A 115343-nucleotide genomic window follows, 5' to 3' on the forward strand; every position below is an offset into this window, starting at 1 on the left:
TGAAGGGTTCTATAATCGAAAAAGGATCCACGGATCCATCGATTATTTAACTCCTCATGAAGTTCATTATTCAAAGAGAGAAATTCTTACTTAAGGTGTCCACTTTCTTGACATAGATACAAATAGCAATATAACTGTAGTTGAGAAATCCAAAGATATTAGAGATACAGTTTTTAAGCAAGATAACATTTTAGTTGGATTTTCCAACGATGTGGACAAATACATTGAGGATGCTGTAAGATTTACTTCTGAGACCAATAAATCTACATTTGAAATTGTTATGAATCCTAATACAAACAAGCACGGAGCTAATGCTCTTGATTTTGAAAAAATTCTTTCTGGTATAAGATCTTTGTTCTCAGGAATAGGAAATTCTGCTAATCTCTTTATGGTGCCATCATTGGGTTCTTTAGTATTGAGATTTTATACTGATGAAGAAACAACGTTATTTAATCAATATCAAACTGATACTAATATAAAGAAAATAGTTACAATGGTCTCAAGTGATAAAGATGAAGTTATACGAGAAATCATTAAAGCAAATCCTAAAATTATTCCGGGGTTACGAAAGTTTACTGAAAGTATCAGTAGGTTAGAAAGTCCTATCAGGGTAATAGCATCATCTCCAGATAATTCATATTTTGTAAACAAAGTTGTTACAAGAAATCAAGTGCAAAGAATTGATCAAGTTATGGAAAATCTTGATATTGAAGTACAAGAACCTTTTGCTTATATTGGAGAAACACATGCAATTGATATCGATAATAAAACAATTAAATTTATTAATGAAGACGATAAACTAATTAAAGGAAAGTACGAAATACTTGAGGAAAGAAATTATAAAGTTATCTCAAAGTATAAATTTTCAGGTTTTAAAACATATAAGTTAGACAAAACCGGAAAGGAAATCAGCCCTAAATTTGTGATTACATCAATAGTAGATTTGTAAAATTAATCATGGTTATAGTGAAAAAAGCTCTTGTGATAAAACAAAAAGAAGATAATTTATATATCAGTTTAAAGCCGATTTGCATCTTGAAAGCATTTTAATTAATGGTTTTTCAAAATTAGCAAAGAACAATGCTCCATTTTATTTTTTACATTGTATTTACCTTTAATTTTTATTAGTACCAGTATGCAGTAGTAGATTTACTGCTGCCTTTTCATTACTTCTGGTGTGAGTTCTTTTACTACTTAGTAAATCTTAATTAATTTCTTGTCTAAGCAGTTATGGAGATTATTACATTTCACTTGCAATTGGTCCATATATGACCTATAATATATACGTAATCAATTTTTTACTATCTTTAGTTTAATATTTTGATTACAAAAAGTCGGTATTTCTCTACCGTAAGTGAGAATTTAATTAGTTGGTGATACTCTACCATTAAGTGAGTAATAAAAAAGTCGGTGACCCTCAGCCGTAAATGGGGAATAAAAAATAATAAATAAGGTGGCTAAGCGCCGCCTTATTATTATATTAAGGGAAGGTTAGGAAATTATGTCATTTAGGGTGGTACGCGTAAAAGATAAATATATCAAACATCTAAGGAAAATTGATAATAAAGTTCCTAAAAACTATAATCAAAAAAGGCCATATGTAGGTGTATTGATTACAATTAATGGTTATAATTATTTTGCTCCTTTATCATCACCAAAAAATAAACATAAAAAGATGTCAAATTCAATGTTAGATGTATTTAAAATTAAACAAGGTGAATATGGTATCGTTAATCTAAATAACATGATACCTGTCCATGAATCACAAATAATAGAGTTTGATTTCAACAATGAAGATTATCAATACAGATTAATTTTAATTAATCAATATATCCATCTGAAAAAAGGAAAAAACCAATTAGAAAGAAAAGCTAGAGTATTATATGAAAAAGTTAAGAACGGTCATCAGATCAGTGAGAGATGTTGTGATTTTGAAATTTTAGAAGACGCTTGTTCAAATTTCAAAAAGTAATTTCCCACATAACTCAACTATAATATTTTCTATGATAAAACTTGAACTATTACAATAATTATGCCATATATGTAGTAACCCAAAAGAAGAGGAGACTACATATGTTTAAAGAATTTAATGCCCATCCAAAGGGAATCAAAACAAACGATTGTGTTGTTAGAGCTATTGCTACTGCAACGAATTCAGATTATTTTGAAACAAGAAGACGTTTGAATAATAAGAAAAGAGAACTTGGATTCGCTAGTTATAGGGAATCCAAGTTTTTATATGCTTATTTGAAAGACTACCCTCGATTAATATTTAAACCTATAAAAGGGGAACCTAGAATAAAGGGGAAAGATTTCGTTTTACTTTATCCCAAAGGCAATTATATTTTAAAAATGGCGGGACATGTTGTTGCTTGTGTAGATGGAACATTAATAGATACATGGGATTGTAGTGATCAATCTGTTTATACTGCCTGGGAAATTAACAAAGACGAATACTCCATTTGATTGTTGTATCAATTCTACCTTTTGTTTTGTAGGCACCAGTATGCAGTAGCGGTTTCGCTTCTGTATTTTTCATTGTATGATGGTTTAGTTTTTTTCCTGTTACATTGATAAATAAAATGATCGTATCATAATCAGCTATTAGTAAACCATCAAAAATAGAATTTATGATATCAGGGTTTAAGCTTTGTGTTGGATACGTTAATGCTTTGATACGTTTTTTAATGTCGAGTACATGTTGCTGGTGTTCTTCTAGATTGTTGTATTCATCTTCTAATGCAGTATAATTGATACTTTCTTGAATGATGAGTGTTTCTAGTTCGTAGAGTAACATCCGGTCTTTTTTACTTTTTGGTGTTTTGCGTCCAAGTGCATAATATTGTCTCATATAATCTTCAACAATATGTTCCTGGTCTGTTAACTCTGTTAATATATCATCCTTGGATAACAAGTTATTCGTATGGTGATCAAATATGAGTTCCATACGGCCAAATTTTCGCGATAAGGCGTTTAATGATCGGTAGAGTACTTTGGATAGGTGCTTGTGGTAAAAACGCGGGAGTTGGGAACTAATGAGATAATCTTGCTTATTGGTTTCTTCATCATTGACATCAAGATTGGTTTGTAATCGGTATATCTTTTTCTTATGCGGAATGGAATACCCAAATTGTTCGTAGTGTTCAAGGTCTAATCGTTTCCTTTTTTTCTGTTTTCTTTTCTGCTTGTCATAAATAGCTTGAACTGCATCAAACGTTTCGATATCAATAATCGGTTCATGATGATTATTGATAATGTATTTTGGTTGTTCACCGTTGTTAATACAGCTCTTTTTTTCTAAACCATCGACTTTAATATAGGTTTTACCATAAATTATCTTCCCGGCGTATTTTTCATTTTTTAGAATCGTTTGTATTTGACTAGGTTTAGTAAAGGGATAACCACGAGTGGTTCGGTGGTTTTTACTTTGTACATAGCGGAGGATTGTACCTGGTTTTTCTCCTGCTAGTTTCATTTGAAAAATGGCTCTAACAGTCTCTGCCTCATCTTCATTGATGATATATTTTCGGTCTTTGGTGATGTCATAACCAAAACATGGATGTATATGTAACTTACCATTTTTTGCTCGACTGCGATGTCCCCATCGGATGTTTGATGATATTTGTTGAGATTCTGCTTCAGCGAGTCCTGCCATCATTGTAAGAATCATATCAATCGTATAATCAAGAGAAGAGAGATTTTCTTTTTCAAAGAAGAATTCTACACCTAATTTTCTTGTTTCTTGAATGACTTTTAACGCATCAATGGTATTTCTTGCAAAGCGAGATAGTGATTTCACTAAGACTAAATCAATATGGCCAGCATAGACTTTTTTAAGTAATGCTTGTAAGCCATCACGTTTTTTCATAGATGTACCACTCTTGCCGTGATCATAATAAATACCAGCAAAGATATAGTCGGGGTGAAAGATGATCTCTTTTGCGTAGTAACGGACCTGTATATCTAAAGAAGATTCTTGCATTTCTTGTTTAGTGGAAACGCGGGCATATGCTGCGACCCGTTTGATTTGATGTTTATATGCTTTTGCTTGTTTTGATTGTATTATTTTAATATCCTTCATAGGTTATTACCTCGTATGTCAATTTTGTTTTTGTTGTGTCATCATAATACTGTCCTACTAAAAAGGGTTTCATTGTTATTAATACCTCAATATTGTCATGTAAATCATCAATGATTGAAAAGATATTATCAATAACATAGCGAAGATGATTCTTGCCCATGACAAGAATCATTCCAAAGAAGCTTTTGATGATTCGTTTGTCTTCGTAATTGGAATCAATAAAGCTCTTTAAGGCGTATAGACGACGTCTTGTAAGAAGTTCTCGGTTGATTTCATTTCTTAGGTTGATGATGTCTATTTCGCATTGTTCTAGTTCCCCTTCAATTTTGGAGTAAATACTATCATATTCTTCATCGGACATGCCGGAACGTATTTTGTTTCGGACATGTTTTTTAAGTTCGTTCGCTAAATCAACACTTTTTTCTTTTAACTGTTTTAGGGGTTCATGGGAATTGATTTGTTCTAAGGATTTTTCCATAAAGGCTAAGAGAGCTTGTTGCATGTCTTCTGTCTTGGTGAGTTTTTTAATGAGATGGAGTGTTGCTTGTTCGACTAGTGGTTCATGAATCGATGGATTGTCACAATTGTGAGGATTGTTTCTGTCTGTATGGCACTTCAACATGCGTTTTTTGAAGGTTGTGCCTGAGTTGTGCATTTTTGAATTGTACATGCGTTTGCATCTACTGCAGTATACCAATCCTTTAATTGGTTTATGAGCCAGATGTTTATAACGTTCTTTGTTATCGTTACTTAATATAATATCCCTTGCATGAATCATTGTTTGGACAATATCAAAGGTTTCTCGATCAATAATGGCTTCGTGATTATCTTTGATATAGTATTTTGTGGCGTGGCCATCATTGGATACTGTTTTATGGGAAAGATAATCAATCGTGACTGTTTTTTGTAGCATAAGGTCACCTACGTATTTTTCATTCCGTAAGATTTCTTTTACGGTATCAGGGTACCAAGTGACAACACCTCGTTCATTTTTATAGCCTTGTGTTTTTAAATGTCTAGCAAGGCTTGTGATGCCCATACCGTTTAAATATTGATTGAAGATGTACTGTACGGTTTTAGCTTGCTTTTTGTTAATGATGAGTTCGCCTTCATCGTTTTTATCGTAGCCAAGGAAGTACGTTGTTGTCATCATTAATTGTCCATCAGCAAAGCGTTTGCGAAATCCCCATTTGGTATTTTCACTAATGTTTCTTGATTCTTCTTGGGCGATCGATGACATAATTGTTAAGATGAAATCAATCTTTGGGTCAGCACTACTAATGTTTTCTTTTTCAAAATAAATTTCGACATTGATTTCCCGCATTTCTTTGATTACGGTAAGCATGTCAACTGTGTTTCTCGCAAAGCGGGAAATTGATTTGGTGATGATCATATCAATTTTCCCGTTTCTAGCAGCCTCTAACATGTTCTGCATCCCAATCCGTTTTTTCATACTGGTTCCAGTGATGCCTTCATCACTATACATACCAGCAAATTCCCATTCCGGATTATCTTTAATTCGTTTTGTAAATTCTTTGATTTGCACTTGATAAGAATTTAATTGATCAGTCTCGTCGGTTGATACACGGGCATAGGCTGCGACCTTTTTTTGAATTGTGATTTCATTGGTTTTTTCATCTTTAAACCGTATTGTTGGTTCAATGATTTCTACATATGTGTTCATGGGTGAAAACCTCCTTTTTGTTAGTATGTATATTACCTCTAAAAAGTTTATTATCAAGGTTTATGGTCTTATTGGTAGGGTCTTAATATAAGACATAAAAAAACGAGATATGTTTCCCCTATAAGGGGAGAACATGTCCCGTTTTCGATTTTCACCAAGTATAGTATATCAAAGGTTATGTCATTTGAACATCATCAACAGATGGTAAATCGTGAAAATCGTACATTATTTTTTCGACGATGCCATCAATTGTACTTAAAAATTCTCGGTAGCCCATGTGTTTGATCGTTCGATGATCATAATACATCACGTAGGTTCCTTGTTTAATATCAGTAATGAGCTTCGCCCTTGTAATGAATTGTTTAGATCCTCGGCGTGCGTTCATAACAGCGGGGTCTAATCTTTTTTTGCTTGAGTTATCATTTCCATATTCTGGATGCGTTGCTTTTGGTACGGTAATTAAATACATTCGTTCTGTAGATGTGACATCGATTTTATCTGTTGTTTTTAAACGGAGTAACAATCTTGTATCAGTTGGTAACTCTAGGGTCTGGTCATGTGCGGTAAGTTGATAGTATTGATACCGGTTAGTTGCAATATCAATTGATTGATTAAAATCATAACTAATTAATGGCTCTGGTTTGATTTTTTTTACTTTGTGATTTTCATAAGCATAATACAAGGTATCAATTGTGTGATGAATCTGATGGGTAGGTTCACAATCAAATAAATCCTGGATGGTACATTGGTATAATTTTGATAACGCAACCAAATATGAAGCAGGGGCATTACGTTTTCCTTGTTCATAATTGCGAATGGAAGAAATACCATAGGTTCTATTTAATGCTTTATATAGGTCTGTTTGAGAATAGCCATGGCCATGTCTCATTGTTTTGCCTATTTTGGGATACGGTGAATGCATCGAAAGGGCCTCCTGTTGTTAGTAAATACTTAAATATTATACTTCAAATTAAACTTTTTTACAGAAATAATTGATTATTTTAATGATTTTGCATTCCGGATGTGTTGTTTTTTAAAAGCAGGTGCGTTCACAATTATTATGGTAACTCTTAATTATATCGTAATATATTTATCAATTTGATGTTGTTTATATGAAATGAGCATTATCGAAATATACTTTTGCTAAGCGACTAGTGCTTTAAGCGCTACATCATATGTGTTGTGAAAATAGTTTCTTTCTTGGTTCATTTTATTTGTGGTTTTGTTTGATAAAATATGGATAAGCAAGAAGTGTCTTGTTCTTGTAGATTGGAATCTTCCAATCGAACTAGACTTGAAACTATATCGATATTTCACCACCATGATTTTCACCAAAAAACATGTCCTGTGTGTGAAGTGTCTCATACCGTGTTCAACGTTGTGTTTGGTGATGTTTATATATCACCAACAATAAGTTTGATATGGCGTAAACAGATCCCAATATATAAGAATGAGTTGATGAAAATCAACTTTTTGTGTTGGATAAACACGTTAAATTCGGCCGATTTCACGTTGTTTTTATGACAAAGTAAAGGAGCGTAAAGCAAAAGATAAATGGATAAATTAAAGATAAAAGGGCAAAGCCCTATTTCTTTCATACGATATTACTTATATGATTATCGAAAAACAAATGATTATACGATGGAAGACATGGCAGAGATGATGGGAATTAGTCTTAATTATTATGGTGATTTAGAAAAAGGGAATAAGGGTGAAAAGATGTCAATCCATACAGCATATAAGATTGCTCAAGCATTACAAGTATCATTAGATAACTTATACCTATTAGAAGAAGAGTATCAAGAGAGGATTTTATTATGATTAAGATACATCCATTAGAACCATTAATAACATTATATTGTGACAATCTTGATATTAAGAAAAACAGCATCAGGAGTTATAAGGCCTTGCTAGATCGATATGTCTATTACCTAAAACGACATAATATTCAGTTTGCTAAACGTTCAGACATCATCGATTATAGAGAACACATGTGGGAAGAAGGTTTACGGGCGAATACGATTCAAAAACAAATTGTCGTGATTCGTAATTTCTATCAATGGTTAAAGTTAAATCAACGACAATTTGCCTTAGATGATATCTATCAATTTAATATCGCAGAGAAAATCAAAGGCGCAAAGATTGATCACAACTATAAAAAAGAACCATTAAACAAAGAACAGGCCATCAAACTCATTGAAGTGGCGAAGCAACAACGAACCGATATTACGGGGTACCGTAATTTCGCAATCATCTTGTTAATGATTATCACAGGCGTACGATCAATTGAAGTTGTTCGGGCAAAAAAGGCAGATGTCTCAAGATTGTTTAAGTATTCGATTCTTTATGTCCACGGAAAAGGAAAAGATGGGGCAGATACTTTTGTAAAATTATCGAACGAAGTGACGGATGCGATCAATGATTATTTACACAAAAGAACAGATAATGCTAGGTATTTATTTGTTACGCATGGCGATACATCAAGTTGCCAACAGTTGTCATCAAATACTTTAAGAAGAGCAATTACGAGGTTAATGAAACATGCTGGGATTTATGACAAGAAGCATACCCCACATTCATTGCGACACACGACGGCATATCTTAACTTACAGTCGGGTGGATCGTTAGAATCCACCCAACAGTTACTAAGGCATAAAAATATTGAGACAACGTTAATTTATGCGCATAACATTAACCGGATGAATGATGATTCAGAATTTCGAATCAATGATTATTTATTTCGTGACGAGGAGGAAACGACATGATTAAAGAAGATATTACCCATTATACAGTTAAAGAAGTAGCCAGTTATTTGCGGGTCACACCACGAACCATTTACAACTATATTTACATTGGGAAATTACGGGGAATTAAAGTCGCTGGTAAATGGCGATTCTCAAAAAAGCATATTGATGATTTTTTAAAGAAGCTAGCAGAAGTGGAGTATCCGCGTTATGTCAAAAAGTAGTGCAGGATTAGATTTCTTTAATCTCGATGTCAATCTCTTTAGCGATGCCAAAATTATCAAATTGATGCATCGCTATGGACCGATTGGGTTTATGTGTTATTTACTAACGCTAACCAATGTATATATGAATGGATATTATTTAGAAGCATCTATTAATGATTTAGCGTATGTGTTATTAAACGGCATTGGCGGGAAATACATCAATGGTAAAAATAAGTTACAAGAAATTATTTTGTATTTAGGCTATATTGATTTAATTGATCAAGACTTATTATCACAGGGAATTATAACATCAAGAGGGATTCAAAAACGGTTTTTAATTGCGACAAAAAGTCGCAAGAATCAAGCCTATGATAAATATTGGTTATTAGAACATCCAACCCAACCAGGTGAAATTCTAAAAGAGGTAAAGAAAGAGCAACAGTCTAAGCCAAAGAAAACGAAGAAACAAAAAATCTTTGAACGAAAGAAAAAAGATATTCTAGAACACGCACCGAAGAAACATTATCTTACGAGTTGTCTTATTGAATACCGCTATATCAACGAATATTCACTTGATATCTACAAATATAATGAACTATTTGAAGACTTATTAACGAGTTATGATGGTGATTTACTCTATCAAGCAGTGCGTTATTTATGTAATTATGCATCAAGACCTGCAACAAAAATTGATGATCGATATAAGTTCTTTGAATCTTCGATTACCAAAAACTTATCACGCTTAACCAATGAGGATTCTAATACATCGATTGAATCATGGTTTAAGTCCTTGATAGGATAGATAAATCACTGGCACTAATAGATGTGAACAGTATCGTAAGTAGCATATTTTCAACATAGTGTAAGGCGAAGTGTACCATGCCTTTACACTCTGTTGAACAACCATATTAACGAGAAAATTAGATTTTCCAGAAATTGAGTGCATTTAGAATTGGTAGCTAATAAATGATAGTAAATAGGAGTGGCTCATTTTTAACTGGTAAGTGATTACAGTTTGCATGGAAATAAACTCACCCTGTCCATCATAAAATGTAAAAAGATTGTATTTATGCTTGATTCACACTACTTTTATTTCAATGTTGTCATTAGAAATGAAATAAAAAGTTATCTTGATACAACTTGTTTCAAAAAAATATCTAAAAATGAAACAAGTAATTCTAGAATGCAAAAGGAGGAAATGATGATGTACTTTTATTGTGCGAGGCTCGCTTATGATGAATTACAAAATACTGTCTTACCATCTAAAAGAGAAGAAGGATATAACCTTTTTACATGGCATGTGTTGTTATTGCCAATTAAAGAGTTTGGGCTGCTTTGTTTTAGTAATGACGCTAGTGGACTGACAATAATCTTTAAGTATGAAGTTGAAGATGATATTCAGGTTGATTACGATCTGTTTAAACATGAATTATATAAGATGATGATTCAAATGGATTATCCAGAAGGGTTGGTTCAAACCTATTTAAGAATGTTTTCAGAAATAAATGTGTCTTATCATTTCGATGAGGATCACATTTTTGAAATAAAAGATTTTATGATGAAAAGTAGAATCGATTTCTTTCATAACTTTGATAAGAATGTATGTGTTCAGGATAAAGCATCCACAATCCTAAACAATGCAAAACTTGGGAAGTGGTTTGGTCGTGATATAGATAAAACGCCACAAGCTGAAATGTTGTATCTCATTCAACAACTGTTTAAGTAAAAATACATATAACTCTATCAATCTAACAATGAAGATGCATCATCTTCATTGTTTTTATATCCCCCCCGGTCTTTTAATTAAAGGGCTTTAAGGGTACCGTGTAGGGGAATGTCTTATTTACTGAAGCCACATTTTTTGAAAATATGAGAAATCGTTTTGAAACTTTTGTTCGTTTTTTTAACAAAAACTTGAATTACCCTTGTAAAATAACCGATTATCATATAAAATAGAATTATTCAATTATCGAACAAAGTAAGAGATTGGAGTAGATTATGAGCGAATATAATATTTTAATATTAAGTGCAGGAAGAAGAGTAGAACTTGTAACACTTTTTAAAAATGCAGCTAAGGATTTAAATATAAACTCAAAAGTTGTTGCTGCCGATTGCTCAAATACAGCACCCGCTTTATATTTTGCTGATAAAATGGTTATTCTACCAAGAATCGATAATCCTACTTATGTAGATGAGATAATTGAAAATAGTAAAAAAGAGCAAATAAAACTTATTGTTCCAACAATTGATACAAATCTAATGCTACTTTCAAAAAATCAAGATTATATTTTTGAAAAATCAGGAGCAAAAGTTTTAATATCGAGCGAACAAGTTATAATGATTTGTAGAGACAAAATTAAAACTCACTATTATCTTGAAGAAAAAGGATTTAACATTCCAAAGTTATATGAATTAGACAATCAAAATATAGTTTTTCCAGTTTTTATTAAACCTGTGGATGGAAGTTCAAGCATAAATGCGTTTAAAGTAAATAGTAAAGACGAATTGAATAATCATTTAAAACTAATAAAAAAACCCATGATTCAAGAGTATATTTTAGGGGATGAGTTTACGGTAGATGTATTTTTAGACTTCCAATCCAATATAATTAGTATTGTCCCAAGACTAAGAATGCAAGTTCGAGGTGGCGAAATCTCTAAAGGCAAAATTATTAAGAACAGAATAGTAATTGATGAAGTTGCTAAACTTATGAATACGTTAAAGCCAATAGGACATATAACCGTGCAATTGATGCTGGTTGATAATGATGTTAAATTCATAGAAATCAATCCAAGGTTTGGTGGAGGAGCTCCAATGAGTATTCAAAGTGGAGCAAACTCTTGTAAAAATCTATATAAGCTATTATTGAATGAGAAACTTACTTACAATGAAGATTATGAGGAAAATTTAGTTTTTCTACGATATGATAAATCAATATGTTTAAAAGATGGAGTCATACAAGATGATAAAAGCGATAATATTTGATTTAGATGATACTTTAATATCTGAAAAAGATTATGTTGTGAGTGGCTTTAATGCAGTATCAAAATATGTTTCCAATAAAGTGGAAAAAAATACTTCTGAACAAATTTTTGAAATTCTTCAAAACTTGCATAATACTAATCCAAATAAAGTTTTTAACAGAATGATTGATGATTTAAATTTCGGTAGTGAGATAGATGTAAAAGAGTTAATAGATGTTTATAGGTCTCACAAACCAGTTATTTCATTTTTTGAAGGTGTGCTTCCAGTCATTAATAAATTAAAAGATCAAAACTATAAACTGGGCATTATAACAGACGGGTACTTTATAACACAAAAGAAGAAACTTGAATCTTTAAACATAAACAATCTATTTGATGAAATTATCATGACTGATGAACTTGGTAAAGAGTACTGGAAACCTAGCGTGATTCCATTTGAATTAATGTCAAAAAAATTAAATATTCATTACTCTGAGATGATTTACATCGGTGATAATCCAAGAAAAGATTTTTATGTTAGTGCTGTCCACCCAATTACAACAGTAAGAATTTATAGAGAAGGTTACTACAAAGATAGTAATTATTTCCAAAATGTGAAAGAGAAATTTTTAATAAATAAACTAGAAGAACTCTTTAACATAATAAATAAAGTCAATTTATAGATGGTGAATAATATGAATGAAAATCTGTTTTTTAAACCGACAACACAATACAGAAAATTTCTTATTTTAGATTCTATTGATAAAAACAAAGATATAACTCAAAGAAAACTGAGTAAAGAAGTTGGCGTTGCTGTTTCAATGATTAACTCGTATTTAAATGATTATGAAAAAGAAGGGTTGATCAAGAAAAGTTATCAATCAACAAAGACTGTATATTATTTTTTGACTAAAAAAGGAATTGAAAAGAAAAAAGTACTTAACATCGGATATTTAAATTCATCCTTAGGTGTTTATAATAAAGCAAAAAAGAACATCATTGATTTTTTAGATCAAATTGTAATAAAGGGCTATAGAGATATAATTTTGTATGGTGCAGGCGAAGTTGCTGAAATTCTTCTTCAAACAATTGCTTTGAATCATGATTTTCCTTTAAATATTATTTGTGTTATAGATGACGATGAAGATAAACAAGGGAAAAAGATTGTTTCAAATGAAATTGTATCATTAGATATGATTAATAATATTGTACATGATGGCATATTGATTTCTAGTTATACGAATAACAAAAAAATTATTGATAAATTAAAAGCTATGAACTATGATTCTAAAAAAATCATTCAGTTCTTTGATTAGGTGGTCAAATGAAAGAAAAAATCTATCTAGCCTCACCACATATGAGTGATGAAGGTTATGAACAAGAATATGTTAAAGAAGCTTTTGATACTAACTGGATTGCCCCACTTGGTCCAAATGTAACTCACTTTGAAAAAGAGGTTTGTGAAAAAGTGGGTATTGATTATGCGGCAGCTTTAGTATCTGGAACTGCAGCTATCCATATGGCTTTAAGAGCGTGTGGAGTTAAAGAGGGTGACGTTGTTTTATGTCAATCATTAACTTTTTCAGCTACTGCTAATCCTATCATATATGAAAAAGCTATACCTGTATTTATTGATAGTGATTTAGAGACTTGGAATATGAGTCCTAAATACTTAGAAGAAGCTTTAATTAAATATCCTAATGCAAAAGCGGTAATAGTAGTTCATTTGTATGGGCTATCGGCTGATATGGATAAAATATTAGAAATGTGTAAAAAATACAATGTGACATTAATTGAAGATGCAGCTGAAAGTTTAGGAACTACATATAAAGGCAGATATACTGGAACCTTTGGTGATTATGGAATCTTTAGTTTTAACGGTAATAAGATCATCACAACTTCGGGTGGAGGTATGTTAGTATCTAATAATCAAGAAAGAGTTGAAAAAGTAAGATTTTGGTCTACACAAGCTAGAGATATAGCGAGACATTATCAGCATTCTGAATTAGGATTTAATTACAGAATGAGCAATATTGTCGCAGGAATTGGTAGAGGACAATTAAAAGTCTTAGATCAGAGGGTTACTAAGAAACAATACATATATAATTACTATAGAAAACGTCTTAAGGGTATTGCTGATATTGAGTTTATGCCTGTTAATGATTGGAACAATCCCAACTGCTGGTTAACAAGTATCATCTTAAAAGGGAAAGTGAGACCACTAGATATCATAGAGGCACTAGAAAAAGAAAATATCGAGTCAAGACCTATATGGAAACCAATGCATCTTCAACCATTTTTTGAAAAATATGATTATGTTGGTAGTAATGTAGGAGAATACATATTTAATAATGGGGTATGTCTACCAAGTGATACAAAAATAAAAGATGTGCAATTAGATGAAATTATCGAAATCATAAAAGGATTATGGGATAATGCATAAAAAAGGAATATATGAGAAATACTTTAAAAGAGCATTTGATTTCATAATTTCATTAACTGCTCTAATTGTATTGTCACCATTATTGTTGATTGTTGCTGTTTTTATAAGAGTAAGACTTGGAAGTCCTATAATATTCAAGCAAAAAAGACCTGGTTTAAATGAGAGAATTTTTACAATTTATAAGTTTAGAACCATGACGGATAAAAGAGATGATCAAGGATCACTTTTACCTGATGGTGATAGATTAACTAAGTTCGGAAAATTTCTTCGTTCAACAAGTATTGATGAATTACCTGGATTAATAAATATTATTAAAGGGGATATGAGTATTGTAGGTCCAAGACCATTATTAGTTGAGTATCTTGAATTATATAATTCTGAACAGAGTAAAAGACATGAAGTAAGACCCGGATTATCAGGATACGCACAAATAAACGGACGTAATGCATTAAGCTGGGAAGACAAATTCAGATTAGATGTAGTATATATAAATAATGTCACACTTCGACACGATATAGGAATTATATTAAAAACAATAATAAAAGTACTTAGGAGAGAAGGAATCAGTTCATCTAGTTCTGCTACAATGGAAAAGTTTAATGGGAATAATTAAATTATTTAAAAGAATATAAATAATGGAGGATATTATGAAAATAGCAGTAGTTGGTACAGGTTATGTAGGCTTATCTAATGCAGTTTTATTAAGTCAAAAACACGAAGTGATAGCATTGGATATAATAAATGAAAAAGTGGATATGATTAACAACAAGAAATCTCCCATCATAGATTCTGAGTTGGAAGATTATTTATTAAATAAAAAACTAAACTTAAAAGCGACACTAGATAAGGAAGAAACATACAAGCATGCTGATTTTGTTATTATATCAACTCCAACAAATTATGATTCTAAACTAAACTATTTTGATACATCTTCAGTTGATAATGTGATTTATGATGTTGCAAGACTGAATCCCCAAACAACTGTTATCATAAAGTCCACAGTTCCTGTAGGTTATACTTTGGAGCAACGAAAAAAATATCCCAAATTAAAAATTATTTTTTCTCCAGAGTTTTTAAGAGAAGGAAAAGCTTTATATGATAACTTATACCCCTCTAGGATAGTTGTCGGTGAACATTCTAATGAAGCAAAAATCTTTGCTGATTTGTTAAAAGAAGGTGCAATAAAAAAGGATATACCAGTTTTGATTACTGACTCTACAGAAGCCGAAGCAATTAAATTATTCTCGAATACATATTTAGCAATGAGAGTGGCATTTTTTAATGAATTAGACACTTATGCTGAAGTCAGGGGTTTAGAATCAAAAGATATAATAGAAGGATTAGGTTTAGACCCAAGAATCGGTTCACATTATAATAATCCTTCATTTGGATATGGCGGATATTGTTTACCTAAAGACACTAAACAGTTATTAGCAAACTATAAAGATATTCCACAAAATATTATGCAAGCAATAGTTGATGCTAATAGAACGAGAAAAGACCATATCTCCGAGATGATAGTGGCCAAAAAACCTAATGTTGTTGGGATCTACAGGTTAGTTATGAAAAGTAATTCGGATAATTTTAGACAATCTGCTATACAAGGAATTATGAAACGAATAAAGGCAAAAGGTATTGAAGTCGTTGTTTTTGAACCTGTTTTAAATGAAGCAACATTTTTTGGATCCAAAGTTATGAAAGACTTGAGAGAATTCAAAAGTTATTGTGATATTATTGTCTCTAATAGATTCTATCAAGAACTATCGGATGTTAAAGAAAAAATATATACTAGAGACTTGTTTAATAGAGATTAGAATTTATTAACGATGAAAAAAATATAGATATGGATAAAGACCATATAGATAATAAGTATAGAGGTGAATGAATGAACTATGACGCAGAAAGATTAAAGTCTATTCAATTATCAATACTAATTGAATTTTATAATATGTGTAAAAAAAATGATATAAACATTTATTTAGCATATGGAACAGCATTAGGAGCTTTCAGACATAAGGGCTTCATCCCTTGGGATGATGATATTGATGTATTTATTTTACAAAAAGATCGTGATAAAATAATTGAATTATTTAGGAAAAACAAATCTTCTAATCTATTTTATCAATCATATGAAACTGATAAAGCATATAGATATGCAGTTGATAGAATAAGGTTATCAAACACTACTCTAATTGAAAACGATACAGTAAACGATGACATAAACCATGGAGTATTTATCGATGTTTATCCACTTTTTAAATGCTCTAATAACAAAATTAAATATTATGTTCAAATAGCATCTCGATTTATTTATAGGCTATTTGTATATAGAAAAGTGCCTAAAAATAAAAACTTCATTGTCAAAACTATTTGTAAAGTGCTTTTACTATATCCGAAGAAGTTAAAGCGTAAATTTATTAATAATAATTATACTTATACAAATAATTTGGGTGATGATAATTTTTTTTCAACTTTTTATGGTGATGAGGTAAAACACAAATATCCTAGCGAATGGTTTAAAACCATAACACTACTTGATTTCGAAGATGATTTATTTCCTGTGCCTAGCGATATAGAAAAATATCTTAAACTTGATTATGGCTCGAACTATAAAGATTTGCCTCCTATAGAAAAAAGATTAACTAATCATAATTATTTTTTCGTAGATCTTGATAAAAAGTATAGCGAATACAAATACCATAAGTATATGGAGAAGTTAAAATGAAAATTTTATACCTGTCACAAAGATTTGATTTTGAAACAGCTGGAGTGTATGCAGATTTGGTGACTGAACTAATAAAAAACAATCATGAAGTTACCATACTTACTTGTGATTATAAAAAAAAAACGGTATATAGTTCGATTGTAACCGCGAATTCAATAAAAATAATTTATACTAAAGTACCAAATCAGTTTGTAAAAAGTAAATTGATAAAAGGATTGACTCAATTGATTTTACCATTTTTAATGATTAGAACTTACAACAAAGTTCTCAAAGGAAAGGAGTTTGATTTGATTCTCCACCCAACTCCTCCTATTTCTTTTTATTATTTGGTTAAGTACATAAAGAAAAATGTTAAAGGAATCAAATCATATTTGATGCTTAAAGACATTTTTCCTCAAAACGGAGTCGATTTGGACTACTTTAAAAAGAATTCTTTAGTGTATAAATACTACAGGAGTATCGAAAAAAAGTTATATGGAATTTCAGATAGAATTGGATGTATGTCTGTAGGTAATAAGAATTACGTTATTGATAACAATAAACAACTTAATAGAAGTAAGATTGAAGTTTTTCCTAATACAATGAAAAAATACGAGTACAGTTTTAGTCATTCAAAGGATGAGAAGATAAAGTTTCTAATAGGTGGAAATTTGGGTTTGCCACAAGATATTCCGTATTTGATGGATTGTTTATTGGAAGTTAAGTATTTGACAAATATAGAGTTTTTAATTGCTGGAACAGGTACTTATAGTAAATATATTCATGATTTTATTGAAGAAAACAAACTAGTAAATGTGGTATATTTAGGAGAATTAGACAGGAATGAATACGAAGAATTAGTGAAAAAGTGTCATATAGGAGTTATATCATTGAATTACAAGTTTACGATACCAAATATACCTGCTAGATTTTTATCTTATATATCAAAAGGACTACCTGTTCTCTTAATATCTGATGTAATCACAGATTTAAAAAGCATTATTTTATATGATGCAAAGTGTGGGTTTTGGTCTCCATCTAATGATGTTAGTAAATTTCAGAGAGAAATTCTCAAAATATGCAGCACAGATTTAGTGGCCTTGTCAAAAAATGCATACAGCTTTTTTAATGATAATTATCAAGTCAAATATTCTGTTGAGATTTTAGAAAGATTTTATAGGGAGGAGATAAAATGATTGAAAATGATGTAGTAGTTGTTCACCCTATTCAGCAACACTCTCATTTACTAGCTAATGTTTTGTATAAGCATGATCGACTCAGTTGCCTATATACAACAATGTATTTTGATGAAAACACATTTCTTTATAAGTTATTAAATGCTGTTCTCCCTAAAAAATATAAATATAAACTTAGCAGTAAAATGAATCTTCCTTTTGATAAAAAGGTTAAATCCTATTATACAATTTTAGGTTTAATTTTTATAGGTTTAGGGAAAACACATATCCCAAAGAGATTTTTAAATGTATATAGGGAGTGGCTTACGAAAATATTTTCAAAGAAAGTCGCGAGGGACATAAGGAAAAACACAAATATAAAATATATTATTTCATTTGATACTTATTCGTACTTTTTATATAAGTACTTAATCAACTCAAATTTAATTAAAATTCTTGATATGTCCAGCATACCAATAAATGTCATTAACAAAATTATTAGTTTTGAAATTCAAAAAAATTATAATTTTACAAAGGATTTGAAAAGAACTAAAAAATCATTTACAAAAAAAATGTCTGATAGATCTTTACACGAAATCAAAATGTCTGATAGATTTTTAGTTGCTTCTACTTTTACTCAAAAATCCTTAACTGAAACATTTGAAAACGCAATTAGTAAGAAGATTTCGATAGCTCCATATTTTATAGATAGTCGTTTTTTCAATATGAGGGAATCACACAATATAGCAGATAAAGTAAATTTCTTATTTGTAGGTAGACTTACTGCAGTAAAAGGATTTCATTATCTACTTGAAGCTATAAAAAAATTACATTCTAGCGCAGAATTTAAATTTGTAGGGCATATTCAATTATCAAAAGAATATATAGATAGTTTACCAGCAAATATAAAATACTTAGGAGTAATTGATAAATCTCAAATGTGTAATATTTACTCAACCTCAAACGTATTAATATTTCCCTCACTATTTGATGGGTTTGGACAAGCTATTATAGAGGCTATGGCTTCTTCGATGCCTGTAATTGTTACAAAGAATTCCGGTGCTTCAGACTATGTTACAGATGAAGAAAATGGATTCATAATCGAACCTGGTAATATTGAAAGTCTAGTAGAAAAAATTCAGTGGATGATTGATAATAAAGATAAGATTGATTCAATGGGGAAGAATTCCTATAAGATTGCTATTGAATTTACAGAAAAGAATTATTATAAAAAAGTTGCTGAAATTATAGGTTTTGAGGGTGAACAAGATGAGAATTAAATATGTTATTAAAAAAATTATTCCATATATTTATATATATCGCTTACAGACAATATGGAAAAAAATCGCTTTATGTATTTGGAATGATGAACAGTATATCAAAAGAAGATATAAAAAAATAGTAGGTAGAAATATAAACTTTCAAAATCCAACAACTTTTTCTGAAAAATTACAAGTCATGAAATTACACAATCGTAATCCCCTATTAACAAAATGCACTGATAAACTTCAAGTACGAGAATATGTCATATCTAGAGGTTTAAGTGAAATATTGGTCCCAATAATTTCTGTACTTGATAACTCTTCTGAGATAGATTTAAGCATTCTTCCAAATGAGTTTTTCCTTAAATGTAATCACGCTAGTGGAACAAATTTATATGTTAAAGACAAGACTACTATGAAAGAGAAGCAAATTAAAAAAACATTTAAAATATATATGAGTAGGAATCACTATGTTATGGAGCGTGAATGGAATTACAAAAATATAGTTCCCAAGATTATTGTCGAAAAACCGATTAAAGATTCAAAAGGGAATCTACCTTTCGACTATAAATTTATGTGTTTCAATGGTATTCCTAAAATTGTCATGGTTTGTACAGGAATTATAAATGAGAGTGGAAGTAAAGGAAATCCAGAATGTAATTTTTATGATATTGATTTTAATCTTCTAGATTTAAGAATAAATAATAATAACATAAAAAACAGAACAATTACAAAACCAAAAAATTTCGACAAGATGGTTGAAATTTCTAGAAAACTATCAAGTGAATTTACCTTTTGCAGAGTTGATTTATTTAGTGTTGACAATCAAGTGTTTTTTGGAGAACTAACCTTTATTCATGGATCAGGACTTTTGCATTTTGAGCCTAGAGAATATGATTATCTATTTGGTCAGTGGTTAGGGACAAGACAAGGAGATGTTCAATGAAAGTAATTATTTTTTTAGGTGGCTTTTTCCCATCAATGAATCATGGTGGTCCAGTGGTTAGTATTGATAATCTTTGTAGATTGTTAAGCGATAAAATTGATTTCTACATAGTTACAAAAGATCACGACTTAGGAACAAAAGAAAGATTTAAGGACATTAAGGACACATGGATGATCAAAGAGAATTATAATATATTATATTGGCCCGATTCTTTTTTTACTAAATCAAGAATTAATAATTTGTTAAAAGAGATTAACCCGGATTTAATCTATATTAATTCACTATTTAGTTATAAAATTGTAATACCAATTTTAAAAGGCAAAGGTAATATTCCTGCACTGATTGCTCCTCGAGGCCAATTATGTAAGAATGCGTTTAGAAAAAAAATAAAAAAATATATGTATCTTTTTATATTTAAGAGTTTATTCAAAAGTAAAACTGTATTTTATCAATTTACTTCAATGGAAGAGAGATTATCAATATTAAAGCATATCAAGGTTCGTGAAAATAAAATATTCTTCTTGGATAATATTTCCATTGGTCCCACTCAAAATGTTGGAATACCAATTGAGAAATCAACAAATAATTTAAAAATTGTATTTATTTCTAGGATTCACCCAAAAAAGAATCTCGATTTTGCACTAAGTGTAATCAATAATCTTAGTGGAGATATTATTTTTAATATTTATGGACCAATAGAAGACACTATTTATTGGGAAAGCTGCAAAAATATTATTGCAAATTATCCAAAAAATATTATAGTCAATTATAATGGTGTGATTTCACATGAAGATGTATATAAAGTATTTACTGAGAATCATGTATTTTTGTTTCCAACAAAATCAGAGAATTATGGGCACGTGATTCCAGAAGCGCTAATTATGGGGTGTTCTGTGATTACAAGTGATCAAACTCCTTGGCAAGCAAATTCAGATCAGATGTTTTTGCACAGCATCCCTCTTAACAAAAAGGATGAATATTTATCTGTAATTAAAAAGTTTGTTGCCATGAATCACGATGAATACAAACGACTTAGTTCAGAAGCAATTTTATATGCTCATGATAAAATTGATCGGCAAAAAATCAAAAACGAGTATATTAATGTTTTTACAAAAATTATTGATTATAGAGGAGAATGAAAATAATGAAACTTTTTACGGTTGGTCCAGTTCAAATGCAAAAAGATATCCTTGATATTGGAATACAACAAATACCATATTTTAGAACTGAAGAATTCTCAGATATTTTATTTGAAGTTGATAGAATGCTAAAGACATTATTGCAGTCAGATAATAGCAATTTGTTGATTTCTTCATCCGGTACTGGCGCAATGGAAGCTGCGATAACAAATCTTTTTAATTCGCAAGATAAACTATTAATTGTCAACGGAGGGTCATTCGGACAAAGATTCGTTGAAATATGTCAAAAATATAATTTTAATTATCATGAAATAAAGTTATCATTTGGAGAAAAATTGACTGATCAACATCTTATAAAATATTTACATCAAAATTTTTCTGGATTTTTAATAAATCATCATGAAACTTCAACAGGAGTTTTATATGATTTAAAACTTGTATCTGATTTTTGTAAAAATAATAATATTACTTTGGTCGTTGATGCAATTAGTTCGTTTTTATCTGATCTGGGGAAACTAGATAATTTATCAACAGATATACTAATCTTTAGTTCACATAAAGCATTGTCATTAATGCCTGGGTTAAGCATTATAAACTTTAGTGAAAAGGCAAAAATGTTAATATCTCAAAATGAATCGAAAACATATTATTTTGATTTACAAAAAGCAATTCAAAATTCATTGAGAGGACAAACACCTTTTACACCATCTATTTCAATAATATACCAACTTCATAGAAGGCTCGAATTATTAATCCAAAGAGGTGGCCTTGAGGTAGAGTTAAATAAAGTTACTAAAATTGCGGAATATTTTAGAAAATCTATTGCAGATTTACCTGTCTATATTCCACATTATAACTTGTCGAATTGTTTAACTCCAATTGTGTTTAAATCGAACAGTGTGGATGCATACAACATATTTGAAATATTGAGAAATGAATATGAATTAGTGGTAAATCCTTGTGGGGGAGAACTCAAAAACAAAATGTTAAGGATAGGACACATTGGTAATCTTACTATAAGCGATATAGATTTATTATTAGATGCATTGAGAGATTTAGAAAGGAAAAGAATAATATGAAAGCAATAATTTTAGCTGCAGGAAGAGGTACAAGAATTAGTAGACATTTATCAGGGAATCCTAAGTGCACTGTAGATATTGGTGGGACAACACTTATTCGCTATACTATCAAGTTGCTACAAGAAAACGGAATAACCGATATTGCGATAATATTAGGATACAGAAGTGAGGTTATTATTAAGGAACTAGAAGATTTTAACATCACATATTTCTATAATCCTTTTTTTGATGCAACAAATAGTATTGCATCAATGTGGTTTGCAAAAGAATTTTTGTCAGATGATGATTTCTTAATTATGAATGGTGATGTTTATATAGAAAAACCTATATTACAAATAATAGAAAGTGAAAAAAAAGAATTTTTACTTTTATCTGATGAAACAAGGATAACTGAGGCAGATTACAAACTAAAGTACAATGATGGTATTTTGGAAAAATATGGCAAAGAGCTTTCAGAAGATGATACAACAGGGGAATACGTTGGTATCGCTATTATCAGAAAGGAAGCCATACCTAAATTTAGCAAAGAATTAGACTCTTTGATAAATAAACAAAAACATAATTTATGGTGGGAAAACATTTTATACGAATTATCAAATGAAATCAAAATATATGTCCGAGATGTCGAAAAGAATTTTTGGGCAGAAGTAGATTACATAGAAGATTTTGACAGGATTATTTCACATAGATCTAATATGAATGATAGTGAAAATGCAAAATAAAATGAATACTGTAATTCACATTGTCAGAGATACGGGTGGAGTAATAAAGTTGGTTTCAGAGCTGGCTAACATTCAAACCAAATGTGGAAATAAAGTTTATGTTTTATATTCAAATTTAAGTAATTCACACTTGAAGTTATTTAGCTCTCTGGTAACATTAATTGAAATTAAACATTGGTTAAAACTACCACCTTTATTATTTGGTTTAAGAACGAAAAGAACGTTAAATAAGATTATATCTGATGATTTTCCATATATTATTCATTTTCATAATGTTGCCACTGTAGGTATATTTTGTTCAAGATATGTTAAAAATTCAATTTGTACTATACATGGGTTAAGTTGGTATAATAACACCGTTAGGACAAAGATATCAAAATGGATAACAAAAAGAATTATTTCTAGTATTTTTAAAAAAAATGGACAAGTAATTGGAGTTAGTAAAAGTACTTCATCTTTTTATAACAACTTATGCAACTTTAATAGAGTTGATACCATATATAATGGGATAGCAGCCTTGAAAATTAAAAAGATTCTAAATTCAAAGTTAATTGTAGCTCACATTGGAGATGTTAGTGATAGTAAAGGATGGAAATATACATACAATGCCATATCTTCACTTAAAGCAGATCTTAAAAATAAAATTGAATTCATTATGGCAGGACGTTTAATTGGAAATGTGAACGATGAAGTCCAAAGGGCTTTGGAAGCCTCAAAAGGTGAGTTCGAATTTAAGTACTTAGGTATTATTGAAAATGCTTATGAGAATTTAGTGCCTAGTATTGATTTACTAGTTTTACCATCTATTAGTGAAGGTCTACCAATGTCTATACTTGAATGTCAAAGCATAGGAATACCAGTTATTGCGACAGATGTAGGAGGAATATCTGAAATCATTACAGACAATTATAATGGCTTTTTAGTTACTAGAAATAGTGAAAAAATTCAAGACAAGTTAGAATACATTTTAATGAATCTTGACCAGTATAGTATATTTTCTGCTAACTCATTGATTAGATTTAACGAAAAATTTTCTATTCAAGTAACAAACGATAAATATGACAATCTATATAATTTGGTGCAGAACAGGAGAAAAATATGAGTATCATATCAAGTGCTTTTATAGCAATATCAATTATTCTCTTTACACTAGTATCATTCCAAAATAAAAAAATATCTTTAAAGACAATAGTATTAATTATGCTTCCTTTTTTGGTTGGAGTAGTTATATACGGTTACAATTTTCAACCAATTGAAGCAGATGACTTGTTTCGATATTATTTCGAGATGAATAGATATATGACTCAGAATTTCAACGAATTTTATAGTAATTCGACATGGAGTTCAACAATAATATCTAGTGCTATTATGTTTTTAATTTCAAAAACTGGTGATATTAATTTGCTTGGCGGGCTGACTATAGTTCTCTATTTTTTAACTTTTGTGATTGTTATTTTGATTTTGGGTAAAGGCAAAAAAAGTTCAAGAGGAATCTTTTTTATATTTTTATTTTTTATATCTAACTTATACATTTATGAGTTTATTTCTATAACAAGATTCTCAATGGGAATATTCTTTATAACACTAGTAATATACTTAGATTTTTTTAAGTTAGAAAATAAGTATATTGTTTTGCTCCTCTATTTTGTTAGTTTTTTTATTCACACATCTTTAATTGCTTTTTTAGGTATAAGGCTGATTTTTATGATAAAAAACAATGTTGTGAAATATAGTTTTTTAATTATTACACCGTTTATAATTAAAGGATTATCTTCTCTCCTGACATTAACTCAAATACCGTTTTTAGTAGATTTAGCGATCAAAATTGCTGCAACCTCTACAACATCTGCTTTATTTACAAGTTGGATTAGGATAGTTATATACTTAATGATAATACTATTGATTTTAATTGTTATTATTGGTTATACAAGAGTTACTACGACACAAAAAATAAAAAATAATAATATTTCTTATAAATATATTAATTATTGTCGATTTTTATTAGCATTAATTGTATTTTTGTTAACTACTCCATTTTGGATGCAACTTGCATTTCATAGATTTATTCAAGTGATAATTGTTTTGTCATTGCCAATTCTTTATAACTATTTTTTTCACACGAGAAGATCGGCACTTAAATATGTACTGTTTTCTATAACTATTGCTATATCGATTTCCAATATTATTTATCAACTTTTGTTGTATGTATAAATATAGAGACAAGGTGTGTTCATGAGCGAACTAATAAAAAGCAAGAAGACGATTTTAAATACAGTTGCCAATTTGACAAGCAGATTATGGAGTATGCTATCAACATTCATTTTTTTACCTTTATTTTTGAGGTATTTAGATTCTGAAGCATACGGATTGGTGACATTATTTGCGACGTTTTTGGCGGTTATGAATTTACTGGGAATGGGATTGTCTGGTGCTTTAAGAAGAGAGTTTGCAGCAGGGAATGAATCTCTCTCAAGTAGACAATATAAGTTCAAACTTCTAAAATCTGTCGAATTTATATATCTATTTATTTTGATTGTTATACTGATTATCGGCTTTTTCATTTCACCTTACATTGCAAAAAATTGGTTAGTGTTTGAGTCACTAAATGTCTCAATTGTAACGACATCAATTACTTTAATGTTTATATCTATATCTATTATTATATTAAGTAATTTGTGGCATGGATGTATTTTAGGTTTGAATAATCAGGTAAGGGCAAATGTTTATTATGTTTTATGGTCAATAGGCAAAAATATACTGGCAATATTAGTAATACAAAGATTTCCAAATCCTATTTCATTTTATTTAGCGTATATAATTATTGATCTTTTATATGCATTTTTCCTAAGATTATTCCTTGTAAGAAGAATAAAGAAATCTGATAGTATGAAATGGAACATTAAAGACCTTAAATTATTATCAAGCGTTTGGAAATACACTGTTGGATTATTGTTTATTACAGGGTTGTCCATATTACTTACACAAATAGATAGGATTATTCTAAGTCGATATATTAGTTTGACTGAGATTGGAATATACAATTCAATTAAAACTATGGGGTCACTAGTAAGGATTATAGCAGCATCAGTTGGAATAACAGTCCTTACTGAATTTACAAATCTATTTTCACAAGAAAAGCATGAGAAGCTTGAAAAATATTACCTTGACATATGGAAATATGTGTCAGTTGCAACTATAACTCTTAGTGTTTTTGTCACAAGTTATTCGTACTCTATAATGTATGTGTGGACAGGAGATATAACTTTTGCAGAAGCATCGATTTCAGTCGCTCCATACTTGTTAATTGGAATATGCGGTTTAGCTCTACAAGAAATACCATATAGCTATTTGCTGTCGAAGGGCATCACAAAAATTAATATAAAGTTAGGATTACTTATTTTACCTATTTATGTGGTTTTATTATATTTTTTAATTAGAAGTTATGGGATTTATGGAGCTTCATTGGCATATGGAATAACTTTTTCTGCACATACAATTTTATATTTTTGGTTATCAAACAAAAGCATTAAATTGAAAGAAAAACTGTATAAAATTTATTTGGTAATGTTGCTATCTGCAATAATAAGTTTAAGTTTTTCTTCGATATCTAAGCAAATGGTTGCTAATATTTCAAATCAAACATATGTAGTTTTAATTGGGATTACATTTGGGATAATTGCTTTAGCAGTTAATTTGTTTGTGTTTGGAGCTTATAAGTTTGTAAAAAAGTACAGGGAGGTACATAATGAATAATAGTTACTTAAAAAATAAAATACTGCTCATTACTGGCGGTACAGGATCTTTTGGTAATGCTGTTGCAAGGCGTTTTTTAGATTCAGAAATAAGCGAGATACGTATATTATCTAGAGACGAAAAAAAACAAGAGGATATGAGAAAAACATTTAACAATGATAAGCTTAAATTCTACTTAGGAGATGTTAGGGATTACTCTTCTATAGAAGGGGCTTTTATAGGAGTTGACTATGTGTTTCACGCTGCAGCTTTGAAACAGGTTCCTTCATGCGAATTTTATCCTATTGAAGCGGTTAAAACAAATATACTAGGTAGTGATAATGTAATTACAGCTTCTGTTAAAAACAATGTAAAAAAGGCGATATTTTTGTCTACAGACAAGGCAGCTTATCCAATTAATGCCATGGGAATGACTAAAGCTGTAATGGAAAAAAATGTTATAGCAAGATCACGACAATTAACAATAAATGATACAATATTATGTTTAACAAGGTATGGTAACGTAATGGCTTCTAGGGGTTCTGTTATTCCACTATTCCTAAATCAAATAAAGGAAAACAAACCTATTACAATCACAAATCCAAATATGACTCGATTCATGATGACTTTGGATGATGCAGTTGACTTGGTGATATATGCTTTTGAAAATGGAGAACAAGGTGATCTTTTTGTTCAAAAGGCACCTTCTGCTACAATTGATACTTTATCTAAAGCAATCCTTGAACTAGAAAAATGTGATATACCACCTAATTGTATTGGAACAAGACATGGCGAAAAACTATTTGAAGTGTTAGTTACACAAGAAGAAATGGCAAAAGCGGTAGATTTAGGCGAATTCTTCAAAATACCCGTAGATAATAGGAGTCTAAATTATGATCAATATATAGATAAAGGTGACCAAAAAATTCAACATTTTGAATCATATCACTCTCACAATACGGAGAAACTAGATGTAGAGGGAATGAAGAAACTGTTACTTAAATTGAATTTATTTAGGATGGTGGATTAATTGAAAGTATTAATTACAGGAGCAAAAGGTTTTATTGGCAAGAATCTTTTTCAAACTTTAGCTAATCAAAAGAATATTGAAATACTGCAGTACGATATAGAATCCTCTCAAAATGAACTTATTAAGTACACTGAGTCATGTGACTTTATTTTTCACTTAGCTGGTATAAATAGGCCTGAAAAGGATGAAGATTTTATGAAAGGAAATTTTGGGTTTACTAATGAATTATTAGATTTACTTCAAAAGCATAATAATAAATGTCCTATAATGATTTCATCATCAATTCAGGCAAAACTTGATAATCCATACGGTAAAAGCAAAAAAGCTGGAGAAGATTTAATATTAGAATACGGCAAAAATACTGGAGCAAAAGTTTTAGTGTATCGCCTACCTAATGTTTTTGGAAAATGGTGTAGACCAAATTACAATAGTGCTGTAGCTACTTTTTCCCATAATATTGCAAATAATCTCCCCATTGAAGTCAACGATCCAAATGCCTTGATGAATCTAGTTTACATAGATGATGTAATTAGAGAGCTTGTCTTAGCTTTGAATGGAAAAGAAAATAGAAAAGGTGATTATTGTTATATCGAACCAGTTTACTCAATCAAACTTGGTGAAATTGCAAAGTTATTGTATTCATTCAGAGATTCTCGTCAGAATCTTGAAATCCCAAACACGAAAGATTCTTTTGTTAAGAAACTATATTCTAATTACTTAAGTTATTTACCAAAGAACGATTTTTTGTATGATTTAAAAATGAATTCAGACCATCGAGGATCATTCACAGAATTTATTAGAACAGCAGATAGTGGCCAAGTCTCTGTAAATATTTCAAAACCTGGTGTCACAAAAGGAAATCATTGGCATAATACTAAAAATGAAAAATTTCTTGTAGTAAAAGGTACAGGTTTGATTAGTTTTAGGAAAATAGATGAATATGAAATTGTAAAGTACTATGTAAGTGGTGAAAAATTACAAGTAGTAGATATCCCTCCAGGGTACACACATAATATTAAAAATATAGGTGACACAGAAATGGTTACCATAATGTGGGCAAACGAGAAATTTGATCCAGATAATCCAGATACATTATATTTAGAGGTGTGATATGAAAAAAATCAAAGTAATTACAGTAGTTGGAACAAGACCGGAAATTATTAGATTATCAGCTGTGATAAATAAGTTAAATAGTTTAGATGCAATTGAACATGTACTCATCCATACTGGCCAAAACTATGATTATGAATTGAATGAAATCTTTTTTAAAGATTTAGGATTGAATAAACCTGACTATTTTTTAAATGCAGCAACAGGAAATGCAATTGAGACGATTGGAAATATCCTGATTAAAATTGACCCAATCCTAGAAAAAATTCAGCCAGATGCTTTTCTAATACTTGGAGATACCAACAGTTGCTTAGCCTCCATAGCGGCAAAAAGAAGACGTATACCGATTTTTCATATGGAAGCAGGAAACAGATGTTATGACCAGAGAGTTCCAGAAGAAACGAACAGAAAAATTGTTGACCATATAGCTGATATAAATCTACCTTATAGTAGCATAGCTAGGGAATATTTACTTAAAGAAGGTTTAACAGCTGATAGAGTGATCAAAACTGGAAGTCCAATATTTGAAGTTTTACATAATAACATAGAAGCAATTAAGCAATCGAAAATTTTAGACAAACTTAAGTTAGAAGAAAATAATTATTTTGTTATATCCGCACATAGAGAAGAAAACATTAGTTCCGAAAATTTTTCTTGCTTAGTTGAAACATTAAATACTCTAGCTGAAGATTACAAGTTACCTATAATACTTTCTACGCATCCAAGAACAAGGAATATGATAGGAGAGAAACAAGTAGTTTTTCACCCTCTCATTAGAACTCTAAAACCTCTTGGCTTTATTGATTACAACAGACTTCAATTATCTGCTAAAGTTGTTTTAAGTGATTCAGGAACAATTAGTGAAGAATCATCAATACTTAAATTTAAAGCATTGAATATTCGCGAGACTCATGAGCGTCCTGAAGCTATGGAAGAAGGCGCAGTGATGATGGTTGGGGTTATGAAAGAAAGAGTGTTACAAGGTATAAGCATATTAGATTCAAATATGAAACCAGTTCATGATGTAGATGATTATACTTTAGATAACGTTTCTGATAAAGTAGTCAAAATAATTATTAGCTATACAGATTATGTTAAAAAAAACGTTTGGAAAGATAAAATAATTTAATTATTTTTATTGGAGGTGATACTTTGAATATTTTAGTTACAGGAGGATTAGGATATATTGGTTCTCATACTATTCTTGAATTAGATAGTACGAAAAATCAAGTAATTATTGTTGATAACTTAGCTAATTCAAAAATAGATGTTTTAAAAATAATTCAACAAATATCTTCTCAGAAATATGATTTTTACAAATATGATGTAACAGATTATTATCTGATTGAGAGTTTATTTATGAAGTATAAATTTGATACAATAATGCATTTTGCTGGCTTTAAGGCTGTAGGTGAATCTGTCCAAAAACCACTAACTTATTATAAAAACAATCTATTGGGGACAATAATCTTGTCTGAACTTGCTATTAAATATGGTGTAGAACACTTTATATTTAGTTCTAGCGCTACTGTATATGGTGATCAACAATCACCTCTATTTGAAACACTTGATCCGAAAAAAACAACTAATCCTTATGGTGAGACAAAAGCAATGTCTGAAAGAATTCTAATTGATACTGCTATTGCAAATCCAGGACTAAATGTTACTTTGTTGAGATACTTTAATCCTGTTGGGGCTCACAATTCAGGTTTAATTGGTGAAAATTCAAATGGTACTCCTAATAATTTGGTGCCCTATATAACTAAAGTTGCGAAAGGTGAATTGAAAGAATTAAGCATTTTTGGAAATGATTATGATACAGAAGATGGTACTGGTGTGAGAGATTATATTCACGTTGTTGATTTGGCAAAAGCTCATGTTGCTGCTATGGAACATATGAAATCAGGAGTAAATATATATAATCTTGGTACTGGAAAAGGTATCAGTGTTTTAGAGATGGTACATGCTTTTGAAAAAATAAATGCTTTAAAAGTGCCATTCAAAGTGGTTGGAAGAAGACCTGGTGATCTTGCTGTAGTTTATGCCGATGTATCTAAGGCGAAAAAAGAACTTCAATGGGAAGCGAAATTAACTCTAGAAGATATGGTTAGAGATGCTTGGAATTTTGAAAAAAACAGTTTATAGCTATTTTTAAAGTGGTGACTTTCCATAACAACTGACAGTTCAAAGTAAAGACTCTGGGCAAATTTTATCGCTTTTAGCGCCTTGACAAATCGCGAAAAGTATGATTTTGTCTTAGTTAAGATGCAATCAACTGATTGCAAAACACAAAAATTGGGTTAAAAAAATGACCTATTTTTCTTTAATAAATTGACAGTCCAATGTGAAGGGTTAAGAGACCCCTGACCCTTTAGATAGAACGATTAAGTTTTTGGGAATCATGTTCCACATCTTAGTTGAGACATTTCATAGCCACGTACATTGGGTTCATAATGACCGACAGTTCAAAGTGAAGGGTCGGGGCATGGAGTCGAGATGATTTAGAATTTTGATGGAATCAACTTAATATTTCCCACGGATAAGATGTTAAATAGTGTTTTATTTAACAGAAAAAACTCATAAATAGGCAGTCCAAAGTGTAGGATGTTATTCGTTGATCTATAAAGCAAGTCAATTTAAATGCTATTATGAGTTTCATAAGAGTTATTTTTAAACAGGAGGCTGATTTATGGATACAGTTTTTAATAAATTTATTCAAGGTACACAATATGTAACGATTGAAAGCGCCTTGAAAAATGAACTTTTCCATAAGGTTAAGTATTCAGAAGAAATAAACGATAATCTAATGATAAAAAAATTCATCCCAGCAAGTGGCGCAGCCACGCGCATGTTTCAATCACTTTATACTTATTTAGACGATGAGATTGAGACTGACTTTATTAAAACCTATAGTAAGAATCTAGATAAGTTTAGTTTTTATAATACATTAGCCTTAGAGGGATTACCTATTAAGGATGCGATTAAGAAAGTACTAGATACTTATTGTCATACACCCAAAGCATTAATTGATATTCATAAGTATAATCATCTTACCGTTACGCCTATTGAAGAACATATCAATGAAACATTAGAACTTAACTTAGACAATACGCCTGAACTCCATTTCACTATTTCTAAAGAACATGAAAAGTTATTTAAACAAAAGCTTAAAGAAATAGATACGAAAGATATGGATATTACTTACTCATTTCAAGAGCCAGAGACTGATACACTTGCTGTTGATATGAACAATACACCATTTTTAAAAGACGATGGTACACCACTGTACCGTCCTGGGGGACATGGTGCATTAATTCATAACTTAAATCAGCTAGACGCTGATATCATCATGATTAAGAATATTGATAATGTGTGTCACCATACGTTCTTACAAGACACCATAGATGCTAAAAAGACATTATTAAACACAGGTCTTTATGTTCAAAAGAAGATTCATCAGTATATCACTGACTTATTAAATGGTAATTATGATTTAGAAAACATCAATCAGTTCTTACAAGGCACATTAAATATTACCTATAAAAAAGATCTAACAAAAGCACAAGCACTTAAATTCTTAGATAGACCGTTACGTGTCTGTGGAGTTGTTAAAAATCAAGGGGAACCTGGGGGTGGTCCATTCATCGTAGATGATGGAGATTACCTATCACCACAAATCGTTGAAATGAAAGAAATCAATTTATCTAATCACCAACACATTGTTGCTAAAGCAAAGTATTTTAATCCCGTTGACTTAGTCTGTTTTGTTAAAGACTATCAAGGGAATAAATATAACTTATTAGACTATCTGAATGACAACCGTTATTTTACAAGTGAAAAGACCTATAAAGGAAGACCTTTAAAAGCCTTAGAACATCCCGGTCTTTGGAATGGTGCGATGCACCATTGGAATACCGTCTTTGTTGAAGTCCCTTTAACAACCTTTAACCCCATTAAAACAGTGAATGATTTATTAAGAGAAGGACACTTAGGGTATAAATTAGAAGAAGAGCAGAAGTAATTTTCAGGTTTAATTAAATTTCTGTGTATTTGATAGCATCACAAACTTTTAGCTAAAGCGGAAACTAAAACTTTGTGATACAATCATAGAATTTTCTTGTAAGATATCGTCAATATGCGTATAATATAAGTGATTGGTGTAGGGGATAACTTGAAGATACAACATAACATAAATAAGCACCTGATAGGTGCTTATTTTTTTATAAAAGATTATTATAGGAGGCAATGTATGCGCACATTATTTAAGGGATTCATTATCGTTTTATTGGCATTGATATTAGTGGGGTGTAGTGAAGACACGGCATCCAATGACAATATTAATACCCAGATTTATAGCATTTATGAAATAGCTCTAGAAGCAGACACTTCAGATATGACTTATGAAGAATGGCTTAAGACAGTTAAAGGACCTCAAGGGGAAGATGGGCGAGAGGTATCTTTACGTGTAGATGATGGAGCGATTCAGTGGCGATATGTCGGCGATGATCGCTGGATAAATTTAGTCAAACTGACGACACTGACTGGAAGTGACGGAAAATCCGTAGTATTTCAAGTCGCAAATGACCATATTCAATGGCAGTACGTTGGTGATGACACTTGGACAAATCTTATCGCCTTAGATACATTAACTGGTAATGATGGTAAGAATGTAGAATTACATGTAACAGAGGGGTTTATTCAGTGGAAACATACAGGCGATGACGTTTGGATGAATTTAGTCGACCTCACGACATTGACCGGCGAAGATGGTCGTGAAGTATCATTTCGGGTTGACGGGGGAATGATTCAATGGCAATACATTGGTAATAAAACCTGGAGAAATCTTATTGCTTTAGAAACATTAACTGGTAATGATGGTAAGAATGTAGAATTACAAGTAACAGAAGGATTTATTCAGTGGAAACATACTGGCGATGACGTTTGGATGAATTTAGTCGACCTCACGACATTGACAGGTAAAGATGGTCGCGAAGTGTCTTTTCGTGTTGATGAGGGAGCGATTCAATGGCAATATGTTGGTGATGACACCTGGACAAATCTCATAACCTTAGAAACATTAACTGGTAATGATGGTAAGAATGTAGAATTACAAGTAACAGAAGGATTTATTCAGTGGAAACATACAGGTGATGATACCTGGATGAATTTAGTCGACCTCAAAACACTGACAGGTAAAGATGGTCGCGAAGTGTCTTTTCGTGTTGACGAGGGAGCGATTCAATGGCAATATGTTGGTGATGACACCTGGACAAATCTTATTGCCTTAGATACATTGACAGGTGAAGATGCTAAAGACGTTACCTTTCAAGTAACTGATAATACCATTCAGTGGCAATACATTGGTGATAACACATGGACTGATTTAATTGACTTAAATAATGTTATTGATGTATCTGGGATTGAGTCAAGTATCACAGCCTTAGAAGATCGGGTTACGCAGTTAGAATCAGACTTAGAAAGTAGTGATTTGCAAGAACAATTATCTACCACTATAGATACAGTAACAAGTTCGGTTGTGGGTGTAAAAACCTATCAAAGTGATGAATATGTTGCGCTAGGTAGTGGTGTAATTTATAAGCAAATAGAAGATACATATTATGTCATAACCAACTATCATGTTGTTGAATCAGGTGATAATTTTAAAGTATACCTTCATGATAATTCAGAAAAATCAGCAACATTAGTAGGCTATGATTATTACAGCGATTTAGCAGTACTAACCTTTACGACAACAAATACCTATACAACATCATCCTTAGGAGATAGCAACTTACTTATGCCTGGTGATTTTGTGTTTGCGATGGGATCACCGTTAGGATTGGCAAATTACAATTCAGTGACATTTGGAATTATTTCAGGAACCAATCGGTTACTTCCATCTTATTTAGACGATACCTATTATGGAGAATTATTCATTCAACACGATGCGGCGATTAATCCAGGAAATAGTGGTGGACCACTATTTGACTTAGAGGGTAATGTGATAGGCATTAACAGCCGAAAATATGTTGGTGACTATGTGGATACGATGGGATATTCAATACCATCTAATGCCGTAAGTAATGTCATTAGCGTAATTGAAACGGGTGAATTTTATAAACATGCAGGGAATTGGTATGAAACCATGATTAGTGTCAACTATGTCAGAAATAATCCATCACTTTACCCTGAAATCACGATTCCCGACACGGTTATTAATGGTGTTTATGTCGATACACCAGATCCTGATGGTATCTTTGGCCTTGCCGGTATGCAAGATGGTGATATTATTTTAGCGATTAATGATACATTAGTAAACTTCTGGTATGAAGTTAAACACCAGATTTATTACCAAAATTTACCTACCGATAATATTACTTTTACCGTACATCGAAATGGTAGTGTTGTTGAATTAACATATAACCCAACGACTTACACCTATGGTTATTATTGGTATGAAGTTATTACATTTAGTAATAGGGATATGTATTATGGTGAGATGTATGATTACTACATGCATGGAGATGGTGCCTATTACTTTAGTGATGAAGACTATTATATTGGAGAGTTTTCGTTCGACGAACCAAATGGATTTGGTACGTATTATTGGCCGAATGGGGATTACTTTGAGGCAGATTGGATAGATTGGGATAATACAACAAATGGTATATATTATTATGCCGATGGTACCACTGAAAATAAGAATCTTCAGAACGGGTATTGGGTGTATTATTAATTAGAAGTTTATAAAATATATTTCGTTTTACTCTATAATTGAGGCATTTCAAGTGATAAAAAAAGGAAACGTTTAAGGCGATTCATGTCAAATGAATCGCCTTATGGTTAAGTTGTATATATAAGTGGAACTATATTATGGTGCTTCATGTGCTCTGATGATAATAAATTCTATTTTCTCAATATCATTGCTTGTTTCTAACTTGTGAAGTTGCTATTCATAATCTCTAATGTATTTCTTTACCGTGTGTCCAATTATACGAATTTGTCTTGCAATCTCACTTTTGTTGTTTCCTTCTAAATACATTCTTATTATATTGTGCTTTTCAATCAAAGTAATCACCTTCTCTTTCTTCCATATCTCTTTTTATTTGATATGGATATTGTATTATGTAGGTGATGACTTTTCAATTGCTATAGTGCCTAATTTTAAATTACCATAAACATTCACCTTGAAAATGCTATTAATGAACTTCTAAGAACAGAATTAAGTGGCTTTTTATAGGATGGTAAGTATGATCGCACTGGATTTAACACAGGCAATAGTCGTAATCGAACCTATGAACATACCATTAAGAGTGAGCTTGGGGAGTTGACACTTAACATTCCTTGTGATCGTAACAGTGAGTTCAAGAACCAAACGTTAGAGCCATATCAACGCCATGACGACACCTTAGAATCTACAGTCATTCATTTATACCGTAAAGGCATGACCACAAGTGATATCGGCGATTTAATTAAAATGTACGGTCATCACTATTCAAGAAAAACTGTATCAAACTTAATACAAGTAATGGAATTCCATGTGAAAGCCTATCATGAAAGACCGCTAAATAAGCGTTACACAGTCGTTTACCTAGATGCGACCGATTTACCCATTCGTAGGGATACCGTAGAGCGTGATCCGATCTATCTCGTAGTAGGTATTACAATAGAAGGCTATAAAGAACTCTTAGCCTACAATATTCACCTGACTGAATCTGCGTATAACTGGAAAAACATTACTTGAAGATCTTAAGTCACGTGGCGTCACAGATGGGCTTAAAAAAATTAAGACAACAATTGAAATAGTTTATCCAAAAGCTGCGTATCAATCGTGTTGGGTACATATCGCACGTAATATGAGCCATAAAGTACGTACAAAAGATCGAATGGTTGTCTTAGATGACTTAAAACGCGTGTATCGTTCAAAGATTAAGGCAGACGTGAAACAAGCACTTGAGGAGTTTTCCAGTAATAGGAAGAAAACTTATCCTACAATGGGTAGACATATACGATCAAAGGAGAGTCTTTTCTCGTTTAATCACTTTCCAGAAGTAATCAGACCAAGTCTTTATACAGCAAATCTCATTGAAGCATTTAATAAACAACTTAAGCGATTTACTAAGCGTAAAGAGCAATTCCCAAATGTCAACTCACTTGAACGCTTCTTAGTGACCTATGCGATGGATTACAATGAACGATTTAAGAACCGAATCCATAAAGGATTCAATAAAGCTCAATACGAAATTGAACAACTCTTTAATGAGATGCATCATAGCTAATAATAAGTAGATCTCTTGACTTACATATTGAGTTGATTCTATTTACACAAAATTCTTGACACTACCTTTTCAGTTGCTATAGTGCCTAATTTTAAATTACCATAAACACATATGGTGAATCATCGATGGAGATAATGTTAAATCTTTTTAACTTGCTTTATTCATACAGTTTTTTACCAAGCTAACGTGACTCATTTTAATTCATTCATCGGTTGACGCTGACAAATGGGTCGTATATGGCCTTTTATTAACTTGATAAATATGTCATAATTGGGAATGATGATGAGAGGGTGTTATAAATGGAAAGTTCAATTGATATTATTGTAGCCTTTATTGCAGGTGTTTTTACTGTAGTTGTAGCAACAAGTAATAATAATAGCAAATATATTACTGGAGAAAGAACTGGGTGGAGAAAATATGTGCGAGAATGGATTTCTGATATAGCAAGATTAAGTGAAACAATACCTGATATATCGAATTTTGATTATTGCTGTTCATTAAGCAAAAATATAAGAGTATTGTTGGAGGAGAAAAAATACGGATTAACATCAAAGTTAAATCCGATAAGAGATAAAGAGTTAATAAATAGTATAAAGGCAATTACATATAGTGATTTATATACATTTCGTTCTATAGGTCAAGGGAAGATTAGTGATATAATTGATAACCTTGAGAAATTACTAAAACATGATTGGGAGAGAGTCAAAAAAAATAAAAGTTTTCTGGGAAAGTATTATCTAACTAATATAGTAATTTTAACTACCGTATTTTGTTTTCTGATGAAAACGTATAAATATTTTTCTCCAACTAAGATAATTTTTGATTCAAATATGATTATCAGTTTGGCATTAATTATTCTAGGGAAATTCATTGTTATAGAAATAGAAAAAATTGTTATAATAAGAATTAAAGCAACTTTTAATCTTTTTAGTAGTTTTAACCTCGCCTTAGACTTCCATCATTAATCGAAGTTACTACATTAGTTATTGTTATAACCTTAAACTTATTAACGTTCAAATTTGAGATATATCTAATCTGGTTAATAATAACATTCTCTTTACTTTGTGTTGGATTGTTCTTGAAATTTAAGGAAGAACTAAAATGATAGTGGTTTTAGGGAACGGCTTTGATTTACAATGTGGGTTGAAAACTACATATAAAGATTTTTTTGAAAATAGATATAAAGATATGGCATTTAAAAAATTAAATAAAATACTGGAAAATAATGAATTATTTAATTTGAGAAAATACTTTGATGAGTATGATAAGAGTATATTTAGTGTAATAACATTCTGGGATCTAGTTTTTATGTACGAAAATATTTTGAAAAGAAATGATGGATGGAGTTATATTGAAGAGATTATCTCTAAATATCTAAGTGAGAATTTAGTGACTATTAATAGTATTAGAAATTATAAAGAATCGAACAAACTTAATTATTTAATAAGTTTATTAGGATATTTGTTTGAAAGTAAGGAAATGTCGTTTACACCTCTAGCATTTAATCAATGGCTTTTAAAGCAACTAAACTTACTAGAAGCTGATTTCGCTACTTACGTTAGAAAAGAAGTTGAATCTAATGAGATGTATCCTATAAAAGCGGATGGTCTTTTCACAAGACTAATTAGCAATTATCAAGATTCCAGAACAGCAAATACAATAATTAATTTTAACTATACAAAACCCACTTTTTTGATAAATTTAAGAAATCTTGGTAAATCTAAACTGTCTAACATTACAAATGTGCATGGGACCATAGACGATAAAGTTATCTTTGGAATAGATGAAAAAGATATTTCAAAAACAGGCCAATACATTAAACCAAGTGAGTCCAAATACCTCTTTACTAAAACTGCTAGAAAGTTTAATAATTTTGAAAGAGAAAGCAAGTTCAGATTACCCTCAAAAATTAAGACCATTGTTGTTTATGGGCACTCCTTAAACGAGCAAGATTATTCATATTTCCAGAGTATTTTTGACACATATGATATTTATACGAGTAAGATCAAGTTGGTTTTTGCTTATTCTAATTATGATAAAAAGAAAAAAATAAAAACAAAGTTAATAGAGAGAACAATAAAACTTTTAAAAGAATATGGTAAGACTATGGCCAATCCTGATCATGGTAATAATTTATTGCATAAGCTATTGTTGGAGAATAGGTTAATTGTTAAAGAGGTTTAAATTTCTTGATTATGATACACTCTTTACTAGTTTTTTTTACCAAATAATTGTATAATGTTACTAACATATTCTCTGAGGAGGAATACTATGAATGTTGCATTATTAGGTTTAGGTGTTGTTGGTAAAGGTGTCTATGATATCTTAACGGAGTTACATCCAGATATTAACATATCCTATGTGTTAGATAGAAATGAAGACTTGATAAAAGATCTTGATACAAAACGAGCTAAAAACATCGATGAAATTGTAAATGATAGAGATGTTGATGTCGTGATAGAGTTAATTGGGGGTAAAACGTCAGCCTATGACTTTATTAAACAATCTTTACAAAAAGGCAAACATGTCGTCACAGCTAACAAAGCTGTCATCAGTGATTACTTTGATGAGTTACATCAAATTGCTAAACGCCAACAAGTATCCTTGCGATATGAAGCCAGTGTTGGTGGTGGGATTATTATTTTAAACCCATTAAGTCAATTACGTAATGTCAATCCTGTCACAGAAATCTCTGGTATTATTAATGGATCAACAAACTTTATTCTTTCAAAAATCTTTTTAGAAGATTATACTTATGAAGATGCCTACGCAGAAGCGTTATCACTAGGCTATATTGAAACAGGCTCTACAGATGACATGGATGGGCTTGATTTAATGCGTAAAATCAATATCTTATCAATGATGTCATATGGTCAGTTAATCGATGAAAAAGATATTAACTTAGTGCCTTTATCAATGATCTCTAAAAAGATGATTGATTATGTCAAAGAACAAGGAAAAACCATAAAGTATACTGCCTTTTCATCATTGAAAGATGGGGATATCACAATATCACTTGAACCAGTCATTATGGAACTAACTGATCCATTAGGGATGATTAACTATGAAGAGAATGCCATTACCATTAAAGGCAAACATCATAAGTTCCAAACTTTTATAGGCCTTGGCGCAGGACGGTACCCAACAGGGAGTGCTGTTGTCTATGATTTACTGCAGCTACAGAATCATATACCATTTAATGTGAGCGCAACGGATTTAGGATATACAATTAATCAAAAACCGGTTCAAACACAATATCTCATTGAGACTAAAGATGGTTTTCATATAAAAGAAAAGACCACCTTAAAAGCATTATTAGAAGATGATACAATTATATCCTTTGCGGGTCTTGAATGGTAATACACAGTTTGTTTTTCCCTCTTTTGGAGGGTAAAATTATTAAGAAACCTCTCATAAAAACCTTTCTGTGAAAAACATGATTTTCATGATATAATACATCATAAGAAGTTATGGAGATAAGCTTAATACATAGAATATATATAAGCGATTCCTGTAGCGGAATCGCTTCTTTTTATTGTGGTGAGTGCACCACGTATATATTAAATTTTGGGAGGATATATATGAAAAAAATATTTGTGCTCATGATAACGATGTTAATGGGATTAATCCTTGTGGGTGTGCTAGGTTGTTCCCTATATCGTCTGAGGACATCTTAGATGAACTACAGTCAATGAATACTGTCTTGGTGGAAATATCCATCAATGATAAAACCGAGGACTATCTTATTCAATGTGATGATTTTTGTATATGGGGGACATTAGAAGAAGACCATATAACAAAAATCAATACACCGTTTGATACCTATGTGTATGATGACCCCTCTTCTACTTGGGAAAAATCTGATAGTAGACATACCTATTACGGTTACTTACACTATCCATTTGACGCATTTACCTATGATGAAGAGACTAAAACCTATCATGCAGAAGATGTCAATATGGGCAGTCAGTTTACTGAAGTCACGTTATCACTCAATGAGGATCATGAGATTATTGATCAAAGAGTTAAAGACACCGGGTTAGCATTAACCCTTACGTATAAGGACTTAGATGCTGAGTTTGATGTTGATTTAAGTGGCGTGTGCCCAGATACATATCAAGATGGCATGTGTTATACAGATTATGAGACCTTTTTTGATTTTACCCCTGACTATACAAAAACGTTAACTGATTTAGATGAAGTTATAAATGATCTAAACGTAATTATGAGCTATTACGACACAACCCAATTTAGAACACTTAGTGAAGAATTTGTTGAGACTTATCAAAATCGGTTATATCCTGAAGATGTCTATCAAGAAGCAACATTTGATAAAACCTATAGTATTGAAAGCAGCTTATATAATGATATTTTTTCAGTTCTTTCATTAATTAATACAGATAACATCGTACTCGGCCATAGTGGTCGTGTCATACAGGAATATGAACAAATTACGTGTTGTGAACAATACGGTGAGACAAAAGAAATGACACCATTTAATGGTGACATCACTGTCTTTATCAATGAAAATACCTTATATGTTGATTATCAGCTATATGATGAAGATGAACTGTCTAAACGTGAAGTGTATCTGATGACCTATGATGATAACACACTCACTTCTTTTCAATCATATCAGTTTGATAATGCACTTGATGATGTCATTTTAAGTAACCGTCTGAGTGTTATTGATTATCACCGGGGTGAAGAAGGAAGTATATTTACAACGTATAATTATTTGCGAGATACAGCCAGTATTAATTATACATCAATTGAAGAAAATGGCTCTTATACAACGTATCATTATAGTCAACGTACCGATAATAATAAACGGTATATCCGTGTTGATCAAAGTGATGAATATTTTTATTTAGATTTTACTGATAATCGGTTTGATAATGATATTTTATTAACCTATAAAGATGGTGTGTTTGTTGTCTCAAGACGTCGTATTTATGATAGAGTAACGAATGAATATTTAGCCGGCAATAACAATAACATTGCCTATAATTTATTATACCTTGATGGGTGGGACTATGTCTCTTATGGAGATCTTTATAAAAATGATGCGAATCTCACATTCTCAAACCCAATCGGGATATCTGTTGCCATCAGATCACCTTATTATAGTCAATATTTTACCAAAGATATGAATGGAGAAATCAGTCGTGCTACTTATGAAACGCCTTTATCAGGCGTGACCTTTGATGAGGTCAGTTATAGTGATTTTCAAAGTGTGTGGCAGAGCGTCGAAACTCTGTCAGAGAATTTTACGGTGAATGGCGACATCGTTGTTATGGGAGACATGACTTATGATTTCAGTGAATACGGTAGTGTCATCTTAGAAGCCACTTATGATGGAGAAATCAGTCGCTTCTTCGATCAAGTATTTAGTCAATGTGATGACTGTATTGTTGACTAATGAGAAGCAAAAATAAAATAGAATAGAAACGTATAAAAATGACAGATTAGATTGTCGAATCTAATCTGTCATTGTCTTATTCATTCCGTTTAAAGAGTATCTTTAGAATCTGATCTAAAGTATCATTGGTTAAGTCTTTGTAGACCAATTCTCTAACGTAACGCGGTCTGTCTGTAATAATCCCATCGACACCTAAGGTGTTCATCTTTTCAAGTTTTGTTTCATCATTAACGGTATATACAAAAATGCCCTTACCATGTTGCTTGAGTGTTTTTATGACAGAAACATTACCTTCTATCAAACGATAGCTAAGCCCGTAGTAATCAATCATCTCATTATTCGCAAGGACATCGATATTGCCTAAAAAAGTACTGATTAATTGGACCGTATCGATATCATTATTTACGGTCTTAATCTCTTCTAAGAGTAAGCCATTAAAGGATAAGATTTTAACTTGATGCTCTGTCCGTGTGTCACGAATAATATCTGTCAAAATCTCAGGGGTGTTCTCAACGCTCGCCTTTAATTCAATATACACATTAATCCGGCCTCTGGTTAAGGTTAAGACTTGGGCGAGTGTTGGAATTGGTTCACCAGCGAATTCATCAGAAAACCAACTGCCCGCATCTAAATGATCAATCTCATCATACCGTAAGTATTCTACAAAACGGTTAGAGGGATCATCGGTGGTTCGTCCTAAAGTGGCATCATGCATTAAGATAGGCACATTGTCTTTGGTGAACCTCACATCAATCTCAATGGCGTCTGCGCCGTCGTCAATCGCTTGTTCAATAGCGGCAATAGTATTTTCCGGTGCATCTAAAGAACTGCCTCTATGGGCAATTATCCGCGGACGATTAAATAATTGGACGGGGACATTGTAGTTTATGACCGAATCTCTCACTAAATATATATTAAAGGCGAGTAAAAGCGCCAACGCGCCAATGAAAAGGCGTTTTACATTACGACTTAAATGCCAAGGACTCGCGAATTCATAGGGTAATAAAGATTTTGCTAAACTGATGTCTTTCGTTTCTTTTAATTCAAAATATACCGCATGAATGAACGCATAATTTATTGGCATCAATAGAAGTGTTGCGATGAACCCAATCACTACATAAATGGTATAAAGTCCACTAAGCATGATCCCAAAGATGGCCAATTCTGAATAGATGAAAGAAACAATCAAAGCGACAATCCCGACCACAATCATATAGAGTATATATAAAAAGCCATTCATGAGCGCATTGATCATGATAAAATCTCTGATGGTTGTTAAAGGGGTTTTATAAAACAGTTTGATACTCCCCAAAAATGGGGAGTGTGTGTGCGTGTTGTCTGTTACAACAAGCAATTCATAAAATAACGTATGGAAAAACATGACAACAACACATATTACAAAAATCACAAAGAGTAGATCAAAATAGGGCATATCTCCGAGGCGTTCTTGAATTAAGTTTGGTAATGTCACCGTTGAAGCAATCCCTGATATATGAACAAGTTCTATCGTAAAAACAAATAAAGACACCGATAAAAGAATCTTAATGTGATACTGTTTTAAGACTTGACGCAACTTTTTCAGTCCTGCTAATAAATAGGAATAGAGTTTATGGTGTTTGCCATATTCACTTTCATGGAAGATAAAACTTAAGACAATCACTTCATAAAGTAAGTATAACCCAATCATGATGCCAAGAAGTAAACTCAAGAGTAATGTCCCTGGACTGAGTAAATAATCCATTAAGTCTGCGTTCGTAATATAGGCGTTGCCATATAGGGTAATAGAAAAATAAAATAACTGTCTAGCCATCGGAAAAATGATCGCGAGACCAATCAGGCGATAGAGGGTTTCAAACAATATGAGTGTGTTCACTTGTTCATGTAAGAGTCTAAAGGTATGTTTTAGCCGTATCATGATGATCCCCCTTTATACAAAACGATTAACCCTGGTCTTTTAAATTCTCCCGTAATAGATTTTTAATGTCAACTAAGGTATTTTCAACTTTACCTTTATTGTCAGATAAGTTGTCTTCTAAACGATTATATAATGTCCGTGTATGATTAATAAACGTCACCACTAAAAAGACGACAAACGCGATAATGAAAAAGTCAAGAATGTTTTGAATAAACGTCCCATAATAAATCGCATTTTCCGCAATCCCTAAATCAGGGTTCGCTTCAGTAATAACATACTTGTAGTTGTGAAAACCTTCTTGGCCAGTCGCCAAACTAATGACAGGCATGATGACATCTTTCACTAAACTATTGACAATCCCTGTAAACGCAGTCCCAATCACGACCGCAACCGCTAAATCTAACACATTGCCTTTGGTTATAAACGCTTTAAATTCTGTTAAAAATGATTTCATAATTATCCTCTCCTAATACTTATTTTACCAAACATTTCTATGAATAGACAATAAAAAAACATATCAATGTGAAATACTGTAAATGATGATAAAAAAGACACTCTATAAGAAATGACCCAACGTTATCTTTTGTATTTACAAAAGGACATTAACGTCAAATTATCCGGATGGGATGCTTTAATGAAGCATAATAAAAAGGGCAACATAGTTGCCCTTTTTGAATGACATTAATCAATGTCATCCCATCGTCTTGGATCGCCTTGAATCGTATCTAAGAAATCCATGTCTTCAGACGTGATCTCAAAGTCTAGTTGGCTGTTTTCTACCATTCGATGTTTATGGGTACTTTTTGGTAAGGGTGCGACGCCTTTTTGTAGTAAGTACCGAATACAAATTTGTGCGACGGTTTTGTCATATTTCTTTGCGATTTTTTTGATGTCATCATTATCGAGTAAGTACCCAATACCAAGTGGTGAGTATGCTTCAATAAAGATTTCGTGTTGATCACAGAAATCAATCGTTTTTGATTGGTCTAATCCAATGAAATACCCAATTTGATTCACATGGGGGACAATATCATTATTGTCGATAATATTTTGTAGGTGTTCTGGTTCAAAGTTTGAGACACCTATCGCTTTGGCTTTCTTTGCTTTATAGGCCTCTTCAAGCGCCTTATACGCTTGTACATTGCCTGCGCTACAATCTTTACCCATCTCACTCCATGGCCAAGGGGCATGGATAATGAATAAATCAATATAATCAAGGCCTAAGTTATCCAGTGTTTTTTCAAACGCTTTTTTAGCGCCCTCATAATCTTTAATATGGGACTCTAATTTAGATGTGACAAAAATCTCATCACGTGGGATACCAGAATCTTTGATGGCGCGTCCCACACTTTTTTCATTACCATAGCCTTCGGCGGTATCAATGTGACGGTATCCTACATCTAAAGCATCTAAAACAGCGTTATAGGCATCGTCACCTTCTTTGATTTGCCATGTACCAAATCCAACTTTGGGAATCTGTACCCCATTATGTAACGTGTATGTTTCATTTAATATACTCATCATGTCCTCCTTTTTTATCTTTCCAATTCTATTATATAATAAATAAGACATACGTTTTAGCTAAATACGATACTTTTTGTGTTTGTTTATGCTTGTATTATACAAAATCATGTGTTTACTGTATAATAGAATGGAGGTGGTGTTATGAGACATAATCGATGGGCAATGGTTGTTTTGTGGATGTTTGTCATCTTTTTATTCTCCCACCAAGATGCATCTATGTCTTTAGAGAGTTCCGATTTTTTATCTGATATCGTAAAGACGTTAGTGATTAATATCCGGGAAGATCAATTTATTGAACAATGGATCATTGAACACATCAGAGAACTCGCTCATATTGGTGTTTTTATGATCCTAGGCGGATTATTACTACACGCCTTAAATCACCATCATGATAGTGAACAATATACCTACACGAGTGTGATTGGGATATCTTACGCTATTATTGATGAAATCCATCAATCGTTTATTCCAGGACGCGCTTTTCAATTAACCGATATAGCACTTGATACATTAGGGGTTGGCTTAGCTATATTCGGGCTTATTGTTATGAAACACTTTATGAAAAAGGAGACGAAGAATGACACAACTACGACTTAATATTGTATTAACAAGTATCTTTGTAGTAATTATTGCTATGGTCATTGCACTAAGGTTATCACAACTCACATTGATGAGAGAAATCATGATTATTGTTAACCTAGGCATCATGGCTTATTTAATTTATGATTTATTACTTATTAAAGCCTTAACCATGCATACGGTGATGCTGAGAAATCCATATACACAATTCCCCACAAAGTATGAACTATTTCGCGATATGACAAAAGTGTCGTTAGAACACAAAACCGTTTATGCAATACAAGTTCAAAATTATGACGAGATTATCGAAGCATGCGGTATGTCGTTTGTGAACGTTATTGATCATAACATTAAACAGCGGTTGTTAGCACTTGCTAAGAGTGATCATATTTATGAAATAAGAGATCATACCTATTTAATTGTCAATAACAGTGATGTTTCAGAACAGGCGATATTAGATGTATTTGAGTCACCGATGCAAGGCCATGATGAGAATCAAACCTATCCGTTACATCCGAAAGTAGTGATTGTAAAAGACATGGCTAAAAGTGTATCTAATATTCGTAACTTACTAGGCTTTATTGATGTTGCGCTCGCAGACAATATGAATTATCATCATCCAGTGGTAATGTTAGATGAAGCGTTTATCACCAAAATCAATACGGAAAACTATTATAAAGCCCATTTACATACAGCCATTCAAAAAAAACAAATCAAAACCTATTTTCAACCCAAACTCAGTTTAAAAGAAAAGACGATTGTTGGCGCAGAAGCCTTGAGTCGTTGGGTTGAAAATGATCGAACAGTGAGTCCTGCTCATTATATTTATCTCGCAGAAGCGACTGGTTTGATTGTAGATATTGATTTGATTTCATTTAAAGATACCTGTGACTTATTAGAGCGTCTTAAACAACAAGAGACACTGACTGACCAATTTAAAATATCGACAAACTTTTCACCGATTACGCTAAAGAATATTAACGCGTCACAACTGGAGACCATTCTTGACCAACATAATATCGACCCCCGTCATATCAGTATTGAAATCACAGAACGTGTGGCGATGCGTTATACAGAACTGAAAGATATTTTAAGAGATATTAAAGCCTTAGGCATTCAAATAGAAATGGATGATTTTAGTGCGGGGCATGCGTCCTTATCATTATTGCCTGTGCTTGGGGTAGACACGGTTAAAATAGATCACAGTGTCTTACCACGTCAACCATTTGATCATGATGATATTGCCATTTATAAAGGCTTAGTCGCTTTATTAGATAGTTTAGATATTGTGATTGTGGCTGAAGGGGTTGAGACCACAGAAGAATACTTAATGATTCATGATTTACCGATCGATCTGATTCAAGGGTATTATATCTCACACCCTGGACCACTCGATGAATTTGTCAAAATGATGGCATCACTTGAAGAATTTGCAAGTGAGGATGACAAAGATTTAAATCCTGAAACATAATATATAGATGTCTTTGCCAACTGGCAAAAGACATCTTTTTCTTTCACAAAATATTCAAACCATTCAAATTATGGTATAGTATACTTAGAGTAATGCGTTACAGGGGGAGACACATGGCACTAAAACAAGACAAATTATTATATGAACTCGATCAATTAAGAGACACGTTACATTACCGGTATCACTTAAACACACCATCTGATATTTGTAAAGATGAAGCCTTAAGAGAGATCGCTGAAAAAAAGCCTTTAAAAGCATCGGATTTTCTTGCGATACCGGGGATTAATCAAACATTTGTGGAAACCTACGCCACAGATTTTTTACGTGTATTAAAAACCTTTCATCACGCCTCTGTGAAAGAGCGTGCTTTAACAAAAAATGCTTATCAGGTGCTCGATCATTATAAAGATCGCTTAACCAATCTGAATCGGCGCAATAAAAATCTCTATATGGGAAGAACGACCAAACGTCATAGTTTAGATATGACGACGCTCGTTGACCCAGATGAACTTACAGACTTTTTAGTAAATAATCGAAAAAAGATGATTGAATTACCAGTAAATGATGCATCGCTTTATCGCCACGTGACAACCCTTTACCGTGAAGTCAACAAACAAGAAAAAGAGTTGGGTTCTTATGAACTCTATCTTGCCTATCCTTATATAGAAGGCATTTTTAAACAAGACAACTTTGCGATTCGCGCCCCGCTTGCTTATTTACCAGTTAAAATTACCCGACATAAAAAGACTTTTAAATTACGGAAAGATGAGACCAAAGACATTGTGTTAAATCGGGATTTAATCTTAGCCACACAAAAATTCTTACAATCGGATGTAATCGACACCCCGCATATTAAAAAACTGGATAAAAAACATATCATAGACACCATCATACCTTTTTTTGAAGCCTCTGGCCTCACCATTAAACGGCCTAAAATAGACCATACATTTGAGCCGTTTGACTCGGTTAGAAAAGATGATTTTAGACATCAACGTAAAGGGGTATTTCATCTAAAAGAAATGCTTGTCTTAGGACGGTTTAAACGCCACTCATCGATGATTCAAAAAGATATGGATTACATTTTAGATCAAAAAACATACAATGACTTATTAGAGGGGTTAATTGAAGAAGAACACTTATATGATATAGAAAAACGTATCCCTTATGATCATCAAAATATCACAGTAGATGAATCAGAGTTAGCGTTTTTAAGTGAGGTAAACTATTCACAAGAACAAGTCATTCAAGCGTTAAACCATACAAACAAACTTGTCATCTGGGGACCACCAGGTACCGGGAAAAGTCAAACAATCACAAACCTTGTTGCGGCGCGATTGTTAAAAGGGGAAAATGTTTTAGTCGTGAGTGAAAAGAAAGTGGCACTAGATGTTATTTACTCACGCTTAAAATCACTGAGTGATTATACAATGTTTTTAGAAGACGCTGAAGATAAACAAACCTTTTATCATCAACTCAGTCAGTTTATCGATCCTTCTCCCCCTATTCGAACGATTAGTAACGATATCGATACCTTAGAAGACGATATCAAAGAGACATTATCAAAACTAGATCAGGCCTTACAATTAGTGTATAATACCAAACTTGATAATGTCCCCGTTCATAAGCTATATCACCGTTACATTATTGATCGCAAAATGAACATTGATTTAACCCCAAAAACCGTGTATAACATCTTGCAAAAAGCATTTAAACATCCGACCGTGGCATTGTTTAAAAAACTCGAACGGTCCTTTAAACGCAATAAACGGTTAAGAGAACATATCGCATATGATACAATCATTCAAACCTACGGAAATTTAAAAGGCTTTAACTTAAAACTTACCCGATCTGAACAAGTAGACTTCAAACAATTTCATCAAGCGTTTGACAAAGCAAGAAGAAAATATCAAGACGCTTGGGTATTTAAAGGCCGTGTTAAACGGCGGTTTATTCGTGAACATCGTGATAAACTAAACGTCTTTATTCCAAGTTGGTGGAAACGCAGACGCTATCTTAAACAGTTATTCAAAGATGATACGTTACAAGAATTTTTTATCACACACATTGGTAAATGGCATTTATTACAGAAGCATTATGAGGCGTTAGATCAAGAAATGAAACGCTTTGTCAGACTCTTGCATACACATGAGACATTTACACAATTTGAGGATATTGCCAGTCACCGTAAATACATCTTTGATGCTTTTTATACAGGTTTCTTAGAAGCCTTTGAAGCACAACATAGTGGCGTGATTGACATGATTGAACATGTCCATGACGCCCAACAAGAGTTAAAACGATCTCATCAAGATAAACAACAAATGGATTATGAAAGTGTCGCAGTTAAACTTTATGAAGACGCTCTACACTTAAGTCATTCAAAACGGATTATGGACATTAAACGCCTGCTTGAAAGCAAACAAAAAATGAGTGTGCCAGCTTTTATCTCGCACTTTCAATTAGAAATCTTAAACCATATCAAAATCTGGCTAATGACCCCAGAAACCGTGAGTGCGATTTTACCACTCGTCTATGGCATGTTTGATACCGTTATTTTTGATGAAGCATCACAACTCTATGTTGAAAAAGGTATCCCAAGTATTTACCGGGCTAAAAAAGTCGTTATTGCTGGGGACACCAAACAGTTACGCCCATCGTCATTAGGGATGGGTCGTTTAGACGATTTAGATGAGTTTTATGAAGAAGATAGTTTGACAGATCTTTCCCTTGATGCGAAAAGCTTACTTGATTTAGCCCGTTATAAATATCAAGAGATTATCTTAAATTATCATTATCGATCTCGCTATGAAGAACTGATTGCCTTTTCAAATCATGCCTTTTATCAAGCCAATCTATTTGTGTCACCGAACAACGAAATCAGTGAGAAACCCCCAATTGAATATGTATATGTTAAAGACGCAATTTATGAAGACCGCCAAAATGACAAAGAAGCCAAAAAAGTGATCGCCTTAATCCGAAAAATCTTTCGGGAAAGAAAACACAATGAAAGCATTGGCGTCATTACCTTTAACAGTACCCAACGTGATTTAATCGAAAACTATATTGATGAAGAACTCTTTAAACGGGGGAAATACCGTAAACTCTTCGAAGAAGAACTCTACCGTGAAGAAGATGGGGAAGATCAAAGTTTATTCATTAAAAACATTGAAAATGTTCAGGGGGATGAACGCGATATCATCATCTTTAGTATGGGGTATGGGAAAGACACAGAGGGCAAAATCTATCGCCGCTTTGGTTGGTTAAACCAATCAGGTGGAGAAAACAGATTAAACGTTGCGATTACCCGAGCCAAACAAAAAATCTATTTTGTTTCCAGCTTAACCCCAGAAGAACTTAAAGTTGACGATTTAAACAGTACCGGACCAAAACTGTTAAAAGATTATATGCGTTACTGTAATATGATTAGCCGTAACAACCATGACCAAGCGGAACAGTTACTGAATCAGCTCTATCAAAAAGATAGCGCTAAAGACCTCGCAGAAAGTGTATTAGTAGATGATATAGAAAAACGGTTATCGCGTACAGAAACGGTTCACACATCCATAGGGATTGGCCACTTTAAGATTGATTTAGCGGTATATGATAACGACAATCAAACCTATAAACTCGCAATCTTATGTGATGTCACTAGTACGAATGCAAGAAAAGATCTCTATCATCAAACCAATTACTTAGAAGCCAGAGGATGGCAAGTTTATCGTGTCTTTTCAAGTCAATATTTTAAAGACCCGAATAAAGTAATTAGAGAGATTCGTAAACAATTGTAATGAGTTGTTCATGTAACAGGTAGCTTGTCTACCTGTTTTTTTGCAAGGTTTTGTGCTTGTTGTTTTATCTAGATGTGGTATACTATCTCTGGATTGAGGTGACTTGATGAAAAAATTATTTGCATTTGATGTTGATGGGACACTCTATGATCACGTCACAGGTGAAGTGCCTAAAAGCGCACTCGATGCGATTAAAATATTAAAAGAACAAGGACATATTGTTGGTATTGCGACAGGTCGCAATAAACGCCAACTCAGTAAAGCGTTACGTGATACCTCACTATTTGACTTTGTCATATTAGTCAATGGTGGCTATTGTGAAATTGATGGTAAACGCTTTTATGACCAACAATTTTCATTTGATCAAAAGAAACGGTTATGTGATTTATTCGATGACTTAGGGTATAGTTATGGGATTACCACAAACCATCACTTATACGCCAAAGACCCGCAGTCTGAAGGCGTACAAAATGTTATTAACGCCTATCATGTGTTCACCCCAGAACAACATGATCGTTTATACGAATTGCCAGTCTATCAGTTTTCTGTCTATGAACCTTCAGAGGTGATTGAAAACTTCCGCTTTTTAGAAACGGAATATCAAATCCACTCTTTAGGAGACTATGGCTATGATATGGTGATTCCTGGGGTGAATAAAGCATCGACATTAGAGGCTGTCGCAAACCATTTTCATATTGATCAAGCGCATACTATTGTCTTTGGCGATTCAGATAATGATCAAGATATGGTCTATCATGCCGGACTGGGTATTGCGATGGAAAGTGGCACAGAAGCAACCATCAAAAAAGCTAAAAAAGTCGCAAAAGCACCACATAAACATGGTATATATCACATGATTAAAGAGTTAGGATATATTGACTAAGATGCTTATTAAGCATCTTTTTTTGTTGACGAAAACTATCAAAAAAGGGTAAAAAATGCTATACTATTAAGTGAAGAGAAAGGTGGATAATAATGGAAAACAGAACATGGGTCCCCTTTGATGATGTGGCGAACTTTATGGTTGAAGCATTCGTTAAAATGGGGGTACCAAAATCAGACGCAGTCATCTGCGCAGATGTCTTAATTGAAAGTGATAAACGCGGGATCGAGTCACACGGTGTGAATCGTTTTAAGCCAATTTATATTGATCGCTTAGAAGCAAAAATTCAACGCCCAAAAACAGACATCGATACGATAAAAGAAGGCCCTACAACGGCTGTATTAGATGCTAACCATGGTATGGGAATGGTCGCAAGTCATAAAGCGATGACAATGGCTATTAACAAAGCAAAAACCTATGGTATGGGGATGGTAGTTGTGAGAAACTCAACCCACTACGGGATTGCTGGGTACTACGCAACAATGGCAACTCAGGCGGGAATGATTGGTTTTACAGGGACGAACGCTCGCCCTAGTATTGCCCCTACATTTGGGATTGAACCGATGTTAGGAACAAATCCCTTCACAGTTGGCTTACCAACAGATGAAGCCTTCCCGTTTGTTTTAGATTGTGCAACAAGTATCACACAACGGGGTAAGATTGAATACTTTGATAAGATTCATAAAGATACCCCAAAAGGGATGGTTGTAGGTAGTGATGGCAAACCTAAAACAGACTCCCATCAGATTTTAAGTGATTTATTAAATGGTGAGGCTGCCCTCGCACCTCTTGGTGGTATTGGCGAGGAATTAGCTGGGTATAAAGGCTATGGGTATGCAACGCTTGTTGAAGTCTTAAGTTCAGCTTTAAGCGCAGGAAACTTTTTAAAAGCCTTATCTGGGTATGATGAAGATAAAAACAAAAAGCCTTACGGATTAGGACATTATTTTATCGCGATTGATCCAGAAGCATTTATGGGTCTTGACGTATTTAAAAAGACGACCGGTGACATTTTAAGAGCCTTACGTAATAGTAAAAAAGCCCCTGGTGAACAAAGAATCTATACGGCTGGTGAAAAAGAATATATCGCCCATATGCATCGTCAAGATAGAGGTGTCCCTTTTACAGAAGGTGTAAAAGAAGATTTTAAAACGGTGAAAGACATGTTAGATTTAGACACAGTTTTACCATTTGAATAAAGATAGTGAAAAAGTTTATATAGTTTGATATAATATAAATAACAAAGCGGTTATGACCTGATGAATAGTCATGACCGCTTTAATTATTTTTTGGGAGGGAAATAATGATATGTAAACACTGCGAGGCACCCATTTTAGATGATACAGAAAAATGTCCTGTTTGTGGATATGTCTATGTTAACGAGGTAGAAGAAGCCGATTAGGTTGATCCTCAAATGATTGAAGCCCAAATTGAACAAGAACAAGATCATCCGTTTTCATGGGTCTTAGGCGTGCGTAAGATAAGTAAAGCATTGACACCGTTTTTCATTGTGATAACTATTTTCATAGTGGGACTTCAGTTAATCGGTATTATTATCGATGAACAGACGGTGACTAACGTCGAGTCAACCATCCCTATCATCACATTTAGTGGAGAAACTATTGTACTATCAAATAACCTGAGTACCGCAGGGCTAACCGTAAATCAATCAGGGGGTAATAGTATTATAACTAACGCTTCTACTGGGGTAAAGACGATATCGTTACCTGATGTTGTCATTGATTTAGCACGTAAGAAAAAAATCACGCTTTTTCCAATAAAAAAATCATATCAGATTGATATGATTTTTTAATTGATTACTTTAAACACATTCCGTCTAATCAGTATGAACGATAATAAGAATCCACTGATAATGCCACCGACATGACCTAATATACTAATGCCAGGATACAACAAGGTGAAGATCACATTGATTGCGATTAAGCCTCTAATTGAGGAAATATCACTTTGGTTAACCAAATCTTTACGGTAAATGGTAATATATAATAACGCACCAAGGATACCGTAAATAGCACCACTTGCGCCAAGACTAACGGCATTTTGTGGGCCAAATAAAATGAATAATCCCGCTAAAATACCACTTCCAAAGTATATGGCACTAAATTTCAAACTCCCTATTAGCCGTTCTAAGGCAGTCGATAACACTAAAATTCCTATGAGTAAGTTACCAATTAAATGAAATGTTGAGCCATGTAAAAACATCGCGGTTAATAATCGATAATACTCGCCACCTTCAGTTACTAAAGGCGGTAAAATCGCCCCTAATTTAATAAAATTAGTTGTGGTAAAACCACCGGTTACTATGGTAATAATAAACATGATGATATTTATCCCAATAAGGACTGCCGATACAGGGGAATCTTCCCACACATAGTTCAATCCTTCCCGTCGTCTGAATACACTCATCAGTCTCACTCCTTTTTTACTATCATTATTATATCACAATAATCATTTTAACATATCAATAAACTATGATAAACTAATAAGTAGAAAGAAGGTGTGTCATGAAATTTTTTGAATTGATTGATCGTAACATTTATCGACGGGTGATTAATATTGAATATCACAATGACCAAGACGTGTTAATTCATGGGATGAAAGAAAAAAAGAAAATGAAAATAAATACGAAAGATTCGTATCTTATTGATAATATAAACGAGCATTTATTCAGTCTCTTTTTCAAGCGCCATGTATATTCAGAAGGGATTGATTCACTCGATGTTGAAATGACGATTCGAATTAAATGTGCTATGCGGCGAGATAAACGTCAGTCATATTCCTTTTTAAATATGGATGTGAATGATATCATCAAGAATAACACAAACATCGTATTTGCCGGAGTACCACATACCTGTAGTGCCTTACTTAGTAATATAATGATGAGTTTTGGTGAAAACCCACTCATTTTACCACCCAAATTGAATTTAACCAATGAATCGTAGATGATTCTCATCTACGTTTTTTCTTAGCGGGGTGATTCCATGCCAAAACCATCGTTAACCTATGCGTTAACTAAAGCCTTTCAACGGTTTATTCCACTCGTTATAGTATATGCGATAATGGTTATGCTTGAAGAGTTGAATACACCGTATAAGCCTATATTCGATGATATAAATACAGTCATTGAATGGTTACTTACACCTGTATTAGCAGTTTTAATTGGGTATTATTTAGATCGTACAAAAAGTCTCATTCCAAATCTACTCGTAGGGGCACTTGCTGGTGTGTATGGTACCACATTTTTAGGGGGATTACTGGTTGCGTTATCTTATCATATATTATATACGCGTTTAAAACACGTATTTAAGATTGAAGGATTACCATTACAACTTATCGTAACTGTATTACAACTTGTCTTGTTTTATGTTGTTATGATTCCTGCGATTCTATCATTACTACAGGGCTTAAACAGTTTTTTAAGTTCAATGGCAAACTATGGGGTTGTCATATTAGTTATGATTCTTGCAGGATTTACGGCACTTGATTTAGGTGGACCGTTTAATAAAGCTGCCTTTAGTTTTACTATGACAGCCTTTTTAGAAGGAGAGTATCATATTGCAGGACCTGTTTTATTAACCACAGGCATACCAGTCTTAGCCATGGGCGTGATCCATCTATTTCATCCCGCCTTTAAGGAGGCCTATTTATTAGGACATCCTTTAAAAACACTTGTTTTAGGGATTGTTGGTTTAAGTGAAGGTGCGTTACCCTACGCCGCGAAAAAGCCCTTACCCGTTATACTATCCGGTGTTATTGGGTGCATGATAGCAGCGATGACAGCCGCTTTATTAGGGGTGACTAATACACTATTCATCAGTTCAGTGATTGGTGTCGTTGGATCGAATAAGCCCATCTTATGGCTTATGAGTATTGATATTGGTATTATCACAACAATCATCAGTTATTATCTTTTACATATAATCCAAAGAAAAAAGGAATCGTAATCTAATTTGATGATTCCTTTTGTTTATAATAAAACTCTTTTAATGCGATATCTTTCCGTTCTGTTTCACATGCTTCTTCAGATGCATGATTATCATATTTCACAGAACATGACCCAGCAGCATGACAACTTGCACATTCAAATAATGGTTTATCATCATTTGGTGGCTTTGTATCATTATTCCACTTGTAACTTAATATATAGAGTGTAATCACCACGCCAAGGAGTAATGCAACGATTAAGAAATTACCCATAATTATCACCTCGTAATTTGATTATAGCACTAAAACTAGCAATCATTAACTGAGATGCTAAAAAATATGCTTTATAATTTATATATTTTCTAAATTATAGTATAATACTAATGTATTCAAATAAAGAGATATTTTTTTATTTTTCTCTTAATTATAAAAAATCTAATAAGGAGGCAGTTATGCTTACAAAGAAATTTGATCCATTGAAAAAGAAAATTTTTCAAGTATTAGATCATGAAGGGAATATTACTGATGAAAAACTCGTTCCCAAGATTGATGATGAAACATTGCTTAAAATGTACAAAACAATGTTACTAGGACGTATTGCTGATACAAAAGCATTGCAATACCAACGCCAAGGTCGGATGTTAACATATGCACCGATTAAAGGACAAGAAGCGGCGCATACAGCGCCTATTGCAGCATTAGATAAGAAAGACTGGATGGTCCCAGCGTTCCGTGAAATGGCGGGAATGCTATATAAAGGAGCCGACTTAGAAAAACTATATCTTTATTGGTATGGGAATGAAGAAGGAAATCATTTTGATGAAGAGTTAAGAATCTTGCCAATTAGTGTGCCAATCGCATCACAAATTAACCATGGTGCGGGGGTTGCGTATGCGGCAAAATATAAAGGTGACAAAGAAGTTGCGGTTGCTTTTGTTGGTGATGGTGGAAGTAGTCATGGTGAATTCCATGAAGGATTAAACTTTGCGGCAACAACACAAAGTCCACTGATTGTCATTATACAAAATAATCAATGGGCAATCTCTACGCCACGTGAAGCACAGTCAAAAGCACAAAACCTAGCATCTAAAGGGATTGGATATGGTGTCCCAAGCATCTTAGTCGATGGGAACGATCCATTGGCGATGTTTGCGGCTGTTAAAGAAGCACGTGAACGTGCTATTAATGGCAACGGACCTACTTTAATCGAAGCGTTAACTTACCGGTTAGGACCACATACAACCAGTGATGACCCAACGATTTATCGTGATGATGATGACTTAAAATATTGGGAAAAACGCGATCCTATTATCCGTTTTAAAAAGTATTTAATTGATAAAGAATTATTAACTGAAGAAGAAGACGAAAAACTTCAAAAAGAATACAAAGACTTTTCAAATAAAACATTCAAGAAAGTTGAAAAATCAGGTCTTGTACCACTTGAAGATGTCTTCAATTATACGTATGCAGAATTACCAAAAGACTTAAAAGAACAGCTTGCTTTGCATAAAAAACTTGCTGAAAGTGAGGCGAAATAACATGGCTGTACAAACAGTATTAAGCGCAATTAATCAAACGCTATTTGAACAAATGAAAAAAGATGACAGTGTTGTTGTCTTTGGTGAAGATGTTGGATTTGAAGGTGGCGTATTCCGTGCAACAAAAGGACTCCAACAGGAATTCGGTAAAGACCGTAGTTTTGATTCACCCCTTGCAGAAAGTGCGATTATCGGTAGTGCTATTGGGATGGCAGTTAATGGTTTAAAGCCAGTTGTCGAAATCCAATTTAGTGGATTTATGTTCCCAGGGTATAACCAAATCGTTGCTCATGCAGCACGGTATCGTAACCGGACACGGGGATTATATAACGTCCCAATGGTTATTCGTATGCCATATGGTGGAGGCATCCGTGCACTCGAGCATCATAGTGAAAGTTTAGAAACGTTATTTGCTCATATTCCAGGGTTAAAAGTGGTTATTCCATCAACCCCATATGATGCGAAAGGCTTATTAACAAGTGCGATTCAAGATCCAGATCCGGTTATCTTTATGGAACCTAAACGGATTTATCGAGCATTCAAACAAGAATTACCAGATAAAGAATTTAAAGTCCCAATTGGTAAAGCAAAAACACTTAAAAAAGGTGAAGACATTACTGTCGTTGCTTGGGGCGCATTAGTACGTGAAACTGAAAAAGCAATCAAAGGCTTAGAAGATGAAGGTATTGATGTTGAATTAATCGATTTAAGAACAATTCAACCCTATGATAAAGAAGCAATTGCCAACAGTGTCAAGAAAACAGGACGTTTACTTGTTGTGCATGAAGCGGTTAAATCATTTGGGCCTGGTGCTGAAATCATTTCGATGATTAATGAAAAAGCATTCCTTTATTTAGAAGCACCACCAACACGTTTAACGGGACCAGACATTACTGTCCCGCTACCTAAAGGAGAACATCACTTTATCATCTCACCAGAACGGATTCGTGCTAAAATCAAAGAAGTCATGGCATTTTAAGGAGTGATGACAAATGAATTTTAAATTTGCAGATATTGGAGAAGGGATACACGAAGGTGTGATCCTTGAATGGAAATACAAAGTTGGTGACACGATTGAAGAAGGTGAAACCTTAGTCATCGTTGAAACAGACAAAGTTAACGCAGAAATTCCAAGTCCTGTGACCGGTGACATTAAAACACTCGGACCTGATGCAGGCGAAGAGATACATGTCGGAGAAACCTTAGCTATCATTGATGATGGCGAAGGTGATGACGAGGATGAAGCAGCAACTGTTAAAGATTCAGATCAGAAAGATGATACATCAAATGATGAATCATCTAGCGAAAGCGCTGAAGAAGAAAAAGGAGCAGGCGTTGTTGGATCGATTGAAGTCTCAAACGATGTGATCGCATCATCGACTGAAGGTGAAGAAGAAGACGAAGAAATCGTTAATAAACGTGTCCTTGCTACACCTGTCGCAAGAAAACTCGCCAAAGATTTAGGAGTTGACATAAAAACGATTAAAGGCTCAGGTAAAAATGGTCGTGTCATGAAAGATGACATCTACCAAGCAGCTGAGAAAAATGGACCGCAATCTGATAAAGAAACCTCATCAAAAGGGTCTAAGCGTATCCAAGTCGATGCGTCTTTACCAAACTTTGATGAAAACCGTACACGTCGTGAAAAAATCTCTAAATTACGTCAGACTATCGCCGACAATATGACCACATCTAAAACAGTCATACCACATACAACGGTTATGGATGAAGTCATTGTAGAAGCGTTAGTACAGTTTAGAGAAGAGAATAAATCCTTAGCAAAAGAACGCGATGTCCATATGACTTACATGCCATTTATTATTAAGGCATTAACGAAAACATTAGAAGAGTATCCACGTTTTAATAGTAGTTTTGATTATGACAAAAGTGAAATTATTTATAAAAACTATATGAATATTGGTGTCGCAGTTGATACCCCTGATGGGTTAATTGTACCTAATATTAAAGATGCCGATAAACGTGGTGTCTTTGGTCTTGCCAAAGAATTAAGTACGCTTAAAGAAAAAGCAAATAATAAGAAAATTCAATTAGAAGACTTACGTGATGGCACCATCAGTATTACCAATTATGGTGTTTTCGATTCAACATTCGGTGCCCCTGTCATTAAGTATCCAGAAGTGGCAATTCTCGGAATCGGACGTATTTCTGAAAAACCTGTTGCGGTTGACGGAGAAGTCGTTATAAAACATGTCTTACCACTTTCATTATCCATTGATCATCGTGTCATTGATGGTGGCGACGCAGGACGCTTCTTAAGAACCTTTAAATCGTACTTGAAAAACCCAATGTTACTCTTGTTGAGTTAGGTGATTGTATGAAATCTTATGACATCATAATACTTGGTGGTGGGCCAGGAGGATATGTGGCCGCCATCAAAGCAGCGCAAGAAGATATGAAAGTCGCCTTAATTGAAAAAGATGTTGTTGGCGGTGTGTGTCTGAACTGGGGATGTATCCCAACGAAGGCAATGCTTAAAACAGCGAAAGTGTATTCACAATTTATGCACGCAAGCGACTATGGTTTAAAAATTAGTGATACAAGTGTTGTTGAAGTAGACTTAAAAGCCATTAAAAAACGTAAAGATAAAATCGTTAAACGGTTAACAAATGGTGTAAAAGGATTACTCAAGAAAAATGGTGTAGATGTATATAACGGATTTGGCGAAGTCAAAGATCCGCATACCGTGACTGTGAATGATGAGACATTAGAAACAAAGAAACTCATCTTAGCAACCGGGTCACATCCATTTATACCACCGATTGAAGGATTAAAAGATGCTGTAGAAAGTGCTCGTGCAGTCACGGCTAAAGGTGTCTTAGAGCTTGAAGAACTCCCGAAAACAATGACTGTTATTGGTGGCGGAGTTATCGGTGTAGAATTCGCAACACTCTATAGTAATCTAGGGACAAAAGTCACTGTGGTTGAAATGGAAGACAGGATTTTAACATTAATTGATGACGATATTCGTGATCAATATATGAAACTCTTCCTAAACGACAATATTGATTTGAAACTAAACGCGAAAGTGACAAAAGTCAACGATGACCAAGTGACTTATGAATTTGATGGTCAGGAACATACCGTACAAAGTGATAAAATTCTTGTATCCATTGGTACCCGTCCTAACATGAAAGGTCTTGAAGCATTAGACCTTGAAATGACCGAAAACGGTGTCAAAACGAACGATAAATTAGAAACCAATATTGAGGACGTTTACGCTATAGGTGACATGAATGGTAAAGCTATGCTTGCCCATGTTGCCAGTAAAGAAGGCATCGTTGCGGTTGAAAATATCGCTGGTAAAAAAACCCACATTGATTACTTTAAAGTACCGAGTGGCATTTACGGTTTCCCTGAAATCGCTTATGTTGGGGTAACCGAACAACAAGCAAAAGCACAGGGGATCGACTATATCGTTTCACAGTTCCCACTTAGTGCGAATGGTAAAGCATTAGCAGAAGGGGAAAGTGATGGACTCATTAAGTTGATCGCAGCCAAGAAATATAATGAATTAATTGGGATGCATATCTTAAGTCCAAATGCGACAGATATGATCAGTGAAGGTGTGATTGCGATGGAATTAGAATCTACTGCAGACGAAATTGCAGCAAGTATACATCCGCATCCAACACTCTCTGAATCAATCATGGAGGCAGCTCACGGTGTGGTAGATAAACCAATTCACTTATAAATATATCCATCCTATTCCCGTCGGGACGACCCGATACGAATAGTCTTAAAACCAGCTTGTAAAGAGCTGGTTTTTTTATGTAGACGTTCTAGTGTGAACGCTTGATGTATGATTAAGTTAGGAAATCTTTCTTCTTATGATATGCAAAATGTGGTATGATAAACTTAGTTTATAAGGATAATTTTCACAACTTTATCACATGGACAAAGAGCAAACTGATATAATTAAGATATATGAGGTGACCACAATGCATAAAACGATTTTGATTATTGAAGACGAGGTGTCATTATTAGAAATTTTGACATCATATTTTTCAAAAGAAGGGTTTCACGTATTAACCGCAGAAAATGGGTTTGAAGGCATTCTGTTATTTAAAGAAAACACTGTTGATATTGTCTGTTCTGATATCATGATGCCAAAAGTAGATGGGTTTGAAGTAGCGAAAAAGATTCGTGAGACTAGTGATGTACCAATCATCCTTTTAACAGCTTTAGATACAGAAGAAGACCAGTTAAAAGGATATGAATTGCACATTGATGAATATGTCACAAAACCGTTCTCACCGAGTATTTTGGTCGCAAAAGTTAAAGCAATTTTACAACGGATTTCACCTAAAAATACGGCGTCTGATGACATCATAAAATATGCTGGGTTAACCATTAATATACCAGCACACAGTGTATTGGTAGATCAAACACGCTTGCATCTATCAAAAACAGAATTTGATATGCTTACTTATATGGCGAAACGACCGAATCAAGCTATTTCTAGAACAGACTTTTTAGATGAAATATGGGGTATGGACGTGTATGTCGAAGAGCGAGTTGTTGATACCAACATAAAAATGTTACGAAAAAAAATAAAACCGTATGATTATTTCATTCAAACGGTATTTAAAGTAGGGTATAAATTTGACATTTCTCAAGATTAAACATAGCTTTATCAAAAAATTATTCATCTCGCTCGCTTTACTCTATCTCATCGTATTTCTTGTTATTGTATTATTTCAATCAACCATATTTGAATCCTTTTACACGCAACGCACCATCGATTCGACACTCACCGAGATTGAACATACGTTACCTATCACAAACGAAGATGACCTGTCTCGCCGTATTTTAGATTTCTCACAAAGTACTCAAACAACCACATCATTGGTACCGGCAAGTAGTTTGCAAGAACAGTTTAATGTCTTGCAATTACAAATTATTACAGTTCTAACTGATCGTGACACGTATGATATTTATGTTCCTAACCTAAAAAATCAAACCTATAACGTTGATGCATCAGTAACAGGCACCTTGGTTTACCATGATGCGAGTGCACGTTATATTCCACTCGAATTACAGATTGATGATCACAATATTATGCGTTCTGGTCGAAGACGCATGAATCCGATGTATCAAGAATTTTATCCGGATTTAGATACCAGTAATACCATCACCATCTCTGGCAATATTACAGCCGTTACTCAGGCCTTAGAAACCCCTGAAATGGATCAGGCGATTAATCCGATTATCTCAAACGAGATATTAAACATTGTGACCGAAAATTATGAGGATGTATCATCATTTCAAGAGAATGGATTTCTTTACTATAGCACCAATCCAAACTCTGAAGAGAAAAACATCGTTTATGTTGTCAGTACAAGTATCGATGATACACCTTATTTATTTATTTCAGTTTTTCCCTATGCACATATTGAAGCCGTAGTTGCTTCTGTCAGGCAAATTAATACCTACACATTTATCCTTATTTTCATTGTATTGTTGATTGCGGCATTTGTGTATTCAAAGGCATTTTCTAAACCATTACTGACATTAAATACCGCAACTAAACAACTATCAAACCTTGATTTTAGTGGGGATCAGATACAATTGGACACTGGTGATGAGTTTAGTGAACTTGCGGATAATATCAACGCCTTAAGTGCCAACTTACAAACAACATTATCCCAATTAAATGAACAGAATAAGCAGTTATCAAAATCACTCGATCTTGAAAATAAAAATGAACAACGTCGTCTTGATTTTATTCGCGGAATGTCGCATGAGCTAAAAACACCATTAAGTGTTATCCAAGCCTCTTCAGAAGGTCTAGAAAAAGGTGTCTTTGATAACGAAGAAGACAAAAGAAAACACTTAAAACTCATCCAACAAGAAGTTGATAAAACAAATAAAATGATTAAAGATATGATGATGGTCTATCGCTTAGATACACCAGAGTATCAATCACAGTATACTCAATTTGATATTAAAACACTGATCGAAGATGTGTATCAACGGTTAAAGATACTTGCTTTAAACAAGAATTTAGAGGTCGTTATTAATAGCGAATCAATCGTGCTTTATGCTGATCGGGATAAACTCGAAATTGTGATCTCAAATTTATTGAATAATGCCATTAAATATACACCAAAGGAACAACACATCATCATTGATGTGAATCAAACGTTACAAAATATTGAGGTATCAATTACGAATTATGGAGTGCACATTCCAAACGATGCTTTGGATCATCTGTTTGATCCGTTTTATCGTGTAAACAAAGACCGTAGACGCAAAGAAGGATCAACCGGTTTAGGGTTATATATCGTAAGTCAAACACTTAAACAATTAAATACACAGTGTCATGTTGAAAATATAACAGATGGTGTTCGCTTTTTCTTTACTCTTTCACAAAAATAACACAGCGTTATCACAACTTTATGTTTGATGCATTATACAATTAAATCATCAAATAAAAAAAAGGAGCGATGCAAATGAAACTATTATTATTAGGAAGTATGTTATTTACTGGAGGTAGCGCAGTAGCGATGCAAAATGAAGATGTTAACGCGGCTGTAAATGAAGGTGTTGATCATGTTGTACAAGCAGTACAACACCGTTTAGGTCGACGCCTAGCAGATACGGTAAGTGAAACTGGATTCCCATATCCAAACGAAACTGTACTGGCACAAATGACTGAAGAACAAGCTTTTGCGATCACATCAGAAATTGATCAAATAAATGCTGAGTATGATTGGGTCAATATGTCAGAAGAAGAGATTGCTGTTGCACTTGAGGAGATTCATGAGAGATTAGACTTACTCTATACTGAACTTGGTCTTGAATTACCACAGATGCAACGTCAGTATCGTGGTGCTAACAGAAAAGGTCAAGGTGGATACAGAAATGATGGAAATCAACCGTTTAATGGTGAGTGTCCATATGATGATGATACCGCTGATGATAATGCCGATTCTGCTTAATGTATTCATTTTTTCTCTTAGTAAATAGACGATTTATTCGCCAAACAAAAACCCTAAAACTTAAGTTTTAGGGTTTTTTATGGATAAAAACATAGTTTTTCAATTAATGTTTCACCGTTTATATGATGTTTATTTAAAGGAGGAATCATTTGTTTTAATTTAGAATACCGAAGGGGTTTATCGATTAAAATATCACTTAACAAAGTATTTAACGCATCATTATTTGATGTGATTGTTTGAATATATCCTTTACGAATATGAAACGTTACCATGGAGTGGTTTACTTTTTTACGGGTCTTAAAGTTTGCCCCACTACCATAATTCCAATCCCATTGTTGATATTTGTCCTTTACCATTTGTTGGATAATAAATTTATCTTTATCTGTTAGATGAAAAGTATTTAATGCCGTGTCATTATATAAAACTTCATCAACCAAAAAGTTCATAAATGATTCGGTGGTGGCTTCTATAAATAGTAACGCTTTGATATTTTTAGTTTTAGCTGGTTGTGATTGTATCGCATGGCCTTTTTTGGTCGGTGTTTTTAGTAAATGGTTGAGTGCTTTTAAATTGGTATCAAACAACAAGGTCCCATGATGTATCACGCGGCCTTTATGAAAACTTTGTGCGTTACCACTAATTTTATGATTACCGACATAAATATGAGTTTTCGGCTTAAATGTAGCGTTGATGCCTAGTTTAGAGAGTGTTCTTATCACTTTATTGATGAAATATTCATAGTTACTTAAGTGTTCTTTAGGATGATGACTAATAAAAGTATAATTAATATTCCCTAAATCATGGTACACGGTTCCGCCACCACTAATACGTCTAATAACAGGAATCTTTTGGTTACGTATCCGTTTTAAATGCACTTCTTCAAAGGCATTTTGATTTCTTCCAATGATGATACTTGGGGTGTTACGCCATACATAAAAGAGATCATCATCTAATGATTTATGTTTAAGTAAATATTCTTCTAACGCTAAATTATATTTAGGATCTGTCTTATCATGTCTTAATGTTTTCATCGCACCACCCTTTTCATTTATTGTATCTTAGGTGTGCTAAAAAAGCAATCAAACACTTTTAGCACTCATTACTTGACAGTGCTAACATGATGCGATATAATACGATAGGAAAGTCATTTAATTTTGTTTAAGGAGGAATTAAAGATGGCAAAAACGAAACAATTTAAAACAGAATCAAAACAACTTTTAGAACTGATGACTCATTCGATTTACACCCATAAAGAAATCTTTTTACGTGAGTTAATTTCAAACGCAAGTGATGCGATTGATAAGCGTCATTTTATGGCATTAACCGATACGGATAAAGCCGCAGATTATGAAATAATCATTGAGCGTGATGAAGATAATCGCACATTAACGATTCGCGATAATGGAATTGGGTTAACCGAAGAGGAGTTAATTAACAACTTAGGTACGATTGCGAATAGTGGTACAAAAGAATTTAGAGAAAAATTAAAAGAAGCCAAAGATATAGAAATCATTGGACAATTTGGTGTCGGGTTCTATAGTTCATTTATGGTCGCAGAAAAAGTCGTTGTCAAAACACGAAGCATTGATAGTGATCAAGGATATAAATGGGTAAGTAAAGGAACCAGCCGCTATACCATTAGTGAGATTGATCGCGATAAAGTCGGGACTGAAATTACCCTTCATCTCCGTGAAAATGATGATGAAAATGAAGAAAATTATGATGAGTTCTTAAAAGAATTTAAAATTAAGAATCTTGTCAAAAAATATAGTGATTATGTCCGCTACCCAATTAAAATGGAAGTGACAAAATATGATACACCAGAAGACGAAGACAAAGACCCGGTTGAATATAAAGAATTAGAAACACTGAATTCGATGGTACCATTATGGCGTAAAAACAAAAGTGAAATTACAGATGACGAATACGCCGAATTTTATAAACATCAATTCAACGACTATGAAGACCCAATGAAAGTGATTCATACAAAAGTTGAAGGGTTAACACAATATACTTCACTATTATTCATTCCGAAAAAAGCCCCATTTGATTTATACAGTGATAAATATGAAAAAGGATTACAACTCTATTCTAAAGGCGTATTTATCATGGATAAAAATAAAGATTTACTGCCAGACTATTTCCGTTTTGTGAAAGGATTAGTTGACTCTGCGGATCTCAATTTAAACATTTCGCGTGAAACTTTACAACAAGATCGACTGGTAAAAACCATTGCGAAAAGTGTTGAAACAAAAATTAAAACAGAACTTGAACGCATGATGAAAAATGAGCGTGAGACATACAATGATTTATATGATATTTACGGAGTGAACTTTAAATATGGTGTCTATGATGGATTCGGTATGAATAAAGAAAAACTTCAAGATTTAATCATGTTTAAAACAACTAAGCGTGATGACTATGTTTCATTAAAAGAATACGTCAACAACATGAAAGATGACCAAAAATACATCTACTACGCATCAGGTAAAAATAAAGAAAGCATTTTATCATTACCACAAATGGACTTAATCAAAGAAAAAGATTATGAAGTCTTATTGTTCACAGATGATATTGATCAGTTTATGGTCAATGTGATGCAAAGTTATGATGATAAAGAGTTTAAATCAATTAATCAAGGTGACCTTGATTTAATGGATAAAAAAGAGGAGAAGAAGCTTAAAAAGTTAAACAAAGAGAAAGAGGAATTCTTAAAAGCAATCTCTGAATCCCTCGGTGGAAACGTTAAAGAAGTTGTCTTATCAAAACGTTTAAAAGACAGTCCCGTCTGTTTAGTAAGTGGTGAAGGTATCTCTATGGAAATGGAAAAAGTCCTTAAGAACTTACCAAACAATAACGATGCTAAAGCAACACAAATCTTAGAAATCAATCCGAACCATGAACTCTTTAGCACATTAGAAAAAGTGTATGAATCAAATCCAGATAGTATGAACAAATATGCGAAGATCTTATATAATCAAGCCTTATTAATTGAAGGTATGCCACTCGATAATCCTGTTGAGTTTTCTAACTTAATGGTTGACTTGATGGTTGAAGCTAACAAGAAAGCATAATTAAAAAACCAGAATTCAAACCGATGATGATTTGAATTCTGGTTTTATATTTGCGCATCTTCTATGATAATTTTAATGTTTCCATCTTGTATACATTTAATAGCGATATCAACTAACTTTGGATTGAACTGCGTATCCTTGTACAGTTGCAGTTCGGCAATAATTTCCTCGTGCGTTTTACGTCTTGAATAAGGTCGTTTTGTTGACATTGCACTAATCGCATCAGCAATACAAAGAATTTGTGATCCAACAGGAATCTCGCCTTGTTTTAAGCCATCGGGATAACCATTTCCGTTATACCATTCATGATGATGTTTGACTAAGTTAGCGATAGGGGTTAAATCTTTTGATTTCACCAAGATATTATATCCAAATACAGGATGTTGCTTGATCGCTTCATATTCTTCTTTTGTTAAAGGGTCTTTTTTATTTACAATCTGGAAGCCAACACCAATTTTGCCAATATCATGAACAATACCTGCCCAGTAAATATTTGTTTGTTCTTCTTGTGATAAGTTTAAGTATTTTGCGATATGTAAGGCAATATCAGCAACCTGTTCACTATGACTACCAGTATACTGATCAAAGAGTTCAAGGGTTCTAATCAAACTTAGAACAATGTCATCCTTTAAACTATTTGTCCGGTGATTAAGCGCTGAAACATTGTACACTAAGTTGACCATCTGTTGGAACAATTGAATATTTTTAATCTCTTGATTGTTAACATAATAATCACTGGTTTTATAGGTTAAAAAGATTAATGCCCCAAAACGGTCTTCACCAGTACGAATAGGAATCCGTATATCTAGTGAAACGTTATCTAAAAACTTTTCTAAATATTTGTAGTTACCTTTATAAATAAAGCGGTAGTTTTCTTGAGGTTTCTGATACACGATAGGCTCATCGGTCTGCCAGTTAAATAAGTTGCTCAGGACAGGAAATTCTTTAAACATGGCGATATTGATTCCTTTTGCGTCTATAAAGCGTGTCACATTCCCTGATTTATGGGCAAGTAATACCGCATCAAACCGATCAAATAGCCTTGTCGCAATCGAAAATACTTGATCAAGATATTCAACTTTATTCTTTGAATTATCTTGATCAATCCATTCTGTTAACTGCATTAAGCCTATGGTTGATGTGAACATGTCTTTGAGTTTTGTATTGGCTTGATTAATCCGTTCTTTTTGTGAATGAATCGTATGCACGTATTTTTTTGTAATGATAAATAAAATACAACTAATAAATAAAATTAAATCAATACCAATTAAATCAAAATGAATCTCAGTATCAATAACAATATCATAAAATGCCATTCGTGAGACTAATATGAAACTTGCATTCATAGCGATTAGAACCTTGAAGTTGAATAAATAAGCGCTTATGGAAAATAAAACGATGATGATGACAGTAAAGAAATTATCTGTAAGATAATGGTTAACTGTACTAAATAATAACAATAAGGTTGCCAAATAAAACATACTAAATATAACAGCGACTAAATGTCTTTTTAACGTTAATCGAATCGGATATACATGCATTAATAATATTGGTAATGTAATCGATACAATCGATACAGTCATAGCGGGTAAGAGTTTAATCACATATCCTTGAAAGGATAAATTACCATACAAATTTAAGTAAAGCGTTCCTAAAAGAACACTCCCAACAAACGCAGATATGAAGGCAACAACTGTAAAAACAATATAACTGTATAAATTTTCTGTTCGATCAAAGTATTTCTTGTTAAAATTTTGTTTTATTAATATACCAAGACTAAGGTAAATAATAACTGTTAAAGAGGCGTAAATGACCGCAGGGAGTAATGTAACCCCAGTCAATCCATAATAGATTAATGTCCCAGATAATAAGCCCCCGATAATCCCATAGATTCCGCGATATTTAGTAATATAAATACTCGCCATAATCATTGGTAATGTAAAAAAGAATGATAAATGATTTTCTGGGGAGGTTAGAACAGTCAGTTCGATGAGTCTTACCACAAGTAAAATACTTGCGATAACTACATTAAATAACCATTTAGGAATTGATTTCATCTTTCAGACCTCCTTATATTATTCTTATTATACAGCCTTTTGTTGTTTTGTACAAGATTTCATTATTAAGAGGAAATAATAATAAATTCAATAATAAAAATTAATTTCTTATAGACGTTATATCTTGTCGGTCTCTATGGTATAATAGACTGACTACTTAAAGAAGGTGAAACCATGTTAAAACTGAAAAATGTTAGCAAGTATTACCATAGTAACGATACGGTTGCGATGGGATTAAGAAAAGTGACTGTGGATTTTGAATTGGGAGAATTCGTCGCAGTAACAGGGGAAAGTGGCAGTGGGAAATCAACACTACTGAATGTCATTAGTGGTCTTGATACCTATGAAGATGGGGAATTATATGTTAATGAGGAAGAAACGAGTTACTATAATGTCGCTGATTGGGAAAATTACAGGCGACAATATATTGGCTTTGTTTTTCAAGAATATAATATTATTGATTCCTATAGTGTGTATGAAAATGTTATGATTGCTTTAACCATTCAAGGATATGATAAAGATCAACGCTCTGATCGCGCAAAAGAATTAATCGATCGCGTTGGACTTACTTCCCATATCCATCATAAAGCGTCTAAATTATCTGGTGGACAAAAACAAAGAGCGGTTATTGCTAGAGCACTTGCTAAGGATTGTCCAATCATCGTCGCAGATGAACCAACCGGCAATCTTGATTCAACATCAAGTGACACCATTATCAAGTTGTTAAAAGAAATATCCAAAGACAAGTTGGTCATTGTTGTGACGCATAATTATGACGAAGTTGCTGATTATGCGACACGTAAAATTAGACTGTTTGACGGTGAAATTGTTGAGGATAAACAAATTAAATCCTATGATCCTGTCGATGACCCACAAGATATAGTGGATTATAAGATGACTCGGTTGAATAGTTTATGGATTGCGACCAAGAACCTTTTAAGAACACCAAAACGTACCACATTTACCTTAGTTGTGGGGTTATTTATTGCCCTCATCTTTATGTTTAGTTTTGGGTCTTTTGTTCAGAACACCACGCAAACGACAAACTATTATGGTGGGGGTTATTTTAACAATATCAGTGAAAATAGAATCATTGTCACCAAATTTGATGCGTCTATGTTTAGTGCGAATGAAATAAATGAGATTCATGCGTTGAAACGGGTTCGAGATGTTGTCAATCATGATGTACTATTAGATATGCAAGTATTCTCATTCAACCAACATGCCAATCAAGATTGGGTTGAAACGCGAGAATTTTATGTAAACCCTGCGACAGCTCTTTCTATTAGTGACCTAGCAGACGGTAGACTACCGAATAACTATAATGAAATAGTCATCAGTGAATCAACAGAGTATATGGTTGGAGATACGATTGATATTGCGTATCGATATATGTATGAAACCTATAATGAAGACACTGGTGAAGTAGAAAGACAAATGCCAGAAACGGACACGTTTACAATTGTTGGTATGACAAATCAACGGTCACGAAGATGGCAAGAAAATCTTTACTTCCATAATAGCTTTTTACAAGATGATGATATTATCAAACACGCGTATGTCAGTAATACTTTTGGCAAGCAATATATAGAACTCAGTATCCAAGCAACTAACACCACAGCTGATCAGGAAAGTAATACCCAACTATGGGGTAATTACCAAGTGGATGATAGTTTACCAGACAATACATTGTTAGTGCATCAAGAGTTTATAAACATGTTTGCTGATCAATTTGGGTATGATGTTGAAGCAACACCAAGTTGGTTAGATAACATCGCGTTTCAGTTAGTAACAGAATCAAGTTTTGAAGACAATACAATTGACATTACCCTTCAAGCTGGTGCGGACGTCAATAAAGAATCTAATATTATATATTTAAGTGACAACTTATTTGATCAAATTGTTCCAGATGATTACTATCAAATTAGTGTCATTGTAGACAATGGGTATGATGCGAGTATTGTTATGACGGCATTAGAAGATGATGGATTCAATACGATTTATCCAGCCGATGTCACAGACATGTATGGCCAAGTGATCCAGTTAATCCAGACAATTTATTTTGGCTTTTTAATGGCACTGTTGATGTTAGTCATCTACTTTATTAGCTATATTGTCTTAAGAAATGTTCAAAATGCAAAGAAAAAAGACTATTTAGTCTTCAGAAGTATCGGTGCGAGTAAAAAAGCATTAAACCGGGTGACCATTTATGAATTGATGATTACAATGGTTGTTGCCTTTATTATTACGTTAGGGTTCTTTATTATCAATCAATATATCAACACATTTATACCAAATTACTTAGGCTATTTTACATGGACAACCTACGTTGCGATTGGCTTTATATTGTTACTACTCGCTTGGCTACTAGGGAATCGATTTAATAAGAAAATCTTTAGTCGATCTGTTATTACATCATTGAAACAGGAATAGAGGGATCATCATGATAAAATTAAATCATTTACACAAATATTACAATAAAAATAAACAGAACGAAATCCATGTTATAAACGATGTTGATATAACATTACCAAACAAAGGGCTTGTCATGTTAGTCGGTCCAAGTGGGAGCGGTAAAACAACACTCTTAAATGTTTTAGGTGGATTAGATAAAGTTCAAACTGGCAGTATTCAATTTGGCGATACCACCATCGAAAAATATAAGACAACGACATGGGATATTATCCGCAATCGCGAAGTTGGCTATATTTTTCAAAACTACAATTTGTTAAAAAATTTAACAGTATACGATAATATTGCGTTAACACTAAATATGATTGGGATTTACGATACTGATGAAATCGATAAACGGATTGATTATATTCTCAACTCGATGGGGATGATTAACTACCGAAAACGTAAAGCATCACAACTGTCAGGCGGCCAGCAACAACGGGTGGCAATCGCGCGTGCCCTCGCTAAAAATCCAAGCGTAATTATTGCCGATGAACCAACAGGAAACTTAGATAGTAAAAACACCCAAGACATCATGAATATTATTAAAAGTATTTCATTTAATAAATTGGTGGTGTTAGTTACCCATGAAGAAGCACTTGCAAGTCAGTATGCGGATCGTATTATTCGCTTAAAAGATGGACAAATAGTGAGTGACGATACTCATCGCGCAACCGGTGCTCACGCGATCAAGCATGACACCGATATCTATTTAAAAGACTTACATCAAACCCATCATCTCAGTAATGATAACTTAACGGTGACAACCTATACCGACGAAACACTAGAAGATACGCTTAAAGTCCGGTTAATCGCAAAGAACGAAACCCTTTATATTGATGTCTCAAGTCAAATCTATGACAAACTAAACCTAATTGATAAAGACAGTGAAGTGCGTATCTTTAACGAACATTTCATGGCAGATGAAACGAATATGTTTGATGAAGATGCCTTTGATTTAGAAAGTATTATAACACCAAAAGAAGATACCGTTAAACATAGTGTTATTTCATTTAAAGACAGTATAAAAATGGCTTTTAAACGGTTAAAAGATACCAGCCGTATTGGTAAGTTGTTCTATGTAGGGTTTGCCTTAGGCGCAGTCTTGATTGCACTTGCGGTGGGAATGTTAAGTGGCATCTTTAGAGTAGAGCCAACCGATTTCGTATCACATCCTGTCGAAACAGTCACATTCCCAATTGGCGATAATACCTATGAAGATATCCAAGAGATTGCCAATGGGGATGATGTGAACTATATTATGGGACCACTCAACATCCAAATGGAAATTCTCTTACCACAACTGTATCAAGGAAGAGATCTCACACAAGGCGTTAACGCTCAAGTTGTATACAGTGACTATTTAGATCAAGACAAAATCATCAAAGGGCGCACGGTTGAAACGTATGATGAGTTTGTGATGAACGCCTCAGTAGCGAATAATTTAATTAACGGCTCGCAACTGAATTACTTAGGAATTACAGAACTGAACGACTTAATGAATTTACAGTTTCGGCTTAATCAAGGGAATAGCAGTTATCTTATGACCCTTGTTGGGATCATCGATGATGATAACCCAGTCATTTATATGAAAGAAGATACCGTGCTCCTATCAAACAAAAATGTCGGAACCTATGAGATGTTTAAAGATGAAATCACAGTTACAGGGAATGAGTTAACGAAAAATAGTGTTTACTTGACAGAAAAACTGAATCCAACGATTGGCGATACGTTCAGTATAGGCAGTGAAGACTATACAATCGCAGGCGAATTCTCAGGTGATGTGTCTGTGATTGCGATAGCATCAAAAGCGAGTCTCACAGAAACCATCTTCATTGATGGACACAACAATGCTTATTCAACTGTCTACCTCCATTCAAATAATGTTGATGAGACAATCGACCGATTACAAGACCTAGGAATTGAGGCAACCTCTACTTATGAAATAGAATTAGAGCGATACCGTGCCAGACGCTGGGATGACTCACTCGCCACGATTATTTTTACGATCGTTGTGTTATCAGCAAGTGCGATTAGTTACTACTTTATTATCCGTTCAAGCTTAATGTCACGAATTTATGAAATGAGTGTTTACCGTGCATTAGGGGTTTCTAAAGGAGATATTCGCAAGATATTTGTCACAGAAATAGCCGTGATTACGACCATCACATCACTGATAGGGTATCTCGGGATGACCTTTATTCTTTACCGGATTCAAATCTTGAGTGAAGACTATATGAGCTTAATTTATATTTCACCACTAAGCATTTTAGCCGGGATTCTTTTAATCTACTTAGTCAACACCTTAAGTGGCTTAATTCCTGTCAGTAACTTATTACGAAGAACACCTGCTGAAATCTTAAGTAAATACGATTTTTAATCACAAGATGCACACCCTTAGGTGTGCATTTTTTTATATCAAAAGATTGGCAAATGTGCTATAATAGGCTTAGGTGATACGCATGGTTGAACACATTTATATTAAAAACTATAAAGCATTTAAAAAAGAGAATATACCGCTTGAAAAACATACATTACTTGTTGGAACCAACAACTCTGGAAAGACAACGGTCTTAGAAGCACTCGATCTCTTTTTTAATCATAGGATGCGCCATGATTTCATTATTGATCGCACTTCACCTGTGATTATTGAATTACAAGTCGCAGGTAAACGGTACCGGAAAGCGTATAGTCCACCGTATTTTGATTTAGACTATAAACAGTGTATTGGTGACTTATATGATATCAATGATTATGCCTTTTTATATATCCCTAAACATATTCATATTGCTAGATTACTAAATGATATCTTAACGGTCAATATGACTAGCCAACTGAATAAAGATATCCAACGTAAAATCTTTAAAGTCGCGGATTATATTGATGGCGTGCCAGGGAATACGGATTATCCGTTTTTTACATATCATACCATCTATCAAATGGACATTAAACGTCCACCCGAGTTTGATGCGGTTCAGATTGCCAAATGTATTGCGAATGTGACCCATGATAAAACCATTATCGGGATTGATAATTACGAAGATACCTTTTCAGTTAATCAGCTAGATACCCTTAAAAACTATATGTTCCAAACCATCTTTGCGACAGACAGTGAAACGGTCATCCAAGCCAGTGATGCCTATATCGCACAACTTCTCACAGGGGATAAAGAAAAAGACTTTAAGGCGATGCAAAAACGGGTAAGCCATTCTGAAAAAGCCTATATCTTAGTCGAAGGTAAATATGATGTAAGTTGGTTTGAAAAAGCCTTAGAATTACTTGACTTAGACGATGCGTATACGGTCTTGCCATGTGGTGGATTTGGTAATATACAATATGTAAAAGAACAACTTGATAAAGAAGGATTTCAATCGATTGTTGTGACCGATGGGGACACTTTAACCGCAAGCTCACTCAAACGTGATGTGATTGAAATGTATGTCGATCTTGATTTCTTGAAGACACATTTCGATGTCTATTTTGAAGCGCTACCAGACACTAAACAACAATTTTTCAAACATATTGATGAAAAAGAGGATGTGATTAAACATGTCTTAAGTAAATGGGCGAAACATCAATTATCTAAGGATAATCCATTTGTTAAAGAACTTAAACATTTGCTTTCTGAAAGGAGCGACTTATGAAATTTTATATTAAACAAAAAGTCTTTTCACTCAAAGACAATTTCAATGTCTTTGATGAAAATGAAAACACAGTGTATACCGTTGAAGGACAATTTTTCTCTCTAAAAAACAAGTTAACATTAAAGGATGCTAGTGGGAATAATTTACTGTATAGTGAGAAAAAGATTTTTAGCTTGCGCCCAACGTATTTTTTATTTGATGTCGCAGGTTCGAAAATTGGTAAGGTCAGACAACGCTTTAGTTTACGACCTAAATTTAATGTCTCATTATATGATCAAGAACTCGATATGCAAGGCAGTTTCTTTGCCCATAGTTTTACGATTGAAGGCCCACAAGGGATGCTCGCAAGTGTGAGCAAAAAAGTCTTTAGCTTTGGCGATAGCTATGAAATAGATATCCAAGCAACAGAGAACCAAGAAGCCTATTTATTTTTAGTCATTATTTTAGATCAAGTCTTACACGAAAACAAAAATAATCACCAACATTAATTGACAAAGAGGTGACGTATGAAATCACTCAAAGTCAGCGTTAAAGATCTCGTCACCTTTATTCACCGGGGTGGCGATTTAACCAATGAGTTTAAAAGTAATGCTCGGGCTAAGCAAGGCACTGAATTACATACCTTCTTACAAGAACAGTATCTTGAAGAAGATCAAAAAGAAGTGTTTGTCAAAGAGACTGTTACCCAAGATGATTATGAAATCACACTATCAGGTCGTATTGATGGTGTGCTTTTACGTGATCATCAGATTATCATAGAAGAAATCAAAAGTACCCAGGTTGCCTTAGAACTCTTAGATGAAACAAGTAGACCAGAGCACTTGGCGCAAGCAAAAATATATGCCTATCTATATTTACAAACGTTATCGCAAAAATCGATTACAGTTTATTTAACCTATATCCATACACAATCTAAAGCAACTAAAATCATTAAAAAACGGTATAATCAAACGCAGCTCAAACGCTTCTTTGACAATACCATTTTAGAATATACAACGTGGTTAGATATTTATGAAGCACATCATGAACAGCGTCAAGCCTCAATTGAGGGACTGACCTTTCCTTTCCCAGATTACAGAGAAGGACAGTATACCTTTATGGGCGCAATTTACCAAACTTTAATGCAAAAGGATATTCTTTACTCTATTGCCCCAACAGGGATTGGCAAAACAGTCGCAGCGCTTTTTTCGAGTTTAAAAACAATGGATAAAGAGACCGATAAAATCTTTTATCTCACAGCGAAAAATCAAGGCAAACACATTGTGATTGATACCGTTAATTTACTCAAACAACATGGCTTAATCACCAAAAGTGTTGTCTTGCATTCTAAAGAAGCAATGTGCTTAATGGATAAAGTCGATTGTGACCCCGATATTTGTCCTTATGCAAAAGGCTATTTTGAACGTGAAAAAGATGCCCTAGAAGATATATTTGTCCATGATGATGTCTATGACCAACGTTTAATCAAACAATATGGAGAGTATCATAACATTTGTCCTCATGAATTTAGTTTATCTATTTCTAATTATTCAGATATTGTTATTTGTGATTATAACTATGCCTTTGATCCACGCGTACACTTAATTCGGTATTTTGAAGAAAGTTATTATACTCCAAAACTCTTAATCGATGAAGCCCATAATATGATTGATCGCAGCCGTAATATGTATTCAGCGGTATTACAAGAATCCTCCTTAAAGACGCTAAAAGCATCGATCACCCGCTTTAAGGGGCCGATACACGCCGCGTTAAATGCAGTATTAGGGCGTTTGAACGCATTGAAAGAGACACATGAGTTAGCTAAGAATCCGTTTTATTATCAAGAAGAAAATATTCTAGATTTAATCGAAAAAATAGATTTTTTAATTGTTCAACTCGATAAAATATTAGTAGAACATAAGCGATTTGAAGCGCGTAAAGATGTCTTAGATGTCTATTTTGAGTTAGTGCAATATAGGCGTATTGCTGAATTTTATAATGAACATTATCGCTTATTTATGCACTATTTTAATGAAGAGATTACTATCACAGAACGCTGTTTTAATGCGGCTGATTTCATCACCGAAATTATCGAATACCAAACCGATGGGGCCATCTTTTTTAGCGCTACGTTAGAACCGATTGATTATTACGTTACATTAATTACAAATGGAGAAGGCAAAACGATTCAAATTCCATCACCATTTGACCCGAAACGACTTGGGCTCTTTATTGAAGGATCTACCTCTACCCGTTATCGCGATAGAGATTTAAGTATCAGTAAGATTATTGATACGATTTATGCCATGTTAGAAGCAAAACAAGGAAACTATATTGCCTTTTTTCCGTCTTATGCCTATATGAATAAGGTCTTAACACAATTTGATACGTCTGGCTATCATGTCGTGGTTCAAGAGAGAAATATGCGCTATAGCGAAAGAAAGTCCCTTTTAGAAACCTTTCAATCAGATCAAGACACTTCAACAATAGGCTTCTTTGTTCTTGGTGGCAGTTTCTCTGAAGGAATCGATTATGTTGGCGATTTATTACATGGTGTTTTAATTGTAGGGGTCGCCTTACCAATGTTTAATAAAGAAAATGAGTTGTTAAGAAGTTATTTTGATCATCATCATAATAATGGGTTCCATTATGCCTATACGTACCCAGGCATGAATAAAGTGATTCAAGCTGTTGGTCGCGTGATTCGACAAGACGATGATCAAGGGATAGCAATTTTATTTGATGATCGGTATTTACACCATACTTACACATCGTTATTCCCGAAACATTGGGCGCATATTAAAACGATACCACATAATGATATCATCATTGATTACTTAAATCATTTTTGGGACAATAAACAATAAAAAAACCAATCAATAAATGATTGATTTTTTGTATAATACTGTATCTATCATCAACACTTCTTGATGATAGAAGAGAGACTATAACACATGCGTTGAGATGATTTTATCAAGTTCGCGTACATTTACGCCTTTTTTCAGATTCAGTTTCAACATCCCAAGACGTGTCCAAATTTGCATTTCACCTAAGTCAAATACACCACGAGCATTCTCGCTAGAATACATTACAATTGATTTGAATGGAATCGTATATAATTCCATTTTCTTTCCTGTAATCCCTTGTTTATCACCAAGGATAAAGCGGTAATTTGTCACAATCGCAAAGTCACGCAATGTTTTGTAACAGGCTTCAATTGTTTCATTTTCGATGAGTAATTCATGTAGTTCTTTTGGGGGTTTTGTTTCCCTGACAAATGTAAATTCAATGCCATTTCTAATGTCTTCCATAATGACCTCCTTATGTATAGTTTACCAAATTATTCACGCTTTTGCTACTGGAAAATTGCTTGTAAAAGTATGAATCTATTGTATAATAAGATTAAGTGATTTTTTAGGCTAATAGGAGGTGCACAGTGAACGTTTATACAAAACATAAAAAGATGGAAGAGGCATTAAAGCAATATGACTTACCGAGGATCACATTTGTAGACGACTTAAAGGATGCACACTTTATCATTGATGGCCACTTTGATCAACATGATTATCACCCTGATTTAAAAGGTGTTATCATTCCTTATACAGGCCATAACGGCATTGATCTAGATGCGATGAGAAAACACGATCTCATGTTATTTATTACGCCCACTAGATCACGGTATGTGGCTGAGAAAGCGATTGCCTTAATGTTTGCCTTGTTAGGAAGAGTTGTGCATTATCATACATTACTTCAGACCGGTAACTGGGCTGAACGTAATACACAAAAAAGACAACCTTGGACCAGTATTCAGGGTAAAACAGTCGGTCTATTTGGGTATGGCAGAATCGGTAAACGGATTCATCATATGTTACAAGGTTTTGACTGTGATTTTGCCACCATTGATCGGGGTCATGACTATGAAGACAATCTATTACTTGTTAAAAACTTAACGAACTTAATTCAGGTAAGCGATGTTATTTTTATCTCAACACCATTAAATAAAACGACTGAGGGGATCTTTGATCAAAATAAATTCGCACGGATGAACAACAAATTTTTAATTAATGTTGCGCGCGGCGCTATTTGTGAAGAAGAGTCTTTATATCAAGCCTTAAAAACAGGCACCTTACATGGCTATGCTTCTGATGTGTGGTATCAATACCCTAAAGGAAAAGAAGCACAATTGCCAAGCACCTATCCTATTTATGACCTAGATAACGTCGTGTTATCAAATCATTCAGGTGGGTTTACTGAAACAACGAACAAAGAAGTCAATGAAGACTTAATAAAAACGTTAAAACAATTAGAACAAGAAGACTATAGCAAAAAACTAAATCTAGATACATTATTATAAGGAGTTCACATGAAAAAACTATTACTAACAGTTTTACTAACACTAAGTGTTTTTACACTTACCGCATGCAACAACGAAGAGGAGGAACCATTTGTGCACAATGTCCCCGAGGCAGGTAACGTCTATTTAGATAATTTAGGGTATTATGAATATATTAATTTTACCAATCCAGTCGTGACCATTACCGTCAAAGATATTGGCCAGATTGAATTACAACTATTTGAAGAAGTTGCTCCGAATACAGTTTATAATTTCGTTCAATATATTCAAAATAATGCCTATGAAAATAATCAATTTCATCGGGTAGTGACAGGCTTTGTCATTCAGGGTGGCCGGATTGAAAACGCTGAGTGTAAAATACGAGGTGAGTTTGATACCAATGATTTTGATAACCCATTGAATCATACTCGGGGGGTACTCAGTATGGCAAGAACCAATGATCCTAACAGTGCCTCTAGTCAATTTTTTATTGCGCATCAAACCAATCAAAGTACAGCGAGTTTGGACGGAAAATACGCAGCCTTTGGCGGGGTTGTCTCAGGTTTTAATGTCTTAGACTATATTGCCAATTTACAAGCAGAGGGATCTCAAGAACCTCAAGTTGAGATAATTATCGAAAATATCACAATTGATTTAAAAGGAAACGATTATCCGGATCCTGTCTGTTTACCAGTTGAGTAATCAAGCTTAAGTATTCGGGTTTCCGAATACTTTTTCATAACAGTTAAAAAACGGAATATGATATACTATAAATGGTGATGAAACATGAAAAAATATGATGAAAGAGAGACCTTGTTTTCACGTATTGGTCTTGAAAAAGGGACAGAAGCATACAATACATTTTATAACCAACATCCGGAATTAAAACATCCTGATGATCTTTTACGTGGCAAATCGTTTCGTCATAATTCGAAAAAGTCACCCCGCTTTAAAGAACGGTTTGAACCAATCTTTAAACATAATAAAACCCACATCAAAGCGCTCTTTGATATGGCTAATGCGTATCCTAAAAAATCAACCCATGTTCCTTTAAAGGATAGTTTTAAAGCAAATATCAAAGAGATTACTAAGTATTACGGTGCGACTGATGTTGGTCTCACAACATTAACAGATTATTCATTTTATCAAGTATTTGGTGGCGTGAATAAAACGTTAGGGATTAACAATTATGGTGAAAAGATTTTACCCAAATATAAAACGGCGATTGTATTCACCGTCTTAATGGATAAGGATATGATTAACCGTGCACCCCAGTTTGAGGAATTACTAGCGACCGAAGAAGGCTATTTAAAACTGGCTCATATTGGTGCGCGCTTGACGATGTATTTAAAAGATTTAGGCTATCATGCGATGTTTAATAATTCAGAATATTATCTCGCACCACTCGTGCCCTTAGCGTATGATGCTGGGCTTGGTGAAATCGGGATGGCTAACCATTTAATCACCCGGAAGTATGGAAACAGAGTGCGGTTAGGCGCTGTTTTTACAACCCTAGAGTTACCCCCAGATCGTCCCGATGACTTTGGGTTAAAAGCATTTTGTAAATACTGCGGACTCTGTTTAATGAACTGTCCTTCAAAAGCTATATCACATCGTCCACGGATGGTGAATGGGCGCCAATTTTATAAATTTGATGAGAATAAATGTTATGATATGTGGATCAAATCAGGCACAGATTGTGGCACCTGTATTCAAAGTTGTCCATTCTCTCAAGAGATTGATCAAGACTTAGTCAATAACATGAAAGATAATGAAGCTATAATGCAAAAGATTTTTAATCAACATCTAGAGACATATGGTAGACGCCACTATCTTAAAAAGGCTTTACCGATTGTCTCACTAAAGGAGGAAGAGTAATGGTAGAATTTGATGTACATGGCATGACCAAAGATCAAGCTAAAGTTGAAATTGAGCGTTTCATCGCAAAATTAAGCAAAGAAGTAAAACAAATCCGTATCATTCACGGGTACCGTAGTGGGACATCATTAAGAGAAGCCATTCAGAGTACGCATTTTATTAAAAGTAATCGGATTAAACGAAAAAAACTCACGATGAATCGTGGCGAAACGATATTTGAGTTATATTAATAGTTCGTTTTTCCCTGATGTAGTCATCACATGTTGTAAGGTAACTGTCCAGTTATATTTAAAACGCATGGATGGTTTTTTGTATTGAATGTACAATGTAGATAAAGAGGGATACCAATGAAACAAATTAAACGGTATTTAATGATCGGGTATATTGCCATAACTTTATGTGTGATTGCGATAATAGTGAGTTATATTATGCTTTGGCTATATGTTTTACTTATCGCTATTTTCGCATTATTAATCAGTGTATTTGGACTTATTATAGTCCATTCACTCACACCATTTATACTTGATAAACAACTTGATATTGCCGCGTTAAAAGCTGAAGGGCTAACGATAGTTACCTGCCCTAAATGTCATAAACACAATGTCTTAGAAGATCAATACTGTATTTTTTGTCATAGTCAATTAATAGGAGACAAACGTGATGATACAAAAGACACGGATACAACGTAATATACCACTAGATTATGCCCATACCTTTGTGAGAAACTTAAATGTCACACACGGAATATGGGTCATGTATTTGTTATCGCTAAAGTATACCTTATTTGATATCGGCGTATTTGAATCTGTCTTCCATCTATCCAGTATGGCCTTTGAAGTGCCAACGGGTATGGTAGCGGATTTATTCGGCCGTAAGTTATCCCGCATCCTAGGGATAGTGGTTGCGATGGGATATATCGCCATAATGCTTTGGTTTGATTCCTATCCCATGATGATCCTCGCCTTTACCCTCTTAGGATTATCTTATACCTTTGAGTCAGGTAGTGGGGAAGCTTTAGTGTATGACTCGCTAAAAAGACTGGGTAAAGAAGAAACATTTATCCGTTTTAATGGCCGGAAAGAAGCCTTTTATCAACTTGGCACAACTATTTCTCTTTTTGGTGGGGGCTATATCGCAATGATTTCTTTTGATTTAAATTTTCAATTAATGTTCGGTATTTACTTACTTGCAATAATACTGATAACATTGATGACAGATATCCCAGTAAATCATCAACACACAACCGGTGTTACTCAACGATTTAAACACCATTTTATTGATTCAATAAAAACGGTCTTATCCAATAAACGCTTATGTTTATTAATTGTCATGAGTGCACTGATCGCTGCCCCTGTCACAACCATTTTCTTCTTTGCTCAAGATTATTTAATACAATTGGCCTTTACACGCGGAGAAGTCGGTCTTTTTCTTGCAGGACATAGTTTATTTGCGGCACTTGGCGGCATCTTTGCCCACAAAATTGAACGTAAGTGGAAAGAAAAAAAGATCCTCCGGTATGTTCCTTTATTCAGTTTAGTCATGTTTTGGCTCATGGTTATTGAGCCGATTTATGTCATTCCATTTATGGTTATTGGGTTCTTTGACAGTATCTTTTATGTTGTTATGGCGGATTATGTCAATAAACTCACACCAAGTAATAAACGCGCAACAGTACTCAGTTTTGGTGCGCTTACCTTTAGTATCATCATGATTATACTTTTTCCATCAGTCGGATTCTTCGCAGAACGTGTTGGGTATCAATCAACCACATACTTGCTTGCGGGAATCACCACAGTCGTATATCTGTTGTTACTATGGATATTATCGACTGAGCATTTTAAAATACATGGATCAAAGTAGGTGATAAAATGGCAAAAATAGTATACAAAAAAGGATTAAGTGACATGATAGATTTAATGGAGATTCATGCGCCTCATATCGCTAAAAATTATCAACCCGGTCAATTTGTTATTGTCCGGGCAAATGCCTATGCGGAACGGATCCCATTAACGGTTGTAAAAACAACTGAAAAAACGATAACTCTGATCATTCAAAAAATCGGCTTTTCTACACAAGAAATTGGTAAATTACACGTCGGAGATGACATTTTAGATGTCGTTGGTCCATTAGGACAAGCAATTGATGATCATGATGTGTCACGGATCCTCGCAGTTGCGGGTGGTGTTGGCGCAGCGCCCTTATATCCTCAACTCGCGTTTTATAATGCTAAAGGCGTTCATATTGATTGTGTTCTTGGCGCTAAAACAAAAGACGCCTTAATTTTAGAGGCCGAGTTTAATGAGGTATGTGATACCCTTTATATCACGACTGATGATGGCACAAAAGGACACAAAGGGTTTGTCACAGATCAGGTTAAAACCCTATTAGACAATCATTCCTATGACCACGCCATTGCGATAGGTCCGTTGATCATGATGCAACATGTTGTCAATCTAAATAAAGCGTATAACGTATCAACTGACGTCAGTCTTAACCCGATTATGATTGATGGGACTGGTATGTGTGGTAACTGTCGTGTTTCAATTGGAGATAAAACGTATTTTGCGTGTATTGATGGCCCTGACTTTTTAGGTGATGAGGTTAATTTTGATGAATTAATGGCTCGTCAACGCTATTACAAAGATGAAGAACATGTCTGTTTATTAAAGAAGGTGACATCAGATGAAAAATAGGCCAGAAATGCCAACACAAGATCCTAAAGAACGGATTAAAAACTTTGATGAAGTCCCCTTAGGTCTGACCAAAACGCAAGTCATCTTAGAAGCAAATCGCTGTTTACAATGTAAACGACCACTCTGTGTAAAAGCTTGCCCAGTCTCTATTCGGATTCCTGAATTCATTGATTATTTAGCTAAAGAAGCATGGGATGACGCGTATGATATTTTATATGAAGACAATGTATTACCGAGTATATGCGGGCGCGTTTGTCCTCAAGAAAAGCAATGTGAAGGAGCCTGTATCCTTGGTAAAAAATATACCCCAATAGCGATTGGGATGTTAGAACGATATCTTGGTGATTATGGGTTACACCACACCAAAACGCAAGATATCAAAGACAATGGCATCAAAGTAGCTGTCGTCGGGAGTGGCCCTGCAGGGTTAAGTAATGCGTATAGTATGCGTAAAAAAGGCTATGATGTGACGATTTATGAAGCGTTGCACGCCTTCGGGGGTGTCTTACAATATGGGATTCCATCCTTTCGCTTACCTAAGTCAATTGTCAAAGAAGAAATAGATAAACTTAAAGCAATGGGGGTACACTTTGAAAAAAATACAATCATAGGCAAAACGATTACGATTGAACAATTATTTGACGACACAAAGGTAGAAGCCATTTTCATCGGAAGTGGCGCAGGCTTACCTAGACGGTTAAATATACCAGGTGAAAACCATAGTGGTGTTTATTACGCAAATGAGTTTTTAACCCGTGTCAATTTAATGAAATCAAACACATTTCCTAATCACAGTACCCCAATCAAAGTCGGAGACAATGTGGCCGTGATTGGTGGCGGAAATGTGGCGATGGACGCAGCGCGTACAGCGAAGCGGTTAGGCGCTAAAAATGTTTTTATTTTATATCGTCGTGACATGTCAAGTTTACCAGCTAGACAAGAAGAAATTGAACATGCCAAAGAAGAAGGCATTACCTTTAATCTATTATTAAATCCTGTCGAATTTAAAGGCGATAACTACATCGTTAATGAAGTCGTCTGTGAAGTGATGACACTTGGTGAGAAAGATGCCTCTGGCAGACATCGTCCAGTGGGCACGAAATCCTATAAAACACTATCCATTGACAGTGCCATTGTATCTATTGGTCAATCACCGAATCCGATTTTAAGTCGCACGACAAAAAACTTAAAAACAGATCAATGGGGACGGATTGAAACCAACAATTATGAAACATCAATTCCAGGTGTATTTGCTGGGGGAGATGTGGTAAGTGGCGCAGCCACTGTCATTCTTGCGATGGGTGCTGGAAAAGAAGCAAGTTTAGCGATGGATAGCTATATTCAATCAAAAAGTATTGACAAAACGCCGAAAAACTAGTATCCTTTTGATAAAGAAACTTTGATATTCAAAGAAGATTGTAGGAGGCTTGTTAATACATGTCAAAGATTGGGTTATTAGTTTGCGGGAATTCAGGAATTGATTATATTGATCATTCATATGATATTGAAGTCATTCGCAGTATTTTAATGGCGGATGGGAAAGAATATACAGATTATGTTGACATCTCCGCAGATGCATTTTATCAACTATTAGAAGAGAAACCAGAACTGACACCATCGACGGCACAAGCAGCGACAGGTGTCATCTTAGAACAATATGAAAAAATGGTAAAAAAAGGCTATGACGAATTACTTGTTATTACGATAAGCCAAAAACTAAGTGGAACGTATGAAGGATGTCTACTTGCGGGTAAAATGTTAGACGGAACCAAAGTTACCGTGTTTGATTCACAAACGGTTGCCTACCCTGAAGCAAAAATGACATTAGAGGCAGCACGTATGATCGAAGCGGGAAAAACAGTCGAAGAGATCTTACCAAGACTCGAAGAATTACGGGATAATCACCGGATTTTATTTAGTGTTAAGACATTACGTTATTTGGTGAAAAATGGCCGGTTAAGTGGTGCAAGCGGATTTGTTGGTAGTATGTTGAAAATTAAACCGATGTTAGAAGTAACTAAAGACGGTCGTGTTGAAGCATTAGAAAAAATACGGACATTAAAAAAAGCAACACAGCGGCTTGTCGATAAGTTTTTAGAAGAACTTGGTGATCAAGATGTTGAAGTCTTTGTCATTCAAGCACATGCTCAAGACCGCGCGAACAATGTTATTGCGTTGATTCAAGAAGTCAAGCCAGAGATAACACAGATTAGTGTTTATCCATTAACTCCAGTTGTAGGTGCCCATAGTGGTCCTGGTGTGGTTGGTGTTGGTTATATTATTAAATAAATCAAGGGGGAATTTCGATGGATACACCCAAACAAATAATTAATGAGCTACTCGTTGAAGTGTTTAATCAGATTTTAAGTATTGAACAAGAAAACCTTAAACAACGAGGAATCACATTATCTATGAATGAGGTTCATGTGTTAGAGGCAATCGTTAAAACAGAACCACCAACGATGACCAACATTGCGACTCGACTACGGGTTACTACAGGAACGCTAACTACCGCAGTTAATCGTCTTGTTGAAAAAGGGTATGTCGAACGTGAACGCTTAGAAGAAGATAAACGCCGTGTTATGGTTTCCATCACAAAAAAAGCGTATGATGTTTTACGGATACATGATCAATTTCATGATGAAATGATTGATGCGACCATTAAAGATATGAAATTAGATGAAGATGAACTATTACTGCAATCACTGTATAACTTAAAAGAGTACTTTAAACACAAATACTAATCACTAAATACCTTTACTATCTACTCTATGTTTGATACAATAAAGACATCATTTAGAGTAAGTAGAGGTGTTTTTTTTATGATTCAGTCAGACCTCATTCGTGGTCATCTTGATACGATTGTATTAAAACTTATACAAGAAAAAGATCGCTATGGATATGAAATAGCAAGTTGCATTAAAGAACGGACAAACGGTGCTTTTTTACTCAAAGAAGCAACCCTTTATAGCGCCTTAAATCGACTTGAAAAAAAAGATATTATCGAATCATATATCGGTAAAAAAACCCATGGTAAAAAACGACGATATTATAAAATTACGGCCTTAGGTAAAGCGTACTTCAAAGAAAAATACACCGAATGGAATGCGTTTAAAAAGATTTTAGAAACGTTATTGGAGGAAGACCATGAAACAAATTGATAATTTTGTGAAGCACACATTTAAACATGTCCCCATTGAAGAACGTAAAGAGATTATTGAACAAGTGACAGAAATTTTGAATGAAAAAGTAGATGATTTAATGGATAAAGGTTATTCGGAACAAGAGGCAATCGATAAAACTGTCTTAGAGTTTGGGACAGCTGAGGATTACTATGATGCGGGAGATTACAGTTTTAAAAAACCCAAAACCATCGCGCGCTATCGGAATGATTTTCTATTCAGTTTATTTGGTGCGCTCATTATTATCGCGATGCTTGTCTTCACTGATTTATATTATACTCGGCAAACCATTTGGTTTGTATTACCAACATTAGCAGTACTGTGGTGGCCACTCGCAACCTTATATCGATTTTTAAATAGGAAAGATCAGGGGGAATAAAAATGAGTAAAATAGCTGTTATTGCAACGTCTACAAGTTGTTTAGATTATGTTGATATCTCAACAGAAAACCTACGTATTTGGCGGATGAAAATCACGATTGAAGATGATTCGTACAATGATTTCACAGAAATTACAGCCGATGCTTTTTATGACAAATTATTACAAAACAATAATTTAGTACCCTCGTCATCGATGCCATCGCCTGGTGAACTTCATCTATTATTAGATGATTTAAAAAGTAACGGATATGATGAGGTTATTATTATTACCATATCCAGTGAATTGAGCGGAACATTCAATGCAACAAGTTTAGCACTTAACGCCTATGAAGGCGATATAAAGACACATGTAATAGACTCTAAAAACGCAGCCATAAGCGAAGGATTCTTATCCCTTGAAGCATTACGTTTAATTGATGAAGGGAAAACAGCAGAAGAGATAATTAGTTATCTAGAGAAATTGCGGATCAATCGCAAACAGTATTTTATGGTGGATAACCTCCGTTTATTTGTTGCGAATGGGCGTTTAAGTGGCGCAAGTGGATTTATTGGTAGTATGTTTAAGATTAAACCGATTTTAGAAGTTAATGACGACGGGAAAATTGTGCCGTTTAAAAAAATCAGAACGCAGAAACGTGCGCTCAAAGAAATGGTTGAGTTGGTTATTAATGATTTAAGAGATATTGATAATTTTATTGTGACCTATGATACCTCGAATAATAAAGAAGGATTTGCGTATATTAAAGAGCGGATGGAAGAAGCCTTTCCAAATTACCGACATATTGAAGCACCTATCACACCAGTGATTGGTTGCCATACCGGTATTGGAACGGTTGGTATTGCCTATTTTGATTTAGATATTTAAACATAGGGAGACGATGTTATGAAATCAATTCGAAAGATTATATTTGGTCCGATACTTTATCGTTTATTGCTAATTTCATTATTGCTTTTTATTGTTTTTGTACCAGCGTTTTTATTCTTTAAAATATCGTGGCTGTTGGTCTTTATCCCAATAGTCTATGGATTTGTTTTTATCCCTATGTGGAGACAGTATACTAACGAAATACGATTCATGCTTAAAGTGAATCAAACAGCTAAAACTGATCCAGAATATGCACTTAAATTAGTTCATAGTGAAATGAAAGATATTACCATGTTAAACAATGTTGGCAAAACGGAGATGGATATCCATTCACTTAATGCAACAGACGAAGCCAGAGCATTACGGAAAAGCAATTATGGTGCTGATGCACAATATGCGCTTTATGGACTATATGAACGGATCTTTATTCAGTTGAAACAGGCAGTTAAAAAGATGAACAAACAAAATAATGTTGTCAAAGATTTATTAGAAGAATTTGATCAAAGCAGCATTGAAGAATATGAAAAAAACAATTAGCGATTATGCTAATTGTTTTTACTTAGACTGTTAATTGAGTTGGTTCAGTTACCTTATCATACGATTGATCCTGCCGATTACTAGGGTTATCATCAGGTTCATGCCCAGGTGAATCATCATTATCACTTTGTTCAGATGATGTGTCATCGTCTGTCTCATTATCTGAATCCTTTTCTCTTTCTTTATCAAAGTCTGGTTTCCCAACTTCTACATCGCGTTCGATCCCCTCTTCACTAATATGATATTGATAGACAGCGTTACCGTTTATGTCAGTTGTTTCGGTAATTCGTGCTTCGCCTTCTTTATGACCAACTTCATACTCTAACTTGTATTGCCAAATGCCATCCTCAAGTTCTTTTTTTAATTCATAAGTATCATCATTGTCAGTCATTTTAACTGTCCATTCATCACTTTCTTTTTCGACAGTAATGTCTTTTTCAGAGACCACATTGTTTATGTTGGTTTCGATTACAAATGATTTTTCACTTTCATTGTTGTCAACTTCCGTTTCATATTCAATTGAGATGGTGTCAGTACCATTTGTCGCATCAAACTCAAACTTAGTTTCTGTATTGCTTTCTTCAATGCTTCCTGTCACGTCAAGCGTGATCCCATCAAGGGTCATAATACCAGTAAATGCACCGTCTTCACCTGCGTTTAAACGTAACGTATAAGTGAGGTTTTCTTGTTCAAAGATAATCTCATATTGATATTCACTATCAGACAATACATTGAAGGTTGTTGCGTCTTCAAACGGGGCATCATCTAAATATACACGTAACATATCAAAGTACTGGTTAAATTCGTGCATATTATCTTCTAAGGCAGTCGTTGTTGTATTGGCTAAGAAGAGAATGTCTGTGTTAGAAACCGTCATATCCATAGCCACTAAATGACTTGAGATATAAGAGAGTTCGGCTAGTTGATCAGAAGTTGTTGTAGAGATTTGGTAGTCCTCTGTATCAATCGGTGGAGAGTCCGTACCAGGATTGAATAAGATAATCAGTGCAATCACAATGGCTGATGCGACTAAGGCGAGACGTTTCGGTTGGAATAAAGCATGGAAGATATGTTTGTATAAAGGAATACGTTCTTTATCAATCTCATCCATAACAAATGCCATTGTTCGTTGTTTACTTGCTTTTATTTCTTCTGGATCAATTGGTCGGTTAAATTTAGCCATTTGCTTGCACCTCCTTTTTGATTTTTTCGATACTTGTTTTAATTGCTTTATAAATGGTTTTGTCTGGGATATCTAAGGTTTGACTTATTTCTTTAACAGAAAGCCCACTTAGAAAATGTAGTAACATAATTTTCTGATGTTTGGGTTTTAATATTGTTTTAATGATGTCTAAGATACGATCGAGTTGATCTTCTTTAATCACATCATCGATAATATCTTCATCGGCTGTTAATAAAGATAAGTCGACTTCGATATACTCATCAATATGCTTTACAGCTTTTCGATTAAAATAATTATATGTGTGATACATCGCAATCCGGTACATCCATGTTCTAAAGGATGCCTTATCAGCATCAAAATCACTTAATGCCTGATAAATTTTCATGAAGATTTCTTGTAATAAATCTTCAGTTGTCTCGACGTTCCCAGTCATATTATATACATACTTAAATAGCTCATTATGATAACGATCCATAATCAGCGCAAAGGCATCTTTGTTGTTCGAGAGAACCTCGTGTATTATCTCTTGATCTGTCACTGTATCACCTCGAAATTATTATAACACAAAAATGCTGCTTTTGCGTTTGTCATTTATATATACAATGTAAAGCGTTGTTTTTCTCCTTTTTAAGAGAAATAATTTTTTTTTAAGAAATTTTCATAAAAAGGAGAATTTTGTATCACAGTACTGTATATATGGGTGACAAACAAAAAAAAGGAGTGAGCGTTATGAAAAAATTAGTTGTATTATTTTTAACTGTATTAGGTATTGTTACCTTAAGTGGGTGTTCAAATTTAGACACCAACACATTACAAACAAGTGCGATGTCAGGAACTGAGTCCTTTGCGGTATTATCATATGTATCAGGAAGTTTACTAGATACGAGTGCATCAGATACGACCGTAACGAATCAATATGCTTTTTTAAATAATCATCAAGGCCCAGAGATTGGTGATGAAATTGATGATATCAACGTGTATATTGATCGATTAAAAGTGTTTATTGAACAAGGATCAGAAGGGTTTGGCAGTGCGACCTTAGATGTAAGTGACCGACCTGAATATGCCTTTTTAATGACATTCACCATTGAAGAAGAAGTTTATAATCTATATTATAATGTATCTGATCTTGGTGAGATTTCAGGTATCTTAGTTATTGGCGAAATCGAGTATACGATCGAAGTGTTAGATCATCGTTATGGTATGAGTGATGAGTTTATTCCTGAAATTGCTCGTGAAAACCGAGAAAATGCAGACGATGACACCAACACAGAAGATGAAGTAACTTCTCAGGATGCAGGCAACACAGAAGATGACGCAAATCAAGATACCAATACTGAAGAAGGTGACATTGTTACAGAAAACGACGATGAAACCGAAGCAGAAGATCCTAAAAATGATGACGATGTCGAGGAAAATGAAACAAAAATGACAATTTTAGCTTCTCATGGGGCAAATACCATTAAAGTTCACTATAAACAAGAAACAGAAGAAGATGAAGAAAAAACTGTCATAGATATCGAAAAGCAAATCGATGGTGTGTTGTCAGAAAGTCGTTTAGTTATAAAACAAGAAGAAAATGAATATAAAGTAACCATTGAAGAAGAGGGGAACACGTATCAATTTAAAGCTGAAGAAGAAGATGGCGAAACGGTCTATAAATTAGATTACCGTGTTGATGGTGTATCGGGTCATGTCAAAATCAAAGCAACGATAGATGAAAATGGTGAATTAGTATATGATTACATAATCACTGAAGGTGGACACCAATACCGTGAAGAACGTGGACGCCCAGAATCCGCAGGCCGACCAGATGAAGACACTGAAGAAGAGACACAAGAAGATCCTGTAGAAGATGAAACACAACAAGAAGACAATACAACAACAGACGGACAATCAGCCTAAGAAGATATCAAACGCGAACATGAACGTTCGCGTTTTTTTCTGTATTGATTTAAACTAAAAACAGTGGTACAATATGTTCGGTGATTTTGATGAAGACAAAACGATTAACAATGCTCGCAATATTGTTGTCGATTAGTATTGTCTTAGCAATTGTAGAAGCGTTCTTGCCTGTGATTCCTGTACCGGGGGTTAAACTTGGCTTAGCGAATGTCGTGACATTAATTGTTATGTACTATTTTGGAGAGAAAGATGCCTTTACATTGTTATTAATGCGAATCGTATTAGTGGCGTTATTGCGTGGTAATATATTTAGTGTTACATTTTTCTTAAGTTTATCTGGGGGTCTTATGGCCTATCTCATGATGTTTTTAACGAAGAAAGCACGTATTTTTAGTATTATAGGTGTCAGTATCATGGGGGCATTTGGACATAGTCTTGGACAAATTATGATGGCTATTTATATCTTAGACACTTTAGAACTCGTCTTTTATTTCCCATACATATTATTATTAAGTGTTATTACAGGAGTCATTACAGGATTCTTAGCTTACCGGTCTTATAACATTATGCAGACAATATAAAAGAGATTTGATGTTTGACAATCAAATCTCTTTTTTTTAATGGTTAATTATTGGTTGAATAACTCTATTAAATACATCTCTTCAAAGTTCTCACTAAAGTGAATCGTGCCATCATTGCCATACCAAATGGCTTCTAAGTTGTCGATATTATTCACGAAAGTTTGTCCTTCACTAATAGGCATGGTGAAGATTGCTGTTGAATATAAATCAGCTAATCCAGGATCACTCGTCACAATACTTACTGAGCGACTATAACTTTCGGGCATTAAGGTATTTGGATTAATAATATGATGATATCTTTCGCCATCTACCATATAGTATTTTTGATAATCACCACTCGTCACAAGTTGGTCACCATCTGATAAATAAATTGTAGCGTAGTATGGATATGCTCCTGAAAACGTTGGATCGGTAATGGCTAGAATAAACTTACCATTATCACGTGATGGATGTTCACCGCCAATTGAGATATTTGATTCCCCATTATTAAGTAAGTACCCATATAAGTCAAGCGCATCTAGATAATCAGTTAAGACACCAGAGATAATGCCTTTACTCACACCACCTAAATCAAGCGACATACTTGGTCCCATTTGAATGGTTAAGTTTGTCTCATTTAAGATGATATCTTCTGGGTTAGTATAATTATCTGCGGCTTCGAGCTCACTCATTGGGGGGACTAAACAATCATTATCAATTTGACAATCATCACGATAATTGTGCCAGACATTTAAGACGGGTCCTAGTGCAATATTGAATAAGTTATCCACATCATCTTGATGATCTAATGTAAACTGAATCATATTAAATAGCTTTTCATCAATTGTGTGCACCGCAGTTGGATTGTTGTTAATTGTTTTGACGTTGGTGTAGCCATCATAGACATGGTATTTATCACTTAGTTTATGATAATCTTTCAAGATATTTTCAACGTTATCAAAAATGTATGATGCTTGATCATGATAGGTATCGTCTTCATAGTAAAACTGTAAGGTAATATACGTATCAAGGTACTCTGTAAACTGAATACCACAACGTGTTAAGTTGGTTACAACAACTTCTTTATCACTATTTTCATATAGGTATTTTTGGCATCCGTAATCGCGGTAATACACATAGCGCGTTAACGTTTTGGTAATGCCCTCATAATTGAGTGTATAGGTAACTTCATAGTCACCTGCGGCTGTTTGATCGACAGTATTATCAATGGTGACATACTGACTGATATCTTTGCCTTCACTTTTAGCGATAAATCCTTGTTCACTATAAGGCACACTTACACTTAAATTGTTATATGTTTCACCAATCAAATCAAATGTCACATCATTTTCTTGACACCCAGTTAAGACTAGTGAGAGTGTTATTACACTAATCAAAAGTATTATTTTTTTCATGATTATCATTCCTTTAACAGTAGTATAGCAAATTAATTGTCATCAGTCCAAAAAAAAGAGCAAAATCTTTGCCCTTTTTATTGACCGTAGTTTTCGTTGTGATATTCCATCAATGATTTGACAATACGAATCATATTGTTTGTCGATACACTGCTTCCTGCAAAACTATCAATTAAGTTTTGATTCTCAATTGTTGTATCATTTGAAATACCATAATAGTCGTCATTAGTAAAGACCTTAATTCCGTTTAAATCTTCTTGTGATTTTCCAACTAACCAAGGGATAAAATCATTTTCAAAATCTTCTAATGTTTTTCCAGACGGTGTCGGGCTTGAGTCTCCCCACATTCCTGCTGTATAGGGATGATCGGAACTTTCATCATCATACCCAAACGAGATTTTTCTGATATCATTAGTAAATTTATTAATTTCAATAAACATGACTTGCCAATAGTTATAATCAGCTGGACGACATGTACAAGATAAGTAAGTGATTTGATATTTTACATAATCTCTAACTTCATATTCATAAAGTAAATACCCATACTTATCCGATTCTTCTCCATGTCCATTAATGTGTGTAAATGGGATCATGAAGTTAGTTTCTGCTTGAGTACCGTCTCCTGCACCATCAGTATAACATTCTGGTCCAACACAGACATCTTCACAAGCTGTTAGCGTAAGGACAGTAAGTAGCAATGTGAACATTATTACAAGTTTTTTCATAACTCCTCCTCGTATTTCACTTCGCAATTCAATACATATTATAAAAGAAACATATATCAAAAGCAATAGGTTTTCCTTAATTATTTAATTCGTAGGCTAACAATTCTAATATTGCTGTTTGGGTCGATGAGTCTAGCAAAATAAATACATCATACATTGGTCCTGTTTGCTGAATAAGCGCTTCTTGCAACTCATATAATGTGACAACAGAACTTAATATTTCTTCTTCAAAAGCTATTAATCTGTAGTGATAATCAAAGGCATTATTATCTTCGTTTGAACGTAGACTAAAGTCGTTCGCATCTGTGATATCAAAGCGAATATCTGTAATTTTTTTATCCATATCTACATGACCATACATGTAATAATGATAACTACTGTCCTTGATGATGTCTTGGTAAAATGTATTACCAAGTGTGTACTGTCCATCACCAAGCATTTTATAAACACCATCATACTCATAAAATCCGCCTAGTACAAAGACACGCGTATATCCTAGGTGTTGGAGCACATCTTTCATATAGCCACTGCGGATACACCCATCATCAAACATGAAAATCGCTTTATTTTTATCAAATAAGCGTCGGATTTCAGTCTCATCGATGATGTGATCTGGTTGAAATTCAAATGTGTTATCACGTTTTACAACACGGTTATCAAGATAATCAAAAAACGGTATTTGTGTGAAAGATTCAATATAACCACTTTGAAATTTTGCATCAAAATTTCGTAAATCAACATACTGGACATCTGTCCGGTACATATACTGATCTAAGTTTGCCATTGTAATTTCTGATGCGGGTGTAATATCTTCAATCTCATCATTTTGGTTATCACACGAACTAATTAGCATAATTATAAAAACTATATAAACGACTTTTATAGGCATAACCCTACCTCCTTTAAACACGACTATTAGTAGTATAACACTTTTTTTAAAAGATTTGAACCAGACATTTTTAGATGGCATAAAATGCGACATTAATTGTTTATTTTTCAACCTACTTTTGTTATAATTATATAGGTATGTATTATAGATATTAATTACTTAAGAGAGGTGACCGATTAATGAAAGAGTCTCAAGTTGTCAATGAGTTGTTCGAGAAATGGATAGAAGATGCCAAAACGAAATTAAATGAGGACAACTTCTTTTTAAAGATTAACGAGTATTTAGAGAGTACACATCCCGAGATTTGTGGGAAGTGTGCACCGTGCCGTGATGGCGTACCTCGTTTAGAAGCATTACTCAAAGAATACAAAGAAGGTAATGCCACTTTAAAGACATTAAAAGAAATTGAGGATATCGTGAATAATTTACGATCAAGCCGATGCAGCGTCGGGTTAGATATAGGTAAAAACATGGAGGTTGTACTCGAAAACAACTACCACTTACTGTATAACCCTGTCAAAAAATATTAAGGAGGTTCTCTATGGCTAAGATTACAATAAATGGTAACACCATCAAAGTTAAAAAAGGAACATCAATCCTTAATGCTGCAAAAAGCATAGGTATTGATATCCCAACCCTATGTTATATTGCAGAAATGAATGAGATAGGATTTTGCCGTATTTGTGTGGTAGAAGTAGAAGGTGAACAAGATTTGGTCTCTGCTTGTAACACAGAAATTACGAACAAGATGGTTGTTTATACTAATTCAGACAAAGTGAAAGAAGCACGTAGAGCATCGCTTCGATTACTTGCACAAAAACACCGTTTCGATTGTTGGAACTGCCCAAAAGACGGCATGTGTGAATTTTACGACATTTTAAAAGAACACGATATCGTGTTTGAAGAATTTGGTCCAGGGAAAGGCCGCTATCAAGAATTTATTGATGGTAGTGCAATCAATCAAGACCAAACAAAATGTATTTTATGTAAACGATGTGTCGCTGTGTGTAACGATGTTGTTGCAGCGCGCGTATTAAAATTCAGAGATGATGATGGACTTAATCCAATCGTCTCACCAACTCCAGAATTATCATTTGATGAGTCAGGATGTATTGGCTGTGGGCAATGTGTGAAAGCTTGTCCAACCGGAACATTATTTGTCAAGGACCACGCGACCGATGTTGAAGAGATGTTATTAGATGCTGTTCCAGTCGTGGCGCAAATGAGTGAAGAAGCAGCGATGATTATTGCTGAAGAATTACAACAGTTTAGTGAAGATGTTAATGTAAGAGAAGCCTACAACACGGTTAAACAAATGGGATTCAGTGATGTCTTAGATGTCAATACTGCCAAAGATATGGTTGTACTAGAAGACGTTAATACTTTAAAAAATCGTCTAAAAAACAAACAGGATATATCACTTATTTCATCCCACTGTCCAGCTGCTGTTCGGTTCACCGAACTATATCATGATGACCATTTAAATGCGTTATCAACAACAAAAACAGCGCATATGGCACAAGCTAAACTCATCAAAGATGTATTAGACCATAAAGCTAAAGTGGTTTCTATCTTACCGTGTACTGCGGCTAAAATGGAAATGACACGTGAAGAGTTAGAAGGACATGTTGATGCCGTCTTAACAGTTAACGAAGTAATGAAAATGATTAAGCATCGTTATCTAGATAAAGAACGTCATGAAGTTGATATCGATACCGGGACATTGCAAAGTGTCTTATCAGTCGCGAGTCAATATCAAGGATCTATCTTACAACTTGAGAATGTTTTACACAAACTGTCATTAGATATTGATAATAAGCCGCTTCAGCCAATTGACTACAAGGTAATCGCCGGTGATGAATCAAAAGCATCAAAAGGTGTTATTAAAGAAGCAAAAGTTAAAATTGGTGACCACAAATTAAACGTCGCAGTTGTACGTGGTGGCGCACAAATTAAAGCTTTTTATAAGATGTTAGATGACACAAATAAAACCTATGATTATGTGGATATGATGGCGTGTCCAGAAGGATGCACAAATGGTGGTGGAACCCCATTTGAACACGACATTACAACGCATGAAGTGATTAAAAAGCGGATTGAAATGTTGTGCCAACATACCGATATGGCCCAGTATGATCCAAGCGTTTCTACGAGCGTACTTTATGAGAAACATTTAGATCATCCAAGTAGTGATGACGTGATGACACTTCTTCACACATCATTCAGTCCAAAAGAATCAACTAAGGAATAGTGGTGAGAGCATGATAACTGAAAACAAAACATATCTTGATCCCAACAATGTGTATTTGCCAATCACCGATGAAGATGCGAAAATCGCATCACTTCAGGTAGAAGAAGGCGACACCGTTAAGGTTGGGCAAATCATTGCCAATAAATATCGTGGTAAAAAAGCAATCCCTGTTATTTCAACCGTTAGTGGAGAAGTAAAAGGTGTTGAACAACGGGTTAACCGCTATGGTTTATTTGTTGATCACGTTATTATTGAGAATGATGGGAAAAATACATTAGAATCATTTGATACGTATGATGATGAGGTTCCAACTCAGGTCATTCGAAATCAATTATTACGTTTAGGAATTCATCAAGTTACTGTCGATGGATTATATACAAACATTTCATTTGAACAACCAATTAATCATTTAATGATCGATGCGGTATATACCAACGAGCCATTCATTAGTTTAGATTATGATTCGCTTGTTGAAGAAGCAGATGAAATTACCGAAGGGATTGTATTGCTTGCTAAAGCATGCAAAGCAAAGACCGTGACGGTACTTGTTGATAAGTATATGAATCAAGAAGCACTAGATGAATTAGGTAAATCAATCAGTGACACCATCATTGAACTTGACGTTGTTAACTCAAAAAAAATGAATGGTGCTGATTATAAAGTAGCACGTAAATTACTTGGACGTAGACCATCCATTAATTTACTTGATGATGGCATCATGTTTACCAGTGTCTTCACCGCAAAAAGTGTCTATCAAGCAATCCATCAAGGATTACCTCTGACAACACGTAAAGTAGCGATCACAGGAGATGCCTTCATTACCAATGCCTTATATAATGTGCGCATTGGAACATTGTTTACAGATTTAGTAGAAGATTTAGGTGGATACAACGATACAGAAGCGCTAAGTTGTCACATAGGAAACTTCTTAAGTGGTAATCAGGCAGAAAGCGATGCCTTCAGTATTGACGCAACAATCAATTCGATTGATGTGAGTCGTTACCGTAAGGTTGAAGAAGATGTCTGTATTAAATGTGGTGACTGTAATGATGTCTGTCCAGTCGACATCCTTCCGCAAAACATCATGGATGCTGAAATTAGAAGCGTTGGTGAACGGATTGTGGAACTACATACAGATGACTGTATTGAATGTGGGTTATGTACCTTCGTTTGTCCATCAAAAATCAATGTCTTAGAATGGGTACGTCGTGCTAAACGACGTGTTGGATAGGAGGTTCAACATGAATTTTACAACTACAAAACCACCTGTTAAATATAATCAACAGCGGTCATTGAAACGCGCCCTTAACCTTCATATTGCCTTAATTGTTTTGGCTGTAGCATCGATTGCTTTACGCGCTGTATCACCCGTTGCAGCAGACGCAACGGTGACCAATCTTGATATTGCATTTAAAGCATTCTTAATGATGTCAGTCGGAATTGTGACCAGTGTCATGGTCGAAATATTTTATGCGTTAAGTGAAGGAACGATTAATAAGTTTGAATCATATGATCGATGGATTGATCCGATCAATACAGGATTATTAATCGCATTATTACTCCCATCAACAACGCCAATTTATGCCTTAGTCGTATCCGTTATTGTTGGTGTATATGCAGGGAAACTCGTTTTTGGTGGAAAGGGATACTACATTTTCAACCCTGTCTTAATCGCTGTCTTATTTGCAACCTTAACCTTTGGTGGGCAAATGTCAGTCGAGGGGACACCATTACTGTTAATGAAAGATGCGATTTTTAGTGGTAGTGTTAATTTTGATTTAACACGGTTACTAATAGGTAACTATACAGCCGTCGCTATTGGAAGCACATCTGTTTTATTACTGCTTGTTGCGTTTATCTATTTAACGCTAACAAAGGTGATCGATTTACGCATTTCATTAACCTATCTATTAACAATTTTTATTGTGTCACTTGGTATTGGGTTGATTAATTTTACAACGCAAGCAACCTTTGTGTATACCTTTGTTAATATGATTACAGGATTAACCATGTTTGGTGCTGTATTCTTAGTTGGTGAATCAGTCACGAGCCCAACATCACGCGAGACCAAAATTATTTATGCGGTCATTGTCGGGATCTTAGTGATGCTTATTCGCGTCTTATCGGCAGAACCTGAAGGGGTTGTCTTTGCGATATTATTTGGAAATATGTTAACACCATTTATGAACCGTACGGTAAAACGCAGTGATAAAAAAGGTCTTATTAAAACCATTGCCTTTAGTGCACTAGCTGTCTTAATAGCCTCAGGAGCGATTGGATTTATTGTGCAATCACGCTTGATTGATAACCTCAATGAAACAGCACAATTATTAGGAGGGATACTATGAAGTATATGCGAATAGTTTTCTCTTTAATGCTTGTGGTAGTTGCCGCAATGGTTGGTGTATTCTTTGTTGAGAAATTAACCACACCTGTTATTGAAGCCTATCAATTAGAACAAGCGAACCAAGCGAAATATGCTGTATTTCCTGAATTAAGTGACTTAACCAGTGGCAAAAGTGGGGATGAAATTGAAGCATTACTCGCCCCAGAAGAAGGACTTGATTTAGAAGGTACAGGTATTAATGAAGTAATTAATTTAGATAATAAAGGATATATTTATACCGCAACATTCCAAGGATATCAGTCACAAATTAAATACATCATGGGAATTGATCCAGATGGCAACATCACAGGATACCAAACCTTAGAACAAGGGGACACACCAGGTCTAGGGGCTGAGATTGCTAATCCAGATTACTGGAAGCAATTTAACGGTATGCCGACAGAACAAGTGATGGAAGGAAATATTGATGGTATTTCTGGTGCTACTGTTACGACAACCGCATGGATTAACTCAATGCAAAAAGTCATTGAGTTTCATAATGTCACTTATGGTGGTGCGCAATCAGAAACCCCTGAAGAACGCTTAGCGCGTTTGAAACAAGAATTGTTACCTGAAGGGATTACCTTATCAGAGTACACACCACAGACAGCAAGCCTTGATAATACTGGTATTACCAATGTTGAAGTCGCAAGCGATGGTTCAACAAACACACATGTTGTATACACTGTTGAGTTCACAGGATTTAATACCGATGATGTCATAAGATACCTCATTGCCTTTGACTTAACTAGTAATGAAACGATTGGATTCACCGTTTTATATGCGAATGATACACCAGGTTATGGTCTTAAAATTACAGAAGAAGATCGCTGGTTACAATTTGAAGCCGGTAAAACAAGTGAAGAACTCTTGAATGGACAAATTGATGGTATTACAGGTGCTACCGTAACAACGACTGCATGGAAAGCATCATTACAGGCAGTGAGTCAGTTCCATCAAGTTGAGTTTGAAGGAAAAGAACCTTCATTAACATATGAACAACGTTTAGAACAATATAAAACAGATGTATTCACTGAGGGTGAAACCTTCACAGAAGTGACTACTGAAAAACCAAACCATATTCAAATTAAAGCAATCTATGATGTCTTTGATGATAGTGATACATTACTTGGTACCTTATATCATGTTGTTACGATTGGCGCAAGTTATAGTGAAACAACCTTCATTGAATACTACTTGGCAATTAACGTAGATGGCTCATTTGCCGGTTTTAGAATGTTACGTGATACTGAAACAGAAGGTCGCGCTGATGCATTCTATGGCGCAAGTTATGATGATACCTTTGAAGGTGATGATATTGAATCAGACTATACGATTGATGATGTGAGTGGTAGTACCATTACACAAACACATATTGCAACATCAATTGAGGATATCGTATCGTACCACCTAACGAAATACAATGTTAGACCAGAACCTGTTGACGTAGCTACATCAGACTTATTTGCTGCATACTCGTCAGCCGCAAGCTTCAATAGTATTTATTCAGAGTATGAATATGAAGGTGCCATTGGCAATGTCTATGAAGCACTAGATAGTGGTGGCGCGCATATTGGATATGTGTATTATGGACAGTTTGCTGGATACAACGATGGTATTACTTACATTGCTATTGGTGTTGATTTATCCAGCATTACACAACAAATTACCGTTGTCATTAATGGTGAAGATTGGACTGGTGCAGAATATGCAGGCTATGATGGTAGCGCAGGACTGAACTTCCCATCAACATCATGGTTAGATCATTTTGAAGGTATTGATTTATCAACTTATACATTATCAACTGTTGATGATGTGGCAGGGGTATCAACAACTACTGGTGATTTACGTACTTTAATTGAGACCATTGCTAATTATCATGCAAATCAAATATTAGGAGGTAGTAACTAATGGCTAAAAAGCAAAAATCATTAGGAGAGATTTTCTCCGCAGGGCTATTTAAACAGAACCCTACCTTCGTACAATTTCTAGGAATGTGTCCAACACTTGCCGTAACCGGTAGTGTTGAGACCGCACTAGGAATGGGGGCAGGTGTCCTCTTTGTCCTCGTTATGTCAAACATTATTATTTCATTAATTCGTAACTTTGTACCAAACGAAGTGCGGATTCCGATTTATATCGTTGTTATTGCATCGCTCGTTACGATTTTAGAAATGGTTATGAAAGCCTATGTCCCAGATTTAGCAGCCGATTTAGGTACATTCTTAAGTTTAATTGTTGTTAACTGTCTAATCTTAGGACGCGCAGAAGCATTTGCTTCAAAACATGGTCCAGTCAAAAGTGCCTTAGATGGACTCGGGATGTCACTAGGATTTACCGGTGGGATCACTTTACTTGCTTTCTTCCGTGAATTATTCGGTGCAGGAAGTATTACCATTTGGGGAGAATTGGGAATTCAATTAATCCCAGAAAGTTACCAAATGGGAATCTTAGTTCAAGCCGCAGGTGCCTTCTTAGTATTTGGTATCTTAGTCGCACAAATCAATAAAATTAAATTCGCTCGTGAAGATGCACAAAGTGAGGTGGCCTAGATGGAATATATAGCAATAGCATTTGGTGCAATCTTTGTTAACAATGTTGTTTTAAAGCAATTCTATGGACTATGTCCATTCTTAGGGGTTTCAACGAAGAAAAGCAGTGCCTTATCAATGGGTATGGCCGTGACATTCGTTATTACCTTCTCAACAATGATTGCTTACGCGTTATACTCGCAAGTCTTAGTACCAAACGATATAACGTACTTATCAACCATAACCTTTATCTTGGTTATCGCAAGTTTCGTACAACTTGTTGAGATGTTTATTAAAAAGTTCAGTAGTTCCATTTATAGTGCACTGGGTGTTTATTTACCATTAATTACAACCAACTGTGCCGTACTTGGGGTTGCGATTGATACAACCGTTAACTCAAGCAAAATATTCAACACAACCACTCCAGGTTTCTGGCAAGTGACTGTGTATGCTGTTGGAATCTCGATTGGATACGCATTTGTAATCTTCTTATTCAGTGCGATTCGTGAAGAGATGGATGCTTACCCAATTAAACGTAACTGGCAAGGTATTCCAATTGCGCTGATTGTCGCATTCATTATGGCCATGATCTTTTATGGATTTGGAGGGATTGTCTAATGACGACAGTAATATTACTCGCACTAATCATTAGCGCCAGTCTGGCTATCTTATTGAGTTTAGCTAGCGTCGTCTTCCATGTCGATGAAGACCCACGTTTACAAGATGTTGTTGATATGTTACCGAACCAAAACTGTGGGCTTTGTGGTAATCCAGGATGCCGTGCCATGGCACAAGCTATTCTGAATGAAGACGCAAAGTTAACGCAGTGTAAGCCCGGTGATCAAGCAATGCGTGAAGATATTAAAGAGTACTTAGAAAGTACACCTAATGAAGATGGCGAATTTGTTAAAGTTAAAATGTAATACACAAAAGGTCAACCGTAATGGTTGACCTTTTTTAATGCATAGAATGATATGACAAGGTTTCATCATCTTATTAGACTGTTTAAAAGCATGCGTAATAAGAGCTTACCGTTGTCATCAAATGTAGCTGAGAAGCATCATTTAATAGCGATGTAAAGAAACTATCAGACTCACTTGATAGAAATAGTTACGACAATAGGTATACAAAAAGCTTAGATGCCTTTTTAACGTGCTAAAATAGAATGGGAATCAATTTTTATCTGTTAAGATAATATTTATCATATAATCAAAAAAAAGCACTCCGAAGAGTGCTTTAAGTGTGTTAATGAATATAATTATTCAGTTGGAGTAGCTTCAGTTAATGCTTCTTCAACTGCAACTTTCCAACCATCTACACCGATTGTTACACCAGCAACAGCATCGATTGTACCTTCAGTAGCGTCAACTGTCCATTCCCAAGTTTGAGCATCTAAAATGGCAGCTTCTAATGCATCAGCTTGACCCCACCAGTCAAGTTTTCCTGCATCTAATTCGTAGAAGTCATCACTAGCATCATTAGGAGTTCCGTTATCGTTAAGTGTATAGTTCATTGGATAGTCAGCAGGTACATCATAATCACGTTTCATTGAGATAAAATCAGTTGTGCCATATTCAAAATGTGCAGCATCTAAGAATACGTCAACAATCATTCCATCTTCAATCGTAATTAATGCAGTATATCCAGCTTCATGTCCGTAGTAAACACCATCTTCATAATCATAAGGAGCTTCGTGAGCAGCAGCCCATTCTTCAGCTGTAATAGTTGTTTCAACAACACCTAAGTCTGAGTCACTTGCTTGAGCGATTGCGTCGTTCCAAGCGAATACGAATCCTTCAGCACCAACTGTAACACCAGCAACTGAGTCTGGATTGTTGTCTGCGTCAAACTCAATAACATGATGAGGCACAGTTAAAGCAGTCCAAGAAGCATCGAATGGAGTTTCAGTAAGGTCAATTCCTTCCCAACCTTGATTTTCCATTACATAACTAGCTAGCATGTTTGCATGTTCGAACCATTCCATAGTGTCTCCACCTTCATCAGTGTCTCCCATACCATACCCATATCCTAAGTTTTGCTTAGTAGTACCATGAGATAAGGCATCAAAGATTACGTTTGCAATGCCACCTTTGTCATTAATAACAACGATTGCCATATAGTCACCAACAGGATCGAATCCGTAGTAAGTACCTGGCTCGTAATCACCTTTAACATCAGGGTTAAGTACGTAAGAACCATCACCAACAACCATGTTTGCACCATCATAGTCTGAGATTCCGCCAACGTTAATGACGTTTTCGTATCCTAAACTGTCTAATGCAGCTTTAACGTATCCAGCGCGAGTTCCGCTACCACACATTAAGAAGATTGTTTTCTCTGAATCAAATAAACCTTGTAAACCAGCTTGGCTTACGATATCTTCAGCAGCAAAGTCCCAGTTACCATCAGTACGAACTAAGATATTTTCATACTCAAGATAATCAAAGAAAGGAATAAACTCAAATCCACTAATATAACCAGATTTCATTTTGTCATCCCAGTTACGTAAGTCAATGTATTGAGCATCTTCTCTATTTAAATAGTCATCAATCTCAGCCATCGTTACAGTGTCAGGGATTTCAGGTAATTCTTCTTCTCCACCACATGCAGTTAACGCGAACGTTAAAACTAATGCAGCTAATAAAGCAAATAATTTTTTCATTGTTTCCTCCTAAGTTTTTTGTTTTTGCGAATCTAACTTATTTCACATTTCATATTATAGGATATAATATTGAAAACACAGTATTAAAAAAATAAAAAAAGTAAAAAAAGCATAAATTTGACCCTTTTTCGTATCATTTCTATTTTGTAAATGAAAAACGTGTGATATAATACAACTAGATTAAAGGTTTAGGTGGTTTAAATGAAGAAGTCTGACTTGATTTTAATAGTATTTTTACTGGTTGTTGCGGTCGGGTCATTTGTCTATTTTCAAAGATTGACCAGTCAGAATTCAGTAGTCGATGGTACAGCCAATGTCTATTATAAAGATCAAATTATATTAACAATAGAATTAAAAGATGGCACATATCAAATTCATAATGATACATTAGTCGTTGACGCATCACTTGGAGAGTACACAGTGGTGGGATCCAATGGTGATGTCGTCATCGAATATAAAGATCATCGTGTACGTGTTATTGATGAAATTTCGCCAAAAAATATTTGTCAAATCCAGGGTTGGAGCAATTCGCCCTATCAACCCATTACGTGTCTACCGAACAATATAGTGATTTTAATTGAAGCGGATAAAGGTGATGATGCACCAGATGACATTACCGGTTAGGAGATAAAAAATGGATATTCTTTATAAAAATATACTAGAGTTATTGATGTTTTTTATACTATTTCCCTTTGTTTTAAAGTGGTTCAATGCTTTACGGTATGAAACACTTTTTAAAAAAGGACATGTTAAAGAAATACAAATCTTATTTATTATGACTGTCATTATATTTACGTATTTTTTTACCCAAGCAATTATGCGCATTATTGAATTATCAACATCGATTATTGGTTAATATAACAAAAGCAATCCGCTGGATTGCTTTTTTAGAGAAATTTATGTGTCGTTTCAGTAATAGTGATCTCAGCTTTTCCTTTTGTATTATTGATAAAAAATTGTTTAAAGCTATCGAACTGATCAGCTTTCATTATGATATGATACGTTACATGTGTGTCATAGGTTGTATCAACTAAATGATAGTCTTTACGAATGAAGTGTTCAACATGACCAATCTCATCAAAGGGAATTCTTAAACGCACCTTATGAAGTTCTGTAAGATACGTAAAGGTAGCTGATTCAATGTTTTGACTAACACCCTTTGCATATGCACGTACCAGCCCTGAAGCGCCAAGTTTAATTCCGCCAAAAAAACGCACAGATATCGCAAACACATTCGTGAGATCATTTTTCTTTAAGACATCTAACATGGGTAAGCCTGCAGTCCCTGAGGGTTCGCCATTATCATCGTACTTTTGAATCGATTGAAGCGGTTTAATAATGTAGGCAGTGCAGTAGTGATTTGCCCCAGGATGCTCATCTTTAATTGTTCTAAGATGTTTTTCTACAGCATCCACAGATGCAACAGGGATTAAATAGTTATGAAAGACACTTTTATTAATGACAAGCCGATTATATGTTGTTTTCTGAATACTTTTCATGGTATCACCGAGTGTATTATACCACATTTCATAAGCGATAAAAATACCTTAATTATTGGAAATATTGACCTAAATAGTGTATAATCAACTTGGTGATGATATGACTGACTATGAAGCAAATGCAAAACATGTATTAAAGACCTTAAACGACGCCGGTTACGAGGCGTATTTTGTTGGCGGATTTGTACGTGACACCTTATTAAATTTACCCACAAAAGATATTGATATAACAACCAATGCTACACCACAAGAGGTCATTGACTTATTTGATCGCGTAAAAGAAACAGGTATGAAGTATGGTACTGTCACAGTACTGTTTAATAACCTTGCCTATGAAGTGACCACTTTTCGAAGTGATGGCACATATACGGATAATCGAAGACCAGACACCATCCAGTTTTCAAAAACGCTAGAAGAGGATGTCAAACGTCGTGATTTTACAGTCAATGCGTTATGCATGGATTATGATGGAGATATTATTGATTTGGTCGATGGTCAAGCGGACTTAGCTAAAGGAGAGTTACGCATGATTGGTGATCCGCATAAACGCCTTAAAGAAGATGCCTTACGGATGTTAAGGGCAATTCGGTTTGTGAGTAGTCATGGGTTTCATCTTCAACAAGAGACACATGGTGCGATTACAAGCCATAACGCCTTAATTCCGACCATTGCGATTGAGCGTATTATGCAAGAACTTGATAAAACATTTCGGGGTCAGTATCTCAATGAGGCGATAAATGTGTTGCTTGAAACAGATGTCGCTGATGTCTTATATGGGATTAAACCAGGGCTTGAGTATTTGAATCGAAAAGGGAAACAACTCAATAATCTTTCACCGATAGAAATCTTTACCATCTGTTTTATTCTTGGTGAAGATAATGATATTTGGCGCTTTTCGAATCGGCAACGCCGGTTAATTGATCAATTAATTTTACTCCATGAAGTGACAAAAGAAGATCAATTTAACACCTTTTTAGTGTTCTCATATTCGATTGAAGTTTGTGACATAGTTAATCGGATTAACGTCACGTTAGGGTATCGTGATCAATCGCAACGGTTAAAAGAAATTGATCAATCCATGCCGATTAAAGATGTCTGCGATTTAAAGTTTAAAGGTGAAGATATCATTAAGTTAACCACATTAAAAAAACACAGTTTAATAGGTCTCATTATTGATGATTTATTAGAAGGTGTTTTAGAAGGGCGCTTAAACAATAATTATCAGGAATTAAAAGACTATACATTAAATAAAATTAATGCCTTACAGAAAGACACGGGAGATAAGAATGAGTAAATTTTATGCCTATTTAGATGATTTTACAGAAATCACGGTGATTGTCCCATTAAAATATCGTGAGGACTTTGTAAAATCATTTAGAGTAATAGGGAATGAAGAAGAAATCGATTTAGAAATCATTTCAACACATACACTCGGTAATGAACGAAAATATGTGACACGCTTTGATGGATATATTTTACTGAATAAAATGTATCATATTTTCGATGATTTAGGTGAGAGCGCTGAGTTGTTTACCGGTAAAATTGTTAGAACAGAGTTATTTGATGATATTTATTATTACGAACAATCTGATTTAGGATCAAGTTATCGGCGTGACCGAACAAAGTTTAAAATTTGGACGCCAGTTGCAAAATATATGAAACTTGAATTACTTGATAAAGAGGGTAATAAAGAAGTTGTCCCAATGGAATATGATAACCAAGGTGTTTGGTATTTACGTCTTCGAGGAGATTATGAAGGCTATCAATATCGCTATATTTCATATGTCAATGGGAAAGAACATAAATTGACTGATCCGTACGGGAGAAGTTCAAGTGCAAACGCAGAATATTCTTATGTCATTGATGAGTCAAAATTGGTTAAACAGCGTGCACAACGCCCTAAGTTTAGTGGGGTGTATACGGACGCGGTGATTTATGAAGCACATATACGGGATTTTACGATACAAGCGGAATTAAATGCGAAACACCCAGGGAAATATGCCTCTTTTACAGAAGAAGGGTTAACCACACCAAAAGGCAACCCAGCTGGGATTGATCATATTAAAGACTTAGGTATTACCCATGTTCAGTTACTTCCTATTTATGATTTTGGGGATGTCGATGAGACAAATCCGGATCGTAAATATAACTGGGGATATAATCCTGAACAATACAATGTACCAGAAGGGTGGTATGCGAGTGACCCAGATGATCCGTATACGCGTATAAATGAGTTAAAACAATTGATTGATGACTTACATAAGAATCAATTACGTGTCGTGATGGATGTTGTATTCAATCATGTATTTGATATTGAATCATTCCCATTTGAAAAAATTGTACCGGGTTATGCGTATAGACATGATGACCAAGGTATGTTAACGAATAGTTCAGGATGTAATAACGATTTAGCGACTGAACGTCGGATGATTCGTAAATTTATTATTGATAGTGTCATGTACTGGGCGAAAGAGTATAAAATTGATGGGTTCCGATTTGATTTGATGGGGCTTATTGACATTAGAACAATGAATACCTTAAGACAAAAACTCGATCGGTTCCGTAGTGATATGATTGTATATGGTGAAGGATGGAAAATGCCAACACAAATTGGGTATGACCGAACAGCTCACATGCACAATAGACACTTATTATTTAATATTGGCCATTTCAATGATAAAACAAGAGAACGCATTAAAGGCGCTACCTTCCAAATGAAAGACTTAGGATATGCCCTAGGCAGTAATGCCCATTTAGGTGATATCAAAAATATTATCAAGGGAAGTTGTCTCAATAAATTTTTATTCAGATATCCTTTACAATCTGTGAATTATGTTGAGTGTCATGATAATAATACATTCTTTGATAAAACCCAAAAAGCGTTACCAAAAACATCATTAGATGAACGTAAAAAACGCCAACGTTTAGCGTTATCAATGGTTGTATTAAGTCAAGGTATTCCATTTATACATGCTGGACAAGAATTTTATAGAACCAAAAAAGGTGTGGAAAACTCGTATAAATCAGGCGATGAGATTAATCACATCGATTGGTCATTAATCGATGACAATATTGATGATATTGAATACTTAAGAGAAATATTAAGACTACGTCGTAAATATGATTTATTCCGTTTAAAAGCCCCATCTAAAATAAAAGACTATGTTGAAACACATGTCTTTGAAACAGGAACAATCCATTACCGGTTAAATGATCCAGAAACTAACTTACTGGTTATTTTTAAAAACAATACAGCGAAAGAAACCTTTGATTTAGATGGACGATACACCCTGATTTTTGATGGAAAAAAACGTTCGCGTCGAATCTTAACAAAAATTAATGTCGATGACATTACAACATACATACTGAAAAAGAAATAGGTGAAATCATGGAAACAACAACCTTTTTTGCAAAAATAATATCGGTAAATCAAACTTCATATGAGACAAACACATTACGAATTGAACATGAAACCCATGATGGCGAAACAATTCGCATCGACCAAAACAGTGATGTTTTAGAAAATGCCGTTTATGAGTTTGAATGCCAAACGGTCACATTTAAAGAACAACCACAATTACAAGTCGTCAAGTTTACTCATATTGATGCATCAGATATTCCATTTAAGAGACGTCAAGAATTAATGGAGACATTTTATGAGTATGCCCCAGTCTCAATGGAAAAAGTCAAAGATATCATTGAAAGTTATTTAAAACGGCTAAAGAACCCAATCATAAAAGAACTCGTATTGACATTATATGAGCGTCATGAAAAAGACTTTTATTTATACCCTGCGGCGACAACGTTTCATCATGCGTATATTGGTGGACTAAGCTATCATACCTCAACCATGTTAACATTGATTGATGGCTTTTTAGATGTGTATCCATTCTTAAATGAAGACTTACTAATCGCAGGTATTTTCTTACATGATATTTGTAAAATTGAAGAGTTATCACATTATGCAGGCCCTGAATATACCAAAGTCGGTAAACTCATTGGTCATATTACAATGGGAGTAAAAGAAATTGAACTCGTCGCCCATGAGCTCGGTTATAAAGATACAGAAGAAGTCTTACTTATTCAGCATATGATCTTGTCTCACCATTATTATGGGAATTATGGGTCACCGAAAAAAACCAATATCCCTGAGGCATTAATCCTTCATTTTATTGATAACATCGACTCTAAAATGACCGTATTACAAGAAACACTTGATCAAACTGAAAAAGGAGAATTTACTTCCCCAATTCGTGTTTTAGATCGTGAAAGATATTATAAATCTAAGCTTTAACTAGAATATAAGGAAACGGTTATATCCCAGTTTTTTCGAGCTAAAATAGATAGTACTTTACAATAATACTAGACCATATCATACTAAAGTGGCTTCATTGTAAAGGACACGTTGACACAAAGACATAGTATACCTAAAGTGCTGATTCTCTAGAGGAATCGCACTTTTTTATTTTATATTAACGGGATTCTTATATTACCATTTATATCACGTTATGTAAGACATTCTCGATGGCTGTGTTATGATTTAATTTTATATAAAATTTGAATCTTCCAAAGAAGGATTCGGTTGATGGGATGTTTCAATAAGTCCAATAACGAGACAGGGTTGGGTAATATGTTCTAATGCATTCCATTTTCCTTATTATGTTAGAGAATAATCGATGTTTTGTTATGTCTTTAGGGTCACCATCACAAAATATATCTTGAATTATCTAGACACTTCTCTAGTGACTATTTCCTTTGTTTGACTAGCTTTAAACATTAAAGTTACTTCTCTTATATGATCTTATCTAAACTGGATATAAATAATGTCAGTGATACGTACAGCGAATTGTCTCCCTAGGGTAAACGCTCCCTTCCCTCTGTTTTATGTATACAAAAAAGATGCTAGCAAACACTATTTTTGTGTCTGCTAACATCTTAATATTTCAAAATATAGACCTTTTATTTTACTGTGTTTATTTGTATAGGCTTTCCCCTATACTTTAAGCGGTCCTTTTGTATGAATTATTCTTTATTAAATTCTTCTGGGAAGTTAATCTCAAATAATACATCAATAGTATTTTCTAAGAAGCCAATATGTTCAGCATGTCCTTCTCCAAATTGTGGATTGTTATTTAAGATGTATTCTGCGCTTTCTAAGTTGTAACTAGAAGTTGAGAAGTAAGACGAGAAGAATGAACCATAATAGGTTTCAATTGCCTTGTTCACAGAAGATGGTAGTAATAACTCAGTTGATTCACCAAGTTGTTGTGCCATTTTAATCTCAATGTAAAGTTCGATTTGTTGTTGGTTCGGCGCAACAGTCGTTCCACCTGATCCTTCACTATATGGACGTTGTCCATCATCATTAGGACTGTTATCAAATTCAGCACTAGGCTGTTCGAATTCTGCCCCTTCAGTAGCTCTGATTAAATGAATCCCTTCATCTGTTTCAATTAAACGATCATCATAGTATTCCTCAATATCGTCAACACTGTTGTCAATTGCTTGATGGTAAGCGGCATAAATACGTTGTAAGTCTTCAAGTAAGTCTTTATTCTCATCAGACTCTTTAACTGTATTGTAGTTTAGTCCACCTTCTTCAGAAATAGTTTGCGTTTTTATGAAGAATCCATATTCTTTAAATGGCGCCCATTCATTGTCAGGATCACCAATTAATCCTTCGTTATAAGCGGTAACGATATCTGCGAATGATTCACCATCATCAATTTTAGCTAAGATAAGTGTTTCTAAATCAGCTTTTAATGCATTGTAATCAGCTAACTCTTGATCTGTGAAATCAGCTTTAATATCAGTAAATGTGTCTGGTTCAAAATCACGATCAAAGTCAACATAAAGTAATAACTCAGTTGCATTTAAACTAAAGTAGTTATCGACTTGGTCTTGAATATAATCTTCAGCATGTGAATATTCAATATCTCCAATTAATAAGTTTGGACGTAATCCATTTAATACATAAACATCACGAATAACAGTCGCTTCGTTATAACTTCTAAATGCAATAACAATAAATTCGCGCCATGTATAATCTTCTGGGCTGAATCCATATTGTGTAAATGCCCCATTACTAAAGTTTGTTTTCGTTGTTCGTAATGTTTCACGGTGTTCTTTCATTTTATCATTGTTTGAGTCTAGGTAATCATAACTGTCACCATAAAGCTCAGTATAGGCATCGCTATTTAATAAGATGTTACGTTTAGTTAACTCAAGTGAATAATACGATCCGATTGAATCATTCATGTAGTTGAATAAGTCATCAGCAGTGATGTCAAAATCACCAAACTCAGCAATTAATGTTTCATGACCACGGTTATCAAATGTGTCTCCATAATTTGCTTCAGCTTGTAGTTTTAACGTTGGATCATAGATTTCAAAATCAACATCTTCCCAATACGTATCCATGACTTTATTAATGTTTGCTTCAGTTAAAAGCGTTCTTAAATATTCTTCATGTAACGCATCGTAAGCTTCTGTCGATAATTCATCATAAGCCGTTAATGGATTCGCTTCAACAAGAAATGATAATAATTCAAAGTTTCCAAATGATTGGAAAGTTGTCGAATAACGTGCATCATCTTCTTCGAATCCTAAGATATCAAAGATATATTTCGCATAGGTTACACTAGTTGATCCACTGTCATAATCATCTGTCATATCAGTATAACTACGTGTTCCTAACTCTGTATAATCATTACAATACGCATCTAGTGTTGTCGTTTCAGCGATAGTATTATTTGGGTTCATATAATTGTATACTTTAACCCACTCAGCAAATAATGCCTCATCTGTTAACTCAGTTGTATTATCTTCTGTAAAGTCAGCTTTAGGGACATCTTCAATTGGGGTATCCCCAGTGTATAATCCCCAACCCGTATTATAGTTAGGTACTAAGTTGAAATTATCTAAAACGGCATTAC

At 34.1% G+C, this 115343-nt stretch carries 106 protein-coding genes and 1 pseudogene (1 of these 107 running past the window's edge); 87 read left to right on the forward strand and 20 right to left on the reverse strand.

The features are described from left to right. Window positions 1-211 precede the first annotated feature (211 nt). From UMR38_06370 to UMR38_06380, 3 genes are all read left to right on the forward strand, one after another. Window positions 212-949, forward strand: coding sequence for a hypothetical protein (locus UMR38_06370; GenBank protein ID MEC9485483.1), 738 nt, complete (start codon window positions 212-214; stop codon window positions 947-949). A gap of 564 nt (window positions 950-1513) precedes the next feature. Further along, a complete protein-coding gene (locus UMR38_06375; GenBank protein ID MEC9485484.1) occupies window positions 1514-1972 on the forward strand; it encodes a type III toxin-antitoxin system ToxN/AbiQ family toxin in 459 nt (152 codons plus the stop codon). A 101-nt stretch (window positions 1973-2073) separates the two neighbouring features. Beyond that, window positions 2074-2466 carry a hypothetical protein gene (locus UMR38_06380; GenBank protein MEC9485485.1) on the forward strand — a complete coding sequence of 131 codons (393 nt, stop codon included), beginning with the start codon at window positions 2074-2076 and terminating at the stop codon, window positions 2464-2466. Here the strand turns inward: UMR38_06380 and UMR38_06385 are convergent. The 3 genes from UMR38_06385 to UMR38_06395 all read right to left on the reverse strand — a co-directional run bounded on the left by UMR38_06385 (window position 2441) and on the right by UMR38_06395 (window position 6687). Then, window positions 2441-4081, reverse strand: coding sequence for a recombinase family protein (locus UMR38_06385; GenBank protein ID MEC9485486.1), 1641 nt, complete (start codon window positions 4079-4081; stop codon window positions 2441-2443). The two genes, UMR38_06380 and UMR38_06385, sit on opposite strands and share 26 nt — an antisense overlap. Continuing rightward, window positions 4068-5765, reverse strand: coding sequence for a recombinase family protein (locus UMR38_06390; GenBank protein ID MEC9485487.1), 1698 nt, complete (start codon window positions 5763-5765; stop codon window positions 4068-4070). The genes UMR38_06385 and UMR38_06390 overlap by 14 nt, the downstream gene beginning before the upstream one ends. Window positions 5766-5940: 175 nt before the next feature. Further along, on the reverse strand, window positions 5941-6687 hold the full coding sequence (locus tag UMR38_06395) for a helix-turn-helix transcriptional regulator (GenBank protein ID MEC9485488.1): 747 nt from the start codon (window positions 6685-6687) through the stop codon (window positions 5941-5943). A 632-nt stretch (window positions 6688-7319) separates the two neighbouring features. Here UMR38_06395 and UMR38_06400 point away from each other — a divergent pair. From UMR38_06400 to UMR38_06530, 27 genes are all read left to right on the forward strand, one after another. Next, a complete protein-coding gene (locus tag UMR38_06400; protein MEC9485489.1) occupies window positions 7320-7586 on the forward strand; it encodes a helix-turn-helix transcriptional regulator in 267 nt (88 codons plus the stop codon). Next, complete coding sequence (locus tag UMR38_06405; GenBank protein MEC9485490.1) at window positions 7583-8530, forward strand: tyrosine-type recombinase/integrase; 948 nt, start codon at window positions 7583-7585, stop codon at window positions 8528-8530. The genes UMR38_06400 and UMR38_06405 overlap by 4 nt, the downstream gene beginning before the upstream one ends. After that, window positions 8527-8733: a helix-turn-helix domain-containing protein gene (locus tag UMR38_06410; GenBank protein ID MEC9485491.1), complete on the forward strand. Its 207-nt coding sequence runs from the start codon at window positions 8527-8529 to the stop codon at window positions 8731-8733. Before UMR38_06405 ends, UMR38_06410 begins: the two co-directional genes overlap by 4 nt. Continuing rightward, window positions 8720-9517 carry a Lin1244/Lin1753 domain-containing protein gene (locus UMR38_06415; GenBank protein ID MEC9485492.1) on the forward strand — a complete coding sequence of 266 codons (798 nt, stop codon included), beginning with the start codon at window positions 8720-8722 and terminating at the stop codon, window positions 9515-9517. Before UMR38_06410 ends, UMR38_06415 begins: the two co-directional genes overlap by 14 nt. 399 nt (window positions 9518-9916) lie before the next feature. Then, complete coding sequence (locus UMR38_06420) at window positions 9917-10441, forward strand: hypothetical protein (protein ID MEC9485493.1); 525 nt, start codon at window positions 9917-9919, stop codon at window positions 10439-10441. 272 nt (window positions 10442-10713) lie between these two features. Beyond that, window positions 10714-11700, forward strand: a complete 987-nt coding sequence (locus UMR38_06425) for an ATP-grasp domain-containing protein (protein MEC9485494.1) — start codon at window positions 10714-10716, stop codon at window positions 11698-11700. Beyond that, a complete protein-coding gene (locus UMR38_06430) occupies window positions 11678-12361 on the forward strand; it encodes an HAD-IA family hydrolase (GenBank protein MEC9485495.1) in 684 nt (227 codons plus the stop codon). Before UMR38_06425 ends, UMR38_06430 begins: the two co-directional genes overlap by 23 nt. 12 nt (window positions 12362-12373) lie before the next feature. Next, window positions 12374-12994 (forward strand): winged helix-turn-helix domain-containing protein, encoded by a 621-nt coding sequence (locus UMR38_06435; GenBank protein ID MEC9485496.1) that lies wholly within the window; start codon window positions 12374-12376, stop codon window positions 12992-12994. Window positions 12995-13002: 8 nt separating this feature from the next. Beyond that, complete coding sequence (locus UMR38_06440) at window positions 13003-14121, forward strand: DegT/DnrJ/EryC1/StrS family aminotransferase (GenBank protein MEC9485497.1); 1119 nt, start codon at window positions 13003-13005, stop codon at window positions 14119-14121. Beyond that, window positions 14114-14734 carry a sugar transferase gene (locus UMR38_06445; protein ID MEC9485498.1) on the forward strand — a complete coding sequence of 207 codons (621 nt, stop codon included), beginning with the start codon at window positions 14114-14116 and terminating at the stop codon, window positions 14732-14734. Before UMR38_06440 ends, UMR38_06445 begins: the two co-directional genes overlap by 8 nt. Window positions 14735-14768: 34 nt before the next feature. Then, window positions 14769-15935 (forward strand): nucleotide sugar dehydrogenase, encoded by a 1167-nt coding sequence (locus UMR38_06450; GenBank protein ID MEC9485499.1) that lies wholly within the window; start codon window positions 14769-14771, stop codon window positions 15933-15935. 71 nt (window positions 15936-16006) lie between these two features. Continuing rightward, window positions 16007-16846 (forward strand): LicD family protein, encoded by an 840-nt coding sequence (locus UMR38_06455; protein MEC9485500.1) that lies wholly within the window; start codon window positions 16007-16009, stop codon window positions 16844-16846. Beyond that, the gene (locus tag UMR38_06460) at window positions 16843-18021 is read left to right on the forward strand and encodes a glycosyltransferase family 4 protein (GenBank protein ID MEC9485501.1); all 1179 of its coding nucleotides are present in this window, start codon (window positions 16843-16845) and stop codon (window positions 18019-18021) included. Before UMR38_06455 ends, UMR38_06460 begins: the two co-directional genes overlap by 4 nt. After that, window positions 18018-19280, forward strand: coding sequence for a glycosyltransferase family 4 protein (locus UMR38_06465; GenBank protein ID MEC9485502.1), 1263 nt, complete (start codon window positions 18018-18020; stop codon window positions 19278-19280). The genes UMR38_06460 and UMR38_06465 overlap by 4 nt, the downstream gene beginning before the upstream one ends. Further along, the gene (locus UMR38_06470) at window positions 19270-20208 is read left to right on the forward strand and encodes an ATP-grasp fold amidoligase family protein (GenBank protein ID MEC9485503.1); all 939 of its coding nucleotides are present in this window, start codon (window positions 19270-19272) and stop codon (window positions 20206-20208) included. The genes UMR38_06465 and UMR38_06470 overlap by 11 nt, the downstream gene beginning before the upstream one ends. After that, on the forward strand, window positions 20205-21347 hold the full coding sequence (locus UMR38_06475) for a glycosyltransferase (GenBank protein ID MEC9485504.1): 1143 nt from the start codon (window positions 20205-20207) through the stop codon (window positions 21345-21347). Before UMR38_06470 ends, UMR38_06475 begins: the two co-directional genes overlap by 4 nt. 5 nt (window positions 21348-21352) lie before the next feature. Beyond that, the gene (locus UMR38_06480; GenBank protein MEC9485505.1) at window positions 21353-22426 is read left to right on the forward strand and encodes an aminotransferase class V-fold PLP-dependent enzyme; all 1074 of its coding nucleotides are present in this window, start codon (window positions 21353-21355) and stop codon (window positions 22424-22426) included. Continuing rightward, on the forward strand, window positions 22423-23148 hold the full coding sequence (locus UMR38_06485) for a phosphocholine cytidylyltransferase family protein (protein MEC9485506.1): 726 nt from the start codon (window positions 22423-22425) through the stop codon (window positions 23146-23148). The genes UMR38_06480 and UMR38_06485 overlap by 4 nt, the downstream gene beginning before the upstream one ends. Window position 23149: 1 nt before the next feature. Then, window positions 23150-24250, forward strand: coding sequence for a glycosyltransferase family 4 protein (locus tag UMR38_06490; GenBank protein MEC9485507.1), 1101 nt, complete (start codon window positions 23150-23152; stop codon window positions 24248-24250). Beyond that, window positions 24247-25359, forward strand: coding sequence for a hypothetical protein (locus UMR38_06495; protein ID MEC9485508.1), 1113 nt, complete (start codon window positions 24247-24249; stop codon window positions 25357-25359). The genes UMR38_06490 and UMR38_06495 overlap by 4 nt, the downstream gene beginning before the upstream one ends. A 21-nt stretch (window positions 25360-25380) precedes the next feature. Continuing rightward, a complete protein-coding gene (locus UMR38_06500) occupies window positions 25381-26901 on the forward strand; it encodes an oligosaccharide flippase family protein (protein MEC9485509.1) in 1521 nt (506 codons plus the stop codon). After that, the gene (locus UMR38_06505; protein ID MEC9485510.1) at window positions 26894-27910 is read left to right on the forward strand and encodes a polysaccharide biosynthesis protein; all 1017 of its coding nucleotides are present in this window, start codon (window positions 26894-26896) and stop codon (window positions 27908-27910) included. The genes UMR38_06500 and UMR38_06505 overlap by 8 nt, the downstream gene beginning before the upstream one ends. Then, window positions 27911-29020: a capsular polysaccharide biosynthesis protein CapF gene (locus UMR38_06510; GenBank protein MEC9485511.1), complete on the forward strand. Its 1110-nt coding sequence runs from the start codon at window positions 27911-27913 to the stop codon at window positions 29018-29020. A 1-nt stretch (window position 29021) separates the two neighbouring features. Further along, window positions 29022-30149: a UDP-N-acetylglucosamine 2-epimerase (non-hydrolyzing) gene (wecB, locus tag UMR38_06515; protein ID MEC9485512.1), complete on the forward strand. Its 1128-nt coding sequence runs from the start codon at window positions 29022-29024 to the stop codon at window positions 30147-30149. A gap of 23 nt (window positions 30150-30172) precedes the next feature. Beyond that, window positions 30173-31165, forward strand: coding sequence for a UDP-glucose 4-epimerase GalE (gene galE, locus UMR38_06520; GenBank protein MEC9485513.1), 993 nt, complete (start codon window positions 30173-30175; stop codon window positions 31163-31165). Between the two features lie 544 nt (window positions 31166-31709). Next, the gene (locus UMR38_06525) at window positions 31710-33041 is read left to right on the forward strand and encodes a DUF4301 family protein (GenBank protein ID MEC9485514.1); all 1332 of its coding nucleotides are present in this window, start codon (window positions 31710-31712) and stop codon (window positions 33039-33041) included. Between the two features lie 228 nt (window positions 33042-33269). Next, the gene (locus tag UMR38_06530; protein MEC9485515.1) at window positions 33270-35756 is read left to right on the forward strand and encodes a trypsin-like peptidase domain-containing protein; all 2487 of its coding nucleotides are present in this window, start codon (window positions 33270-33272) and stop codon (window positions 35754-35756) included. Between the two features lie 213 nt (window positions 35757-35969). On the opposite strand, the gene UMR38_06535 is transcribed toward UMR38_06530, so the two are convergent. Beyond that, window positions 35970-36098 carry a DUF1670 domain-containing protein gene (locus UMR38_06535; protein ID MEC9485516.1) on the reverse strand — a complete coding sequence of 43 codons (129 nt, stop codon included), beginning with the start codon at window positions 36096-36098 and terminating at the stop codon, window positions 35970-35972. Between the two features lie 180 nt (window positions 36099-36278). Here UMR38_06535 and UMR38_06540 point away from each other — a divergent pair. The 6 genes and pseudogenes from UMR38_06540 (at window position 36279) to UMR38_06565 (ending at window position 42721) form a co-directional block, all read left to right on the forward strand. Then, window positions 36279-36764, forward strand: a pseudogene (locus UMR38_06540) (transposase). A gap of 40 nt (window positions 36765-36804) precedes the next feature. Then, window positions 36805-37299, forward strand: coding sequence for a transposase (locus UMR38_06545; protein ID MEC9485517.1), 495 nt, complete (start codon window positions 36805-36807; stop codon window positions 37297-37299). 299 nt (window positions 37300-37598) lie between these two features. Next, a complete protein-coding gene (locus tag UMR38_06550) occupies window positions 37599-38264 on the forward strand; it encodes a hypothetical protein (protein MEC9485518.1) in 666 nt (221 codons plus the stop codon). A gap of 136 nt (window positions 38265-38400) precedes the next feature. Then, window positions 38401-39483, forward strand: coding sequence for an AbiH family protein (locus UMR38_06555; GenBank protein ID MEC9485519.1), 1083 nt, complete (start codon window positions 38401-38403; stop codon window positions 39481-39483). Window positions 39484-39570: 87 nt separating this feature from the next. Beyond that, complete coding sequence (locus UMR38_06560) at window positions 39571-40659, forward strand: homoserine dehydrogenase (GenBank protein ID MEC9485520.1); 1089 nt, start codon at window positions 39571-39573, stop codon at window positions 40657-40659. Window positions 40660-40945: 286 nt separating this feature from the next. Beyond that, window positions 40946-42721: a hypothetical protein gene (locus UMR38_06565; protein MEC9485521.1), complete on the forward strand. Its 1776-nt coding sequence runs from the start codon at window positions 40946-40948 to the stop codon at window positions 42719-42721. Between the two features lie 76 nt (window positions 42722-42797). On the opposite strand, the gene UMR38_06570 is transcribed toward UMR38_06565, so the two are convergent. The 3 genes from UMR38_06570 to UMR38_06580 form a co-directional block, all read right to left on the reverse strand. Beyond that, complete coding sequence (locus UMR38_06570; protein MEC9485522.1) at window positions 42798-44636, reverse strand: glycerophosphodiester phosphodiesterase family protein; 1839 nt, start codon at window positions 44634-44636, stop codon at window positions 42798-42800. A gap of 25 nt (window positions 44637-44661) precedes the next feature. Then, the gene (gene mscL / locus UMR38_06575; GenBank protein ID MEC9485523.1) at window positions 44662-45090 is read right to left on the reverse strand and encodes a large conductance mechanosensitive channel protein MscL; all 429 of its coding nucleotides are present in this window, start codon (window positions 45088-45090) and stop codon (window positions 44662-44664) included. A 227-nt stretch (window positions 45091-45317) separates the two neighbouring features. Then, a complete protein-coding gene (locus UMR38_06580; protein MEC9485524.1) occupies window positions 45318-46157 on the reverse strand; it encodes an aldo/keto reductase in 840 nt (279 codons plus the stop codon). Window positions 46158-46301: 144 nt separating this feature from the next. Between UMR38_06580 and UMR38_06585 the strand changes: the two genes are divergently transcribed. From UMR38_06585 to UMR38_06615, 7 genes are all read left to right on the forward strand, one after another. Further along, window positions 46302-46757 carry a VanZ family protein gene (locus UMR38_06585; protein MEC9485525.1) on the forward strand — a complete coding sequence of 152 codons (456 nt, stop codon included), beginning with the start codon at window positions 46302-46304 and terminating at the stop codon, window positions 46755-46757. Continuing rightward, the gene (locus UMR38_06590) at window positions 46738-48210 is read left to right on the forward strand and encodes an EAL domain-containing protein (GenBank protein ID MEC9485526.1); all 1473 of its coding nucleotides are present in this window, start codon (window positions 46738-46740) and stop codon (window positions 48208-48210) included. The genes UMR38_06585 and UMR38_06590 overlap by 20 nt, the downstream gene beginning before the upstream one ends. A 113-nt stretch (window positions 48211-48323) precedes the next feature. Next, window positions 48324-51998, forward strand: coding sequence for an AAA domain-containing protein (locus tag UMR38_06595; GenBank protein MEC9485527.1), 3675 nt, complete (start codon window positions 48324-48326; stop codon window positions 51996-51998). Window positions 51999-52104: 106 nt separating this feature from the next. Beyond that, window positions 52105-52881, forward strand: a complete 777-nt coding sequence (locus tag UMR38_06600) for an HAD family hydrolase (protein ID MEC9485528.1) — start codon at window positions 52105-52107, stop codon at window positions 52879-52881. 92 nt (window positions 52882-52973) lie between these two features. Then, the gene (locus UMR38_06605) at window positions 52974-54080 is read left to right on the forward strand and encodes an Ldh family oxidoreductase (protein ID MEC9485529.1); all 1107 of its coding nucleotides are present in this window, start codon (window positions 52974-52976) and stop codon (window positions 54078-54080) included. 104 nt (window positions 54081-54184) lie between these two features. Continuing rightward, window positions 54185-54283, forward strand: coding sequence for a zinc-ribbon domain-containing protein (locus UMR38_06610; protein MEC9485530.1), 99 nt, complete (start codon window positions 54185-54187; stop codon window positions 54281-54283). Window positions 54284-54295: 12 nt separating this feature from the next. Beyond that, window positions 54296-54694 carry a hypothetical protein gene (locus UMR38_06615; protein ID MEC9485531.1) on the forward strand — a complete coding sequence of 133 codons (399 nt, stop codon included), beginning with the start codon at window positions 54296-54298 and terminating at the stop codon, window positions 54692-54694. Here the strand turns inward: UMR38_06615 and UMR38_06620 are convergent. Continuing rightward, window positions 54691-55308, reverse strand: a complete 618-nt coding sequence (locus UMR38_06620; GenBank protein MEC9485532.1) for a rhomboid family intramembrane serine protease — start codon at window positions 55306-55308, stop codon at window positions 54691-54693. The two genes, UMR38_06615 and UMR38_06620, sit on opposite strands and share 4 nt — an antisense overlap. Before the next feature lie 98 nt (window positions 55309-55406). Between UMR38_06620 and UMR38_06625 the strand changes: the two genes are divergently transcribed. Together UMR38_06625 and UMR38_06630 are read left to right on the forward strand one after the other, a co-directional pair. Next, a complete protein-coding gene (locus tag UMR38_06625) occupies window positions 55407-55844 on the forward strand; it encodes a hypothetical protein (protein MEC9485533.1) in 438 nt (145 codons plus the stop codon). 39 nt (window positions 55845-55883) lie between these two features. Then, the gene (locus UMR38_06630) at window positions 55884-56846 is read left to right on the forward strand and encodes a hypothetical protein (GenBank protein MEC9485534.1); all 963 of its coding nucleotides are present in this window, start codon (window positions 55884-55886) and stop codon (window positions 56844-56846) included. Between the two features lies 1 nt (window position 56847). On the opposite strand, the gene UMR38_06635 is transcribed toward UMR38_06630, so the two are convergent. Then, on the reverse strand, window positions 56848-57099 hold the full coding sequence (locus tag UMR38_06635; GenBank protein MEC9485535.1) for a hypothetical protein: 252 nt from the start codon (window positions 57097-57099) through the stop codon (window positions 56848-56850). Window positions 57100-57278: 179 nt separating this feature from the next. Between UMR38_06635 and pdhA the strand changes: the two genes are divergently transcribed. From pdhA to UMR38_06670, 7 genes are all read left to right on the forward strand, one after another. Then, complete coding sequence (gene pdhA / locus UMR38_06640; GenBank protein ID MEC9485536.1) at window positions 57279-58364, forward strand: pyruvate dehydrogenase (acetyl-transferring) E1 component subunit alpha; 1086 nt, start codon at window positions 57279-57281, stop codon at window positions 58362-58364. A gap of 1 nt (window position 58365) precedes the next feature. Then, window positions 58366-59343 carry an alpha-ketoacid dehydrogenase subunit beta gene (locus UMR38_06645; protein MEC9485537.1) on the forward strand — a complete coding sequence of 326 codons (978 nt, stop codon included), beginning with the start codon at window positions 58366-58368 and terminating at the stop codon, window positions 59341-59343. Window positions 59344-59356: 13 nt separating this feature from the next. Further along, window positions 59357-60691, forward strand: a complete 1335-nt coding sequence (locus UMR38_06650) for a dihydrolipoamide acetyltransferase family protein (protein MEC9485538.1) — start codon at window positions 59357-59359, stop codon at window positions 60689-60691. Between the two features lie 8 nt (window positions 60692-60699). Further along, complete coding sequence (gene lpdA, locus UMR38_06655; protein MEC9485539.1) at window positions 60700-62076, forward strand: dihydrolipoyl dehydrogenase; 1377 nt, start codon at window positions 60700-60702, stop codon at window positions 62074-62076. 247 nt (window positions 62077-62323) lie between these two features. After that, on the forward strand, window positions 62324-63007 hold the full coding sequence (locus UMR38_06660; GenBank protein ID MEC9485540.1) for a response regulator: 684 nt from the start codon (window positions 62324-62326) through the stop codon (window positions 63005-63007). Further along, window positions 62988-64763 carry a HAMP domain-containing sensor histidine kinase gene (locus UMR38_06665; GenBank protein ID MEC9485541.1) on the forward strand — a complete coding sequence of 592 codons (1776 nt, stop codon included), beginning with the start codon at window positions 62988-62990 and terminating at the stop codon, window positions 64761-64763. Before UMR38_06660 ends, UMR38_06665 begins: the two co-directional genes overlap by 20 nt. 74 nt (window positions 64764-64837) lie before the next feature. Continuing rightward, on the forward strand, window positions 64838-65326 hold the full coding sequence (locus UMR38_06670; protein MEC9485542.1) for a hypothetical protein: 489 nt from the start codon (window positions 64838-64840) through the stop codon (window positions 65324-65326). A 77-nt stretch (window positions 65327-65403) separates the two neighbouring features. Here UMR38_06670 and UMR38_06675 read toward each other — a convergent pair whose 3' ends face one another. Next, entirely contained in the window at window positions 65404-66357 is a 954-nt protein-coding gene (locus tag UMR38_06675; GenBank protein ID MEC9485543.1) for a lipoate--protein ligase, read from the reverse strand. Between the two features lie 144 nt (window positions 66358-66501). Here UMR38_06675 and htpG point away from each other — a divergent pair, with 144 nt between their 5' ends. Further along, window positions 66502-68400 (forward strand): molecular chaperone HtpG, encoded by a 1899-nt coding sequence (gene htpG, locus UMR38_06680; protein MEC9485544.1) that lies wholly within the window; start codon window positions 66502-66504, stop codon window positions 68398-68400. Between the two features lie 44 nt (window positions 68401-68444). Here htpG and UMR38_06685 read toward each other — a convergent pair whose 3' ends face one another. Next, window positions 68445-70457 (reverse strand): HD domain-containing phosphohydrolase, encoded by a 2013-nt coding sequence (locus tag UMR38_06685; protein MEC9485545.1) that lies wholly within the window; start codon window positions 70455-70457, stop codon window positions 68445-68447. Window positions 70458-70631: 174 nt separating this feature from the next. Between UMR38_06685 and UMR38_06690 the strand changes: the two genes are divergently transcribed. The 5 genes from UMR38_06690 (at window position 70632) to UMR38_06710 (ending at window position 79401) form a co-directional block, all read left to right on the forward strand. Further along, window positions 70632-72890, forward strand: a complete 2259-nt coding sequence (locus UMR38_06690) for an ABC transporter ATP-binding protein/permease (GenBank protein ID MEC9485546.1) — start codon at window positions 70632-70634, stop codon at window positions 72888-72890. Between the two features lie 10 nt (window positions 72891-72900). Continuing rightward, window positions 72901-75291 (forward strand): ABC transporter ATP-binding protein/permease, encoded by a 2391-nt coding sequence (locus UMR38_06695; protein MEC9485547.1) that lies wholly within the window; start codon window positions 72901-72903, stop codon window positions 75289-75291. A gap of 82 nt (window positions 75292-75373) precedes the next feature. Next, window positions 75374-76555: an AAA family ATPase gene (locus UMR38_06700; GenBank protein MEC9485548.1), complete on the forward strand. Its 1182-nt coding sequence runs from the start codon at window positions 75374-75376 to the stop codon at window positions 76553-76555. After that, complete coding sequence (locus UMR38_06705; protein MEC9485549.1) at window positions 76552-77043, forward strand: LURP-one-related family protein; 492 nt, start codon at window positions 76552-76554, stop codon at window positions 77041-77043. Before UMR38_06700 ends, UMR38_06705 begins: the two co-directional genes overlap by 4 nt. An 18-nt stretch (window positions 77044-77061) precedes the next feature. After that, on the forward strand, window positions 77062-79401 hold the full coding sequence (locus tag UMR38_06710; protein MEC9485550.1) for a helicase C-terminal domain-containing protein: 2340 nt from the start codon (window positions 77062-77064) through the stop codon (window positions 79399-79401). Between the two features lie 78 nt (window positions 79402-79479). Here the strand turns inward: UMR38_06710 and UMR38_06715 are convergent, their stop codons facing one another. Continuing rightward, on the reverse strand, window positions 79480-79845 hold the full coding sequence (locus UMR38_06715; protein MEC9485551.1) for a PH domain-containing protein: 366 nt from the start codon (window positions 79843-79845) through the stop codon (window positions 79480-79482). Window positions 79846-79970: 125 nt separating this feature from the next. Here UMR38_06715 and UMR38_06720 point away from each other — a divergent pair, with 125 nt between their 5' ends. The 14 genes from UMR38_06720 (at window position 79971) to UMR38_06785 (ending at window position 90402) form a co-directional block, all read left to right on the forward strand. Continuing rightward, window positions 79971-80888, forward strand: coding sequence for an NAD(P)-dependent oxidoreductase (locus tag UMR38_06720; GenBank protein ID MEC9485552.1), 918 nt, complete (start codon window positions 79971-79973; stop codon window positions 80886-80888). A gap of 9 nt (window positions 80889-80897) precedes the next feature. Continuing rightward, window positions 80898-81569: a peptidylprolyl isomerase gene (locus UMR38_06725; GenBank protein MEC9485553.1), complete on the forward strand. Its 672-nt coding sequence runs from the start codon at window positions 80898-80900 to the stop codon at window positions 81567-81569. A gap of 84 nt (window positions 81570-81653) precedes the next feature. After that, window positions 81654-82745 (forward strand): reductive dehalogenase domain-containing protein, encoded by a 1092-nt coding sequence (locus tag UMR38_06730; protein ID MEC9485554.1) that lies wholly within the window; start codon window positions 81654-81656, stop codon window positions 82743-82745. Further along, window positions 82745-82975 (forward strand): Smr/MutS family protein, encoded by a 231-nt coding sequence (locus tag UMR38_06735; GenBank protein MEC9485555.1) that lies wholly within the window; start codon window positions 82745-82747, stop codon window positions 82973-82975. The genes UMR38_06730 and UMR38_06735 overlap by 1 nt, the downstream gene beginning before the upstream one ends. A gap of 117 nt (window positions 82976-83092) precedes the next feature. After that, window positions 83093-83434, forward strand: a complete 342-nt coding sequence (locus UMR38_06740) for a DUF2614 family zinc ribbon-containing protein (protein MEC9485556.1) — start codon at window positions 83093-83095, stop codon at window positions 83432-83434. After that, entirely contained in the window at window positions 83406-84605 is a 1200-nt protein-coding gene (locus tag UMR38_06745) for an MFS transporter (protein ID MEC9485557.1), read from the forward strand. The genes UMR38_06740 and UMR38_06745 overlap by 29 nt, the downstream gene beginning before the upstream one ends. A gap of 8 nt (window positions 84606-84613) precedes the next feature. Further along, a complete protein-coding gene (locus UMR38_06750) occupies window positions 84614-85438 on the forward strand; it encodes a sulfide/dihydroorotate dehydrogenase-like FAD/NAD-binding protein (protein ID MEC9485558.1) in 825 nt (274 codons plus the stop codon). Next, window positions 85428-86816: an NADPH-dependent glutamate synthase gene (gltA, locus tag UMR38_06755; protein MEC9485559.1), complete on the forward strand. Its 1389-nt coding sequence runs from the start codon at window positions 85428-85430 to the stop codon at window positions 86814-86816. The genes UMR38_06750 and gltA overlap by 11 nt, the downstream gene beginning before the upstream one ends. Window positions 86817-86875: 59 nt before the next feature. After that, on the forward strand, window positions 86876-87727 hold the full coding sequence (locus UMR38_06760; protein ID MEC9485560.1) for a DegV family protein: 852 nt from the start codon (window positions 86876-86878) through the stop codon (window positions 87725-87727). A gap of 17 nt (window positions 87728-87744) precedes the next feature. After that, window positions 87745-88182 carry a MarR family transcriptional regulator gene (locus tag UMR38_06765; GenBank protein MEC9485561.1) on the forward strand — a complete coding sequence of 146 codons (438 nt, stop codon included), beginning with the start codon at window positions 87745-87747 and terminating at the stop codon, window positions 88180-88182. 78 nt (window positions 88183-88260) lie between these two features. Then, a complete protein-coding gene (locus UMR38_06770; GenBank protein ID MEC9485562.1) occupies window positions 88261-88599 on the forward strand; it encodes a PadR family transcriptional regulator in 339 nt (112 codons plus the stop codon). Further along, entirely contained in the window at window positions 88586-88999 is a 414-nt protein-coding gene (locus UMR38_06775; protein ID MEC9485563.1) for a permease prefix domain 1-containing protein, read from the forward strand. Before UMR38_06770 ends, UMR38_06775 begins: the two co-directional genes overlap by 14 nt. A 2-nt stretch (window positions 89000-89001) precedes the next feature. Next, complete coding sequence (locus UMR38_06780; protein MEC9485564.1) at window positions 89002-89865, forward strand: DegV family protein; 864 nt, start codon at window positions 89002-89004, stop codon at window positions 89863-89865. A gap of 18 nt (window positions 89866-89883) precedes the next feature. Next, the gene (locus UMR38_06785) at window positions 89884-90402 is read left to right on the forward strand and encodes a hypothetical protein (protein ID MEC9485565.1); all 519 of its coding nucleotides are present in this window, start codon (window positions 89884-89886) and stop codon (window positions 90400-90402) included. Window positions 90403-90424: 22 nt separating this feature from the next. Here the strand turns inward: UMR38_06785 and UMR38_06790 are convergent, their stop codons facing one another. Then, window positions 90425-91585, reverse strand: a complete 1161-nt coding sequence (locus tag UMR38_06790) for a hypothetical protein (protein ID MEC9485566.1) — start codon at window positions 91583-91585, stop codon at window positions 90425-90427. After that, window positions 91578-92123, reverse strand: a complete 546-nt coding sequence (locus tag UMR38_06795) for a sigma-70 family RNA polymerase sigma factor (protein ID MEC9485567.1) — start codon at window positions 92121-92123, stop codon at window positions 91578-91580. The genes UMR38_06790 and UMR38_06795 overlap by 8 nt, the downstream gene beginning before the upstream one ends. Window positions 92124-92314: 191 nt before the next feature. On the opposite strand from UMR38_06795, the gene UMR38_06800 reads away from it, so the two are divergent. Continuing rightward, entirely contained in the window at window positions 92315-93490 is a 1176-nt protein-coding gene (locus UMR38_06800; GenBank protein ID MEC9485568.1) for a hypothetical protein, read from the forward strand. Window positions 93491-93579: 89 nt separating this feature from the next. After that, window positions 93580-94071, forward strand: coding sequence for a Gx transporter family protein (locus UMR38_06805; protein MEC9485569.1), 492 nt, complete (start codon window positions 93580-93582; stop codon window positions 94069-94071). Between the two features lie 47 nt (window positions 94072-94118). Here UMR38_06805 and UMR38_06810 read toward each other — a convergent pair whose 3' ends face one another. The 3 genes from UMR38_06810 to UMR38_06820 all read right to left on the reverse strand — a co-directional run bounded on the left by UMR38_06810 (window position 94119) and on the right by UMR38_06820 (window position 97079). Further along, window positions 94119-95465, reverse strand: coding sequence for an FAD:protein FMN transferase (locus UMR38_06810; GenBank protein ID MEC9485570.1), 1347 nt, complete (start codon window positions 95463-95465; stop codon window positions 94119-94121). 77 nt (window positions 95466-95542) lie between these two features. Continuing rightward, window positions 95543-96190, reverse strand: coding sequence for a hypothetical protein (locus UMR38_06815; GenBank protein ID MEC9485571.1), 648 nt, complete (start codon window positions 96188-96190; stop codon window positions 95543-95545). 76 nt (window positions 96191-96266) lie between these two features. Beyond that, on the reverse strand, window positions 96267-97079 hold the full coding sequence (locus tag UMR38_06820; GenBank protein ID MEC9485572.1) for a rhodanese-like domain-containing protein: 813 nt from the start codon (window positions 97077-97079) through the stop codon (window positions 96267-96269). Window positions 97080-97258: 179 nt separating this feature from the next. Here UMR38_06820 and UMR38_06825 point away from each other — a divergent pair, with 179 nt between their 5' ends. Genes UMR38_06825 through UMR38_06860 form a run of 8 tightly spaced genes read left to right on the forward strand, consistent with a single transcriptional unit; the run spans window position 97259 to window position 105170 of the window. After that, on the forward strand, window positions 97259-97609 hold the full coding sequence (locus tag UMR38_06825) for an NADH-ubiquinone oxidoreductase-F iron-sulfur binding region domain-containing protein (protein MEC9485573.1): 351 nt from the start codon (window positions 97259-97261) through the stop codon (window positions 97607-97609). An 11-nt stretch (window positions 97610-97620) separates the two neighbouring features. Next, window positions 97621-99330 carry a [Fe-Fe] hydrogenase large subunit C-terminal domain-containing protein gene (locus UMR38_06830; GenBank protein MEC9485574.1) on the forward strand — a complete coding sequence of 570 codons (1710 nt, stop codon included), beginning with the start codon at window positions 97621-97623 and terminating at the stop codon, window positions 99328-99330. Between the two features lie 10 nt (window positions 99331-99340). Continuing rightward, on the forward strand, window positions 99341-100561 hold the full coding sequence (locus UMR38_06835) for a 4Fe-4S dicluster domain-containing protein (GenBank protein MEC9485575.1): 1221 nt from the start codon (window positions 99341-99343) through the stop codon (window positions 100559-100561). Window positions 100562-100571: 10 nt separating this feature from the next. Next, window positions 100572-101678, forward strand: coding sequence for an RnfABCDGE type electron transport complex subunit D (locus UMR38_06840; protein ID MEC9485576.1), 1107 nt, complete (start codon window positions 100572-100574; stop codon window positions 101676-101678). Then, window positions 101675-103627 carry an FMN-binding protein gene (locus UMR38_06845; GenBank protein ID MEC9485577.1) on the forward strand — a complete coding sequence of 651 codons (1953 nt, stop codon included), beginning with the start codon at window positions 101675-101677 and terminating at the stop codon, window positions 103625-103627. Before UMR38_06840 ends, UMR38_06845 begins: the two co-directional genes overlap by 4 nt. After that, window positions 103627-104268 carry an electron transport complex subunit E gene (locus UMR38_06850; GenBank protein MEC9485578.1) on the forward strand — a complete coding sequence of 214 codons (642 nt, stop codon included), beginning with the start codon at window positions 103627-103629 and terminating at the stop codon, window positions 104266-104268. The genes UMR38_06845 and UMR38_06850 overlap by 1 nt, the downstream gene beginning before the upstream one ends. Next, on the forward strand, window positions 104269-104865 hold the full coding sequence (locus UMR38_06855; GenBank protein MEC9485579.1) for an Rnf-Nqr domain containing protein: 597 nt from the start codon (window positions 104269-104271) through the stop codon (window positions 104863-104865). Then, window positions 104865-105170: a (Fe-S)-binding protein gene (locus tag UMR38_06860; protein MEC9485580.1), complete on the forward strand. Its 306-nt coding sequence runs from the start codon at window positions 104865-104867 to the stop codon at window positions 105168-105170. Before UMR38_06855 ends, UMR38_06860 begins: the two co-directional genes overlap by 1 nt. Window positions 105171-105505: 335 nt before the next feature. Here the strand turns inward: UMR38_06860 and UMR38_06865 are convergent, their stop codons facing one another. Further along, the gene (locus tag UMR38_06865; protein MEC9485581.1) at window positions 105506-106909 is read right to left on the reverse strand and encodes a rhodanese-like domain-containing protein; all 1404 of its coding nucleotides are present in this window, start codon (window positions 106907-106909) and stop codon (window positions 105506-105508) included. 201 nt (window positions 106910-107110) lie between these two features. Here UMR38_06865 and UMR38_06870 point away from each other — a divergent pair, with 201 nt between their 5' ends. Together UMR38_06870 and UMR38_06875 are read left to right on the forward strand one after the other, a co-directional pair. Continuing rightward, a complete protein-coding gene (locus UMR38_06870) occupies window positions 107111-107533 on the forward strand; it encodes a NusG domain II-containing protein (GenBank protein ID MEC9485582.1) in 423 nt (140 codons plus the stop codon). A gap of 10 nt (window positions 107534-107543) precedes the next feature. Further along, window positions 107544-107765 carry a hypothetical protein gene (locus tag UMR38_06875; GenBank protein MEC9485583.1) on the forward strand — a complete coding sequence of 74 codons (222 nt, stop codon included), beginning with the start codon at window positions 107544-107546 and terminating at the stop codon, window positions 107763-107765. 31 nt (window positions 107766-107796) lie between these two features. Here UMR38_06875 and UMR38_06880 read toward each other — a convergent pair whose 3' ends face one another. Continuing rightward, window positions 107797-108408, reverse strand: coding sequence for a YigZ family protein (locus UMR38_06880; protein ID MEC9485584.1), 612 nt, complete (start codon window positions 108406-108408; stop codon window positions 107797-107799). Between the two features lie 100 nt (window positions 108409-108508). Here UMR38_06880 and UMR38_06885 point away from each other — a divergent pair, with 100 nt between their 5' ends. The 3 genes from UMR38_06885 to UMR38_06895 are packed head-to-tail and all read left to right on the forward strand — an operon-like array spanning window position 108509 to window position 112702. After that, the gene (locus tag UMR38_06885; GenBank protein ID MEC9485585.1) at window positions 108509-109702 is read left to right on the forward strand and encodes a CCA tRNA nucleotidyltransferase; all 1194 of its coding nucleotides are present in this window, start codon (window positions 108509-108511) and stop codon (window positions 109700-109702) included. Further along, window positions 109695-111788, forward strand: coding sequence for a type I pullulanase (gene pulA / locus UMR38_06890; protein ID MEC9485586.1), 2094 nt, complete (start codon window positions 109695-109697; stop codon window positions 111786-111788). The genes UMR38_06885 and pulA overlap by 8 nt, the downstream gene beginning before the upstream one ends. A gap of 8 nt (window positions 111789-111796) precedes the next feature. After that, window positions 111797-112702, forward strand: a complete 906-nt coding sequence (locus UMR38_06895; GenBank protein ID MEC9485587.1) for an HD domain-containing protein — start codon at window positions 111797-111799, stop codon at window positions 112700-112702. Window positions 112703-113430: 728 nt separating this feature from the next. Here UMR38_06895 and UMR38_06900 read toward each other — a convergent pair. Continuing rightward, window positions 113431-115343, reverse strand: partial view of a hypothetical protein gene (locus UMR38_06900; GenBank protein ID MEC9485588.1) — the 3' portion only. It continues 631 nt past the right edge of the window; 1913 of the gene's 2544 nt are visible here — the last part of the coding sequence; its start codon lies beyond the right edge, outside the window; its stop codon occupies window positions 113431-113433.

It is taken from the genome of Candidatus Izemoplasma sp., assembly GCA_036172455.1.
Taxonomy (GTDB): domain Bacteria; phylum Bacillota_I; class Bacilli_A; order Izemoplasmatales; family Izemoplasmataceae; genus JAIPGF01.

Coding starts and splice junctions, on each gene's coding strand:
- UMR38_06380 (MEC9485485.1), top strand. CDS start 2,074: ATGTTTAAAGAATTTAATGCCCATCCAAAGGGAATCAAAACAAACGAT.
- UMR38_06385 (MEC9485486.1), bottom strand. CDS start 4,081: ATGAAGGATATTAAAATAATACAATCAAAACAAGCAAAAGCATATAAA.
- UMR38_06390 (MEC9485487.1), bottom strand. CDS start 5,765: ATGAACACATATGTAGAAATCATTGAACCAACAATACGGTTTAAAGAT.
- UMR38_06395 (MEC9485488.1), bottom strand. CDS start 6,687: ATGCATTCACCGTATCCCAAAATAGGCAAAACAATGAGACATGGCCAT.
- UMR38_06400 (MEC9485489.1), top strand. CDS start 7,320: ATGGATAAATTAAAGATAAAAGGGCAAAGCCCTATTTCTTTCATACGA.
- UMR38_06405 (MEC9485490.1), top strand. CDS start 7,583: ATGATTAAGATACATCCATTAGAACCATTAATAACATTATATTGTGAC.
- UMR38_06410 (MEC9485491.1), top strand. CDS start 8,527: ATGATTAAAGAAGATATTACCCATTATACAGTTAAAGAAGTAGCCAGT.
- UMR38_06415 (MEC9485492.1), top strand. CDS start 8,720: ATGTCAAAAAGTAGTGCAGGATTAGATTTCTTTAATCTCGATGTCAAT.
- UMR38_06420 (MEC9485493.1), top strand. CDS start 9,917: ATGATGTACTTTTATTGTGCGAGGCTCGCTTATGATGAATTACAAAAT.
- UMR38_06425 (MEC9485494.1), top strand. CDS start 10,714: ATGAGCGAATATAATATTTTAATATTAAGTGCAGGAAGAAGAGTAGAA.
- UMR38_06430 (MEC9485495.1), top strand. CDS start 11,678: ATGATAAAAGCGATAATATTTGATTTAGATGATACTTTAATATCTGAA.
- UMR38_06435 (MEC9485496.1), top strand. CDS start 12,374: ATGAATGAAAATCTGTTTTTTAAACCGACAACACAATACAGAAAATTT.
- UMR38_06440 (MEC9485497.1), top strand. CDS start 13,003: ATGAAAGAAAAAATCTATCTAGCCTCACCACATATGAGTGATGAAGGT.
- UMR38_06445 (MEC9485498.1), top strand. CDS start 14,114: ATGCATAAAAAAGGAATATATGAGAAATACTTTAAAAGAGCATTTGAT.
- UMR38_06450 (MEC9485499.1), top strand. CDS start 14,769: ATGAAAATAGCAGTAGTTGGTACAGGTTATGTAGGCTTATCTAATGCA.
- UMR38_06455 (MEC9485500.1), top strand. CDS start 16,007: ATGAACTATGACGCAGAAAGATTAAAGTCTATTCAATTATCAATACTA.
- UMR38_06460 (MEC9485501.1), top strand. CDS start 16,843: ATGAAAATTTTATACCTGTCACAAAGATTTGATTTTGAAACAGCTGGA.
- UMR38_06465 (MEC9485502.1), top strand. CDS start 18,018: ATGATTGAAAATGATGTAGTAGTTGTTCACCCTATTCAGCAACACTCT.
- UMR38_06470 (MEC9485503.1), top strand. CDS start 19,270: ATGAGAATTAAATATGTTATTAAAAAAATTATTCCATATATTTATATA.
- UMR38_06475 (MEC9485504.1), top strand. CDS start 20,205: ATGAAAGTAATTATTTTTTTAGGTGGCTTTTTCCCATCAATGAATCAT.
- UMR38_06480 (MEC9485505.1), top strand. CDS start 21,353: ATGAAACTTTTTACGGTTGGTCCAGTTCAAATGCAAAAAGATATCCTT.
- UMR38_06485 (MEC9485506.1), top strand. CDS start 22,423: ATGAAAGCAATAATTTTAGCTGCAGGAAGAGGTACAAGAATTAGTAGA.
- UMR38_06490 (MEC9485507.1), top strand. CDS start 23,150: ATGAATACTGTAATTCACATTGTCAGAGATACGGGTGGAGTAATAAAG.
- UMR38_06495 (MEC9485508.1), top strand. CDS start 24,247: ATGAGTATCATATCAAGTGCTTTTATAGCAATATCAATTATTCTCTTT.
- UMR38_06500 (MEC9485509.1), top strand. CDS start 25,381: ATGAGCGAACTAATAAAAAGCAAGAAGACGATTTTAAATACAGTTGCC.
- UMR38_06505 (MEC9485510.1), top strand. CDS start 26,894: ATGAATAATAGTTACTTAAAAAATAAAATACTGCTCATTACTGGCGGT.
- wecB (MEC9485512.1), top strand. CDS start 29,022: ATGAAAAAAATCAAAGTAATTACAGTAGTTGGAACAAGACCGGAAATT.
- UMR38_06525 (MEC9485514.1), top strand. CDS start 31,710: ATGGATACAGTTTTTAATAAATTTATTCAAGGTACACAATATGTAACG.
- UMR38_06530 (MEC9485515.1), top strand. CDS start 33,270: ATGCGCACATTATTTAAGGGATTCATTATCGTTTTATTGGCATTGATA.
- UMR38_06550 (MEC9485518.1), top strand. CDS start 37,599: ATGGAAAGTTCAATTGATATTATTGTAGCCTTTATTGCAGGTGTTTTT.
- UMR38_06555 (MEC9485519.1), top strand. CDS start 38,401: ATGATAGTGGTTTTAGGGAACGGCTTTGATTTACAATGTGGGTTGAAA.
- UMR38_06560 (MEC9485520.1), top strand. CDS start 39,571: ATGAATGTTGCATTATTAGGTTTAGGTGTTGTTGGTAAAGGTGTCTAT.
- UMR38_06570 (MEC9485522.1), bottom strand. CDS start 44,636: ATGATACGGCTAAAACATACCTTTAGACTCTTACATGAACAAGTGAAC.
- mscL (MEC9485523.1), bottom strand. CDS start 45,090: ATGAAATCATTTTTAACAGAATTTAAAGCGTTTATAACCAAAGGCAAT.
- UMR38_06580 (MEC9485524.1), bottom strand. CDS start 46,157: ATGAGTATATTAAATGAAACATACACGTTACATAATGGGGTACAGATT.
- UMR38_06585 (MEC9485525.1), top strand. CDS start 46,302: ATGAGACATAATCGATGGGCAATGGTTGTTTTGTGGATGTTTGTCATC.
- UMR38_06590 (MEC9485526.1), top strand. CDS start 46,738: ATGACACAACTACGACTTAATATTGTATTAACAAGTATCTTTGTAGTA.
- UMR38_06595 (MEC9485527.1), top strand. CDS start 48,324: ATGGCACTAAAACAAGACAAATTATTATATGAACTCGATCAATTAAGA.
- UMR38_06600 (MEC9485528.1), top strand. CDS start 52,105: ATGAAAAAATTATTTGCATTTGATGTTGATGGGACACTCTATGATCAC.
- UMR38_06605 (MEC9485529.1), top strand. CDS start 52,974: ATGGAAAACAGAACATGGGTCCCCTTTGATGATGTGGCGAACTTTATG.
- UMR38_06610 (MEC9485530.1), top strand. CDS start 54,185: ATGATATGTAAACACTGCGAGGCACCCATTTTAGATGATACAGAAAAA.
- UMR38_06615 (MEC9485531.1), top strand. CDS start 54,296: ATGATTGAAGCCCAAATTGAACAAGAACAAGATCATCCGTTTTCATGG.
- UMR38_06620 (MEC9485532.1), bottom strand. CDS start 55,308: ATGAGTGTATTCAGACGACGGGAAGGATTGAACTATGTGTGGGAAGAT.
- UMR38_06625 (MEC9485533.1), top strand. CDS start 55,407: ATGAAATTTTTTGAATTGATTGATCGTAACATTTATCGACGGGTGATT.
- UMR38_06630 (MEC9485534.1), top strand. CDS start 55,884: ATGCCAAAACCATCGTTAACCTATGCGTTAACTAAAGCCTTTCAACGG.
- UMR38_06635 (MEC9485535.1), bottom strand. CDS start 57,099: ATGGGTAATTTCTTAATCGTTGCATTACTCCTTGGCGTGGTGATTACA.
- pdhA (MEC9485536.1), top strand. CDS start 57,279: ATGCTTACAAAGAAATTTGATCCATTGAAAAAGAAAATTTTTCAAGTA.
- UMR38_06645 (MEC9485537.1), top strand. CDS start 58,366: ATGGCTGTACAAACAGTATTAAGCGCAATTAATCAAACGCTATTTGAA.
- UMR38_06650 (MEC9485538.1), top strand. CDS start 59,357: ATGAATTTTAAATTTGCAGATATTGGAGAAGGGATACACGAAGGTGTG.
- lpdA (MEC9485539.1), top strand. CDS start 60,700: ATGAAATCTTATGACATCATAATACTTGGTGGTGGGCCAGGAGGATAT.
- UMR38_06660 (MEC9485540.1), top strand. CDS start 62,324: ATGCATAAAACGATTTTGATTATTGAAGACGAGGTGTCATTATTAGAA.
- UMR38_06670 (MEC9485542.1), top strand. CDS start 64,838: ATGAAACTATTATTATTAGGAAGTATGTTATTTACTGGAGGTAGCGCA.
- UMR38_06675 (MEC9485543.1), bottom strand. CDS start 66,357: ATGAAAACATTAAGACATGATAAGACAGATCCTAAATATAATTTAGCG.
- htpG (MEC9485544.1), top strand. CDS start 66,502: ATGGCAAAAACGAAACAATTTAAAACAGAATCAAAACAACTTTTAGAA.
- UMR38_06685 (MEC9485545.1), bottom strand. CDS start 70,457: ATGAAATCAATTCCTAAATGGTTATTTAATGTAGTTATCGCAAGTATT.
- UMR38_06690 (MEC9485546.1), top strand. CDS start 70,632: ATGTTAAAACTGAAAAATGTTAGCAAGTATTACCATAGTAACGATACG.
- UMR38_06695 (MEC9485547.1), top strand. CDS start 72,901: ATGATAAAATTAAATCATTTACACAAATATTACAATAAAAATAAACAG.
- UMR38_06700 (MEC9485548.1), top strand. CDS start 75,374: ATGGTTGAACACATTTATATTAAAAACTATAAAGCATTTAAAAAAGAG.
- UMR38_06705 (MEC9485549.1), top strand. CDS start 76,552: ATGAAATTTTATATTAAACAAAAAGTCTTTTCACTCAAAGACAATTTC.
- UMR38_06710 (MEC9485550.1), top strand. CDS start 77,062: ATGAAATCACTCAAAGTCAGCGTTAAAGATCTCGTCACCTTTATTCAC.
- UMR38_06715 (MEC9485551.1), bottom strand. CDS start 79,845: ATGGAAGACATTAGAAATGGCATTGAATTTACATTTGTCAGGGAAACA.
- UMR38_06725 (MEC9485553.1), top strand. CDS start 80,898: ATGAAAAAACTATTACTAACAGTTTTACTAACACTAAGTGTTTTTACA.
- UMR38_06730 (MEC9485554.1), top strand. CDS start 81,654: ATGAAAAAATATGATGAAAGAGAGACCTTGTTTTCACGTATTGGTCTT.
- UMR38_06735 (MEC9485555.1), top strand. CDS start 82,745: ATGGTAGAATTTGATGTACATGGCATGACCAAAGATCAAGCTAAAGTT.
- UMR38_06740 (MEC9485556.1), top strand. CDS start 83,093: ATGAAACAAATTAAACGGTATTTAATGATCGGGTATATTGCCATAACT.
- UMR38_06745 (MEC9485557.1), top strand. CDS start 83,406: ATGATACAAAAGACACGGATACAACGTAATATACCACTAGATTATGCC.
- UMR38_06750 (MEC9485558.1), top strand. CDS start 84,614: ATGGCAAAAATAGTATACAAAAAAGGATTAAGTGACATGATAGATTTA.
- gltA (MEC9485559.1), top strand. CDS start 85,428: ATGAAAAATAGGCCAGAAATGCCAACACAAGATCCTAAAGAACGGATT.
- UMR38_06760 (MEC9485560.1), top strand. CDS start 86,876: ATGTCAAAGATTGGGTTATTAGTTTGCGGGAATTCAGGAATTGATTAT.
- UMR38_06765 (MEC9485561.1), top strand. CDS start 87,745: ATGGATACACCCAAACAAATAATTAATGAGCTACTCGTTGAAGTGTTT.
- UMR38_06770 (MEC9485562.1), top strand. CDS start 88,261: ATGATTCAGTCAGACCTCATTCGTGGTCATCTTGATACGATTGTATTA.
- UMR38_06775 (MEC9485563.1), top strand. CDS start 88,586: ATGAAACAAATTGATAATTTTGTGAAGCACACATTTAAACATGTCCCC.
- UMR38_06780 (MEC9485564.1), top strand. CDS start 89,002: ATGAGTAAAATAGCTGTTATTGCAACGTCTACAAGTTGTTTAGATTAT.
- UMR38_06785 (MEC9485565.1), top strand. CDS start 89,884: ATGAAATCAATTCGAAAGATTATATTTGGTCCGATACTTTATCGTTTA.
- UMR38_06790 (MEC9485566.1), bottom strand. CDS start 91,585: ATGGCTAAATTTAACCGACCAATTGATCCAGAAGAAATAAAAGCAAGT.
- UMR38_06800 (MEC9485568.1), top strand. CDS start 92,315: ATGAAAAAATTAGTTGTATTATTTTTAACTGTATTAGGTATTGTTACC.
- UMR38_06805 (MEC9485569.1), top strand. CDS start 93,580: ATGAAGACAAAACGATTAACAATGCTCGCAATATTGTTGTCGATTAGT.
- UMR38_06810 (MEC9485570.1), bottom strand. CDS start 95,465: ATGAAAAAAATAATACTTTTGATTAGTGTAATAACACTCTCACTAGTC.
- UMR38_06815 (MEC9485571.1), bottom strand. CDS start 96,190: ATGAAAAAACTTGTAATAATGTTCACATTGCTACTTACTGTCCTTACG.
- UMR38_06820 (MEC9485572.1), bottom strand. CDS start 97,079: ATGCCTATAAAAGTCGTTTATATAGTTTTTATAATTATGCTAATTAGT.
- UMR38_06825 (MEC9485573.1), top strand. CDS start 97,259: ATGAAAGAGTCTCAAGTTGTCAATGAGTTGTTCGAGAAATGGATAGAA.
- UMR38_06830 (MEC9485574.1), top strand. CDS start 97,621: ATGGCTAAGATTACAATAAATGGTAACACCATCAAAGTTAAAAAAGGA.
- UMR38_06835 (MEC9485575.1), top strand. CDS start 99,341: ATGATAACTGAAAACAAAACATATCTTGATCCCAACAATGTGTATTTG.
- UMR38_06840 (MEC9485576.1), top strand. CDS start 100,572: ATGAATTTTACAACTACAAAACCACCTGTTAAATATAATCAACAGCGG.
- UMR38_06845 (MEC9485577.1), top strand. CDS start 101,675: ATGAAGTATATGCGAATAGTTTTCTCTTTAATGCTTGTGGTAGTTGCC.
- UMR38_06850 (MEC9485578.1), top strand. CDS start 103,627: ATGGCTAAAAAGCAAAAATCATTAGGAGAGATTTTCTCCGCAGGGCTA.
- UMR38_06855 (MEC9485579.1), top strand. CDS start 104,269: ATGGAATATATAGCAATAGCATTTGGTGCAATCTTTGTTAACAATGTT.
- UMR38_06860 (MEC9485580.1), top strand. CDS start 104,865: ATGACGACAGTAATATTACTCGCACTAATCATTAGCGCCAGTCTGGCT.
- UMR38_06865 (MEC9485581.1), bottom strand. CDS start 106,909: ATGAAAAAATTATTTGCTTTATTAGCTGCATTAGTTTTAACGTTCGCG.
- UMR38_06870 (MEC9485582.1), top strand. CDS start 107,111: ATGAAGAAGTCTGACTTGATTTTAATAGTATTTTTACTGGTTGTTGCG.
- UMR38_06875 (MEC9485583.1), top strand. CDS start 107,544: ATGGATATTCTTTATAAAAATATACTAGAGTTATTGATGTTTTTTATA.
- UMR38_06880 (MEC9485584.1), bottom strand. CDS start 108,408: ATGAAAAGTATTCAGAAAACAACATATAATCGGCTTGTCATTAATAAA.
- UMR38_06885 (MEC9485585.1), top strand. CDS start 108,509: ATGACTGACTATGAAGCAAATGCAAAACATGTATTAAAGACCTTAAAC.
- pulA (MEC9485586.1), top strand. CDS start 109,695: ATGAGTAAATTTTATGCCTATTTAGATGATTTTACAGAAATCACGGTG.
- UMR38_06895 (MEC9485587.1), top strand. CDS start 111,797: ATGGAAACAACAACCTTTTTTGCAAAAATAATATCGGTAAATCAAACT.